The sequence below is a fragment of the Romboutsia sp. genome (assembly GCF_056995035.1).
Genome location: NZ_JBXKIW010000049.1, coordinates 1 through 115,343, shown reverse-complemented (window position 1 = coordinate 115,343; position 115,343 = coordinate 1). Strand labels below are relative to the sequence as shown.

Below are 115,343 nucleotides of genomic sequence, written 5' to 3'. Positions count from 1 at the left end.
AGGACAGCAACTTGTTAATATTGGAAGATTATGGCCTTCTTGAAGTCTGTGTAAGAACTCAGAAGCCTCTTCTAATATGGTAAGGTCAGCTGCAAAGTTTGTATCAAATACATGTTTGAATCCAAGAGCTCTTAAAGCAGCAACCATCTTACCCGTAGATATAGACCCTGGTTCTAATCCAAATTCTTCACCTATAGCAACTCTTACTGCTGGGGCAACTTGAACTACTACAGTTTTTTCTCTTTGGTTTAGAGCATCCCATACTACAGGGATATTATTAACTTCGGTTAAAGCACCTGTTGGGCAAACAGCTATACATTGACCACAGTAAGTACATTCAGTATCGCATAAATCAGCATTGAAGAAAGTACCAACTTCAGTATTAAATCCACGGCTAATTCCAGATAAAACACCTACAGTTTGAACTTCATTACACATAGTTTCACATCTTCTACATAATATACATTTGTCATGGTCTTTAACTATTGATTTAGAAGAAGTATCTGTTGGAGCAGTTGATTGCTCCCCTTTAAATCTTATTTCTCTTATACCTAAATCAGCAGCTATACTTTGTAATTCGCAGTTTGAATTCTTTTCACAAGCCAAACAATCTTGTGGGTGATCTGATAATAATAATTCAACAACGTTTTTACGAGCTTGTAAAGCTTCTTTAGTATTAGTTTGAACTTTCATTCCTTCTTTAACAAGTGTTCCGCAAGCAGGAGCTAAACCTCTACCAGCACTAACCATACAAACACGACAAGATGCACATTGATTGACCATGCTTATCTCATCCATATGTAAGTGACAAAGATTAGGTATTTTAACATTTACTTGTTTAGCAGCCTCTAATATAGTAGTACCTTTAGGTACTGATACAGACTTACCATTTATAATTAAGTTTACTAAATTCATTGATATCCCCCTTAAACTAAATTATTGTTTAATGATAGCATTGAATTTACAGCTATCCATACAAGCACCGCATTTTAAGCACTTAGTAATATCTATTTCATGTTGTTCCTTAACTTTACCAGTTATACAACCAGCAGGGCATACTTTAGAGCACTTAGTACATCCCTTACATGCATCAGTTATAACAAAATCTAATAAAGATTGGCATTTTCCAGAAGGACATTTTTTATCTACAACATGAGCTAAATACTCATCATAGAAGTTATTAAGAGTACTTAAAACTGGGTTAGGAGCACATTTTCCAAGTCCACATAAAGATGTTTCTTTTATAGTTGTAGCTAATTCTCTTAAATTATCTAAATCTTCAACAGTTCCTTTACCTTCTGTTATTTTTTCCAACATCTCAAGTAATCTTTTATTACCTATACGGCAAGGAGTACATTTACCGCAAGATTCTTCAACAGTAAACTCAAGGAAGAATTTACATATATTAACCATACAGTCAGAATCATCAAGAACAAGCATACCACCTGAACCCATCATAGATCCTATTGAACCTAATGATTTGAAATCTATAGGAGTATCTAAGTTATCAGAAGATATACATCCACCAGATGGTCCACCTGTTTGAACAGCCTTGAACTCTCTACCTTCAGGTATACCTCCACCTATTTCATATACTATTTCTCTTAAAGTAGTTCCCATTGGAACTTCAACAAGACCAACATTATTGATTTTTCCACCAAGGGCAAAAACCTTAGTTCCTGGAGAATCTTCAGTACCGTATTCAGTAAACCAAGAAGCACCTTCATTAATTATTGCAGGTATATTAGCAAAAGTTTCAACGTTGTTTAAGCAAGTAGGGACATCCCATAAACCACGCTTAGATGAACTAAACGTTTTCATCCTAGGCTCACCACGTTTACCTTCTATAGAATTTATTAATGCAGTACCTTCACCACAAACGAATGCTCCAGCACCATATTTCAATTCTATTTTAAAGTTAAAATCAGTACCCAATATATTATTTCCAAGAACTCCAGCGTTCTCAGCTTGATCTATCGCGACCTTTAATCTTTCTATAGCAAGAGGGTATTCAGCTCTTATATAAATATATCCAGTATCTGCACCTATAGCGTAACCACATATAGCCATAGCTTCTAATACACTATGAGGGTCACCTTCAAGTATAGATCTATCCATGAATGCACCTGGGTCACCTTCATCAGCATTACATATAACATATTTTTGACCTGGAGGAGTTTGAGCAGAAGATTCCCACTTAACACCAGTAGGGAAGCCAGCACCACCTCTACCTCTAAGTCCAGAAGCTTTAACTTCTGATATAACTTCTTCTGGAGAACATTCAGAGATACATTTACCTAAAGCGGCATATCCGTTACATCCTATATATTCATTTACGTCTTCAGGGTTGATATGACCACAATTTCTAAGAGCAACACGAGATTGCTTTTTATAGAACGACATATCATCATGCTTTTCAACTTTTTTATGATCAAGATCTGGTTCTTCAAATAATAATCTTTCAACAACTCTATGGTTAACTAAATGCTCTTTTACTATTTCTTCAGCATCATTAGGAGTAACTTGGATATAGAAAACGTTATCAGGAAAAACTTTAGCTATTGGACCTTTAGCGCAGAATCCAAAACAACCTGTCAAGTGTACTTCAGCTTCATTCTCAAGACCTGCTTTTTTTATTTCAGTCCTTAAATTTTCAATTATTTTCATACTACCTGCAGATGTACACCCAGTACCACCACAAACCAAGATTTCTCTCTTAGTAATATCTTCTTTAGTATGATTTTCTCTCATATCAAGAGCAGGCTTTAACTCAGAAACTAAATTTTTTAACTCATTAAATGATTTTATTTTACTCATTATCTATCCCCCCTTAGCAACTTAATTCTAATTCTTTATAATGGTCTAATATTTCACTAACTTTTTCAGGTGTAACATGCCCATAAACTTTTCCATTTACTACTACTACTGGAGCAAGTCCACAGGCACCAACACATCTTAATCCTTCAAGAGTAAATTTAAGGTCTTTAGTAGTCTCACCAGCTTTAATTCCAAGTTGTTTTTCAAACTCAGCTAAGATTTTATCAGCACCTTTGACAAAGCATACAGTACCTAAGCATACGCTTATTTTGTATTCTCCTCTTGGTTCAGTTGTAAAATAAGAATAGAAGCTTACAACTCCATAAACTTTAGATGGAGCAATATCTAGAGCTTTAGCTATATGAAGTTGTACTTCCTTAGGAAGATAACTAAATATACCCTGAGCATGATGCAGTACTTGTATTAAAGCACCTTTTTTAGTTGGAAGACCATCAATAAAGCTATCTAATTGTTCAAATAACTGTTTGTTGCGTGAAACAAAATCGCACATATGAATTCCCCTTTCCATTTTAAAGTTATTATATTTAATTAAAAATAATTAACTGACATATGAAAACCCCCTATAATATACTTTCATATATTATAAGTACATTATAATATATAAAAGTATGAAAATGGTGAAAAATATGACTTAGCAAAAAAATTAAAATATTATGTTAATTCACATAGTAAAAAATTCTTGCTATAGCTAGATATATAACAAGAATTTTAAAATTTTTTTATACTGAATTTTATAGAACTGGTGATAATAGTCTAGAAATAGACTCCTTAATTTTTATGCTAGTAGATCTTGAATTATATAAATCTAATGTAACTTCCTTAGAATTTAATATATCATTTTCGAAAATTAGTCTTTGATTTTTGGCAATCTCACAAGAGTATATAAAAGCATTTACTTCGAAATTAAGTTCAAAGCTTCTTATATCCATATTAGCAGTACCGACAGAGCAGATGGCATCATCCATAACAATAGTCTTAGCGTGTAAGAATGAATTTTCATCATACGTATAAAGTTTAGCCCCGAATTTTAATAACTCTCCAGCATATGAGCATGATGCCCAATAAACAAATGGATGGTCAGGTTTAGAAGGAATCATAATTCTAACATCTACACCAGATAAACATGCTATTTTTAAGGTATCAGTAAGGGTTTTATCTAAAATAAAGTAAGGACTTTGTATATATACGTATTTTTTAGCGCTTTGAATCATTTTTATGTAACCATACTTTATTTCATCTAACTCTGTTATATCAGGGCCACTAGATACTATTTGAATACCAATATTATTAGAAGTAGTATTATCGCTAGTAGTACAGCAATCATCATTAAAATATTTATTTAAATCTAAATCTTCATTAGTTGTATATCTCCAATCAAGGATAAATCTTATATTAAGATCTCTTACACAGTCCCCGGTAAGTCTAAGATGAGTATCTCTCCAATTACCGAACTTGGGATCTTTACCTAAGTATTCATCTCCAATATTATTACCACCAACAAATCCAACCTTACCATCAATCACAACTATTTTACGATGATTTCTATAATTTAAGTTGAAGTTTACAAGTTTCATAAAAGAAGGGAAGAATGCACCTACTTTGACTCCGCCTTTTTTTAATTTAACTATAGATTTGTCTGTTAACAGTCTACTACCAACGGCATCATATAAAAGTCTTACTTCAACGCCTTTTTTTACTTTATCTAAAAGAATATCTATAATCTTATTTCCTATATCATCATCTTTGAATATATAAAACTGTATATTTATATATTCTTTAGCTTGTTTAAGTTCATCCAATAAGGAATCAAAAAATCCATTGCATTGGGCATATATATCAACAGTATTATTATCTGTAAAGTGAGCATTATTTGAATTAGCTAAAGCATAAATCATATCTCGATGATCAACTACAGTAGGATCAAATTTATTAGGGTATTCTAATTTTACATGTGTATCTAAAATGTTATTTTTTATTATTTTGTCCTCAGCCTCTTTAATTTTAAACATATTATCTTTAGATATACCACGACCAAAACAAAAATATAAAATGAATCCTAAAGCTGGGATTGTACTTAGTATTAATACCCATGCAACTGTAGTTTCTATACTACGTTTTTCTCTAAAGACAAGATTTAAGCTAACTAAAAAATTAATTATATATACTGCGGTAATACCTATTTCATAAGCTGAATCTTTTAAAAATGATAAGTTCGTCAATATTTATCCTCCTTTGTAAAATTAAAATAATAGATAAAAGAAATATAATAATATTATATAGTAAATAGTTTATAAAGAAATAAAAAATAGATAATTTAATATTATCAAGTGTTTTTAAAACATAAAAAGAGGATGAACTATTTTAAAATAGAACAACCTCTTATAATAAATATATATTATATTAAATTTTAACTTTATTATGAAACTTTCTTTGCGTCTACTGATTCTTCATCCTTATTAACATATAAGAAGTAGTATATGCCAGCAACGAATACTGCACCGCCTATTATATTACCTATTGTAACAGGTATTAAGTTATTCATCAATATACTAGGAATATTTATAATAGAAGCATCAGCAGCCGTTTTATGAGCAGCTTCTAAGAATTCAGGGTTAGCCTTAGCAAAGAAACCAGCAAATAAGTATCCCATATTTGCAACACTATGCTCAAATCCAGTACATACGAATAAGAATATACCCATAAATCCACTTAATACTTTACCAGCTATATCTTTAGCACCATAAGTCATCCAAACAGTAACACAAACTATCCAGTTACATAATATACCAGAAGCTATACCAGCAGTCCATGTATGTCCAAGTTTTCCGATAGCATTCTTTACTATAACTCCACCGTATAATCCTTCACTCCATTCAAACACACCTGATAGGCTAACCATCCATGCAACTAAAGCAGCACCTACTAAGTTTCCTATCCAAACTAAAGCCCAGTTCTTGAATGTTTGATTCCAAGTAACTTTTTTAGTTAAAGCAGCTAAAGTTATAAGTATGTTACCAGTAAATAAATCTGCACCAGCGATTAAAACAAATAGAAGTCCAGCAGGGAACATAAGTCCAGCAACCATTTTACCTAATCCGTAAGTAGCAGGGTTTGCTAATAAATTATAAGCTGCAGCAATTGATCCTAAAGCACCGAATGCTATATAAGCACCAGCTAAGAAAGCAGAAGCTAAAACTTTTTTGTTAGGTGTATTAGCCTTTTTAATTCCAGCTTGAATAGTGTATTCAGCTATTTCAGCAGGCATAAGCATTTTTTTATCTGACATTTAAAAGTCCTCCTTAAAAATTTTTATATAATAATTCAAAATATGAATTTTTTTGTCGAAAAATATAACAGTAGTAATTATATAACAAAAAAATAGTTTTGTATACATTAAACAGCTAAAGTTAAATTATGTTAAACATATTTTTTATAAAAATGAATATACTTGGAAATATAAAACTAAATGTATATTTAAGTTTAGTGTATACAATACCATAATTTAACAAAACTCAGAAAAACGGTGCTATAATGTTTTTGAACGTTTATTAACAAATAAAATGGGGGTGGATTTATGGACAAAAGAATGTTAACACCCGGGGAAATAGCAACTGCTACAGTAAATGTAGGTATTAAGAAAGTAGGATTAGCAACTAAATCTTGTATATTATTAGGAATACTTGCAGGTATTTTTATAGGTTTAGGGGGATTAGGGAATATACTAATCGGGCAAACGATTTCGAGTATAGACCCAGGTCTAGGAAGGTTTGTTGGAGCAACAATATTCCCTATTGGACTTATGTTAGTTGTAATTTGTGGAGCTGAATTATTTACAGGAAATTGCTTAATGACGTTAGCTGTTATGGAAAAGAAAATAACAATGGGCCAAATGTTTAAAAATTGGGGAATAGTATATGTTACTAATTTTATAGGGTCAGTACTGTTAGTGTTAGTAGTATTCTACGCAGGAACATTAAGTGGAGATGCAGCAACAAAAGCTGTGGCAATAGCAGAAGCTAAAGCAGCACTTACAGTTTCTCAAGCGTTTTTAAGAGCTATACTTTGTAATATAATTGTTGTTTTGGCAGTATGGATGGCAACAGCAGGTCAAGATATAGTATCAAAAATATTTGCATGTTGGTTCCCTATAATGTTATTCGTTTTATGTGGATTTGAGCATAGTGTTGCAAATATGTTCTTTCTACCAATGGGAATGATACTAGGTGCTCAAGTTACAATAGGTCATTTAATAACTAACTTAGTAGTTGTAACACTAGGTAATATAGTTGGAGGAGCGATTATAATTCCTTTTATATATCATAATTGCTATTTAAAAAGAGATAATAAAGTAAAAACTACTAATTAAATTAAAGAAAATGTATGCGTTGATATAGTGATATCAACGCTTTTTTAATGAAGTTTAAAGTCTTTATATATTGTTATTTTTTTTTTAATACATTATTATATATAAATAGATGAAATTAATAATATAGTTTAATATAGATAAATAATGAATAAATAGTATAAACTAGGAGGAAATATATGAACAAGGAATATATATATGAAAGTTTATTAAATATAGTAGATAAGGAAAATGTAAAAATAGATGAGCCTATGAAAAAACATATTTCTTTTAGAGTTGGGGGACCTGCAGATATATTAGTTAAGCCAACAACAGAAAAACAATTAAGTGATATAATAAGATTAATAAAAAAAGAAAATGTTCCATATTTAATAATTGGAAATGGGTCCAATCTACTAATAAAAGATGGTGGAATAAGAGGAGTTGTAATAGAAATATCTAACAACTTTAATAAATTTGAAATAGAAGGAACAACTATAAAAATTCAAGCTGGAGCATTACTTTCTGTAGTGGGGAAGGCAGTTTTAAGAGAAGAATTAAAAGGATTTGAGTTTGCAGCAGGTATACCAGGTACATTAGGTGGAGCTTTAGCAATGAATGCAGGTGCTTATGGCGGAGAAATGAAAGATATAGTTAAATCTGTAAGAGTTATGGACACAGATGGAAATATATTTGAATTTACAAATGAACAAATGGAATTTGCATATAGAAGAAGTATACTTTCAAAAACAGATTATATAGTTTTATCAACGGAAATAGAGCTTGAAAAAGGAAACTATGATGAAATAAAAGCTACAATGCTTGATTTTACACAAAGAAGAGTTACAAAGCAGCCATTAAGTTTACCAAGTGCTGGTAGTACGTTTAAAAGACCAGTAGGACAGTTTGCAGGGAAATTAATAGAAGATAGTGGACTTAGAGGTCTTACTTTAAGAGGAGCACAAGTATCAGAAAAACATTGCGGATTTGTTGTTAATTTAGGAAATGCTAATGCTAAAGACTTATTAGAGTTAATGTATGTAGTAAAAAGTACTGTAAATGCTAAATTTGGAATAATGCTTGAGGAAGAAGTTAAAATACTTGGAGAGGATTAGTAAATGCAAATACTAGCAGATTATCACACACACACTGTGTATAGCCACGGTAAAGGATCAATAGAGGATAATGTAAAAGAAGCTATATCTAAAGGTATAAAGACTATAGGAATATCAGATCATGGATATAAACATATGACTTATGGAGTAAAGGTAAAAAATCTTTATACGATGAGAGAAGAAATAGATAAGTTAAATCTTAAATATACTGATATAGACATACTTTTAGGAATGGAATGTAATATATTGGATGAAAATGGTAATATAGATAAGAATGAAAAGGTTGAAGACATATTAGATTACGTTATGGCAGGATACCATTTTGCATCTGTCCCAACATCTATCAAGAGTATGATTAACCATTGCAACAATTATATTATCAAAAGTGAGAAATCTAAAGAATACAATACGAATGCTATAATAAATACTATGAAAAAAAATAATATATTTATAATAACTCACCCTGGAGACAAGGGAGATGTTTATATAGAAGAAATTGCTAAAGTTGCTAAAGAAACAAACACTAAGTTAGAAATAAATAGTAGCCATGGTTTTTTAAATGCTAATCAATTAAAAAGAATTAAGCATATAGGAAATAAATTTATTATAGGATCTGATGCTCATAAACCAGAAAATGTAGGTAACTTTGAATTAGCTATGAAAAACATAAGAGAAGCTAACCTAGATTTATCATTAGTAGAAAATATTAAAATATAGGTTAAGAGGGGGAGTAAATATGAAATTTGTAATAGTTACAGGCCTTTCAGGATCAGGTAAAAGCGAAACAATGAGAGCTTTAGAGGACATGGGTTTTTACTGCGTAGATAACTTACCTCCTGCCTTAATAACTAAGTTTGCAGAATTATGTTATCTACCAAATTCAAGCATCGATAAGGTAGCATTAGGAGTAGATATAAGAGGTAGAAAGTTTTTTAAAGCTCTTCACGAGAGTTTAAACTATCTAAAGAAAGCAAATTATAAATATGAAATGGTATACTTAGATTGTTCAGATGATGTCTTATTAAAAAGATATAAAATGACAAGAAGAAACCATCCATTATCATCAACTATGCAAATACCAGAAGGTATAAAGATGGAACGAGAGATAATGGAGCCACTAAAGGAAATATCAGATTGTATAATAGATACAACAAATATGAAGCCTAAAGATTTAAAAGAAGAAATAGATAAAATATATAGTGAGGGAGACGATAGTAATAAATTAACTATATCAGTAGTATCATTTGGATTTAAACATGGTATACCAGCTGATTGTGATTTAGTATTTGATGTTAGATTTTTACCAAATCCATACTATTTAGAAGAACTAAGGCCTAAAACAGGTGATGACCAAGAAGTTAGAGATTATGTTATGGATTCGAAGATAAGTAAAGAATTCTATCTTAAATTAAATGATATGATACAGTTTTTAGTTCCTCAGTATATAGAAGAAGGAAAGCAGCATTTAGTAATAGGAATAGGGTGTACAGGAGGAAGACATAGGTCAGTAACTATATCAAATCTTATATACGATGAATTAACTAATAAAGGATATAGAGTGGTTAAGAAACATAGAGACTTTATGTTAAGATAATACGGAGGCAAAAATGACAAGTATATTTATAGTAGTAGGGGTAACAGGATGGATTGCGCTAATAGTGTCTCTATACTTATACAAAAAAATAATAAGAGAAAAAGTACAATCATTGCGTATAAGGAATAAAGAATATTTAGGGCCTAAAGTATTAGTGATCGGTGGAGGTACAGGGCAATCAGTATTTCTAAGAGGATTAAAACATTTTACCCAAAATATCACAGCAGTAGTAACAGTTGCTGATGATGGTGGTGGGTCAGGGGTTTTAAGAGAAGATTTAGGAATGTTACCACCGGGAGATATAAGGAACTGCCTGCTAGCCCTTGCAAATATAGAACCTACTATGAATGAAGTAATGAAATATAGATTCACAGAAGGAGCTTTAAAAGGTCAAAGCTTTGGAAATTTATTTTTAGCAGCTATGAATGGATTATATGGAAATTTTGAAATAGCTGTATATAAAATGAGCCAGATATTTGCGATTACAGGAAAAGTTTTACCTGTAACATTAGAAGATATAAAATTGATTGCTCAATTAGAAAACGGAAATAGAGTAAAAGGTGAGTCAATTATACCTGAAGAGGTTAGAAATCAAAATAGTTCAATAGACAGGGTATATTTAGACCCAACAGATGTAAAGCCTCTAGATGAAGTAATTAACTCTATTGCAAATGCTGATATAATTGTTATGGGACCAGGAAGTTTATATACAAGTATAATGCCAAATTTATTGGTAGAAGGAGTAGTAGAAGCTATTAAAAAATCTAATGCTCCTAAAGTATATATATCTAACATAATGACTCAGCCAGGAGAAACAGATAATCATAATGTACTAGATCATGTAGATGCTATAGTTAGACATACGAAAGAAAACATACTTGATTATGTAATAGTGAATAATGAAATATTGCCAGATGCTATATTTGAAATATATCAAAAAGATGGAGCAAAGCAAGTTTTATTAGATAAAGCTCAAAAAGATACACTTAAAAGTATGAGAGTAAAAACTATAGAAGAAAACTTGATTGAAATAAAAAGCAATTATATTAGGCATGATGCAAAATATATTTCTAATATAATTGTTAATTTGGCACTAAGTCATAAAGAAGATACAAGCAAGTAAAAAAGGATTTTAAAGTTTTATGTAGAAATCCTTATTATTATGTTAGTTTTAAGGAGTGAACATCTATGAGAGAAGAGGTTAGTGCCGGTGGTGTAGTACTGTTTGGCAATGCCATACTTTTGCTTAGAAAATTCAATGGAGATTGGGTTTTACCAAAAGGAAAGGTAGAAGAAGGAGAAAACAGGCAAGAAGCAGCACTAAGAGAAGTGCTAGAAGAAACTGGAGCGAAAGCAGATATATTAAAGTATTTAGGAGAGATTCATTATACCTTCAAAGAAAATTGGGATGAAAATAGAGCAGTTCATAAAACTGTCTTCTGGTATTTAATGCAAGCTAGAGGCATGGACACAATACCCCAAAAGGAAGAAGGATTCATTGATGCTAAGTTTATACATTTAGATAGAGTCGTAGATTTAGCTAGATATGATGATGAGAAGGAAATAATTAAAGTAGCATTACAGGAAATAAAAAAAAGATTAAAAAAGAAATAGTTAATGGGTGATGTAGATGTCTTTTTCAGCTGAAACAAAAAATGAGTTATCAAGGGTTACATCTGAGAACCGTTGTTGTAATGTAACTGAACTAGCAGCGTTAGTAAGATTGGCAGGAAGTATACAAATTGTAGGTTATAAAAAATTAAATTTGAAAATAACAACGGAGTTAAATTCAATAGCTCGTAAAATATTTAAGTTATTAAAGCAAAACTTTGGTATAAATACAACTATTTCTGTAAATAAGAACCAAATGTTAAAACGAAACAATAGTTATGTTCTTATGGTAACAAGTGAAATGGGAGCGGAGAAACTTATAAAGGAACTTGGAATTTTAGCACCAGGGGATGTATTTTATACTTTAAATAAAGTACCAACTAACCTTATAGAGCATGATGAATGTAAGAGTGCATTTATAAGAGGCGCATTTCTTGGTGGAGGTTCAATAAGTAATCCAGGTAAAAATTACCACATGGAATTTGTGACAAATAATCAGGATTTTGCAGAGTCACTAAAAGATCTTATAAATTCTTCAGGATTTAACTGTAAAATAGTATCAAGAAAAAATAACTACGTTGTATACTTAAAAGAAAGTGAACAAATATCAGATTTATTAAGCATTATAGGAGCTCATCATGCTCTTTTAAGTCTTCAAAGTACTAAAATAGTAAAAGCTATGAGAAATAATGTTAATCGTATAGTTAATTGTGAAACAGCAAACCTTTCTAAGACCGTAAACGCTTCAGTTAGGCAAGTTGAAAATATCAAATTTATACAGGCTACAGTGGGGATAAGTAGTTTACCTGAAAATTTACAAGAAATAGCAAAGCTTAGAGTAGAGTGTGAAGATATGACATTAAAGGAGCTAGGTGAGATGTTAAATCCTCCTATAGGAAAATCTGGAGTAAATCACAGACTAAGAAAAATCGAAGAAATTGCTAATAAGCTAAGAGATAAACAATTATAAAGTGGGGGGTTATATTTAATATAACCTCTTTTTATAGCACATAGGAAATTATATTCATTTTAAAGCTGTGGATAAATATAATTTTCGTATATGTGCTTCAAAAAAGTCTTCCTTATAAATCTTAAATTGAAGACTTTTTTACATTAAAGAAAATTATAATTTTGTGGTAATATTAAAAGATAAGACAGGAGGTGATGTAGTGAACAAAGATTTTGTACATCTTCATGTTCACACGGAATATAGCTTACTTGATGGATTTTCAAGAATCAAGAAACTTATTGCTAGGGCTAAAGAATTAAATATGAGTTCAATTGCAATAACTGATCATGGCTGTATGTTTGGTGTAATAGATTTTTATAAAACAGCTAAAAAAGAAGGAATAAAGCCAATAATAGGCTGTGAGGTTTACACTGCACCTCGTACATTAAGAGACAAGGATCCTAATTATGATAAGAGGCAAGGGCATTTAGTTTTATTAGCTAAAAACATGGATGGATATAAGAACTTGATAAAAATAGTATCTACATCATATGTAGAAGGATTTTACTACAAACCAAGAGTAGACATGGACGAGTTAAGAAAATATAGTGATGGGATAATAGCATTATCTGCTTGTTTAGCAGGAGATGTATCTCAGGCACTTATGGATAGAAATTATGATAAAGCTAAAAACTTAGCCTTAGAATACAGAGATATATTTGGAGAAGAAAATTATTATTTAGAAATACAGGATCATAATTTACCTGAACAAAGAGAGGTAAATTCTGGACTAGTAAAGATTTCAAAAGAAACTGGGATACAGTTGGTAGCTACAAATGATATCCACTATGTAAATAAAGAGGATTCAAAAATACATGATGTACTTATGTGCATCCAAATGGGAAAAATGGTAAATGACCCAAATAGAATGAGGTTCGGAAGTGATGAATTTTATTTAAAATCAAGGGAAGAAATGGAAGAATTATTCCCTTATGCAATAGATGCAGTAGAAAATACATTAAAAATAGCAGAGCAATGTAACATAGAATTTGACTTTAACACGATACATCTTCCTCAATATGATGTACCTAATGGTTATAAACCGGATAGCTACTTGAGAGAGCTGTGCTTCAAGGGATTAGAAGAACGATATAAAAATCCGGATCAAGAAGTTATAGATAGACTTAACTATGAGTTAAATGTAATTGAGAAAATGGGTTATGTAGAATACTTTTTAATAACTTGGGATTTTATAAATTTTTCAAGAGAAAATAATATAATGGTAGGTCCAGGTAGAGGTAGTGCGGCAGGTTCAATAGTTGCATATACTCTTAAAATTACTGATATAGATCCTATAAAATATTCGTTACTGTTTGAGCGTTTTCTTAATCCAGAGCGTGTATCTATGCCCGATATAGATATCGATTTCTGTTATGAAAGAAGAGAAGAAGTTATTGATTATGTAAAAAGAAAATATGGAGATGACCATGTTGCACAAATAATAACCTTCGGAACTATGGGAGCAAAAGCAGCTATAAGAGATGTTGGTAGAGTATTAGATATACAATATAACAAAGTTGACAAAATAGCTAAAGAAATACCTTTTGCGCTTGGAATGACTATAGATAAAGCTCTAGAAACTAATCCAAATCTAAGAACTTTATATGAGCAAGATAAAGAAACTAAAGAAATTTTAGATGTATCAAGACAGATAGAAGGAATGTTAAGACATGCGTCAACACATGCTGCAGGTGTAGTTATATCTAAAAACTCAGTAGATGAATATGTTCCATTGTACAAACATCAAGAATCTATAACAACCCAGTTTACTATGACTACATTAGAAGAACTTGGGCTTTTAAAAATGGATTTCCTTGGATTAAGAACACTTACTGTAATAAGAGACGCATTAGAATTAATACAAAAAAATCATAATAAAAAAATAGATTTTTCAAAAATGGATTATGATGACCCAAAGGTTTATGAACTTTTATCATCAGGAAATACACTAGGTATATTCCAGTTAGAAAGTGCTGGCATGAGAACTTTCATGAAACAATTAGCACCGGATAATTTTGAGGATATAGTTGCTGGAATATCATTATATAGACCGGGTCCAATGGATTCTATACCTACGTATATAGATAATAAAAATAATCCAAATCACGTGAAATATTTGCATGAAAAATTAAAACCAATAATGGAAGTTACCTATGGATGTCTTGTATATCAAGAACAAGTAATGCAGGTAGTTAGAGATCTTGGAGGGTATAGTTATGGCCGTAGCGACTTAGTTAGAAGAGCTATGGGTAAAAAGAAGATGGATGTTATGGAAGAAGAACGAAGATACTTTATACATGGTAAAGAAGATGAAAATGGTCATATAGAAATAAATGGATGTGTCAGAAATGGGGTACCAGAAGACATAGCAGATAAAATATTTGATGACATGATAGATTTTGCAAAATATGCGTTTAACAAGAGTCATGCAGCGGCATATGGAGTTTTATCATATCAAACAGCATATTTAAAATCATACTATCCAGTGGAATTTATGGCAGCTTTAATTACAAGTGTAATGGGTAATACAGATAAGGTAGTTGAATACACAAGAGAATGTAGTGCATTAGACATACAAGTATTAAAGCCTGATATCAATAAGAGTTTTTCGAAATTCTCAGTTGAAGGTGATAATATAAGATTTGGTTTAGCTGCTGTTAAAAATGTAGGAGTAAATATTATCAACAACATCATAGATGAAAGAAAAAGAAATGGATTATTTGTAGATTTTGGAGATTTAGCAAAAAGATTAGATTCAAAAGATACAAATAAAAGAGTTATAGAAAGTTTAATAAAATGTGGTGCATTTGATGAAATAAGTGAAAATAGAGCAAGTTTAATGTCTGGATATGAAAATTTACTAGATAGTATAGCGATGGATAGAAAGAAAAATCTACAGGGTCAGATATCTTTATTTGATGCTTTTGGAGGAGAAGAAGAAACTAATCACCTGCAAGAGGTTAGCAGCATTCCAAAACTAAAGGAGTATGAGGAAAGAGAAAGGCTTAGTTTAGAAAAAGATGTATTAGGTATGTATGTAAGTGGACATCCGTTAGCAGAGTTTGAAAAAGAAATACAAAGAAATACCTCTATAGATAATGGTAAATTAAATGCTTTAAAAGAGGATGCTGAAAGTTACGTAGCTCTGGATGAAAGAGAAGTTATAATGGGTGGTATGATAGTCAATAAAACTATAAAAACCACAAAAAGAAACGATATAATGGCATTCATAGAACTTGAAGATTTATATGGAACTATAGAGATAATAGTATTTCCTCAATTATTACAAAAATATAATCATATACTAAATGAAGATAATATTATATATGTAAAAGGTAGCTTAAGTATAAAAGAAGATGAAAATGCAAAACTTATAGCTAGAGGGTTTAAAGATATAAATGATTCTTCTAAATTTGATGAAAATAAATATAATTCAAAATATAATTATAATAATGAAGTAGATTTGAAAACTAACAAAAATTCAAAATTAGGTTTATATTTAAAAATAGATAGTTTTAACAATAAGGACATAATTGATCTCATTACAGGAATATCTAAAAAATATTCAGGTACAGAGGATATATATTTATATGCGGAGGATTCAAAACAATTATACAAATGGAATGGTCTAAATGTGTATATTTCAACAGATTTATTGAGAGAATTAGAAAAAATATTGCCAAAACAAAATATAAAAGTAAAAAAGTAGTATAAAAAGGTAAAAAAATTAGAATATTAAAATAGAAATTTTATAATGTAATAATATTATGAAAAAAATGGTTCATATTGTGGTATAATATCATAAAATGAGTGTTTTAATGGCTCTAATTTTTTTAACCTTGATGGGATTAAAAATTAACACAGGGACACAGAAAGTCCCTGTGTTGTCAAAATAGATAAATAGGAGGTAACACTATGAAAACTATAGGAATATTGACAAGTGGAGGAGATGCTCCAGGAATGAATGCAGCCATAAGAGCTGTTGTAAGGTCTGCAATATACTATGGATGTAAAGTATACGGAATTAACAGAGGATACAAGGGATTAATAGAAGAAGATATTCAAGAAATGAATTTATCTTCTGTTGGAGATATTATACATAGAGGTGGAACTATACTAAAGTCTTCTAGATGTGAAGAGTTTAAAACAGAAGAAGGTAGACTAGTAGGAGTAAAGGTATTAAAGAAATATGGAATAGATTGCTTAGTTGTTATAGGTGGAGATGGATCATTTGCTGGTGCACAAAAGTTAACTGATTTAGGGTTTCCAGCTATAGGAATACCAGGTACTATAGATAATGATTTAGCATACACTGATTATACTATAGGATTTGATACAGCAATGAATACAATAATAGATGCTATAGGTAAAATAAGAGATACATCTTCTTCTCATGAAAGGGTTAACATAGTAGAAGTTATGGGAAGACACTGTGGAGATTTAGCTTTATATTCAGGTCTTGCAGGTGGAGCAGAAACTATAATAGTTCCTGAAGTAGACTACAAAGTTGAAGATGTATGCAATAAACTAAAAACAACTCAAAAAAGAGGTAAAAGACATAGTATCATAGTTCTAGCAGAAGGTGTAGGAAATGCACAAGATCTAGGGAAAGAAATAGTTAAAGAAACTCAAGCTGATTTAAGAGTTACTGTATTAGGACATGTACAAAGAGGTGGAAGCCCGACTGCATTCGATAGAATATTAGCTAGTAGAATGGGAGTTAGAGCAGTAGAACTATTATTAGATGGAAAAGCTGCTAGAGTAGTAGGTATTAAAGATAACAAGATAATTGATATGGAAATAAATGAAGCTTTATCAATGACTAGAGCATTTGATAAAGATACTTATGAAATGGTAAAAATACTATCTATATAATTAGGAGGAACATATATTATGTTAAAAGATATCAAGAAGACTAAAATAGTTTGTACATTAGGACCAGCATCAGAAAAAGAAGAAGTTTTAACTCAACTTGTTGAAAATGGGTTAAACGTATGCAGATTTAACTTTTCACATGGATCTCATGAAGAGCATAAGGATAGATTAGATATGGCTAAAAAAGTTAGAGAAAAATTAAATCAACCAGTAGCACTTTTATTAGACACTAAAGGACCAGAAATAAGAACAGGTAACTTTGATGCACCAGAAGTTTTATTAGAAGAAGGTCAAAAGTTTATTGTAACTATGAAAGATATTTTAGGAACTAAAGAAATGTGTACAGTAAGTTACAAGAGCCTTGCAAACGATGTTGTACCAGGAGATACTATATTAATAGATGATGGTTTAGTTGGATTAAGAGTTAATGAAATAAATGGGGATGATATAGTTTGTACAGTTGAAAACTCAGGTATAGTTAAAAACCATAAGGGAGTAAACGTACCAGGAGTAAAGATAAACTTACCAGCTATAACTGAAAAAGATATAAGTGATATAGAATTTGGTATAAGTCAAGGAATTGATTATATAGCAGCTTCATTTGTTAGAAAAGCATCTGACGTATTAGCTATAAGAGAAATATTAGAAAGAAACAATGCTACAGATATACAAATAATATCTAAGATAGAAAACCAAGAAGGTGTAGATAATTTAGATGAAATATTAAAAGTTTCTGATGGTATAATGGTTGCTAGAGGAGACTTAGGGGTTGAAATACCAACAGAAGATATACCAGTAGTACAAAAAATGATGATAAAGAAATGTAATGAATTAGCAAAACCTGTAATAACTGCTACTCAAATGCTTGATTCTATGATGAGAAATCCAAGACCAACAAGAGCAGAAGTTACTGATGTTGCAAACGCTATATACGATGGAACAGATGCAATAATGTTATCTGGAGAAACTGCTGCAGGAAAATATCCTGTAGAATCTGTGAAAATTATGGCTACAATCGCGAAAAGAACAGAACAAACATTAGACTACAATAATTTATTAAAGCAAAATTCAAAAAATAACTCAACGGTTACAGATGCTATAAGTCATGCAACGTGTTCAACGGCTGTAGATTTAGATGCATCAGCTATAATAACTTCAACTTCTTCAGGACATACTGCAAGGATGGTATCAAAATTTAGACCTAAGTGTCCAATAGTAGCTACTACTAATGATGAAAAAGTTATGAGAAGATTAGCTCTTACTTGGGGAGTTTACAGTATTAAATCAGCAGATTCAAAAAATACAGATGAAGTTATAGAAAATTCGATAGAAGCAGCTAGAAGCGCTAACTATATAAAAAATGGTGAATTAGTAGTTATAACTGCTGGAGTACCAGTTGGTATAAGCGGAACTACTAACTTAATAAAAGTTCATGTTATAAGTGAAGAAATAGTTAAAGGAATCGGTGTAGGAAGTAAAACTGTAGAAGGTAAGGTTCGTATAGTTAAGAGTGGTGAAGGCTGCAAAGATTTCAATGAAGGAGATATATTAGTTACTAATATGACTGATATAGAAATGAATTCTTGTATAGAAAAATCAGCTGCTATAGTAACTGTAGAAGGCGGAATGACTTCTCATGCAGCAATAGTAGGATTAAATTTAGACAAGGCAGTTGTATTGTCTGCTGGCAACATAATGAACTTAGTTCAAGATGGAGAAGTTGTAACTGTAGACTCTTCAAGAGGAGTAGTATACAGAGGTTCAACTAGAGTTTTATAAAAATGAATTAAATTGAAAATTTAAAATTTTCTGAAAATTTATAAAAATAACTTGAAAATATATTATAAGGGTGATACTATATTTTATAAGTTACACATTAAGCCACTAAGTTTAATTGAAAACTTAGTGGTTATTTTACGACAAAAATATTCAGAATATTCAAAATAAAAAGTGTGGCTAAAAAATCATAATTTTTTAATCTTAAGCATAAATATAAAAAAAGGGGGGATAGACTAATGAGTGAAAGTAGAGAAAATTGGGGTTCAAAAATTGGTCTTATATTAGCAATGGCAGGAAATGCCGTTGGACTAGGGAATTTCTGGAGATTCCCGTATGTAGCTGCTTCAAATGGTGGAGGAGCATTTATGATACCATACTTCTTCGCGCTAATAGTTATAGGTATACCTGTAATGTGGGTAGAATGGAGTATAGGACGTTATGGTGGTAAGCATGGTCATGGTACATTAGGGCCTATGATGTATTTACAAGCAAAGCAAGCAATGAAACCCAAAAAAGCAATTATAGTTGGAGCTTTATGTGGAATGATAGCATTTGGAGTTACAATTTTAGTTAACTCTTATTACAATCACATTATAGGATGGTCATTAGGATTTGCATTTAATTCAATAACAGGAGGATACAATGGAGACCCAGGAGGATTTTTTGTAAATTATATTCAAGATCCAAAGAATTTAATATTCTGGGTTATATCATTACTTTTCTTAGCATTTGCAGTAATGAAAGGTATACAAAAAGGTATAGAGTCTTGGGCTAAAATAATGATGCCAGTACTTTATGTATTTGGTATAATTTTAGGAATAAGATCTTTAACATTAGGATCACCTGTTAATCCTGACTGGAGTTCATTGGCAGGATTAAACTTTATATGGAACCCAGACTTTAGTCAATTATCTTGGCAATCTGCAATAGCTGCAGCAGGTCAAATATTCTTCACGTTATCTTTAGGAATGGGTATAATACAGAATTATGCTTCATATCTACAACCAGATGAAGATATAGTAACCGCATCTGTTGCTACAATCTCTTTAAATGAGTTTGCAGAAGTTATATTAGGTGGTACAGCAGTTATACCTATAGCTTATGCATTCTTAGGACCAGAAGGTATAAAAGGAAGTATAGGTTTAGCATTTATAGCATTACCTAACGTATTTAGTACAATGACTGGTGGAGGAATATTTGGAGCTATGTGGTTCTTATTATTATTCTTTGCTGGTATAACATCTGCGATAGCAATGTATAACTACTTAGTTGCATTACTAGAAGAAGATGCTGGAATAGAAAGAAAGAAAGGTGCTTGGATAGTATTCATTGGATACTTGATAGTAGGAGCACCAATAGCTTTAGAGTCAATATTAACTCAAAGTGCTAACTTAATTTACTTCACAGAAGTAGATAACTGGATAGGTAACTATTTATTAATCGTTTTAGGATTAATAGAAATAATAGTAATTGGTTGGTGTGTTAAAGATAAAGCTCTTGAAGAAATGAATGTAGGTGGATTATGGAAAGTACCTAAGTGGTTCTTTAGATTATTCCATCAATTCTTAACACCAGTTACAATAATAACATTCTTAGTATTCTTTACAAGAGATTATTGGATAGCGGGTAACTTTAAAGTAACACCTAGCTATATAGCAGATATACCAGAGTTTGCTATTTGGGTTAACTTAGCTAGAATAGCTGTATTTGGAGTATTATTAATAGGATTTATACAATCATACAAATCAATTAAGAATAAATATAAAGATGAAATAGAATCTAATAAGGTAACAACTTCGTAAAAAAGAGGGGGTTAAAATTATGACAGGTATGGCATGGGGATTTATGGGTGTAATATGGTCTACCATAATTATTTGTGTAGGAGTATCAATGCGTAAAATAGTAAAAGATCAGAAGTAAAAATACAAAAAACCCTACTTAAATATAAGGTAGGGTTTTTTGACTAAATATTATATAAATTTAAAAATAAATATAATAAATATTCTGACAAAAAAATGTTTTGTATAGTATTATATACTTAAAGGGGGCGATTACAATGAATGCGAATTTAGTTATGACCACAGTAAATCAATTAAAATTAGAAATAGGCAAAGTTAACATTATAAAAAATACTAAAAAGAAAAAATATAAATTAGAATTAGACAAACTATATAATAGATATAATAATGTAGATATTCCAGAAAATATGAAAACTCAATATAATAAATTAAATTCAAAAGGGATAGAACTTATAAAAGAATTAAAATCATCGAAGGATAAGGATAAATTAGAAACAAGTGTAGAAGTATATATAAGATATTTAAAAGCATCATTATATGATTTTGAAGGAAAAACAAATTATTTAAGAAAATACATAACAAGTTTTTTATTTAGTGCAATATTATTTTTAGCATTATCACCACAATTTTATGGATTTATATTGCCAGTATTATTTTTCTTACCGATATATTTGGGATTAAAAGGAGTAAAGAAAAGATCTGTATCTGGATTTTATATGACAATGAGTCTAGTTCCAGTTGCACTTATGACTTCTTTTACATGGATAAGATATGGAATCAATGCAAAAATAGATTATACAGGAGCTGTAAAAGCAATTGTTGATAATGGGGTTGCTCAAGGCTTAGCAGAAAAATTAGTATATATAGGACCATTATTTGGATGCATATTACTAATGTTTGCTTGTTTACAACTATACAGAGGATATAAAAGTAGAGATTTATTTATATAGGGGCTTTCTAAGCCTCTATTTTTTTGGTAAAATAAAACCTTAAGTTTCTTAAAATACATGGACGGAGGATATCATAATGTTATCAAAAAATAAAGAGTACATTGTAGATATAGTTGATATAGGTCAAGGTGGAGTTGGAGTAGGAAAACATGATGGTTTTACAGTCTTCGTAGAGGGCGGATTAATAGAAGACAAAGTTAAAGTTAGAATAAGTAAATCTAAAAAAAATTATGCTGTGGGAGATATGGTTGAGATAGTAGAAAAATCGCCTTTCAGAGTTGATAGAATATGTAGTGATAGTCTTAAAGATTGTGGAGGGTGTCAAATACAAGAACTAGATTATCAAAAGCAGTTAGATATAAAAACAAATGAAGTAAAGCAAGTTATAAGTAGAATCGGAAAATTAGAAAATGTTAAGGTATACGACACAATAGGAATGGGCGAACCATGCAGATATAGAAATAAGGCTCAATTCCCTATACAAAAAATAAATAATGCACCGGCTATAGGTTTTTATAAGAAAAAGAGCCATGATGTTATATCTATGGATAAGTGCGTGATACAACATGATGTAAATGATAAGATAATGAAAATAGTAAAAACTTATATAAAGGCATATGGTGTAAGTATTTATGATGAAAAATCGCATACAGGTGTGTTAAGACATTTGGTTACTAAAATTGGATTTACGACTAATGAAGTTATGGTGGTATTAGTTGCAAACGGAAAAAAATTACCATATTTAAAAGAATTAGCATCAGTATTAGAAGAAAATGTGCCTGGATTTAAGACATTAGTTGTTAATGTAAATAAAGCAAAAACTAATGTGATACTAGGTAAAGAGAATAATATTATATATGGAGAAGGAAAGATCAATGATTATATAGGAGATTTAGTATTTGAAATATCTCCATTATCATTCTTCCAAGTTAATCCTATACAAACTGAAGTATTATATAACAAGGCACTAGAATACGCTGATTTACAGGAAAATGATACTGTATTTGATATATACTGTGGCATAGGAACTATATCTTTATTTTTAGCACAAAAAGCCAAAAAGGTTTATGGAATAGAGGTAGTAAAAGATGCTATAACTGACGCTAAGATAAATGCAAAGTTAAACAATTTAGATAATGTAGAATTTTATGTGGGAGAGGCTGAAGAAGTTGTTCCTAATATGTACAAAGAAGGAAAAACTGCTAATGTTGTAGTAGTAGATCCTCCTAGAAAAGGATGCGATGAGAAGGTATTAGATACGATAGTATCTATGTCACCAGACAAAGTGGTTTATGTTTCTTGTAATCCGGCTACATTAGCAAGAGATTTAAATTACTTAGATGAAAGAGGATACAAATGCACTGAAATACAACCAGTAGATATGTTCCCTCATACAATGCACGTAGAGTGTGTCGCAAAGATAGAGAAGAAATAGCATTATATCAAAGGATTTAGAGAATTTAAATAAAAAATTGAAGAGTGTTTTATTATATGATTTACTTAGAAGTAACCTATAAAATTTTACGGCCCCCTTGTTTTTAGGGGGTTGTACCTTTACGCAAAATAAATATTACATGTATCAGTATTATCTTTATATCAAAACATACGTAGAGATTGTAAGTTATATAAAAAATACTAACTAAAATTCCAAATAATAACTACTCTATCTAGAGTAATAATAATTTTAGATATCAAGCCAGTTAGGATTATCTGTTTCTGTTCATTATCAGAATAATCCTAGATGGATTGAAAATTAGCTATTAATTGCTCTATTATTTTAACTTCTATGAATTTTACAATATTTTGCCAAACAGTTTGCTGCCTTCATTCCACTATTTAAAGCTCCTTGCATCCAAGCATGTTTAGCAGATGTATGTTCACCTGCAAAAAATACTCTGTTATTATATTCTGGTTTTATCATGGCATACGAAAAAATTTTTTTCTGTTGTGGGTAAAAATAAGCAAAAGCCCCATAAAAACCTTGTTCCTCATTCCATTGTATAGTTTTATAATCTTTTATTACTGAATCAAGATATTTTTTTTTAAGACCATGAACAGCTTCTACTTGTTCTCTTACTTCTGTAAAATGCAGTTCCTCACTTAAATTTCCTAATCTTACTGCATCTAAAGAAAGATTATATGATGCTAAAAGAACTCCTGGATCATTGGATGAGCAATTTCTTCTAGGTCCCCAATTATCAAAAGGAGATTCGCCAAAACAAAATTTTCTATTGTTATCATCAGCAATACATTTTGCATGATCAGAGGGATACCAAATACTTGTAATAGGTAAATCAGTATATGAACCTCCTCCTATAATTCCTTGCTCTTCCCAAAAACGTTTATTACAGAAAAATAATGTTTTCTGAGAGTTTGCATAGTTAACTTCTTTTATTGATTGCATTTTTCTGGTGCTAAACAAAGGATTAATGTTAATATTTCGAAGGCTTGAAAGTGGTATAGCACAAATAACATAATCAAATGTTTCTTGTAAAGTTTCTGCTGAACGATTATTTTTATATCTTAATATAACTTTGTTTTCTTTTTGAGATTTATGAATCTCTCTAACCGAATTTCCATTTTTCCATATTACTTTTCCTAAATCATTATTTGAAATATTTATATATTCATCAGGATTTAGAGATGTTAAAGATTTATAAAAAGAAAGAGGAAGATTAACCGTTCCACCTATAATTTCATATAAAAATGAAAAATCTACAGGATACTCTTCTTGTAATATTTCGGAATAACCATTGTAATAAAAAGAGCTTACAAAAGGAGAAGTACTTCCTAATAAATTTAAAGCGCCTTGGCTTAAATTCATTGATTCAAGAACTTGACGATTATTATAATAGTCCCAATACTGAATCTGAGGATTATATTTAGGTTTAACCTCTAAAATTTCTTTTCTTAGATGTGGATTAATACTAGCTAAAGGAGTACCTAGTCCATACTGTAGAAGTTCTTGCCATGGCGTATTTCTTTCCCATAATTTCAAATTAAATTCAGGATAAATTTTCTCCATTACGTTCTTTCCTTCAGGATCATTTCTAACTCTTATGTTTCTTACATATAATAAGGCATTTTTATTGGTTTGAACAAAAGGTCTTGTATTTAAGTTAAAAAGATTTATATAATGCCAAACTGTTTCATGGCTTACTGGAATACGCATAGCTCCAAGCTCTCCATAAAAATTTTTACCTTCATCAAAATAGTGAGTATAAACTCTTCCTCCTATACGATCTTCAGAAGCTTCAAATATAGTAGTATCAAAACCAAGCTTTCTAAGTTCAAATGCTGACGATAAACCAGCTAACCCTCCACCGATTATCCCTACTTTGACTCCTTTAAATCTCCCTGGGGATGATATAGTGGTAATATCAGAGGGAGGATTTAATAATTCTATAATATTATTAAAATCTTCTAAACGATTAACAGTTTTTAGTGCATATCGAAGCAATTTATGTCTTTGTGAATTTGTAGGGTTATCAAGCTGTGTGGGTAAAGAACTTATTTTCATAATAATTTCAACTCCTTAAAAATCATATTAATATAGTTTAAGTATATTAATATGATTTTTATAAAATGAATAAAAACTTTCTGAATTATTATTACTTTAGTTTTTAAAAAATTTTTCAAACAGCTCATGTTGAGTGTGTAGAAAAATTAATTAAAGGTTAGTGATAAATAGGATATGTTCCCATTTATTATTATAGATATTATACTAACACCGAAATCTATTATCATTTGATTATCAGTTGATAAAAAAAGCATTGACAACATATAAGTGTGTAAGTATACTAATACTGTATAAAAAGATTATAACAATTTAATATTTATCGGTAGGTGAGATGGAAATAAGTGAAAGATGATAGTGGTTATATGGGCATAGATGATGATTGCTCCGAGCTTGTATATTTTTTAAAGTAATATAGGATAATATATGTATATGTCCAGAAGTGTATTAAGAATTTTCAAATACATAGCCAATTTACTGCTTGTTTATATTGCCTTAAATATATAGCTTAAAAGTAAAAAAAATGAAGATATTTTACTACTATAATACAATAAAAAAATATTAATTATCTATAGAATAACAGGCATGCATCTATTATAGTGTGCATAGGCCGGGCCTTGATTGGCAGCAGGATTATAATCTTTTATTATAATTTGGCGGGTTTTTCAATTTCGAGGAGGAATTTATTTATGTTTAATTCTGATAGGAGAATTAAAGTTGCTTTTTTGTCAATTTTATCAAACACAACACTTATAATTTTAAAAATTGTAGCAGGTATTTTAAGTGGTTCAGTAAGTATTATGTCTGAAGCAATACATTCAGGAATGGATTTAGTAGCATCACTGGTTGCATTTTTATCTGTCAAACATTCGGCAAAGCCTGCTGACAAGAAGCATCCTTACGGACACGGAAAAATAGAGAATATCTCTGGTTTAGTTGAAGGAATTTTAATTTTTATTGCTGCTGCAATGATTATTATTGAAGCTTTTAAGAAATTATTTGAGCCTGTTGAAATCGAACAAGCGAATATCGCAATTGTTGTTATGGCTGTTTCAGCACTTACAAATTTTATTGTGTCAAGACAATTATACAAGGTTGCAAAGGAAGAGGATTCCATGGCTCTTGAGGCAGATGCTCTTCACTTGAAAACTGATATCTACACATCCATGGGAGTAGCAATTGGAATTCTTCTTATCAAGATTACGGGACTTGTTATACTCGATTCGGTTGTTGCAATGCTTGTAGCGCTACTCATAATTAAGGAAGCATGGGGGCTTTCTAAAAATGCCTTTGAATATCTTATTGATGCGAGGTTGTCTGAAGAAGAAGAAGCAGAGATAGAAAAAGTCATAAGAGAACACAGTAATCAATTTATAGATTACCATAAACTTAAAACAAGAAAATCAGGCAATAGTAAGCATATTGATTTTCATATTACAGTTGATCCTGATGTTACAGTCAAAGAAACACATGATATTATTGCAAGCCTGAAAAAGGATATGAATGATAAGTTTAAAAATACTCGGGTAACTATTCATATAGATCCTTATAAAAAAGAAGAAAATTAGCGTATGTAAAGTGTAATTCGTGAAAATAGATATAGTTAAAAAGACTGTATAAATAGTATCTTATTTGCTAATAAGATACTATTTACTTCAGAGCTGAAGCATGAAATTTCATTTTGTTGCATATAAAGATGATAAAAATAAATACGATAGGTGAGGTTATCACAGAGATACAGTTCAGTTTTCAACTTGAATTTGGAATATTTATGGCTTGACATATACAGGAATATATTACTATTTATTATTATATATACTGTAAATAAAAAGCTTAGAAGTGGTTAGAATAGTATTAAATAAATGTATATCACACCTCATTGTTTTGACATCATAGTCTTTTTATACATTTATTTTAAAATAGATTAAGTCCTTCAAATTTTTTGAAGGACTTTTTATATTTTAAAGAAAATACTTATAATATCGCAAAAAATACAATGGGGGTAAAAGATATGAAGATTTTGTTTACTGAAAATTATGGGGAAGAAAAATTTCAAAAGGTCAGAGACTTAGGATACGAAGTTACATATCATAAAGAAAATACAGTAACTAATAATGAGGACACAGACTCGGCAGATATACTAGTTACTTATGATCCATTTAAAACATTAGATATATCTAAAATGGATAAATTAAAGTATATTCAAACATCAAGTGTAGGAGTGGATCAAATACCAAAAGAAAAATTATTAGAAAGAGAAATGATTATAGCTAACAATAAGGGTGGCTATAGTATTCCTATGAGTGAATGGATAGTAATGTATATTTTACAAATATATAAAAATAGTAAAAAATTTTATGAACAACAACAAAATAAAAAGTGGAAAATGAATTTTAAAATGACAGAGATATATGGAAGAAAAATAGGGTTCATAGGAACTGGAATTATAGCTACGGAAGGTGCAAAACGACTAAAAGCTTTTGGAGTAGAGATGTGGGGTGTAAACACAACAGGTTCTGATAAGAAATATTTTGATAAGTGTTTTTCTACACAGGATATGGATAATGTATTTAAGGAATGTGATGTAGTTGTATGTACAATACCTGCGACTAAAGACACGATAGGTATAATAAATAAGGACAAATTTAAGATTATGAAAGAAGGTTCAGTATTTATAAATGTTGGGAGAGGAAATATTGTAAATGAAGAAGATTTAATAAATTATATAGATAAATTTAGAGGGGTGGCATTAGATGTTTTCCAAAATGAGCCGTTAAAAGAAGAAAGTAAGTTTTGGGAATTTGATAATGCTATAATAACTCCTCATAATTCGTGGGTATCAGATAAAAATAATGAAAGAAATTTCAATATGATCTATAACAATCTTAAAAATTATATAAATGAAAAGCCATTACATAACCTTGTGGATATACATAAAGGATATTAGGCTAAAATAAGATAAAAAGTTACTCTAATTTAGGGTAACTTTTTTGATTGATAATTATTATATAAAAAATTTCACAATGATAAGTCTATAATGATATACTAAAATATATTAAAATTATAAAATGGCAATACTAAAAAGAGAAATTTTCATACGAGGTGAGACGAGAATGACTATAGAAAATAAAATAAATGAATTAATAGATTTAATGAATTATCATAATGAAAAATATTATAATCAAGATACATCAGAAATATCAGATTATGAGTATGATAATTTAATGAAAGAATTAATAAAATTAGAAGAAGAAAATCCTAGCCTAAAAAGAATAGATTCTCCTACAAATAGAGTTGGAGGAAAGCCCTTAGGTAAATTTGAACAAATAGTACATAAGATACCAATGCTAAGTTTATCAAATGCTTACTCAAGTCAAGATTTAAGAGATTTTGATAAAAGGGTAAGAGATATGGTAAGTGGTGAAGTAGAGTATGTAGTAGAGTTTAAAATAGATGGATTATCAGTAGGAATTACATATAACGATGGAGTATTTGAAAAAGGGGCTACTAGAGGTAATGGTACTGTTGGAGAAGATATTTCTCAGAATTTAATGACTGTAAAAAGCATACCTTTAAAAATAGATGAAGATAATGAAATAGTAGTAAGAGGGGAAGTTTATATATCAAAAGAAAACTTCCGAAAAATAAATGAACAGCAAGAAAAATCTGAATTACAATTATTTGCGAACCCTAGAAATCTTGCTGCAGGCTCCTTGAGACAGCTTGACCCTAAGCTAACATCAAAAAGACCTTTAGATATATTTGTATTTAATCTTGAACATGGAGAAAATATAGAATTTAAAAATCATAGTGAATCTTTAGAGTTTTTAAAAAAATTAGGATTTAAAGTAAGTCCAAATTATAAAGTATGTAATAAAATAGATGATATTATAGACCATATAGAATATTGGACAGAAAATAGAGGAAACTTAGACTTTGAAATAGATGGAATGGTTATAAAAGTAAATAACTTAGTTCAAAGAGAGACTATGGGGTATACTGCTAAAAGTCCAAGATGGGCAATAGCATACAAATTCCCAGCAGAAAAGAAAACAACAAAGATAATAGATATAATAGTAGAAGTAGGTAGAACTGGAACTATAACACCTACAGCAGTTCTTGAACCGGTAAGATTAGCAGGAACAAGTGTAAGTAGAGCTACATTACATAATGAAGACTACATCAAAGAAAAAGATATAAAAATAAATGATATAGTGCTAGTACAAAAAGCGGGGGATATAATACCTCAAGTGGTAGAAGTTATAAAAGATGAGCGTAGTGGAGAAGAGATTGACTTTGAAATGCCTAAGGAATGTCCTGTATGCTCTGAACCAACTGTAAGACTAGATGGGGAAGCAGCTGTGAAGTGCATAAATATGTCTTGTCCTGCACAAATAAGGAGAGGTATAATTCACTTTGTATCTAGGGATGCAATGAATATAGATGGATTGGGAGAATCAATAATAACACTTTTATTAAACGAAAAAATAATAGAAGATGTTGCAGATTTATATAGTATAAAAAAAGAAGATGTTATTAATTTAGAAAGAATGGGTGATAAGTCTGCTACAAATTTAATTAATTCAATTAAAAATTCTAAAAATAATGACTTATGGAGACTTATAAATGGATTAGGAATTAAATTTGTAGGAGTGAAAGGAGCTAAGATATTAGCCAATAGTTTTAACGATTTAGATGAAATAATCAACACCACAAATGAAAAACTAGTTAATTTAGAAGAATTTGGAGAAACTATGGCAAATAGCGTAGTTGAATTCTTTAAAGAGGAAAAGAATCTTAGAGTTATAGAAAAGCTTAAAAATGCTGGGGTTAACACTAAGAAAATTGAAGATGTAAATTCTAGTATACCTAAAATATTTGAAGGTATGAAGATTGTTTTAACTGGAACACTTCTCACATTAAAAAGAAATGATGCAAAAGAAATGATAGAAGCTAGGGGAGGCAAAGCTACTTCAAGTGTTAGTAAATCTACAAAATTCGTATTAGCAGGTGAAGAAGCTGGATCGAAACTTACGAAAGCAACTGAATTAGGTGTAAAAGTACTTGATGAAGCTAAATTTATAGAACTTATAAATTTAGAATCAAAACAAGATGTAGAAAATAAATTAACTTAAGATAATAGTTGTATTATATAGCACTATTTATATAAATATAATGTATTTTATATTAATTTAAGGTTATTACAAAATATATAGATACTGGTAATGGTAGAAAATTACGTTATATATATGTTAATATTATTAATATATATAATAAAGTTAAACGAATGAAAACTTAACATAAAAGGAATTAAGAGAGGTATTAACAATGGCTAGAATTGATAACAGAAAAAATGACCAAACAAGAGATGTAAAAATAACAAGAAACTATACTCGATATGCAGAAGGTTCTGTATTAATAGAAATGGGAGAAACAAAGGTTATATGTACAGCATCAATAGAAGATAAAGTACCTCCATTTTTAAGACACACAGGAACAGGATGGATAAATGCAGAATATTCAATGCTTCCTAGATCAACTCATCAAAGAAAAATAAGAGAATCATCTAGAGGAAAAGTTGATGGAAGAACACAAGAGATTCAAAGATTAATAGGAAGAGCAATAAGATCTGTAATAGATTTAAAGAAAATTGGTGAAAGAACTATTTGGGTAGATTGTGATGTAATCCAAGCAGATGGTGGAACTAGAACTGCTTCTATAACGGGTGCTTTTGTAGCAGTTGTAGATGCTTTAAATAAACTACATAAGTCTAAAGCAATTAAAGAAATGCCAGTAAGGAACTTCGTATCTGCTATAAGTGTAGGAATAGTAAATAAAGAGCATGTACTTGATTTATGTTATGAAGAAGATTCTAATGCACAAGTAGATATGAATATAATAATGACAGATAAAGGTGAATTTGTTGAGGTTCAAGGAACAGGTGAAGAGCGTCCATTCTCAAGAGACGACTTAAATGCATTATTAGAACTTGGAGAAAAAGGAAATAAGGAATTAATAAAGGCCCAAAGAGCTGCGTTAGGTGAAATAGCAGATGAGATACTAGGAATGGAATATGGAGATGAAGTAGTTATAGCTACTAATAATGCTCATAAATTAGAAGAAATTGGGGCAATATTAGAAGACTTTGATTATACAATATATTCACTAAAAGAGGTAGATTTAGGTGGAATAGAAATAGTTGAAGATGGAAAAACATTTGAACATAATGCTTTAATAAAGGCTAGAACAATAGCTAAAATGACTGAAATGATAGCAATATCAGACGATTCAGGTTTAGAAGTTGATGCTATAGGAAAAAAACCAGGTGTTTATTCTGCTAGATTTGCAGGAGAAAATGCGACGGATGAAGAAAATAGACAAAAGTTAATAAAGTCTTTAAGTAATATTCCGGCAAGTCAAAGAACAGCAAGGTTTGTTTCTGCAATAGCAGTTGTATTCCCAGATGGAAAAGAATTTGTAGTTAGAGGAACTTGTGAAGGCACTATAGGATTCGAAGAAAAAGGTAAGAATGGATTTGGATATGATTCATTATTTATAGTAAATGGATATAATAAGACTTTTGCAGAAATGCCAGCAACTATAAAAAACAGCATAAGCCATAGAGCTAATGCCCTAAAATTAATGAAAAGTGAGTTTAATAAAAGGGTAGTGAGATAATGAAAGTAGGAGTAGTAAGTGATACACATATGATGAAGAAATTTATCGATGAAACTATATCATACTTAAAAGAATGTGATTTAATAGTTCATGCAGGAGATAATTTTTCGGATTCAAAGTATATACATAGTATGACAAAGGTTTCAGTCATGGCAGTTAGAGGAAACTGTGACGTTGATAATGTAGAGGATGAATTAGTTTTTGAAGTAGAAGGTAAGACTATATTTTTATGCCATGGAGATAAATATGGTGTAAATGTGAAATATGGAATAGATATGCTACAATCAAAATCAAAGTCTATGAATGCGGATATAGTTATATTCGGACACACTCATACTCCTCTATGTATAGAAGAAGAGGGAGTACTATATTTAAATCCAGGAAGTGTGTCACTTCCAAGGGAAGTAACATATAGAAGTTTTGTTATACTAGATATAGAAGATGAAAAAATCAAAATAAAGGAAATAAAATTATAATATAGATGCATAAGTGATACACATAAGGTCTATAAATCAATGGAATACTTGTAAATAAAAAAACTTATGTGCTATAATTAAAGAGTTAAACTATAAGTATAATGGATTTAAATTCCATATACAAATTATTACATAAAGATATAGGAGGATTAAGTCAATGAAAGCAGAATTAATTAAAAAAGAAGGCAACAAAGTGACTTTAAAAATAACTGTAGATAATAATAAATTTGAAGCAGCAGTAACAAAATCATACAACAAGAACAAGGGTAAATACAACATAGCAGGATTCAGAAAAGGTAAAGCTCCAAAGCTTGTTATAGAAACTCAATATGGAAAAGGAATATTCTACAACGATGCTATAGAATTATTATTCCCTGAAGTTTATCCTGAAGCTATAAAGGAATTAAATATAGATCCAATAGATAGACCGGACTTAGATGTTGAAGAAATAAGCAAAGACAATGGATTAGTTATGGTTGTTAACGTTGAAGTTAGACCAGAATTCGAGTTAGGAGCTTACAAAGGTATAGAAATATCTAAAGTAGATAATAATGTAAGTGAAGAAGAAGTAGAGTTAAGCCTACAAGAAATGGTAAACAAAAACGCTAGATTATTAAGCGTAGAAGATAAAGCATTAGAAAATGGAGATACAGCTGTTATAGACTTCGAAGGATTTGAAGGCGGAGTAGCTTTTGAAGGTGGAAAAGGTGAAAATCATAACTTAGTTATAGGATCAAACACATTCATCCCAGGATTCGAAGAGCAATTAGTAGGTAAAAAATCAGGAGAAGAAGTAGAAGTTAATGTTACTTTCCCAACTGAATACCATGCTGAAAACTTAGCTGGAAAGCCAGTTATATTCAACGTAAAAGTAAATGATGTAAAGGTAAAAGAATTACCTCAATTAGATGATGAATTTGCTAAAGATGCTAGCGAATTTGATACATTAGCAGAGTTAAGAGCTGACGTAAGAACTAAATTAGAAGAAGAAGCTAAAAATGCTTCGGAAGCACAACTAAGAAATGTAATAGTTGAAAAAGTTACTGCAAATACAGAAGTAGAAGCTCCAGAAGCTATGATACAACAACAAGTAGACAACATGTTAATGGATCTTAACTACCAATTACAATCTCAAGGATTAAACTTACAACAATTATTAGAAATGACAGGAAGAGATATAGCTGAATTAAGAGAAGAAAGAAAAGCTGATGCAGCTAAATTAGTAAAATCTTCTTTAGTGTTAGAAGCTATAGCTGATGCAGAAAAGATAGAAGCTACAGATGAAGATTTCAATGCTGAGATAGAAAAAATGTCATCTATGTACAATATGGAAGCTGATAAATTAAAAGCTTCTTTAAGAGAAACAGATGTTGAAGATATAAAAGGTCAAGTTAAAATAAGAAAAACTATAGACTTATTAGTTGACAATGCAATAATAGCTTAATTTTTTACAGTAGCCTACTAATGGGCTACTGTAAATTATATATTAAAAATAGAAGATATAGAGGGGGTATGATCCATGGCATTAGTACCTGTAGTAGTTGAACAAACAGGAAGAGGAGAAAGATCGTACGATATATATTCTAGATTATTAAAAGATAGAATAATATTTCTAGGAGATGAAGTAAATGATGTCACATCAGGTCTTATAGTAGCTCAGTTACTATTTTTAGAGGCTGATGATCCAGACAAGGATATATATTTATATATAAATTCACCTGGAGGAAGCATAACTGCTGGGATGGCTATTTATGATACTATGCAATATATTAAGCCAGATGTATGTACTATATGTATAGGAATGGCTGCATCTATGGGAGCATTTTTATTAGCAGCAGGAGAAAAAGGAAAGAGATTTGCTTTACCAAATAGTGAAATAATGATACATCAACCACTAGGTGGAACTAAAGGTCAAGCAACCGACATAGAAATCCATGCTAGAAGGATAATAAAAATGAAGGAAACTTTAAATAAGATACTATCAGAGAGAACTGGTCAGCCATTAGAAAAAATTCAAATGGACACTGAACGTGATAACTTCATGGTTGCAAGCGACGCCAAAGAATATGGCTTAATAGATGAAGTAATCGCAAAAAGACCGTAGATAGGAAGAGGTGCTTAATATGTCAAAAAATGAAGAAAAAAGACAGTTAAAATGTTCATTCTGCGGTAAAAACCAAGAACAAGTTAGACGATTAATTGCAGGACCAAATGTATATATATGCGATGAATGTGTTGAACTTTGTGACGAAATAATCCAAGAAGAAATAGATGAAACTATTGAAGAGGATACTACATCTTTACCAAAGCCAAAGGAAATGATGGATATCTTAAATGATTATGTAATCGGCCAAGAAAAAGCTAAAAAGACATTATCAGTAGCCGTATACAATCATTATAAGAGAATCTATAGTAAGAAAATTAATACTAAAGATATAGAAATACAAAAGAGTAATATACTTTTACTAGGACCAACAGGTTCAGGAAAAACTTTATTAGCTCAAACTTTAGCTAAAACTCTTAATGTTCCTTTTGCAATGGCTGATGCTACATCATTAACAGAAGCAGGATATGTTGGAGAAGATGTAGAGAATATTCTTTTAAAGCTTATTCAAGCAGCTGATTTTGATATAGAGAAAGCTGAAAGAGGTATAATTTATATAGATGAGATAGATAAGATAGCTAGAAAATCTGAAAATCCATCTATAACAAGAGATGTTAGTGGAGAAGGTGTTCAGCAAGCACTTTTAAAAATATTAGAAGGAACAACTGCAAATGTTCCTCCACAAGGAGGAAGAAAACACCCTCATCAAGAATTCTTAAAGATAGATACTACTAATGTATTATTTATATTAGGAGGAGCTTTCGATGGAATAGAAAAGATAATCCAAAAACGTGGTGGAGAAAAAACACTTGGATTTGGTGCCAAAATAGAAAGTAAGAAAGAAATGGATTTAGGTAAAGTATATGCTCAAGTTCTTCCTGAAGATTTATTAAAATTTGGTATAATACCAGAGTTTATAGGAAGAATTCCAGTTGTAGCAACTTTAGAATTATTAGATGAAGATGCTTTAATGAGAATATTACAGGAACCTAAAAATGCTCTAGTAAAACAATACAAAAAATTAATAGAATTAGATGATGTTACACTAGAATTTGAAGATGAATCTCTTCGTGCTATAGCTAAAAAAGCTATAGAAAGAAACACAGGGGCTAGAGGACTAAGAAGCATAGTTGAAAACATAATGATGGAAAGTATGTTTGAAATTCCTTCTAGAGATGACATCAAAAAAGTTATAGTAACAAAAGAAGCAGTTGATGAAGGGGCAAAACCAGTTATAGTACTTAAAGATCAAGAAGAGAGTGCATAATAAAAAGGAGCTTTTAAAGCTCCTTTTTAAATTGAATTATAAAATTCAAGCGTTAACTAACCTTAATTAGAGAGGAAGTCTTACAGACTTCTTTTTTTAAATACCATAACTAAATGGGGTAATTATAAAAAAAATTAAAATTATGATTAAATTTATAGTTATTTAAGCATCATAAAAATATTGTACCTAAATAACTACAAATAAAAACTATAGCTATGGAGTCAACTTTTTTCGTGTATAATAGTATATGAGTATATTACTACCCATATTATATAATAATAAAATAAGACTAAAATATACTAATAAGTTTGTATTAATGTTGAAAATTAAGTTTTGTAAATATATAATATATAAAGCAACAAAATCTAGCACTTTAAGGAGTGATATTAGTGGAACCGAATTATACTAAAACAGAACAAGAATTGCCGTTAATTCCACTGAGAGGGTTAGCGATATTCCCATATATGATATTAAATTTTGATGTAGGAAGAGAGGTATCACTTAAAGCTTTAGACGAAGCGATGCTAGCTGAAGAGTTAGTATTTTTAACTTCTCAAAAAGCAGCCGAAGTTGATGAGCCTACAGAAGAAGATTTTTATCATGTTGGGACAATCTGTAAAGTAAAGCAGATGATAAAACTACCAGGAGAAACGGTACGCGTACTAGTAGAAGGAATTTCTAGAGGTAGAGCAAGAGATATAAAATTAGAAGATGGATATTTTAAAGCAGTAGTAGAAGAATTAGTATTTGATGCTGAAAATTCAGAGAAAGATTTAGAAATTGAAGCTTTTGTAAGGAATGTATTTGATGCGTTTGAGGAGTACATAAATATAGGTAATAAAGTTTCGCCAGAAATACTTATATCACTAGGTGAGATAGAGGATGTAGACCGATTTATAGATACTATAGCAGCTAATGTATATCTAAAGCCAGAACAAAAACAGCAAATATTAGAAGAATTTGATATTAATAAAAGATTAGAACTTATTTATACAATTCTTTTAGAAGAGATTGATATATTAAAAATCGAGAAAAAAATAACTCTAAGAGTTAAAAAGCAAATGAATAAAGTTCAAAAAGAATATTATCTTAGAGAACAACTAAGAGCTATACAAAAAGAGTTAGGTGAAGAAGAAGATATAAATTCTGAAGCTGACGAGTATAGATTGAAGCTTAAAAAAATAAAAGCTCCAAAAGAAACTAAAGAAAAAATAGCCAAAGAAATAGATAAGTTTTCTAAGGTATCTCCGATGTCTCCTGATTTATCGGTAAGTAGATCATATTTAGATACTGTATTTTCACTACCTTGGAACAATGAAACAAAAGACAAGCTAGATATAGTTAAAGCTAAGGAAATACTAGATAATGAACACTATGGTTTAGAAAAAGTTAAAGAAAGAATATTAGAGTACTTAGCAATAAGAACATTATCTAAATCTTTAAAAGGACCTATAATATGCTTAGTTGGACCTCCAGGTGTTGGTAAAACATCAATAGCTAAGTCAATAGCAAATTCTTTAGGTAGAAAATTTGTAAGAATATCTTTAGGTGGAGTTAGAGATGAAGCTGAGATAAGAGGGCATAGAAGAACTTATGTAGGCGCTATTCCAGGAAGAATTGTAAATGGAATAAAAGAGGCTAAAACTAAAAATTCAGTATTTTTACTAGATGAAATAGATAAAATGTCTGCAGATTACAAAGGAGATCCATCATCAGCAATGTTAGAGGTTCTAGATCCTGAACAAAACAAGGACTTCGTAGATCACTACTTAGAAATGCCTTTTGATTTATCTAAGATATTATTTGTAACTACTGCAAATAGTTTAAGTACGATACCAAGAGCATTATTAGATAGAATGGAAATAATAGAGGTATCAGGATATATAGAAGAGGAAAAATTAAATATAGCTAAGAAATATTTACTTCCAAAACAAATGAAAGATCATGCCTTAAAGACTGAATTCATAAAAATGGAAGATGAAGCTATAAGAGATATAATAAATTCTTACACTAGAGAAGCTGGAGTAAGAAGCTTAGAAAGAACTATAGGAAAGATATGCAGAAAAGTTGCTAAGAAATATGTTGAAACTCCTTCTTTAGAAGAAGTTGTTGTGACTAAAACAGATTTAGATGAATACTTAGGCAAAAACAGATTTATACATCAATTAGCAGGCACTAAGCCTGAAGTAGGAGTAGTAACTGGACTTGCTTGGACATCTGTTGGAGGAGAAACTTTAACTGTAGAAGTTAATGTACTTAAAGGAAAAGGACAAGTTGTTTTAACTGGTAAGTTAGGAGATGTTATGAAAGAATCTGCTCAGACAGCTATATCTTACATAAGATCAATAGCTGATAGATTCAATATAGACTCTGAATTCTATAAAAACAATGATATCCATATTCATATACCAGAAGGTGCAGTTCCTAAAGATGGGCCATCAGCAGGTATAACTATGGCTCTAGCTGTTATATCAGCACTAACAAATCTACCTGTATTAAACAATGTAGCAATGACAGGAGAAATAACTCTTAGAGGTAGAGTTTTAGCTGTAGGTGGAGTTAGAGAAAAATTACTAGCAGCACATAGAGCAGGTATAACTAAAGTATTACTTCCAAAAGAATGTGAAGCAGATTTAGATGAAATACCTGAAAATATAAAAGAAAAAATGGAATTTGTGCTTGTTGAACATATGGACGAAGTGTTAGAACATGCATTATTAAGGAATGGTGAAAAATAATGAAAATCAGAAGCTCAGAAATAACAATGAGTGCAGTAAATAAGTCACAGTATCCAGATGAAGGTATACCAGAAATAGCTTTAGTTGGTAGATCAAATGTAGGAAAATCATCAACCGTAAATACTTTATTAAACAGAAGAAATTTTGCTAGAATAAGTCAAACGCCAGGTAAGACAAGAACTATAAATTTCTATCTTATAAATAATGAATTCTTCTTCACTGACCTTCCAGGCTATGGATATGCTAAAATAGCTAAATCAGAGAAGGATAAGTGGGGTACTATAATGGAAAGATATCTAGAAGATAGAGAAGAGCTATGTGCTATTTTCTTACTTGTAGATATTAGACATGAACCTACTAATGACGATGTTATGATGTATGAGTGGATAAAGCACTTTGGATATAACTGTGTGGTAATAGCTACAAAATCAGATAAAATATCTAGAGGTCAATATCAAAAGCATATAAGTATAATCAGAAAAAAATTACAATTAGATGCAGATGAAAAAGTAATACCAATATCTTCTCTTAAGAAAACAGGAGTAGAAGACGTATGGAATGAAATAGTAAAACAATACAATGATGCTGGTTATGAAATAACTGTAGACTAGTAATTTATATTAAAGGAGTAGCTATTTGCTACTTCTTTTTGTATATAGAATTAATATATGAATGAAATGATTGAATTAGTAAGAAGGTAAAACAATGAATCTGATTTATAGGTTTGATACAACATGATTAAATTTGAAATTTTTACATAAAATAAACTTTATAATAGTAACAAAATTAGGGTTTTATTAATACTTTAATAAAGATAGAATATTGATTTTCAGGGGGTATTGATTATGGAAAATAAAGTTAGAAAATTATTCCCAGGCGGGAATACGGCAAATGGATCATATAATTTTTTTGAATATATGATTCCAAGTAACGTAAATAGAATTTTTTGTTTAAAAGGTGGTCCAGGAGTAGGTAAATCGTCGTTAATGAAAAAAGTAGCAAATGAGTTTATAGAAAAGGGATATGAAGTTGAGTTGCATTATTGTCCATCAGATCCAAGTTCTTTAGATGGAGTGGTAATAAAAAAATTAGGAGTAGTTTTACTAGATGGAACAGCACCTCATATAGTTGACCCAAAAGACCCAGGAGCAATAGACGAAGTAGTTAACTTAGGGGATTATTGGAATTTAGAAAATATGGAAAAAAATAGAAGAGAAATTGTAGAGTGTGGAAAAGATATAGGAAATTCATTTAAAAGAGCATATAAGTACTTAAAAGCTGCGGAACCTATATATTATGATATGGAAGAAAAATATATGGATTGTATGGATTTTGGGCAAGTAAATTTATTAACAGAACATTTTATTTATGACTTATTCAAAGATACAAGTAGTACTGGAATATATAAGAAAGAGCGACATTTATTTGGAACAGCAATAACTCCAGTAGGGCATTTAGATTATACAGAGAGTATTCTTAGTGAAGTATCTAAGGTTTATCATTTAAATGGAAACATTGGAACAGGAAAAACAACATTTTTACAAAGAATATGTGATAAAGCAATTCAAAAAGGAATGTCTGTAGAAGTATATCATTATCCACTTATAAAAGAAAAATTAGAAACAATAATAATTAAGGACTTAGATATAGGTATAACTATAAGTAGTTTATTTGAAGGAAAAAATACTATTGATTTAGATAAATATTTAAATCAAGAAAAATTATCTAAATATCAAGAAGAAATAAGCTTTGATGAGAAAATTTTTGATGAACTGATAAATTATGCTATTTCTAATTTAAACAAAGCCAAAGCTAAGCATGATGTTATAGAATCATATTATGTTCCTAATATGAGATTTGATGAAGTTGAGCAATTAAGAATTGATTTAGTAAAGAGAATATTAAAATATGAAAAATAATAGTTGATAGAATTTATCAAAATAAAATTAAATATTCTTGAAATAGTATATATAATGAATAATAAAAAGCTGTAGGAATAGGAATTTCTTAATTAATCCTAAATTCTATAGCTTTTATTATTAAGATTAAAATAAAATTTATAGATTTATATTTTCAAAAACAATATAAGTTATTATAAAATTAAATAATGATTTTTTTATTAAATTCATCAATTATTTATTATAATAGATATTTATTGTAAATAATATTAAAATAGATAGTATGTTTTTAAAGAGGAAAGAGGAAAGTGGAAAGAGGAAAGAGGAAAGAGGGAACATAAATTTTTTTTATAGGGAGTATATTAGTATGAAAAATAGATATATGTTGATAATACTAACGAGTACAATATTAGGTATATTCATGGGTATGACAATTAGAGAACAGGAACGAAAAAATTACATGTACGTAAATAAAGATAAACCTACCAAAAAAGAAATACATATAGTTAATAAAGAGATAAAAAAATTAAATAAGGAGAAGAAAAATGTAGAAATAGAATTAAATGACTTAAAAAATAAATATGAAGACGTAGAAAATATAAATCAAGTAGAAGATTTGAAATCGAATTTATCATACACAGATATTAGTGGACGTGGAGTAGTCATAAAACTAGATGCTATAAATGAAGATACAGGAAATATAGCAAATCTAATTGATTATAATAAGGTATTAGTTAACCTAATAAATGAAGTTAAAATAAATGGAGGAGTATTCATATCTATAAATGGACAAAGGATGAATCAATACTCTGAAATAGCTCTAGCAGGAAATCATATAAATATAAATTCTATTCCAATTGCTCAGCCTTATGAAATAAAAGTTATTGGAGATGTAGATAAATTATACAAATATGTAGATAAAGAAAGTAATTATTTAAGACGTATAGAGAATAACTATCCTCTAAAAATAGAGTTTAAGAATGATGAAAATATAACCATGAATAAAATAAACGTACCAAATAAATTAAAATATATAAAGGGTGAGTAAAATTATTTTACAAGAAAATTCATTAACTAAGTTAATTCCAGAAAAGTTAGCTAAAAAATATAATGCATTTCCAATTGAAATAAAAAACGATAACTTACATATAGAAATAGAAAATGATGACATATATGCGATTAGAGACTTAAAGCTTGCTACAGGGATGAATATTATATTAGAAAAACAAGATAAGGATATAATTACTAAAAAAATAAAAAAATATTATAAAAAAGAAAATAAGTCAGATGAAGGTTATGCTAGAAATTTATTTAATGATATTTTAAATAAGGCTATAGTTCAAAATGCTAGTGATATACATATAGAACCATTTGAAGAGTGCTTAATAATAAGACTTAGAATAGATGGAGAATTAAATGAAATAGAACATTTATCAATGGATATATATCCATATCTATCGTCTGTAATAAAATTAGATACCTCAATGGATATTACAGAGAAAAGATTACCTCAAGATGGTAGAGTTGATATAAACATTGACGAATCAGTAATAGATATCAGGGCATCAAGTCTCCCAACTGTATATGGTGAAAAAATAGTACTAAGAATATTGAAGAGAAACTCTTTTTTAAAAAATAAAGAAGAACTTGGATTCTCAATTGAAGCAATAAATAAAATAAAAAACATCATAAATAAAAAGTCAGGTATTTTACTAGTTACAGGTGCTACAGGAAGTGGAAAAACTACAACGGTATATTCTATATTAAATGACTTAAGAAATATAAGTAAAAATATAATGACGATAGAAGACCCTGTAGAATATAAAATGAGAGGTATAAATCAAACTCAAGTAAATAGTAAGCTAGGGTTAAATTTTGATGTAGGATTGAGGTCAATATTAAGGCAAGATCCAGACATCATAATGGTAGGAGAGATAAGGGATATAGAAACAGCTAAGATAGCTATAAGAGCAGCTACAACAGGACATTTAGTAATAAGTACTATACACACTAATGATGCTATATCATCTATTGCAAGGTTAATAGATATGCAAATACCTCCATATCTAATAAATTCATCCCTTATAGGAGTAATATCTCAAAAACTAGTAAGAAAAGTATGTCCAGAATGTAGTAGAGACATACTTATTATAGATAGTATAGAAGGCAATATAAATACTAAAGTGGCTGTGGGATGTGAAATGTGTAATAATGGCTATTTAGGAAGGACAGCTGTGTATGAAATATTAGAAATTGACGACGATATAAAGAAGTGTATAAAACAAATGAAGGATTCTAAAGAAATAAAAGAGATAGCAATAAAAAATGGAATGATAACATTTGAAGAAAGTAGCAAAAAATTGATAAATAATAAAATAACTACATTAAAAGAATGCATAATGATAGAGAATATGGATTAAATGGAGGAAATCATTAAATGGGTTTGTATAACTGTGTAGTTTATGACAAAGATAAAAAGAGAAAGAAAATAAAATTAGAGCTAGACTCTGAAGAAGAAGTTAACGATTATATAAGTACAAATGAGTTAACAATGGTTAGTGTCAGAAGTGCAGATAATAAGATTAAAGATAACAACAAAAATAAGGTAAAGGTAAAGGATAAAGAAACAAGAATTCTATGTAGGCAAATGGGTATATTGCTAGAATCAGGGTGCGAAATTACAAAGATGATAGATATATTAATAAATCAATCTAATAGAAAAATAAGTAACGTATTATCGCAAACAGCCAATCATATTAAAAGAGGTAACTCAATAACCAAATCATTTCAAAAATCAGAATTATTCTCAACATTTTTTATAAGCATGGTAAACGCAGGAGAAGTTAGTGGTAATTTAGACAAAGTAATGCATAATTTAGCTGATTATTACGATAAAGAATATAAACTAAAATCAAAAATTAAGACATTATTAATATATCCTACGATATTAATACTATTATCTATTTTATCTATGATAATTATAATGGTAGCAGTAATACCTAATTTTGAGATGATATTTACAAGTAATGGTATAAAGCCACCATTATTGACGAGAATCTTAATAAATGTATCTACATTTATAAGGACTAAATATATTTACATAATCATAGCTATCTTAATTACTATACCTATCTCAATTCATTGCATAAAAAATAGTACTAAAGTAACTTTAGTTAAAAATAATTTAAAATTTAAAAGTCCAATCATAAAAAATATAACCCAATTAATTATTACGACAAGGTTTTGTAGAGCGCTAAGTATATTAGTGGAGAGTGGAATACAAATCGTGGACTCTATAGATATATCTGCAAAAATAATAGATGATAAATTAACTTATGAAAAACTTTCAATATCAAAAGAATATATTCAAAGAGGTAATAGTGTATCAGATTCATTAAAATTATCTAATGTTTTTCCGAAGTTATTTATATCTATGATAAATATAGGAGAAGAGAGTGGAAGATTAGAGGAATGTTTAAAAACTATAGATAATTTCTATGGTAATGAGTTAGATACAAAAATAGAAATTATAATGAAGGTAATAGAACCTGCAATAATAGTAATAATAGGAATTATTATAGGAGTGTTTCTAGTAGCTATGGTATCGCCTATGTTCGATGCGATAGTTTCAATATAAAAGGAGGGTGTAATAAAATGAAAACAAAAATAAAGAATAAGAAAAGGCCAGGATTTACATTAGTTGAAATGGTGATAGTTGTAACAATATTAGGTATTTTATCAACTTTAGGGTTTATGAAATTTGGAAAAGTTCAAGAAAATGCAAGGTTAAATTCTGATTATCTAGCAGCTTCCAGTTTAGCAACTGCTACAAACTAAGCACTGGATGATAAGAAAATAAAAGTGGGAGAAATAACGCCAGAAAAATTAGAAGAAGAAGGTTACTTAAGTGAAGTTCCAAAGTCACAAAGTGAGGATGTTGATTTTGAAATAACTATAAATAAAGATGGAGAAATAACCACAGATAAAGATGGAGAAATAACTATAACTGCAAATAATAAAATTTTTTATCCGAGAGTGAAAGTGGCAAGTGATCCATCTTAAGTAAAACAATAAATTTATAATATTAAAAATAGATTTATGTGGTAAAATTAAATGTTATCACATGAGTATTTAGGAGTGGTAATATTAAGAAATTAGTAAATGTTGAAATAAATAACGATTATATAAAAACAACTCTTCTAAGAAAGTCAAAAAACGAAATATACATATACAAATCAACAAAAACAAATATCACATTACAATATATAGAAACAAATAATATACAAGAAGATGCTAAAGTTGTGTCAGAAATAATAAAAAATGAAATACAAGGCTTAGAAAGTCAGTATAAAGATATAGCCTATAATATTCAAGATGATAAAACTATAATTAGAAATATTGAACTATTAAAAATAAAAAATAAAAAAGATATATTGAAAATGATAGAGTTAGAAATAACACGATATGTTCATATAGATTTAAATGAGTACGTTATGAAGTATAAAGAAATTAAGTCATATGAAGATAAGTCAAATATACAGGTTATTTTAATTCTTAAATCTACAATAAAATTGTGTAAACAAATTTCTAAAAATCTAAAAAGCAAAGCAAGAACATTGAATGTGAATTGTGATATACTCCAAAAACTTTTGAGTCTAGATTTAATAGAAAATTTTCCTCAGGGTGGCGTATTTATAGAGTGCAAAGATACAGAGTTTATATTAAATATAGTAAAAGATAACAAAGTATATGAATCTCATATACTACCTAGAACTATTCATTCATATCAATCAGTAGCAAATTCAATTAAGGATTTTAAAGATGTGTACTATTATGGTAAGCATGATCCATTTGTAGAAAATTATTTAGGTGAAGCATTTAAGGTACAACCCTTAAAATTAAGTACAAATATAAAGTTAACAAAGAATAAGCAAATGATAACTGATTCCAGTATAAGTTATCTAAACAGTATAGGGATGATAATATAATGAAAAAATATGAAGTATTAAATTTTTTTGAAGAAAATAATAATAGATCTATATACATAAGCAGATTATTGATGCTAAGTATTATAATATTTACATTTTTAAATTTGTCAGTCAATACTATAAAACTAAGAAAATTAGAATCAAATATAAATCATCATAAAGTTGAAAATGTATCTAATGATGAAGTAGAGTATGTTCAAGAAAAAAATATAGATTTTAATCAAATAAAATTTATATACTCTTTATTTGATGCATCTAATATTAATGAGATGGCTATATTAAAGGATGATGTGCAAGTGCAAGGTAAATGCACAGATTTAAATATATTAGAAAATATCAAAAATAATGATAACATAAAAGACTTATCATTAGATAGCATAACTAAAGAAAATGATTTCTACACATTTAGACTGAGGTACCAAACTGGGTCAAGTATATGAAGTTAAATAAAATAAAAAATGAATTATTACAAATATTTATAGTTCTTATAGCTGGATTAATTATAAATGGAATCGTAGTAAATCCTATTAAAGCTAAGATAGAAGATTTAAAAGATCAAAATAAAGAAATAACTAGTAATAAAAAAGAAAACATAGAATCAAAAAAAATAAATGAATCCGAAAGTAATGAACAGTTAAAAGAAGATGATATAGTACTAAAGATAGAAAAAGAATTTAGCCAATTCATTAATGTATTGTATGTAAATAAGTTTGTTGAATGGGATGAAAATAATAACGAATACATAAAGATTGAATTAAAAGTAAGTGGAACAATGGATCAGTTATTTAAGATAAATGATGAACTAAAAAAAATAAAAGGTAAAAATATCATAGAAAGTATACAAATAAATAAAAAAATTAATAACAATGTTGAAACTGAAGAAGAAATTAAAGTCGATATTATAGATTGTGTAATGACACTTAAAGTCGGATAATAAAAGAATATGGAGTAACTAATATATTCATACTGATTAGTGATATATATTAAGAGAATTAGTATGAACTTAATTAGATAAACATAAAGGAATTTAGACTAAACTTATAGAAAATCTATATATAATGGGGTTAATTGTTATACCAAAGCTTAACATCATACACAAAAATAATAAAATAATATCATAATTATAGAATCATTGAATAAAAAATGGTATAATAATAAATTGTACTTTAATTTAAAAAATAAGGGAGTGAAGGTCACATTGTTAGGAAGAAATGATTTATGTCCTTGTAAAAGTGGCAAAAAATATAAAAAATGTTGTTTAAATAAAGATGTTATGTCGGAGAGAGCCGGTAGAAAAGTAGGGCTTTCACAAAAGCACTATTCAGAATTATATACAAAAATACAGGAATATGCAAAACAAGATAAATTTAAAGAAGAATATGAAAAAGCTAAAGAGATGTTTTATATATTAGAAGATGAAGCAACTAATAAAAAATTTGAAAGATTCTTCAATACTTACTTTGTACAAGATCATATAATGGAAAGTAAAAAAGTGATGACTGTTGAATTCTACGAAGACAACAGAGATAATTTAAATACAAAAGAAGTAGAAATACTAAGAAACTTATTTGAATCTTATGTAGGTATTTATGAAGTTAAAGACGTATTAGACGGAAAAATTTTATTAAAAGATTGTTTAACTGAAAAAGAAGTTTATACAGAAGACGTAAACTTATTAAAAGACTTCAAAATAGGAAGTTGTATGATAGCTAGAATAGTTAGTATCGAAGATACAAGCATATTGATAGATGTAACTATTAGTATATCAAGTTCAGTTAAAGATGTTATATGTAACGATATAATTAGTCTATTTAACCAGTACGAAGATTTATACAAAGATATGAAAACTTTCTTAATACATCATACACATATATTATACAAATATATGCAACAATTACTAGATCCAAGTATAGCTGAATACTTAAAACAACAAAAAGAAGCTAAAATGGATAAAGCAGCACAAGAAGTAGCATTAACTCAAGAAGATGAAAACGAAGATGAGTGTAAAGTATGTTTAGTTCTTAGACAAAATGTTGAGAAAGAGCATATAGGTTCATGTATAGAGTTTTGGAATGAGTACAAGCAAGCTAATGGAGACGTAAAAGGATCTGAAAATGGATGGGGTGCAGCAGTTGAGTATCATATCAAAAAAGTTGCTGGAGAGAACATAACACAAGCACAAATATCTAAGAAATATGAAATAAGTCCTAGTACATTAGGAAAAAGATATAAAGACCTTAAAGTGTCTTAAATTTTAATTGTAAATTTTTAAGTATTTATTAATAGTATGATTAAGAAGTCCGATTTAAGATAATAAATAAATATATGTAAATTAATTTAGGAATTATATAAAAATATAGTTCCTAAAATTTTGCTTAAAAATATGAAAACAACCCTTTTTATAAATTAAATTTCATATAATTTATAAAAAGGGGTTTTAATATATGCGAATAATGTATAAAATAGTAAATATATAAAATGTACAGAAAGAGGTATAGTTATGAGTCTTAGTTTAGGAAGCGCAATAGCAGTATCAACAAATTTTATAAAGTCTAATCCAGCAGTACCTGTATACAAGGGAGAAGAAAATCCAAGTAATCTGTATGCTGTTATTTATCATATTGAAATAGGATACAATAAAGGAACAACTCAAGAAACTAAGCAATATATAATAATAGATTATAAAGAATTTGATTTATCTATAGATGAAAAAAATGAGTTAGTAGAAGTTGCTAAGCATTACTGTAAATCTAATGCAATACCAGAAAATGATCAATTAGAGATAGCACTTTTAGATAATGAAGAAGCTGAAAACTTCTTAGAAAAAGTATTTAATAATATGAAGGTTATAAGAGGTCTTATAACTAAGAAGGACTAAATAATATGAGTTTAGTAGGAATAGAAAATATAACACCTTATGAAGGTGTAGTTGAGTTTAAAGTATATAAATATGATGATGAAATTGATTTAGGTGACAAAAATTTATTTGTATGTGATTTAAAAATAGTCATGGTTAAAGTTAACCCTATTTATGTAGAAAAGATAGGTAAATCTATAGATGCATTAGCATTAATTACTAATTTAAACTCGAATACAGAAAAGCTATCTATAAAAGATGAAATTAAAAAATTTATCTTAGACGAGATTTGGGAAGAAAATCTAGAAAAAGAGAATATAGATGTTATGTTTATAGAAAGCTAGGTTTAAAACCCTAGCTTTTCTATTGTTTTTAATCAATTTTAAAACTATAAAAAGTAGAAGCTATTAATGAAAATTGCAAATTTAAATATAAAAAGGAGCTAAGAAATGATAAGAGTATCTAACTTAAAATTAGGAATAGATGAAGATATATCGATAATAAAGAAACTTGTATTAAAAAAGTTGAAATTAAAAGAAAGTGAACTTATAAAATATAATATTTATAAAGAGTCAATAGATGCAAGAAGAAGAGGAAAGATAGATTTTGTATATACAGTAGATGTTGAAGTAAAAAATGAAGATAAGTTATTGAAATTAAACATAAAAGATGTTGTTAGAGTGAAAGAAGCAATATATATAGGAGTTGAGATAGGAAGTGAAAAATTAAGTAATAGACCTGTAATAATAGGTAGTGGTCCAGCTGGTCTATTTGCAGCATTATTATTGGCTCAGAAAGGATATAGTCCTCTTTTATTAGAAAGAGGTTTAGATGTTGATAATAGAACAAAAGATATAAATGACTTCTGGAATAATAGAAAGTTTAAAAATAATTCGAATGTTCAGTTTGGAGAAGGTGGAGCAGGAACTTTTTCAGATGGAAAACTTACAACTAGGATAAAAGATATTAGGTGTAGAAAAGTTTTAGAAGAGCTTGTTAACTTTGGCGCACCAGATGAAATATTATATTCACATAAACCACATGTGGGTACAGATATATTAAAAGGTGTTGTTAAGAATATAAGAAATGAAATAATAAGACTTGGTGGAGAAGTTAAATTTGATGCGAAGGTAACTGATCTTATAGTAGAAAATAGTGAAATAAAAGCAGTAGTAGTAAATGCTACAGAAACTATAGAATCAGAAAATGTGATTTTAGCAATTGGACATAGTGCTAGAGATACGTATAAAATGCTTAATAAAAGAGGGGTAAGAATAATACAAAAGCCTTTTGCTATAGGGGCAAGAATAGAGCATCCACAAGAATTAATAAATAAATCTCAATATAAAGAGTTTTATAACCATCCTAGGCTAGGAGCAGCGGATTATAGACTAATAGAGCATACTTCTAATGATAGAACTGCATATACTTTCTGTATGTGTCCAGGAGGAAGTGTAATAGCTTCAGCATCTAACGAATTTGAAGTAGTAACCAATGGTATGAGTGAACATGCCAGAGATAAAGCTAATGCAAATAGTGCTTTCTTAGTGAATGTACTACCAGAGGATTTTGGAAGTGATAATCCATTAGCTGGTATTGAGTTCCAAGAAAAATATGAAAGATTAGCATATGAGTTAGGTGGAAAGAATTATAATGCACCAGCTCAATTAGTAGGAGATTTTTTAAATGATAGAGTGTCAACATCTTTAGGGGGTGTAGAGCCTTCATATAAGCCAGGAATTGAGTTTGTAGACTTAAGAGAATGTTTACCAGAGTTTGTTACATCAACTATGAAAGAAGCTTTAAAATCTCTTGACAATAAATTAAATGGGTTTGCTATGCATGATGCAGTTTTAACTGGTGTAGAAACAAGATCTTCAGCGCCTATAAGAATAGTTAGAGATGAAGATACATTAGAATCTGCAAATACTAAAAACCTATATCCTTGTGGAGAAGGTGCAGGATATGCAGGTGGAATAGTTACAGCAGCAGTAGATGGAATTAAATGCGCAGAAAAAATAATAACGAAATACTCTAATAAATTATAATAAGTCTGATATTTCATTCTCTGACTTAGGTATAGTAGAACTTAAATATAGGTACAATAAGGTTATATCTACGTATACATATTTTAGAAGCGATGAGAACATAAGAACAAGCTGTTAATATAGTACAACAAGTTATAGTGAGTAGGGTATGAAATAACTAATATAAGAAGTTGTCTCATGTGAGTCAACTTTTTTATATTATAATTGTTACAAGTTAACTAATTTATAAATCAAATAGTCTTTATTCTAAGAAGAACACCGGGTCTATTTTCAATGTAAATAACACTATAATTTTATTATTAATTATATAATTAATAACTTGTTATTTTTTTATTAATCTGTATGTTCTTTTATGTTATAATTTGATTAAACTATATAAAAGAAAGAGGTAAGTTTATGGGAACTGTAAAATTTGATTATAGTAAAGCTATAGGATTTTTTAATCAACAGGAAGTAGACTGCATGCAATCATATGTGGATGTAGCACATAAGATGGTACATGAAAAAACAGGACTAGGGAATGACTTTTTAGGATGGGTAGAACTTCCAAATAAATATGATAGAGAAGAGTTTGATAGAATAAAGAAATGCGCAGAAAAAATAAAGTCGGATTCAGATGTTCTATTAGTAATAGGCATAGGTGGATCTTATTTAGGAGCAAGAGCTGCAATAGAAATGGCTGGCCATTCTTTCAGAAATAACTTATCTAAGGAAGATAGAAAATCTCCAGAAATATACTATGTTGGGCATAATATAAGTTCAACATATATAATGGATTTATTAGACGTAATAAAGGACAAAGATGTATCTATAAATGTTATATCAAAATCAGGAACTACTACAGAGCCTGCAATCGCATTTAGAATATTTAAAGACTTCGTAGAAAAGAAATATGGAAAAGAAGAAGCAAGTAAAAGAATATATGCAACAACAGATGCTAAAAAAGGTGCTCTTAGACAATTGGCAGATGAAGAAGGATATGAAACATTCATAATACCTGATGATGTAGGTGGTCGTTTCTCAGTTTTAACACCAGTAGGACTATTACCCATAGCTTGTGCTAACTTAGATATCGATGCTATGATGAAAGGTGCTCAAGATGCTTGTGAAGAGTTAAAAACATCGGATTTAAAAACTAATCATAGTTATCAATATGCAGTAGTAAGAAACGTTTTACATAGAAAAGGTAAAGACGTAGAATTATTAGTAAACTATGAACCACAATTACATTATGTAGGTGAATGGTGGAAACAATTATATGGAGAAAGTGAAGGGAAAGATAATAAAGGTATATTCCCTGCAGCAGTAGACTTCTCAACAGATTTACACTCTATGGGACAATACATACAAGAAGGAAAGAGAATTTTATTTGAAACAGTACTTAATGTAGAAAACTCAAAAAGAAATGTAACTATAGAAGAAGCTGAAGTTGATTTAGACGGATTAAATTATTTAGCTGGAAAAACTATAGACTTTGTTAATAAAAAAGCATCTGAGGGAACGTTACTTGCTCATACGGATGGACAGGTTCCGAATCTAATAGTAAATATACCTCAATTAGATGAGTACAACTTTGGATATCTTGCGTACTTCTTTGAAAAGGCTTGCTCAATAAGTGGATACTTATTAGGAGTTAATCCATTTGATCAACCTGGAGTTGAAGCATATAAAAAGAACATGTTCGCACTTTTAGGTAAGCAAGGATTTGAAAAAGAAAGAGAAGAATTAGAAAAAAGACTTAATAATTAAGATTAAGTTAAGGATAAAATAATATAATGAAATCATCATTGAGATAGCTTTACTAGTTAATGATGGTTTCTTTTAGTTATGAAAAAATAAAATTTATTATCATTATAATAAAATTTATAGAAAAAATTATATTATAGATAAACTTTAGTAAAAAAATAAAACTTAAGCAAAGTTTAAGTTAGAGATATTGATTTAAATGTACATTTTAAAGTTATCAAAATATAAGAATTGAGAACAATATAGTAAAGATAATTTTTGATTTTACAAATTGTTAGGTAGGAGGGATTGTTATGGGAAATAAAAAAGGTATCGGGTTAATTGTTTTAGTTTGCATAATAACAGGAGTATTAAGTAGCTTACTTACAGTAATATTAATGAAAGATAGTATAGGAAAGAATGTATTAAATGATAAATCTACACAAATAGTTATAAACGATGATGGGAAAAATCAAAATATATATCATGCAGTTACAGATAAGGCAATGCCATCAGTAGTAGGAATAACAACAACAACAATAAATCAAAATAATGTTTTTGCAATACCTACTCAATCTCAAGGTGTAGGAACAGGCGTTATAGTAGATGCAAATGGATATATACTTACAAACTCACATGTTGTATCAGATGGTCAAGCAATAGATGTTAATGTATTATTTAATGATGGTTCTACAATAAAGGGAAAAGTACTATGGAATGATCCACAGTTAGATTTAGCAATGGTAAAGGTAGATAAAAAAGGTTTAATTCCAGCAGAATTAGGAAATAGTGATAAAGTTAGAACTGGAGATATAGCAATAGCAATAGGTAATCCATTAGGTCTTGAATTCCAAAAAAGTGTAACTCAAGGTATAATAAGTGGATTAGAAAGAGCTATACAAACAGAAAAATCTAACATGACGGGTCTTATGCAAACAGATGCAAGCATAAATCCAGGAAATAGTGGAGGACCTTTATTAAATGAAAAAGGTCAAGTAATAGGTATAAATACAGCTAAAGCATCACAAGCAGAAGGATTAGGATTTGCAATACCTATAAATACTGCTAAGCCAATAGTAGAGCAAATAATAAAAACAGGAAATTTTGAAAAAGTTATTTTAGGAATAAAAGGTATAGATTTAGCTATATTTGAAGCATCAACAGGAACGGATTTACAAGCTAAAGACGGTGTTTATATAGCTGAGATTATAGCAGATACAATAGCACAAAAATCAGGAATTCAAACTGGAGATGTTATAGTTAGAGTTGGCAATGATAATATATCAACAATGTCAGACCTTAATAAATCATTATACAAGTACTCAGTAGGAAATCAAACTGATATAACTATTAATAGAGGTGGAAAAGAAATTAAAATAAAAGTGAAATTTTAGCCAAAGTAAAATTACTTTTCCTAGAACATAAATAAAGCGTGGATTATATAATCCACGCTTTTAATATACTAATTTGTAGTTTTTTGCTTAACTTCAACTGAACAATTTGACTGACTAGAACATCCAGAACAACCACTACATCCAGAAGATGTTTGCTTAGATATTAATTTTTTTAATACAACAGTTACAGATACTATTATAATTAATCCACCAATTAAAAGTTCTGCTTTAGAACCAGAAGAATTAGGTATAAAAAATGCATTTCCTATTACTTTAACTATAAATGCTGCAACCCAAGCAAGAACAAATTGATAAGTAAATGATATTAACATCATCGTATTTCCATATTCTTTTCTCATAGTTGCAAGAGCAGCTATACATGGAGTATATAATGCAGAGAATACTAAGAATCCATAAGCACTAACACCAGTAAATACAGTTGGAAGAACAGTGTCTAAATCACCATAAAGTACATTCATAGTATTTACAACTATTTCTTTAGCACCAAGTCCAGATATTATAGCAACTGAATCTCTCCAGTCATTAAATCCTAAAGGAGCAAATATAGGAGCTATAAATTTCCCAGCATAAGCTAAGAAACTATCGTGTATGTTTTCAGTAAATCCATTAAAGTTAAATGCTGATAATAACCACATTACAACAGACAGTGCAAACATTACATTAATGACTCTTATTAAAAATCCTTTAGATTTAGTCCATGTATTTTTTAATAACGCATCTATAGTAGGAACTTTATATTCAGGAAGTTCTAATATAAAAGGCTCTATCTCTGTTTTAAAAGTAGTTTTATTTAATACTAAGGCTACCAAGATAGCGAATACTAAACCTAATAAATATAGCGAAGTAGTAACTAAAGCGGCATTATCAGGGAAGAATATTGCTACAAATGCAGCATATATAGGTAACTTAGCACCACAAGTCATAAGAGGAGCTATAAGAGCGGTTATTCTTCTATCTTTTTCACTTTCTAAAGTTCTAGTAGCCATTATTGCTGGAGACGAACATCCAAGTCCCATTACCATAGGTATAAATGCTTTACCAGATAAACCAACTTTTCTCATTATCTTATCCATTAAGAACGCCGTTCTCGACATGTATCCACTATCTTCAAATATAGAGATACCAAAGAATAAAGTAAATATTAGAGGGAAGAACGGTAAAGTACCTCCAACACCACCGATTATACCATCTATAATAAGTGATCTAAACCAAGGGCTAGAATTTACCAACATAGCATCAACTGGTGCTGCTATGAAAGTTTCTATAAGTGTAGTTAAACCTTCTTGTAAAGGTCCACCAACCCAATCAAAAGTAAACTTGAATAAAATTAATAAAGCACCTATAAAAATAGGATAAGCTAAAACTGGGTTTAGTACTATATCGTCTATTTTATCACTTATAGATTTCTTTTGATTAGAAGAAGTTTCAATACATTTTTCGAGCATCGTTTCTAATTTTTTATAAGTTTCTACTTCAGAACCAAAATCAGTGCAGTAATCAAATTTGCTATTAACTACATTTTTTATTGAAGTAGCTATTTTATCAACACCATTTTTTTTCTTTGCTATTACAGGAACTACAGTTACATTAAGTTCTTTACTTAATTTCTCAACATCAATTTTTATGCCTTTAGCTTCAGCTATATCTAGCATATTAAGAATAAGAACTATTGGTTTGTTAAACTGCATAAGCTGAGTTGTTAAGTAAAGATTTCTTGATAAGGTAGATGCATCAACTACGTTTACGATAACATCTACATTGTCATTCTCTAAGAAATTCTTTGATACCTTTTCTTCATTTGAGAAAGTATCCATTGCATATATACCAGGTAAATCTACAATCTTTATATCTTTACCTAAAAATCCTTCTTTTTTATCTATAGTAACCCCAGGCCAGTTACCAACATATTGATTTGAGCCTGTAAGTAAGTTGAAAACTGTAGTTTTACCAACGTTAGGATTACCAAGTAATGCTACATTAATCATATATTTCACTCCTTTGTTTTAACGAAATGTTTTTAGCATCAGATTTTCTAAGAGCAAGGTCAAATCCTCTGAATCTAACTATAATAGGATCACCAAACGGAGCAATTTTTTTAACTTCTATCTCAGTGTCATTTATACATCCTAAAGCAAGTAATCTCTTTGCTAATTTTACATTTCCATTTATATTATTAATACTACCCTTTTGACCAACTTTTAAATCGTAAACAGTCATCATTAATACCTCCTAATGAAATTCATTATCAACTAAATTGTAACAGTAATGATTTTAATTGTCAACTAATAATAAATGTTTTTATGGAATTATGTTCTAATGTACATCACTTTATAATGAAGTTTAATATGAATCTGAAAAAGTAACAGTAAAGTAAAGAATGACTTTGTATTTTAAAGATTAATTTTATACTTGACTTTATATATAAAAATTAATATGATAAAATACGTAATGATAAATAATATCAACGGTTAATAATTATCAAAAAGGTACTAAATGTGAAAAGTTCTAATTTATTTAAAAGCTAATAAATAAATTAGATTATAGAATAAAGGAGGAAGTTTGTTTTGAAAAAAATAAATATAAAAAATACACGACAGATAATTCAAATAACTGTGTTGATAACAGCTATAATATCAGCTATAAATCACTATTTAGTTTCGATTGATAAATCTATACAATGGATTTCGGAGTCATTATTTCATTATATATGTCCTATATGTGGAGTTACTAGTATTTATCAATTTTTCATGTCATCAACACTATGGGTAGTAAAACTTAAGAGTACATTAGGTATAGTAATAAGTTTAGTAATAATGTTAAGTATACTATTTGGACCGATTATATGCGGATTTATTTGTCCATTTGGAGCAATACAAGACATATTATCAAGAATTGGTAAAAAAATATTTAAACGAAAATACAACAACTTTATACCAAATGAATTAGATAAAAAATTGAAATATTTAAGATATATATCTTTAGTAGGAACTATTATATTAACAGCATCATCAGGAATTATAATACTTGAAAAAATAAATCCTTATCACGCATTTTTGGGAATTTTCAACAGAAAAATTAGCCCAATTGGTTTTTTAATATTATGTTTAGTAATTTTAACATCATTATTTATACATAGACCTTGGTGTAAATATTTATGTCCATATGGAGCATTTTTAGGAATATTTAATAAATTTAAGGTATTTAGAATAGTTAGAAATGACAGTACTTGCATAGGTTGCAAAAAATGCAATAGACAGTGCCCTATGAATATAGAGATAGAATCAAAAAAAGTAGTTAGGGATTTAAGGTGTACATCTTGCTTAGAATGTGTGGGAGATAAAGTATGCCCTAAGGATGAAACAATATCTTATACATCAAAAGAGCTACAAGTTAATAAAAAAGAGAGGAAGTTTGTTATGAAAAATAGTAAAAATAAAGTTATAGCATTAATAGTTTGTGGGATAATAGTAGGTTCGATAGGAACTAGTTTTATAGGTGATTTTGAAGCTAATAATCAACAACAAGTAGATTCAAATGTTAAAAGTGGCTCTACAACAGAGAACAGTGAAGTTTCTAATGGTAAATATAAAAATGGAACTTATCAAGGGTCTGCATCAGGTTATGCTGAAGATTTAAATGTAGAAATAAAAGTATCTAATGGAGAGATATCAAAAATAGATGTAGTTAGTCACAATGAAACCCCTGGGTTTTATGAGAAAGCATTTGAATTAGTACCAAGCGAGATAATAAAAAAACAAAGTACAAATGTAGATGCAGCATCAGGAGCAACATATAGTAGTAAAGGGATAATGAATGCAGTAAACAATGCTCTTAAAGAAGCGGAAAATACAGAATATACTAGTACAGATGAAAATTCAAATGCATCAAATAAATAAAATAGAATAGAATAGAAGGATCTTATATTTATATGAAAACATTTATAGAAACTGAGGAACTTATTTTTGGAACAAAGGTATATCAAAAAATTGATTTAGGTGGATTACTTGTAAAGCCATATTCTAATGTATAAACTTATCATCTATATTAACCACATTCTTAGTTAAAAGTATATTTGCAGGAATATTACCTAAATTATAATAAGTATGATATGGAAAGTTTTCAAAATTGGAATTATTGACAAATCATGGGAGTATTTGTTATTATATATATAAAAGTATACAAATTTGTAATCGTGGTGATCATTATGGTGAATAGCGAACTAGAGGTATTAAAAAAGGAAATAGAAGTATTAAGAGAAGAAATCAACACTTATATAGAATATCCAGAGATATTTAAAGAAGAATTAGTTGGTTCGAGTAATAAGATAGACATTTTAATAAATAAATACATAAGCTTAAGTAGTAAATAGCCCACATATGTGGGTTTTTTTGTGATTAAAATTAATAAAATAGAATATTGAATATGTTGATAGTAAACTGAGAATATTAAATAAATAGATGATATTTATTGTAAATTTATAACGTGAGGATGAGATTTATTATGATAGTTAAAATTATACATTCTATTTTAGCTTTTATATTTTCATATATTATGCTAAAGCTTATACAATATATTTTAAGCAAAGTATTTAAATTCACTAAATTTGACACAAGGTACGAAAATACACTTTATAGTGTATTATCATCGATATCTTATTATATTATATTTGTAATTAGCATAATATTAGTACTTAGAGAATTTGAAATAGTAGATGCAACTAAATTTGGAACATTAGTTACAGGAGCAAGTATTATTGGGTTAGTTGCAGGTATTGCATCTCAAAGTATATTAAAGGATATATTTAATGGATTTTTTATATTATTTGAAAGGCAATTGCAAGTTGGAGATTTCGTTACAATAAATGAAGAATTTAGAGGTAGAGTAGAAGAAATAGGGCTTAAAAGTACTAGTTTAAGAGATTGGGATTTAAGAAGAATAACTATTCCTAATGGAAATATAAATAGTATAAAAAACTATAGTAAAGATAAAATGAGAGTAGTAGCTCATGTAAGGGTGTCTTATGAAGAAGATCCCATAAAAGTATTAAGTACACTAGAAGAGGTATGTGGTATAATTAATGAAACATATAAAGAATATTTATGGAAATCTCCATCAGGAGAAGTAAAAAGCCCTTTTAAAGTGTATGGAGTAACAGATATAGAAGACAATCCCGTTGGAGCAAGATATACAGTTACTGGAGTTGTAGAGTCATATAAATATTTTACTGTGCTTAGGGAGACTAAGTTGCAGATACTAATCGTATTTAAAAAGAATGATATACATATAGCATATCCTACACATATAAACATATTACATCATGATAATAACAATCAGAAAGAGCTATAGATTTTAGCTCTTTTATATTATTAAATTATAATTTTAATTTTAAAATTTATGAAATTGGGGGGAGATTAAGATTATAGGATTAGTAACTAACAAAGAAATAATTATGAGACTGTTAATAGCGCTAATTATAGGAGGGTTAACAGGTTTAGAAAGAGAAAAATCGCATCAATTTGCGGGATTTAGAACTCACATATTAGTATCAGTAGGTTCGTGCATTACGGCAATAACATCATTATCATTATTCCATGATTATAGTGCATATGCAAACATGGATCCAGGAAGGTTAACAGCACAAGTATTATCAGGAATAGGTTTTTTAGGGGCTGGAGCAATTTTAAAGACATCTAATGGAATAAGAGGATTAACTACAGCTGCAGGAATATGGGCAACAGCGTGCATAGGAATTACTGTAGGTTACGGATACTATATATTAAGCATATCCGCATGGTTATTTGTAATGATAACTCTTTATATTTTAAAAAAGATAGATAAACTTTTATTCAGAAAAAAACAGACTATATTTAATGTAAAAGTAGACAATATAAATATGATATCTATGCTCTATGCAAAATTTGAAAAATGTCAAATTGATGTAAAGAATATAGACATAGAGACTGAAAATGATAATTGCTGGAAATTAAGCTTTTTTATAGTTTATGATAGAAGAATAATGATAGAAGAACTAGCAAAAGAATTAAATATGGCGAAAAATGTAATAAATGTAGATTATTTGCATTAAAATAATATAAAATAGAAGATAATTAGAATTAAAGTTGAGGTGTGTAAATTGAAAAAAAGCATAAAAATAATAACAGACGGTTCATGTGATTTTCCACAAGAAGTGCTGAATAGAGTAAAACCAGGTGTAGTAGGTATAAATGTAGCTTTTGGAGAAGAATGTTACATTGGTGGCGTAGAAATAGATGAAGAAACTTTTTACAATAAAATGAGAGGATATAAGGAATTACCTAAAACTTCAAGCCCTTCACCAGAAAGGTTCTTAGAACTTTACAATTGTGAAGAAGATGAACTTTTAGTATTTACTTTAACATCAAAGTTATCAAGTACATACTCTAGTGCTGTTTTAGCTAAAAATATGTATTTAGAAGAAAATGCAAATAAAAGAATCGAAGTTATAGACAGCCAAAGTGGATCAATTGGTGTTGCTTTAATGATATTAAAATGTAATGAGTTAATTGAGAGCGGAAAAACTATGGATGAAATATTAAATCATATAGAAAAATTTAAAGAAGAGATGGTATTCTTTGGAGCATTAGATACACTAGAAAATGCTATAAAAGGTGGACGAGTTAATGCATTGGCAGGTAAATTAATAAATGCATTGAATTTTAAAGTTATAATAAAAATAGAAGATGGGTTAGTTAAGCCAATAGATAAAGCTAGAGGTGAAAGTAATAGTTTAAAGAAAGCGCTCGACTACGTTCAAAATAATGTAACTAATCAAATACAAAGAACAGTTATAATAGGTCATGCTAATTGTCCAGACAAAGCTGAAAAAGTTAAGAAATTTGTAGAGATAAATTCGAATTTTAAGGAAATACTAATAGCAGGTATAGGTCCGATAATGGGAACGTTTACATCAGAAGGAGCTATATTAGTATCTGTTTTATAATATTGAGTCACTGCATCAACGATATGAGCGAAGCGAATTTTATTGAAAGGAATGAAATTATGGGAATAGATAGAAGTACTATACAAGAACAATACAAATGGAAAATTGAACAAATGTATTCAAGTAAGGAAGCTGTAGAAAAAGATATAGAAAAAGTAAAAGAACTTATATCTAAGACTAAAGATTACAAAGGGAAACTTGGAGATTGCTGGGAAAAACTATACGAAGCTTTAAATGTATCAGAAAATGCTTCACAAATACTACAAAATCTATATGTATATACTCATATGAAACAACATGAAGATACTAGAATAAATGAAAATCAAGCAGTGGCAACAAAAACAGATATGCTATCAACAGAACTATCAATGGCAACATCATACTTAGTTCCAGAATTGATAGCTATTAATGATGAAAAGCTAAAAGAATACTTAAAAAATGATAAATTATCTTTTTATGAGAAACACATACAAGATATATTAAGAGAAAAACCTCATACTTTAAATGAAAGAGAAGAAGAGATTTTAGCAGCAGCTGCTGATTTATCAGGAATACCTGAAAATGTTTATGATATTTTATCTTTCTCAGACTTAGAATTCCCTGAAATCGAGGATGAAAAAGGAAATAAAGTTAAGATTACTCATTCTAATTACTCATTATTTTTAAAGAGTAAAAATGCAAGGGTTAGAAAAGATGCATTTGAAGCTACTTATTCAGTTTATGGGAAGTATAAGAATACTTTTGCATCAACTTTATATGGAGGGATAAAATCAGAAATATTCTATGCTAAGATTAGGAAATATGAATCGGCATTACAAGCATCTTTATTCCAAGATGACATAAATGTAGACGTATATAATAATCTTATATGTGCAGTAGACGAGAATTTAGTGGCCTTAAATAAGTATATTGAGTTGAAAAAGAAATTTCTAGGGCTAAAAGAGATACATATGTATGATTTATATGTACCATTGACAGATAAATTTGACATGAAGATACCTTATGAAGATGCGAAAGAAATAATACTTAAAGCATTAAGCCCATTAGGTGAAGAATATTTAGACTTAATTAAAAAGGCATTTGATGAAAGATGGATAGATGTATATGAAAATGAAGGTAAACAAGGTGGAGCATATTCTTGGGGAAGTTATGACTCTAATCCATATATATTAATGAGTTATAAAGATGATCTTAATTCTTTATTCACATTAATACATGAATTAGGTCATTCAATGCATAGTTATTATTCAAGAAATAATCAACCATACTTATATTCAAGCTATAAGATATTTGTAGCAGAAGTTGCATCTACATTAAATGAGTTACTTCTAATTAATTATTTATTAGAAAACTCTAAATCTAAAGAAGAAAGAATATATTTATTAAATTATTACTTAGAACAATTTAGAACTACAGTATATAGACAAACTATGTTTGGTGAATTTGAAAAACTAACTCATGAAAGTGTGGAATCAGGAGAACCTTTAACTGCACAAGAATTTACAGATATATACTATAAATTAAATGAAAAATATTATGGAAAGTCATCGATAGTAGATGAACAAATTGGACTGGAGTGGGCAAGAATACCGCATTTCTATTCTAATTTCTATGTATATAAATATGCAACAGGATTCTCTGCTGCAAGTGCATTAAGTCAACAGATACTAGAAGAAGGTCAGCCTGCAGTAGATAGATATATAACATTCTTAAAGAGTGGTGGATCTGACTATCCATTAAATCAACTAAGAGCAGCAGGAGTTGATATGCAAAAGAAAGAAGCAGTTGATAAGGCTCTACAAGTATTTAGTTATTTAGTTGATAAATTAGAAAGAGAATATTAAAAATAATTTAATCATAAAAATTAATTTTTATGCCTACTTGATTATAATATGGTTAATCTTTACACATTTTTAACACAATTTACATCTAGTTAACCTGTTTATAATATTCACTTAACATAACAACTGTATTATTAAATTGTAAAAGAAACAGAAAATAATAAAAATTAAAATATAAATGGAGGTACCAAAAATGTTTAAGAAAAAAATAGCAGTATTATTAGCGAGTACAGTGTTAGTAGGAAGTTTAGCAGTAGGATGTGGATCTAAAACATCAAGTGAAAATGCAGCAAAAAATGAAGCAAAAGTAACAGTATCAGGATCAACTTCAGTAGGTCCAGTAATGGAAATATTAGCGGAAAAATTCCAAGAAAAAAATAAAGGTGTAAGTATAGAAATACAACAAGTTGGTACATCAGCAGGAATAAAAAATGCAATTGAAGGAACTTCTGAAATAGGTATGGCATCAAGAGATTTAAAAGATGAAGAAAAAAGTTCAGGGTTAAAAGAAACTAAAATAGCACTTGATGGTATAGCACTTATAACTCATAAAAATAATAAAATAAAAGATTTAACAACAGCTCAAATAAAAGATATCTATACAGGAAAGATAACTAATTGGAAAGAAGTTGGAGGGAAGGATGCTCCAATAGTAGTAGTATCAAGAGAAGATGGTTCAGGAACTAGAGATGGTTTCCAAGATATAGTAGGATTTGAATCAGAAGCATTAATTAAGGATGCTCAAATAAGTGATGGTTCAGGAAATATAAAAACTACAGTTGAAGGAAATGAAAATGCAATAGGATATCTATCTCTTGGATATGTGGATGATGCAGTAAACATGTTAACAGTAGATGGTGTAGAATTAAATGCAGAAAATGTAAAATCAAAGACTTATCCTATAGCAAGACCTTTTGTATTAGTTAATAAAGAAGATATTATAACAGAGCAAGGGAAAAAATTAATAGACTTCATATTAAGTGATGAAGGACAAAAAATCATAGAAGATAAAGGCTTAATAAGCATAAAATAAATATCTTCATTATAAAAAGGCACATCGTAAGATGTGTCTTTTTGTAGTTTTCAATTAATAAAAGTAAAAATGAACTGGTTTTTTAAGATACATATGAGACTTTATTTAATTTAGTTAGAATTTTGAGTAAAGTAAAATCTATGTTAAAAGATTCAGGTAAATTTTACATTGGCTTAACTTAAATCTAATGTAGATTTAACGTTAAACGTATATTATAAGATTGTATGAAATCAAGGCTTAATAATTAATGAGAAAATTTATTTATAATATATGTGTTTTATCAAATAATCTACATGATTTTAGTTGTAATACCCAATAATAAGAAATAAACTTAATATTTATCAATGAAAAAAATGTAGAAATAAAATTAGAACTTATATAGTTAATATATTTTGAGGAGGATTTTTATGTTAGTTAAATCTCGAATAATAAATACAAAACAAAGAGACAATAAAGATGGCAATAAGAATAAGTATATAGCTGAAGAGGTGGCAAAAAACATATTTATGTTAAGTGCTTTAATAGCAGTTATAAGCTTACTTTTAATAATAGGATTTGTGTTCTATAAAGGTTTAACACCATTTTTATTTAAGGGATACTCATTCATGGAATTTATAACAGGAGCAGATTGGGTACCAAGTGCAGATAAATTTGGAATATCATCTATGGTAGTAGCATCAATCATTGCTACAATAGGAGCTTTAATAATAGGAGTACCAGTAGGCATATTAACTGCTGTATTTATTGCAGAAGTAGCTCCTAAACAATTAGCAAAGATAATATCACCAGCAGTGGAATTATTAGCAGGAATACCATCAGTTTTATATGGGGTGTTTGGATTAGCAGTAATAGTTCCAGGTATACAAAATATATTTAACCTTCCTAAAGGGCAAAGTCTTTTAGCAGTAATAGTAGTTTTAGCAGTAATGATGCTACCAACAATAATATCAGTATCAGAAATAGCTATAAGAGCAGTACCACAAGCATATAAAGAAGGATCATTAGCATTAGGTGCTTCAAAAATAGAAACTATATTTAAAGTTATGTTACCAGCTGCGAAATCTGGTATATTAGCTGCAGTTATTTTAGGAATAGGTAGAGCATTAGGTGAAACTATGGCAGTAATACTTGTAGCGGGTAACTCACCAGTATTGCCGACATCTTTAATGGATAGTGTAAGACCTCTTACTACTAATATAGCATTAGAAATGGGATATGCATTTGGAACTCATCAAGAAATGCTATTTGCAACAGGAGTTGTATTATTCACATTTATATTAATATTAAATATAGTATTAAACAAACTTTCAAACAAGGCGGTAGATTAGTATGAGAAAGTTAAAAGAAAATATATTAAAATCATTAGTTTATTTATCAGCGGCATTTACAGTTACTGCACTAGTAGTAATAGTAGGATATATATTTATAAAAGGAATTAGTGGTATAAACCCTACCTTCCTGTTTAGTGACTACTCAGCATCAGGAGATGGTGGAATATTACCAATGATAGTTACAACACTATATACAGTGTTCCTTTCAATAGGAGTAGCAACTCCAATAGGAGTATTAGCAGCGATTTATTTACAAGAGTATGCTAAAAAAGGAAAAATGGTAACGGCAATAAGATTTGCAACAGAAAGTTTAGCTGGTATACCATCTATAATATATGGATTATTTGGAGGAATATTCTTCGTAGTTACTTTAGGTATGAAGTATTCGATATTATCAGGTTCGCTTACAGTAGCAATAATAATATTACCAGTAATAATAAGAACTACAGAAGAAGCATTAAAAACAGTTCCACAAAACTATAGAGAAGCATCATTAGCTTTAGGGTCTACAAAGTTTCAAACACTATATAAAGTTGTATTACCAAGTGCAATACCAGGTATATTATCAGGGCTTATATTATCAGTTGGGCGTGTTATAGGAGAATCAGCTGCAATATTATTAACTGCAGGAACAGTAGCTAAAATGCCAGGTGGTATATTTGATAGTGCAAGAACTTTAACTGTTCACGCGTATTTATTAACAAAAGAAACAGGCGATATACAAGGTGCAGCTAGCATAGGAGTTGTATTAATAATAATAGTATTATTATTAAATACAGTAGCTAAGGTTGTAGCAAAGAAATTAAATAAAGCAAACTATTAATAAATTTATGAGGTGTAAAAATGAATTCAAATAATATAAAATTAAGTATAAATAATTTAGATTTATTTTATGGAGATAATCAAGCATTAAAAAGCATAAATATGAATATAAAAGAAAAAAAAGTAACAGCTTTAATAGGACCTTCAGGGTGTGGTAAATCAACATTTTTAAGAACATTAAATAGAATGAATGACCTTATAGAAAATGTAACTATAAAAGGAAAGATAGAAGTAGATGGAGAAGATATATATAAGAGTAATGATGTTATACAGTTAAGAACTAAAGTAGGCATGGTATTCCAAAAACCAAATCCGTTCCCAATGAGTATATATGATAATGTAGCGTATGGACCTCGTACGCAGGGAATAAAAGACAAAAAAACTTTAGATAAGATAGTAGAAGAAAGTTTAAAAGGGGCAGCTATATGGAATGAGGTCAAAGATAGATTAAAGTCTTCGGCACTAGGTTTATCAGGTGGTCAACAACAACGTATATGTATAGCTAGAGCAATAGCTATGAAGCCGGAAGTTATACTTATGGATGAACCTACATCAGCACTAGATCCAATATCAACTTCAAAAGTAGAAGAATTAATAGAATCTTTAAAAGATGATTATACTATAGTTATAGTTACTCACAACATGCAACAAGCAGCTCGTGTATCAGATGATACAGCATTCTTTTTAAATGGAGAGGTAATAGAATTTAGAGATACAACAACAATGTTTACTAATCCTGAAGATAAACGCACAGAAGATTATATAACAGGAAGATTTGGATAAAAATTATAGGATATTGTGATATAATAATATTTAAAAAGGAGCTTTAAGATGGTTAATACAAATTTAGAATTAAGCATAAATACACTAAAGCAATATACTATTACTATGATAGGACTATGTGAAGAAGCAGTAGATAAAGCAATTGACTGTATGGTAAGAAAAGATTTAGAAGGCGCTAAAAAAGTTATAGAACAAGATGATGAAATAGATACGTTAAGAGAATATATAAGAGATAGAAGTATAGAACTAATAGCTTTAAGACAACCTATGGCAAAAGATTTACGATATGTATACGCTTTAGGTAATATAGCTATAGAATTAGAGCGTATAGGTGATTATGCAGCAAATATAGCTGCAGAGACTCTGAAGATAGGTGAAGAATTATATATAAAAACATTAATAGATATTCCTGAAATGGCACAAGAATGTAAAAAGATGCTTGCAGATATTGCAATAGCATTAGAAACTGCGGATGAAAAGTTATGTTATGAAATTGCTGCAAGAGATGACAAAATAGACGACTTATATAATAATGTTCAGGTAGATTGTTTAGAAGTAATGAATAAAGATTCGTCTACAATAAACCAAGGAGTAAGACTTTTATTTGTAGGAAGATATTTAGAAAGAATTGGCGATCATGTTACAAATGTATGTGAAAAAGTAATATATGCTATAAATGGGGATAGAGTAGAGATAGGATAAAACTTAGGTTTTATCCTTTTTTTATTTTGAAGTATATTATCTAAAAATCATATGTAATAATTTTAAAAAAACAAATTTTACAATCAAATACTATTTGTATTTTTAACTGGTATTGTAATTTTTATTTATACAAATTTTAGATAGTAAAAAAGGATTTTAGTGTCAAAAACATCAAAGATTTGTAAATTGGTATAAAAATAAAAAAATAAATGAATTTCACAAAAAAAATATTGAAAATACATTAATAAAGGACTACTATGTAAGAGAAAAGGTTTTTTTATAATAAAGGGGGGCTATTAATATGGATAGAAATGTAAAAGAAGTAATCGAAAGAGTTATCGAAGATGTTAAGCTTAGAAACAAAGGGGAAGGTGAATTTCATCAGACAATAGAAGAAGTATTACATTCATTAGAAGGTGTATTAGTAAAGCATCCAGAATATATGAAAGAATGCATATTAGAAAGAATTGTTGAACCAGAAAGACAAATAATGTTTAGAGTACCATGGATTGATGATAACGGAAATGTGCAAATTAACAGAGGATTCAGAGTACAATTTAATAGTGCTATAGGACCTTACAAAGGTGGATTAAGATTCCATCCATCAGTTAATTTATCAATAGTAAAATTCTTAGGATTTGAACAAATATTTAAAAACTCTTTAACTGGTTTACCTATAGGCGGAGGAAAAGGTGGTTCAGATTTCAATCCTAAAGGAAAATCTGATAGAGAAATAATGAGATTCTGTCAAAGTTTCATGACAGAATTATATAGACATATAGGTCCTGATGTAGATGTACCAGCTGGAGATATAGGTGTAGGTGGTAGAGAAATAGGATTCTTATTTGGACAATATAAGAGAATAAGAAATTCTTATGATGCTGGAGTATTAACTGGTAAAGGATTAACTTACGGAGGTTCTTTAGCTAGAACAGAAGCTACTGGATTTGGTGTTATATACTTCGTAAACGAAATGTTAAACTACCATAAACACAGCTTAAAAGGACAAAGAGTTGTAATATCTGGTTCAGGAAATGTTGCAATATATGCAGCTCAAAAAGCTCAAGAATTTGGTGCTAACGTAATTGCAATGTGTGACTCTGCTGGATACATAGTTGATGAAAATGGTATAGATATAGAGTTAGTTAAGCAAATAAAAGAAGTTGAAAGAAAGAGAATCAAAGAGTATGCAGATAGAAAAGAAGGAAGCAAATACGTTGAAGGACAAAAGGGAATATGGTCTGTTAAATGTGATTTAGCTCTTCCTTGTGCAACTCAAAATGATATAAGTATAGATGAAGCTAAAATATTAGTTGAAAATGGAGTAATAGCAATTGGTGAAGGTGCAAACATGCCTTGTACAAATGAAGCTGTAGATTATTTCTTAGAGAAAGGAATATTAGTAGCTCCAGCTAAGGCTGCAAATGCAGGAGGAGTTGCAACATCAGCTCTTGAAATGTCTCAAAATAGTATGAGACTTTCTTGGACATTTGAAGAAGTAGAAGAAAAATTAAGAAATATAATGATAAATATATTTGAAGCATCTAAAAATGCGGCTGAAGAATATGGTCATGCAGGAAACTACGTAATTGGAGCAAACATAGCAGGATTCTTAAAAGTAGCTGATGCTATGATGAGTCAAGGGATAATATAAGCTGAAAAATCAATAATTATAATACTAAAAAGAACGAACTCAATTTGAGTTCGTTTTTTATTTTTTGTAAAAGATAAAATATTAGTATCTACACATTTTACTATTAATCAATTATACTATTATAATGATGTGAGTTAACGTAAATTGATGTCAAAATATAGTTTAACATCAAGGAGGAAATATGTTGAAGTTAGAGAAAGTTGGAATGAGAACTATAAAGACGGGTATAGCAGTAACGCTTTGTGTATTTGCAGCGAAATTTTTAGTAGAAAATCCAATGTATGCAGCAGTAGGATGTATTGTATCTGTACAAGATACGGTAAAAGGATCTCTAAAATTAGGATTAAATAGAATTAAAGGAACCATATTAGGTGGGATAATAGGATTTTTAAGTGTACTTATTAAGGCAGGAGATCCAATATTATGTGGATTAGGAACCATGGCTACTATTTATGGTTGTACGACATTAAAAATAAATACAGGTATCATAGTTTCTAGTGTAACATTTTTATCTATACAGCTAGGTGATATAACTTATAATCCTGCTCATTATTCTATACATAGAGTTATAGATACAGGTGTAGGTGTTATAATAGGAGTTCTGGTGAATTATTTATTAGCAAGACCTGATTATGTAGAAAAAATAGCAGATAACTTAAGTAATATGGAAAAAATAGCTAAATTATGTTTAAAAGACAAGATAATAAATAAAGAAAAATTTAATATAGTTAAGTTTGAGAAGGAAATAAAGAGATTAGAAGGGATATATTCTAAACTTATAGATGAATTAAATTATAGTAAAAATAAAGTAGATGTAGAGAATATACAAAAAGAAATTTCTTTATATAAAGAAATATATTTTCATATGCAATCAATAGAGTTATTAGATAAAATATTATATTTGAATGAAGAAAATTATAAAAATATTAAAGATATGTATGAATTAGAAAAAATAAATTGGGACATAGATGAGAGTGAAAGTCCTGTATTTAACTATCACTTAGGAAAAATAATAGATGAAATAAAATTACTTCATAACCGCAACAATCCAAATTAGCAAGTTATAAATAAAATACAGTACCTTTACAAATATTAACAAAAAATTGAGACATGTTTAATTAAATAAAGGCATATAGATTGTAATAAGCAAAATATATACAGCTCATCCGGAGAGTGTATATTAAATTGTAAATTAGGAGCTATATAGGACAAGATACAGTTTATTCCAATGGTTAAGCTATTAAAAGAGGGAAGTTGTCAGGTATATGCTATAGTTGATCTTCTTTTGTAGGTGAATTTGGAAAATGTCTCTCCGTCTGTGTCTCCGATGATTGCATGTAGTAAAGCTATAGAAATAGTTATTATACAAGAGGGAGATTTTGGGGATGAAGTATAAATCTAATAAGACTATTTATACGTCAATTATAGGAATAATTTTAGTTGTGTGTATAGTAGGAGGTGGGTTTTTAACCCAAGAATATACTAAAAAAATCACTAACTATACTGAGAATAATATAATATTAAGCTTAGTAAAGAATAAGACACTAACAGACGTTATAAATAAAGCCACATCTAAAGAACAAAAGGGGCCAATTCCTAATTCTCATAAGATAGCATATATAACAATAGATGATGGACCTTCAAAATACACAAATAATATATTAGATATATTAAAAGAAAATGATGTTAAAGCTACGTTCTTTATGATTGATAAAAATATGAAAACATATAAAGATGAAGTTGAAAGAATAGAAAAAGAAGGACATAGTGCCGGATTTCATAGCGTAACACATGATGTAAAAGAGCTATATAAAAGTGCAGAAGCAACACTAAAAGAATTCGACACTTGTCAAGAAACCTTCTATCATATAACTGGAGAGGTATCTAATTTGATAAGAGTACCATATGGAAGTAAACCATATATGCCAGAAGATTCTCATGAACTATTATTACAAAATGGATATAGAATGTGGGATTGGAATTTAGATACACAAGATTGGAAATCGACAACAGATAATATAGTAAGTAATGTATTATACTATGGTAGAAATAATCCTAATTTAGTAATATTGATGCATGAGAAACAGCAAACAGTAGATGCTCTAGATCGAATGATAAGAGTTTTAAAAGAACGAGGATACGATATACTTCCAGTAACGGAAGATATTCAGGAAAGAAATTACTGGGATAAAAATTTATAGAGTTTTTTAGCTAAGAAGCTTATATGTAAGCTTGTATGAAGGTTGACTAAGGGCATATTATTTTAATAATAAGTAATTAAAATTAAAATAATACATATATTATATAAATAATTGACAATAATAATAATAATTGGATATAATTAAATAATAAATCAAAATAAAAACTGTGATGAAGAGGAGTATGTAAATACTACTAAAAGAGAGGAAAACTCAAAGGCTGAAAGGTTTTCTTGGTATAGGTTTGCAGAAGGTAGCTTCGGAGTTTCTAAGCGGAACTAATAGTAAGTTTAGACGGTGGGAATCGTTAAAGTCTGTTGAGAGCCAGTATTATATTATTTTTTAGCAAGTAATAAAGTAAAGTATATTTAATCTTTCTTTACGAAAAACTAATAAATGATTTAATGATGGAATTAAGGTGGTAACGCGAGCTTTTCGTCCTTATTAATAGGATTGAAGGCTCTTTTTTATTGAAAATTAAAATGTCTACCACTAGTATCAATTATAAGTATAGTTAATGTACAGGCAAAAAGAGTTTTTATAATAAAGTAAAAATACAAAATTAATTATATAAAAGGAGGAAACACAATGGAAAATACTAATTTATCAAAAACGTATAATCCTAAAGATTTTGAATCAAGATTATATTCAAAATGGCTAGAAGATGGACTTTTTAAATCTAAGCCAAATCCAGAAAAGAAGCCGTTTACAATAATGCTTCCACCACCTAACATAACAGGTCAATTACACATGGGTCATGCACTTGACCATACATTACAAGATATACTTGTAAGATGGAAGAGAATGGATGGTTACGAAACATTATGGCAACCAGGAACAGACCATGCTTCTATAGCAACAGAAGTTAAGGTTGTTGAAAGAATAAAAGAGCAAGAAGGAAAAACTAAGTACGAATTAGGAAGAGAAGAATTCCTAAAGAGAGCTATGGACTGGAGAAATGAATTTGGTAGAAAAATAGTAGACCAAATGCAACAGTTAGGCGATTCTTGTGATTGGGATAGAGAAAGATTCACAATGGATGAAGGATGTAATGAGGCAGTTACAGAGTTCTTTGTGAAACTATATGAAAAAGGTCAAATATACAGAGGAAACAGAATAATAAACTGGTGTCCAGACTGTAAGACTACTTTATCTGATGCAGAAGTTGAGCATGAAGAGCATGATGGAAAATTCTATCATATAAAGTATCCAATAAAGGATAGTAATGAGTTCTTAGAAATAGCTACAACTAGACCAGAAACAATGTTAGGTGATACAGGAATAGCTGTAAACCCAGAAGATGAAAGATATGAGCATTTAGTAGGTAAGCTTGCTATACTTCCTATGGTAGGTAGAGACCTTATAATAGTTGCTGATGATTATGTAGATTTAGATTTCGGTACTGGTGCAGTTAAAATGACTCCAGCACATGACCCTAACGATTTTGAAGTAGGGAAAAGACATGATCTTGAAAAGATAAACGTAATGAACGAAGATGGAACTATGAATAATTTAGCTGGAAAATACGAAGGTATGGACAGATATGAATGCAGAAAGCAACTTATAGCTGATTTAGATGAAGCTGGTTACTTAATAGCAATAAAAGATCATAACCACAATGTAGGTTCTTGCTACAGATGTCGTACAGTAGTTGAGCCAAGATTATCTGATCAATGGTTCGTTAAAATGGACGAGTTAGCTAAGCCTGCTCTAGATATGTTAAAGAACAAAGATTTAGAATTTGTACCAGATAAATTTGATAAAACTTACTCACAATGGTTAGAAAATATAAGAGACTGGTGCATATCAAGACAATTATGGTGGGGTCACCAAATACCAGCTTACTACTGTCAAGATTGTGGTGAAGTAATAGTATCAAAAGAAATGCCAACGGCTTGTAAGTGTGGACACACTAACTTCAAGCAAGATGAAGACGTACTAGATACTTGGTTCTCTTCTGCATTATGGCCTTTCTCAACTTTAGGATGGCCAAACAAAACAGAAGATTTAAGTTATTACTATCCAACAAGTGTACTTGTTACTGGATATGATATAATATTCTTCTGGGTAGTAAGAATGGCATTTGCAGGTAAATTCTGTATGGGAGAAACTCCATTCAAGCATGTATTAATACATGGATTAGTTAGAGACTCAGAAGGTAGAAAGATGAGTAAATCTCTAGGAAATGGAATAGACCCGTTAGAAGTAATAGACCAATACGGAGCTGATGCACTAAGATTCATGTTAACTACTGGAAATTCCCCAGGAAATGACATGAGATTCTACATGGAAAGAGTAGAATCATCAAGAAACTTCGCTAATAAATTATGGAATGCATCAAGATTTGTATTCATGAATATAGAAGACGATATAATGTATGGTGTTACTAGAGAATCTGTACAAGCTAATATGACATTAGCTGATAAATGGATAATATCAAGAGCAAACAATGTTGTTAAAGAAGTTACTGATAACATGGATAAGTTTGACTTAGGTATAGCAGCTCAAAAGATATATGATTTTGCATGGTCTGAATACTGTGACTGGTATATAGAAATAGTTAAACCAAGATTATACTCTGAAGATAAAGCTGCTAAGCAAACAGCATTATACACATTAACATATGTATTAGAAAAAATATTAAAACTTCTTCACCCATACATGCCATTTATAACAGAAGAAATATATACTCACCTAAAAACAGTAGAAGGAAGTATAGTTGTAGCTCAGTGGCCGCATTACACAGATGCTGATAACATGACTAAAGAAGAAAAAATGATGAACTTAACGATGGATGGGATAAGAAATATAAGAAACGTAAGAGCAGAAATGAACGTACCACCATCAAAGAAAGCTAAGGTTATAATAGTTCCAACTACTGAAAAGAGAGAAGCTATGGAAGCTGGTAGGGATTACTTTGTAACATTAGCATCTGCATCAGTTATTGAAATAGCAGAAAATGAAACTAACATACCAGAAGATGCTGTAAGTATTGTTATAGATGGTGTTAAGATATTCATACCACTTGATGAATTGGTTGACTTTGCTAAAGAAATCGAAAGATTAAGCAAGGAAAAAGCTAAATTAGAAGGTGAAATCAAGAGAGTTAACGGAAAACTTTCTAATCAAGGATTCTTAGCAAAAGCTCCTGATAGTTTAGTTAAAGAAGAAGAAGCTAAGAAAGAAAAGTTTGAAGAAATGATGAAGTCTGTAGTTGAAAGACTTGAAAATTTAGAAGATAAAATTAAGTAATTTAATAAATCTCATGTGATTATTATATAATCACATGAGATTTTTATATTTTATTAAAAAAAAATTTTTTTTTGCACGAGAACCTATTAAAGTTAACATTTGAAAATATTACTATACATTTATTATAATTCTATGTATTGGCCTATTCCTTTTTCAAGCGCCTTTATATATATCTTATTAGCTACAACTAGATCGAATAGACCCATACCTACTGATTTATATAATGTTGTTTTATCCTTTATATCAAAATTAGTATTGTTTTCTAAAAAATCCCCCATATTTTCTATATTTTCAGATTTTATAAGGTTATTCTTTATAGGCAAGCATAAGTCTCCACTTTCCTCTTTTGCAAAGTCAGTATCTACTATAACTTTATCTACCACTTCAAATAAGGCATCAGGCAATTCTTTCATGTCGGGCGTGTATGAACCTATAGCTATTATATGCTTTCCTTTTAATAATTCTTTATCATTCTCTATAACTGGTTGAGAAGAAGTCGTAGCTGTTATTATTACTTCACTATTTTCTACTAATTCGCGAGAACTATCTACTACATTTATGTTTATATTTTTTAGTTCTTTCTCTAATTCAATTTTTAAGTTTATAGCTTTATTTTTTGTTCTATTGTATAAGTAGACATTTTTTATAGTTCTTGCCTTACATGCATAGAGTACCTGATAAAACCCTTGTGCACCTGTTCCGATAAGTCCAATACTTTGTATATCCTTGCTTGTAGTATGCTTAACTCCAACTCCTCCTACAGCCCCTGTTCTTAACGATGTAAGCGTTTTACCATCCATCATACAAACTATTTCTCCGGTTTCTACATCATTAACTACCATTACTCCATCTATAATTGGCTTGTTTATTTTAGTATTATTAGGTGAGATAGTAAGTATTTTTGTCCCGAATGCTTCATTTGTAAAACATGGCATATAGAGCGATGTTAAATTTCCATTATCTACATGAATTCTGTCGGGCATATTAAAGTTATTGCTTGTATATATCTTATAAGCTTCCTCTATCGTATCCATAATTTCGTCTAGTGTTATTGAGTTTAGTATATCCTTAGAATTTAAATATATCATCATAATCCCCCTTAAAATATATTGATATTATTATAGCATTTTAAGTTGTTATATAAAAGGATTGTGGCTAATTTGTAAAATAATGGGTTTAAATAACTCAGAATAAGATAACTCAATAACTAAAAATTTGATAATACTACTAATTGATGATAGTATAAAATAATGAAAATAAAACCTACTAATTAAGTAGAAATTATTTTTCATATAAAAAGTTAATTTGTGAATATTAAATAAAAATATATTATAAATTGTGAATTAAGTTAATAGCATTTAGGAGGATCTAATGTTTTCTATACCAAAGATGAAAAAAGTAAAAGAAGTAATGAATAAAGATTTTATTATTTTGAAGGAACATAATAATTTAGATAATGCTGTAGAATTATTTATAAAGAATAATGAAAGAGAAGTTATGATTATAAATGATGATGGTAAACTTAAAGGGATAGTATCTTTAACTGATATTTGTGGAATATCTAGAAAAAAAGAAAACTATAAAGATATGTTAGTTAGCGAAGTTATGGTTAAGCATATAATACATATAGATAAAGAAGCCAAATTAGATGAATGTAGAAATAAAATGATAAAAAGTAATATAGGTGTTTTACCAGTTTTAGAAAACGGAAAGATTATAGGTGTGATAAATCAAAAGCACATAAGAGATTTTCTATATATGGAAATGGAAAATTATGGAGCGACTATTGAATGCATAATAGGGGAAATAAAAGAAGGTATATGAGCGATAAATAAAGATGGAACTGTAGTTCTTTGGAATAAATTTATGGAAGAAAGATATAACATAAAAGCAGAGCATATATTAGGAGAATCCATAGAGGATTATCTTAAAGATACTATATCATATAAGGCCCTGAATACTAAAAACAGAGAAAGTGGAGTATATAAAATTAAAAATAAAGGTAAAGAGATATATGGATTAGTAGATGCAAATCCTATATTTATTAACTCAGAGTTTGTTGGAGTTGTTTGTACAGAAGTTGATGTAACGGAAGCTAAAAAACTTTCACAAAAACTAAAAAATACAGAGAGTCGTCTGAAATATCTCCAAGATGAGGTTAAGAACTTATCTAGTGGAAGTTTTAAAAATATACTAGGAAAAAGCTATAAATTAGAGAAAGCAAAAGAGAAAGTAAAAAGAGTTTCTAAGACAACAAGCAGTATATTTATATTTGGGGAAAGTGGTACAGGAAAAGAAGGGTTTGCAAGAGCAATACACGATGATAGTGAGAGAAAAGGTCAATTTATACCAGTAAACTGTAGTGCAATTCCATCAGAATTATTTGAAAGTGAATTTTTTGGGTATGAATCAGGCTCATTTACAGGAGCTAATAAAAAAGGTAAAATGGGTATATTTGAGTTAGCTAAAAATGGAACTGTATTTTTAGATGAAATAGCAGATTTACCTTTAAGTATGCAAGCTAAACTGCTTAGGGTTCTTGAAGAAAAAGAAATTAGGAGAATAGGAGGGGAAAATATTATAAAAGTAGATGCTAGGATAATATCTGCAACTAATAAAAATTTACTAGAATTAATTAAACAGGGAAAATTTAGAGAAGATTTATATTATAGATTAAATGTAGTTCAAATTGATTTACCTCCTCTTAGAGAAAGGAAGGAGGATATAGCTGTATTAGTATATAAATTTATAGAAGAAATATGTAAACAAAATAATAAAGAAATTTTAGATATAAGTAAGGATGCTATGAATATATTACAAAAATATAGCTGGAAAGGAAATATAAGAGAACTTAAAAATACTATGGAAAACTTAGCGATATTGTCTAGAGGAGATACAATTGAAATAGATGATATACCTGAGTACATATTAGATGAAGTTAAGGATAATAATATAGAAGAATATCCATTAGATTTAACTAAAGCTATAAACAAATTAGAGGTGAATACAATAACTAAAGCATTAGAAATGGCTAATGGTAATAAAGCAAAAGCAGCTAAAATTTTAAATATACCAAGAACTACTTTATATTATAAAATTGATCAATACAAAATAGATATGTCTAAAAATAGACAATAGACGAAAAATAGACACTTTCGGTAAAAAAAATAAAAGTTGCTTAAATACAGTTATGTCATAAAAATAACGAAAATTATATGTAGAAATTAATTAAAAAGTGTCAGAAAATTGACGAAATCTCAGGAAAACGAAATCATTTGCATGTATAATTATAGATGAAATGATAGAAGAACCTAAAAAAATAAAAAATATGGCTGAAATGTGTCGAAAAATGTTATTTTATAAACGAATAACATAAAAATAACATAAAAATATATAATATAAAACACTTGGCATGAAAGTTGCTTATATAAAAAGACGTAAAAGAAAAACTGGCAGGGAGGTGACGACTATGATACTTAAAATAGAATTGAGACAACATGTAGGAGCGCCGTGTAATCCTGTTGTTGAGGTTGGAAGTGAAGTTAAAAAGGGTCAACTTGTAGCACAACCTCAGGGATTAGGAGCTAATATACATGCTAGTGTATATGGTAAAGTTGTTGATATAACAGAAACTGCAATATTAATAGAAGCTAATGAAAATCAACCAAGTGAGTATGTAAAGATAAAAGAAACAGAAAGCAATTTAGAAGCTATAAAAGAAGCTGGTATAGTTGGAGCTGGTGGAGCTGGTTTCCCAACTCATGTTAAGCTTAATGTAGATCTTACAGGTGGTTATATTATAGCAAATGCTGCAGAGTGTGAACCTGTATTAGGACACAATGTAGAGTTTATGGAAAAAAATCCTGAGATTTTAGTTAAGGGATTAAAGTACATGTTAGATATAACTAAAGCAGAAAAGGCTTACATAGCTGTAAAGCCAAAATACAAAAAGTCTCTAATAGCATTAGGAAAAGCTTGTAAAGATGAAAAAAATATAGAAATTAAATATTTACCAGATATGTATCCAGCTGGTGACGAGAGAGTTATTGTAAGAGAATTATTAGGAGTAACTCTTGTTCCAGGCCAACTTCCAATAGAAGCGAAAGCAGTTGTTTCTAATGTAGAAACTATAAAACGTATAGTTGAAGCAATAGAAGATAGAAAACCTTTTATATCTAAAGATATAACTGTTGGAGGAAGAGTAAAAGGAGCAGAAAATAAGGGTAGAGTATTTATGGATGTTCCAATAGGAATGCCAATAATAAACTTTATTGAAGAATGTGGTGGATACGTAAAACCTTATGGAGAAATAGTTTTAGGGGGACCTTTTACTGGTAGACACGGTGAAGAGGAAAGCCCAGTAACTAAAACTCTGGGGGGGATATTAGTATCAATGCCATTACCTAATGAAACTAAAAAGTTAGGAATCATTGCTTGTGAATGTGGAGCCCAGGAAGATAGATTAAAAGAAATCGCATCTTTAATGGGAGCAGAAGTTGTGGCAGAAGAAAGATGCAAGAGAATGACTGAAGTAAATGGCAGATTTAGATGTGATTTACCAGGAATATGCCCAGGACAAGCAGAGAAAGTACTTAAGTTAAAAAGTCAAGGAGCAGAGGCTGTACTAATAGGAAATTGCGAGGACTGAACTAACACAGTGATGCAAGTGGCGCCTAGGTTAGGAATGCCTGTATACCATAGTACTGATCATGTTTTAAGAGCTTCAGGACATAAAATATATAGAAGAAAAAAATAGTGTAAGGAGGTATTTGTAATGTCAATAACTGTAGAAACAGCTAAAGAGCATGCTAAAGATCCAGCAATATGCTGCTGTAGATTTGAAGCAGGAACAACAATAGAACCATCAAACTTAGAAGATCCAGCAATATTTGCTGATTTAGAGGATTCTGGATTACTAACAATACCAGAAAATTGTTTAACAATAGGACAAGTTTTAGGTGCAAAATTAACTAAAACTATGGATGCTTTATCACCTTTAACACCAGATTGTTTAGACGGTATAGTAGTAGAAGAAGTTAAAAAAGAAGTTGTAGTAGAGGAAGTTAAAGAAGTTGCTCCAGTAGCAACAGTAGCAACAGTTGCACCAGTAAATGGTCAAACAATAAAGATACACATAGGTGAAGGTAGAGATATAAACTTAGAAATACCTTTATCAGTAGCAGCTCAAATGGGAGTAGCTCCAGTTCAAGTAGCTCAAACTCAAGCTCCAGTTCAAGTAGAAGTACCAGTAAAAGAAAACGTTGAACTAGAAGCTAAAGTTTTAAGAACTTTAACTAAGAAGCACTTTAAGATAGAAAAAGTTGAATTTGGACAAGAAACTAAAATAGAAGGAACAACTTTATATATAAGAACTCCAGAGACTTTAACTAAAGAAGCTGTAGATAATCAAGATTTAGTAGTTGACCTTAAATTAGAAATAATAACTCCAGATAAGTACAACACTTATAGTGAAACTGTAATGGATGTACAACCTATTGCAACTAAAGAAGAAGGCGAATTAGGAACTGGTATAACTAGAATTTTAGACGGAGTTATAATGATGGTTACTGGTACAGATGAAGATGGAGTTCAAATAGGTGAGTTCGGTTCTTCAGAAGGTGTATTAGAAACTAACATAATGTGGGGAAGACCAGGTGCTCCTGACAAAGGTGATATATTCATAAAAACTCAAGTAACGATAAAAGCTGGTACTAACATGGAAAGACCAGGACCTTTAGCTGCACACTGTGCTAGTGATTACATCACTCAAGAAATAAGAGAAGCATTAAAGAAAGCTGATGAATCTTTAGTAGTAGATACTGAAGAGTTAACTCAATATAGAAGAGCAGGTAAGAAAAAAGTTGTAGTTATCAAAGAGATAATGGGTCAAGGTGCAATGCATGACAACTTAATATTACCAGTTGAACCAGTTGGTACATTAGGAGCTCAACCAAACGTTGACTTAGGAAATGTTCCAGTTGTATTATCTCCACTTGAAGTATTAGATGGTGGTATACATGCATTAACTTGTATAGGACCTGCATCTAAGGAAATGTCAAGACATTACTTCAGAGAGCCATTAGTAATAAAGGCTATGGAAGATGAAGAAATAGATTTAGTAGGTGTTGTATTTGTTGGGTCTCCACAAGTAAATGCTGAGAAATTCTATGTATCTAAGAGATTAGGTATGATGATAGAAGCTATGGGTGTTGACGGAGCTATAGTAACAACTGAAGGATTCGGAAATAACCATATAGACTTTGCATCTCATATAGAACAAATAGGTATGAGAGATATTCCAGTAGTTGGTATGTCATTCTCAGCTGTTCAAGGTGCTTTAGTTGTTGGTAATAAATACATGAAGTACATGATAGACAACAATAAGTCTAAGCAAGGTATAGAAAATGAAATATTATCAAACAATACATTATCTCCAGAAGATGCTATAAGAGCTTTAGCAATGCTTAAGTCTGTAATAGCGGGAGAAGAAATAAAAGCTGCTGAAAGAAAATGGAATGCTAATGTTAAGTTAAATAACATAGAAGCTATAGAAAAAGCAACAGGACAAGAAATAAAATTAGAAGAAAATGAGCAAAGTTTACCAAAGAGTAAAAAGAGAATAGAAATATACGAAAAATAAAAATATAAGCCAAGTTGAAAAGAGGTAAATAATAATGGATAGATTAAAATATATCTCTACAGAAAGAATGTATGAGGGTGTTATAGTTGAACTTACAGATGGTGGAGTTACTATAGACCTTAAAGGAAGACTTGGACAATTTAAGATACCTAAAAGAATGCTTATAACTGACTACGAACTGGAATTAGGTCTAGAAGTTGGATTTTTACTAAGCTATCCCGAGGTGTTAAGTCCAGTACCTAATGCAAATTATGTAGAAAATATAAGAAGAACTGAAGAAAAATTAAAAAACATTAAAGAAAATTCTGAAAAATAGAAGGGAGAGGAAACACATGAGCCTTACAACAATAAAAGGACTTCAATCTGAAATATTTGTTCCAATAACACCTCCTCCAGTATGGACTCCTGTAACTAAAGAATTAAAAGATATGACAATTGCTTTAGCTACAGCAGCTGGTGTTCACTTAAAATCTGACAAGAAATTTAACTTAGCAGGAGATACTACATTTAGAGAAATACCAAATACTGCTACAGTTGACGAAATGATGGTATCACATGGTGGATACGATAATGGAGATGTTAATAAAGATATAAACTGTATGTTCCCTATAGATAGATTAAATGAATTAGCTGCAGAAGGATTTGTAAAAGGAGTTGCACCTGTTCATTATGGATTTATGGGTGGTGGTGGAGACCAAACAGCTTTCAGTGAAGAAAGTGGACCTGCTATAGCTCAAAAATTAAAAGAAGAAGGCGTAGACGGAGTAGTCTTAACTGCTGGCTGAGGTACTTGCCATAGAACTGCCGTGATCGTGCAGAGAGCCATAGAAGCTGCTGGAATACCTACAATAGTAATCGCAGCTTTACCACCAGTAGTTAGACAAAATGGAAGTCCAAGAGCAGTTGCTCCATTGGTTCCAATGGGAGCTAATGCTGGAGAACCAAACAATATAGAAATGCAAACAAATATATTAAAAGATACTTTAAAGCAGTTAATAGCAATACCATCTGCTGGTAAGATAATTCCATTACCATATGAATATAAAGCTCACGTTTAGAATTTAGCTTTTATTTAAAAATAATAAACCCTTCTCCTTGTTTAAGGAGAAGGGTTTATAAAAAAGGTGGTAATTATGGAAGAAAAAATATTAAGAAGACTTGTTATAAAACCATTTCATATTAATGAAGTTAAAGTCGATTCTAAAACATCAATAAATAAAGATGTACTTTCCATAGATATATCAAGTATACAATTTATAAAAGAACAAAATAATTTAATATCAGATATAAAATTAGATATAATTAAACCTGGAGACTATGATAGAGATATAAATACTATCATGGATATAGTCCCGATATCTACTAAGGTATTAGGAATACTAGGAGAAGGTATAACTCATACTTTAACTGGAGTATATGTGATGCTAACTGGTGTAGATGAAGATGGAAGACAAATGCATGAGTTTGGATCTTCAGAAGGTAATCTTCAAGATCAAATTATATTTGGAAGATACGGAACACCTTCAACTACTGATTATATAATACATATAGATGTAACAGTTAAAGGCGGCTTGCCATATGAAAGAAATCTTCCATTAACAGTATTTAAAGCATGTGATGATTTTATACAACAGATTAGGGATGTTTTAAAAGAAGAAGATGGTAGAAATGCCACTCAAGTTCGTGAATATTTTGACAAAATAAGACCTAATGCAAAAAAAATCGTCATAGTAAAACAAATAGCAGGGCAAGGTGCAATGTATGATAATCAGTTATTTCCAAATGAACCAAGTGGTTTAAATGGTGGAACATCTATAATCGATATGGCAAATGTACCTATGATTATATCTCCTAATGAATATAGAGATGGCGCCCTTAGAGCTATGACTTAAAAGAGGTGAGATTATGGGAATAGGACCATCTACTAAAGAAACATCTCTTCACCATTTTAGAGATCCATTATTAGATGTTGTAAGCAATGATAAGGATATAGATCTTTTAGGAATAGTAGTAGTAGGAACACCACAAGACAACAAAGAGAAAGAATTTGTTGGGAAGAGAACGGCTGCATGGCTAGAAGCTATGAGGGCTGATGGAGTTATAATATCATGTGATGGTTGGGGAAATTCACACGTTGATTATGCTAACACTATGGAAGAAATAGGTAAAAGAAATATTCCGCAAGTAGGAGTAACATTTAATGGGACACAAGCTAAGTTTGTTGTAACTAATAAGTATATGGATACAATTGTAGATATCAATAAATCAAATCAAGGAATAGAGACTGAGGTTGTAGGAGAAAACAATGCTGATGAAATAGATGCTAAAAAAGCTCTAGCATTTTTGAAATTAAAAATGAGAAAATAATAAACTAAAAAACAACTGTGGAGGCTACGAATATGAAATTTTCAAGAAGTATACATGCAATAGATTCTCATACTATGGGTGAACCAACTAGAATAGTAACAGGTGGAATTCCTAATATAAAAGGAAACACTATGGCTGAAAAGAAAACGTATTTAGAAGAAAATTTAGATCATTTAAGAACTGCTATAATGTTAGAGCCAAGAGGACATAATGATATGTTCGGTTCTATAATAACACAACCAACTAATGATGAAGCTGATTTCGGAATCATATTCATGGACGGTGGAGGGTACTTAAACATGTGTGGTCATGGTTCAATAGGTGCTGTAACTGTTGCTATAGAAACAGGAATGGTAGACAAACAAGAGCCTACAACTAATGTAGTTATGGATACTCCGGCTGGTATAGTTAGAGCTACAGCTAAAGTTGAAAATGATAGAGTTAAAGAAGTTTCTATAGTAAATGTACCAGCGTTCTTATATAAAAGAGATGTTCAGATAGAAATGCCTGAAATAGGAACTATAACTTTTGATATATCTTTTGGAGGAAGTTTCTTTGCAATAGTAAATGCTAAGCAATTAGGATTAAAAGTTGAACCTAAGAACACTCAAAAGATAACTGAAATAGCTTTAAAGATGAGAGATATAATAAATGAAACTATAGAAATACAACATCCGGAATTATCACATATAAATACTGTAGATTTAGTTGAAGTATATGATGAGCCAACGCATCCAGAAGCTAACTATAAAAATGTAGTTATATTTGGACAAGGTCAAGTTGATAGATCTCCTTGTGGAACAGGAACAAGTGCTAAACTTGCTACTTTATATTCTAAAGGAGAATTAAAAGAAGGCGAATTATTCGTATATGAAAGTATATTAGGAACTTTATTTAAAGGAAGAATATTAGGTATTGATAAAGTAGCTGACTATGAAGCAATAATACCTGAAATAACAGGAGCTGCATATATAACAGGATTTAATCAATTTGTTATAGATGAAGAAGATCCAGTTAAATATGGATTCATATTAAAGTAAAATATATATAATTAAGTTATTGAATATAGCTAGATATGAATATATACTTATATTAAGTTACATTTTATTACAATATTAGGGAGGAATTATAGTATGATAAATTTGTTAAGAATAGTGTTAGCAGCGGCAGTATCATTATTTGGATTTAACTTTTTAAAAGATGTATCAAAAGCTAAAGCTGAGAACAATTTCGAAGATGTACCTGCAGGAAAATCTTTTTGTACAGGATTTGCAACAGACTTTTTCGATACTTTAGGAATCGGTTCATTTGCTCCAACAGTAGCTATGATGAATGTATTAAAAATGAATGTTTCAGATAGATTAATACCGGGAACGTTAAATGTATCCCATACAATACCGGTAGTCTTGGAAGCGTTTATATTTACAACTGTTATAGAAGTTGAACCAGTTACATTAATAAGTTTAATAGGAGCAGCTGTTGTAGGTTCTTATTTAGGTGCTGGTGTAATATCTAAAATGGATGAGAGAAAAATACAAATAATAATGGGAGTTGCATTAGCTATAACGGCAACATTAATGTTATTAGCTCAATTAGGTTTAATGCCAGGTGGAGGAGATTCAATAGGATTAACAGGGATAAAACTTGTTATAGGTGTAGTTGGTAACTTCATATTAGGTGCATTAATGACAGCAGGAGTAGGATTATATTCTCCATGTATGGCAATGATATATTTCTTAGGAATGTCTCCTGATGTAGCGTTCCCAATAATGATGGGTTCTTGTGCAGTGTTAATGCCAGTAGCTAGTATTAAATTTATAAAAGAAGATGCTTATGCAAAGAAAACTTCTTTATTTATAACTTTAGGAGGAATTATAGGGGTATTTATAGCTGCATTTTTAGTTAAATCATTACCTTTAAATGTATTAAAGTGGTTAGTAATATTTGTTATAGCTTATACTTCAATAACTATGTTAAAGAAAGCTTTTTCATCAAAAAAAGCATAATAAATCTTAGGATTAGTAAATTAAAACGCCAACTTAGAATTATTTTTAAATCTAAGTTGGTGTTTTTATATATTTTCATATTAAACTATATAGTTTAGATAAAGAATATTATAATATATTAAAGGGAATTTAAATGGTATAAAAAATATCGATAAAACAGGAGGATTTAAAATGGCAGGAAACTTATTTGGAAGAATAGCAGCAGATACACTAGGAATATCTGATATAGGAAAAATAATCGAACCAAAGGACTTTGATAAAGTAGATGGTGATGATTACATAATGCATGAAGATGATGAAAAAATATTCTTCGTAATAAAGTCTAAAACAGATGAATATGTATTCACAAATAGAGGTCTTTTGCATGTAGATGGTGAAAATGCTATGAGCAAAAAGAGAACTGTAAGAAGACATGAATTTTGTTATGAAAAAGTTCATGCAGTATCTTTAGAAACAGCAGGAACTATAGATGCAGATGTAGAGATAAAGTTTAGCTTTGGGAATGAAGCCTTTAGTATAGATGTTGATAAAAGACAATTAGAGAAATTAAAGGACTTATATAAGACGTTAGTAGAAGTAAATAGAATACAAAGAATGAATCATATTTCAATAGACGATGGAGTTAACGGATTAAAGATGGCTAATGATGCAATATCAAGATGTGTTATAGAAGGTAATGTAACTAATATTGTACAGGATTTAACTAATTTCAACTTAGATTGGATGGAAGCGTTAAGAAAAACTTATAGTAATAGAGATTTCACAGAAGTATTTGAAAAATATATAAACAATTAATATATTTTAGAAAAGTCACTCTTAAATTAGAGTGGCTTTTTTTAAAAAAGATAATCACATCACAAATGGAACATGTAGAGCTTTATTTTTTTGTTCAGTTTTATTGTAAAAATATACTATAATAAGAGTATACAAATAAAATTGTCCTATAGTGTCTATATAGGTCAATTTTAATATGAATATACAATTTTTATAAGCAAAATGATCAAGGGGGACTAGAGATGAATTATCAAGAATCACTAAAGTACATAGAGGAAACTCATAAATTTGGAGTGAGATTAGGATTAGACAACATAACGAAATTATTAGAACTTTTAGGAAATCCACAAGATAAATTAAATATAATACATGTGGCAGGAACTAATGGAAAAGGCTCAACATGTTCATTTATAACTAGTATACTAAAAGAATCTGGATATAAGGTAGGACTTTATACATCACCATTCTTAGAAACCTTTACAGAAAGAATAAGAATTAATGGTGAAAATATACCTGAAGAAGATGTAGCTAGAATAGTTACTTTAATAAAAGAGAAAATAGATCACATGGTATGTGAAGGATACTCATATCCTACTGAATTTGAAATAGTTACTGCTATGGGATTTTACTACTACTGTGAGCAAGCTGTTGACTTTGTAGCGCTTGAAGTTGGACTAGGTGGTAGATATGATGCTACTAACATAATAAAGGCATCAGAAGTGAGTGTAATAACTTCTATAAGCTTAGACCATGTAGGTATACTTGGAGATACAGTGGCAAAGATAGCTTATGAAAAAGGTGGAATAATAAAAGAGAATGGAATCGCTATAGTTTACGATCAAAGTGATGAAGTTAAAGATGTTATAAAGGATATATGTAAAGAGAAAAATGCTAGATATATAGAAGTTAAATTTGATGATATAGAAGTTAAACAATCTGATATATACTCTCAAACATATGACTGTACTATAATGGGTGATAAATACGAAGATTTAGAAATAAAGTTAATAGGAGATCATCAAATAAATAACTCTATGTTAGCTCTAAGTGTTATAAAGTTCCTGGAACAATCTAAAAACTTAAACATAAGTGAAGAAAGTATAAGAGTTGGGCTTATAAACACCAAATGGCCAGGTAGAATAGAAAAAATAATGGAAAGACCGATATTTATAATAGATGGTGCTCATAATGAAGATGGAGCAAGATCTTTATCTAAAGCCATCGAAAAGAACTTTAACGGCAAAAAAGCTACTCTTTTGATAGGTATGTTAGAAGATAAAGATATAGAGGGTGTATTAGATATACTTATGCCTCATTTTGATAAAGTAGTAACTACAACTCCAGATAATCCAAGAGCTATAAGTTGTGAAGTTTTAAAAGAAAAAATATCTAAGTATGTAGATGATATCGCGGCTAAGCCAAGTATAGAAGAAGCTGTTAGTTATACATTAAAAAATGCTAGTGAAGAAGATATAATAATAAGTGCAGGTTCTTTATATATGATAGGTACAGTTAGAACTTTAGTAAATAATATTTTAGTATTAAATTAAAGATTATTGTATACAAAAAGGGTGGTCATTGACCACCTTTTGTTTTAGTAAAATATTTATTATAAAGATTGACGTATAGCTTTAGATAATTGGTCAGGGCAAGATGTAGCTTTACCACCACATAGTACGTTAGCTAACTTGTCAGCCACTTCATGAGCATCTTGACCTATTACTAGATGCTTAATTCCTAGTAAGTTACCAGCACATCCTCCAAGGAACTCAACGTCAGTTATAACGTTATTATCATCAATCTCTAATATCATTTCTCTACAACAAACCCCACTTGGTTTAAATGTTATTTTCATAATATAAACTCCTAAAAATAATTAATTTTGTTAAGTTAATAATACCAATGTGTACTTAATATTGCAATACTTAAAAGGTAGTAATAATACAAGCGTAAATAGTAATATATTATTGTAGTAGATGTATTAAAGGGAGGAGGATATTATTTGAAAGTATATATTTCGAACTATTTATCAAAAAGTATTAGCATATTAGAGTACCCTATATTTAAAGTAGAGAATGAAATATGTTTAGAAGAAAATATATATCCACATCATATTTGTGTAGATAAAGAAAAAAATCTAATGTATATACCCAGCTCTAGTGATGGAATATTGTATGTATTAGACCTTTCTACTCATAACATAATAGAAAGTGTATCTATAGGCGGAAACTTAAGTCAGATAGCTTTATGCAACGGTGAATTATTTATATCAAATGAAGATTCAAATAGTATATACATACTAGACCAAGAAACATTAAATCCTATTGGAATAATTAGTGTAGATGAAATGCCTCATGGATTTGATTTTGATGAAAGTGAAAATAAGTTATATGTACCTTGTATAAACTCGATCGTATGTATAGACACTCTTAGAAAATGTATTGATAGAAAAATAAATACAAACTTTAAAGCATGGCATATAAAAATAGATAAGAAGAAGAAGGAAATATACACATCAACTTTGGACGGAAAACTAGTTATTTTAGATGAAGAAAAAATGGAAATAATCAATATAATAGATGTATTTTTATTACCTGTTGAGGTATGCTTCAATTATAGTGCAAAAAAAGTATATATAGCGGATTTAGGATATAAGGATATTAAAATTTTAGATTATGAGACAGGACAATATTTAGGATGTATTGATGTAGAAGGAAATCCTCAAGGATTAGAAATTTCTAAGGATGAAAAATTATTATTAGTATCTGATACCCAGAAAAATTCAGTTAAAATATATGATATCTCTACTAATAAGCTGGTAAAAGAAGTAAAAGTAGGAAAAGAGCCTACAACAATATTATGTGTGTAGGCTTAATGCATATCGCGTATAAGTAAGTCTATAACTTCTGCATACATGTATGATGCGTTCTTTTTCCAATTATTACAAATAAGTTTAGCTTGTTTCTCTGAAGAAACATTTAAATTTAAATCTATTAAATTAGATTGGTTTTCTATAACTCTTAGATTAACAATAAACTCATGATCACTTTGCTTAACAAAGCTTGATTTGACTTGAGTATCAGATAATAAATTTTCTTTATTATTAATGATATATCCGTCTATCCTTTTAGTGACATCCTCAGGTATTCTAGATAAGAAATATTCTAAAATTTCTAGTCCTTTTTGAGTAAGAGAGTAATATTCTCTATCAGAGTCTTTATATGTAGCTAAAAATTTAGATTCCATAAGTTGCGATAAAAACTGTTGAAGAGAAAAGTAATTCATCATTTCTGTTTCTAATACAACTTGTGTTATTTGAGAATTAGTTAAATCCATATTAATTTTATTTAAGATATATAAAATTAAAAGCTTATGAGAAGCTAATTCTTCAGATGAGTTCTCAAACATAATATCATCCTCCGTAAACTATTTCTATATAATATATTAAACTAAAATATATAAAAATAAAAGCACAATTTATTTAATATAACATTTGAATAAATTTACAAATAAAAAGGCTACCAAAATGGTAGCCTTTCTTTTACCTAGATGTCAGAATTATAATCTACTTTCCAGCCATTTGTTGTTCAGCCATTTCAACTAATTTCTTAGTCATATATCCACCAACATAACCATTTTGTCTAGCTGTTAAATTACCTTTATCAGCTGTTTCATAGTTAGCTAAACCTATTTCATTAGCTATTTCTAACTTCATTTGGTTTAATGCAGCTTTTGCTGCTGGAACTGCTTTTTTACTTGACATAGTAGAATTCCTCCCTTAAGTGATGTCTAACAACACTTTTGTTTGTGTGTTGTTAATACTAATTTGCCCTGTAATCTAATTTTATATACCTAAAAATTTAAAAATAAATTTATTTTTTCTTTTTTGTACCCATTTTTATTTTCTTATCTTTACGTATACCTTCTTGAATTCCATGAGCTTCTCTTAGATAGTGTCTATTTTCAAACTTAATAGTTTCTCTAGCTGTCTCCACTTGATGTCCCTTGATGTTATTAAATGAACTTCTTATATTTGACATAAATACACCACCTTTTATTAGTATTGAATTTAATTTGCCCAAATAATAAATTTTATTTAATAGTAATTTTTTGAAATAAAAAAAATAAATTTTAAATATAGGACAATACAAAGGAAGGTGTAAATATGAATAATAGATTTAAGAGAACAAAATCTTTAATGTCTAGCATATTCTTCTTAGTATTAACATTAGTATTAGTATTTGGATTAGTTTATGGAATAAGATACGTATGCTATAAACAAGGTAATGCAAATATGCCAATATATAAGGTTGATACAGAAGAGAAAAAAATAGCTTTAAGTTTTGATGTAGCATGGGGGTCTGATAATATAGACGAGATTCTACAAACGTTGGATAAACATGGTATAAAGTCAACATTTTTTTTAGTGGGAAGTTGGGTAGATGACAATAAAGAGTTAGTAGAAAAAATACATAAATCAGGACATGAGTTAGGAAATCATTCTAATACGCATGCAAATACAAAAGAATTGTCAGAAGAAGCAATAGTCAAAGAAATTGAAATAACTTCAGATAAAATTTCAGAGATAACTGGAGAGAAAACTACTTTATATAGACCACCATTTGGAGAGATAGATACAAAAACATTAGACATTTGTAAGTCTTTAGGTTATCAAGTTATTAAGTGGGATATAGACTCTCTGGACTGGAAAGAATTAGGACCTAATCATGTAATAGAAAAAGTTGTAAAAAATTCACAGCCAGGGTCTATAGTATTATTTCATGCAAATATAAGTAATGTTGCGCAGTATTTAGATGCAATAATAATAAATCTTAAAAAAAATGGTTATGAAATAGTTCCTATCTCAGAAATGATTTATAAGGATAATTTTACAATAGATAGCAATGGGCTACAAAAAATAAAAGAATAATACTTAACGTTAGTTTAATGAATGGTAGTTAAAAAATTATTATATTTATCAGGCTAGCCTTAATTAATATTTAAATATTTATAGAAAAGAGTATTTTGATTTTATTAAATATGAGGCAAAAAACTGAATAAGATAAATACAACATAATAAATTGTAATAAAAATTGTTACATATAAATATATTTATTATATAAGAAAAGATAAAACATAAGAATTAACAATTATGGGGGGATAAAAAATGATTACTGTTAAGGATGATACTAACATAGTAAACCTAAGAGGAGAATTAGAAAATGAATTAGAATTTAGCCATGAAATTTTTGGAGAGAAATTCTATAATGCCAAAATAAAAATAAATAGACTTAGTGATTCATATGATACGCTTCCAGTTACTGTATCGGAAAGATTACTTGAGGAGATTGATTTTGAAAATAATAAATCAGTTAGAATAGTAGGTCAGTTAAGATCTTATAATAAAAATATAAATAATAAAAATAGATTAGTTCTTACTATTTTTGTTAGAGAGATAAAAGTATCAGAACAAGATAACAAAGATCCAAATAATATATTCTTAGATGGATTTATATGCAAATCACCTATATATAGAAAAACACCATTAGGGAGAGAAATAACAGATTTGTTAGTTGCTATAAATAGACCATACAATAAATCTGATTACATACCATCTATAGTTTGGGGACGTAATGCTAAATTTGCAAAAAGTCTACAAATAGGAGATAGAATACAAATGTGGGGAAGGGTACAAAGCAGAGAATATGAAAAGAAAACAGAAGATGGGGGAGTACTTAAGAAAGTTGCATATGAAGTATCTATTTCCAAAATAAAAAAAACTAGCGAAAATAACAATGAATAGGATTTCCTGTATAGTTTATAATTTACCTATTGAATAGTTGCTCCTAATTTATTATAATCTACTCTATGATTCGATTTATAAACGTAGAAAATAAAGAGGGGGAGCATTATGAAAAGCGTATTATATTATGACTATGAGCCTAATGCTGATTTAACAGATACTTCTGATGATGTAACATGTTTTTTAGATACTATCAGATATGATATAGGAAACAATATATTACTTGTTGGGAATATAGGCAACTTAGGTAACAGATTGAGGATGTTAGGAGTTTACGTTACGATACTAGAAAATAGCCATTATGAAGATGTATGTTATTCTTTAATACATAATGGAAACTGTAATGTTATTAAAGGATCATTAGAACTATTACCATTTGAGGATAAATACTTTGACAAAGTAATAATATTGGATCATTTCAATAATACTGCAAATTGTAAACAAGCCTCAAAAGAAATAAACAGGGTTTTAAAGCATAATGGAGAATTAATATTAGAGGATTTAAATTTAAAAAATTTAAAAGTAAAATTAAAGAATTTAAAACATAAGCTTTGTGGTGAAAATCTAAGTTATCATTATCCTCATGAAATAATTAATTTATTTTCTAAACTAAATTTTGATGGAAATCTAAAAGAAGTTGAGAGTGAAAGATATATTTATATAGGAAAAAGAAAATAGATAATATAAAACAATGGATGAAATCAAAAGACTAGGTTATGCCTGGTCTTTTATACATTGGAAAAGTAAATGCTGAATAATGTTGCTGGTCAAATTAGATAAGCAAATGCTATGCTTAATTTTATAAAATAGGAGATTATATATTTATGAATTTTAATTACGAATTAATTATAATAGTTATGTTATTTATAATGTTGATGTCTATTCAATCTACATTAAATAAAATATATGTAATATTAAAAGAACTAAAAGAAATACTTAATTTAAGAAAGATTAAGGACTGATGAGTATGAGCAATTTAGAATATATAAAAGATGATATCCAAAATATAGCAGAAGCAATAGTAGCGGTTTTAGGAATAGATGTAACTATTGTAAATCAAGATTTAATAAGAATAGCAGGAACTGGAATATATATAGAAAAGATAGGCGAAAAAGTACATGGATACTCTGCTTTCAATAAATCGCTGACAGAGCAGATTGAAATTATAATAGATGACCCTAGTTGTAATGATATATGTAAGGAATGCTACAACAGCATCGACTGTAAGGAGTTTTCAGAAGTTTGTTGCCCGATTGTATGTGATGACGATACATATGGCGTAATAGGCCTAATAGCATTCACTAAAGAGCAGGCTGATATTATAAAGAATAATAAAGATGGTCTAATGAATTTCTTAGGTAAAATGGCTGATTTAATTTCTAATAAGATAAAGGCAGAAATTAAAACTTATGAATTAAAATTAGAAAAGAAAAAATTAGAAACTTTAGTAGATAGTATTGATAAGGCAATAGTGTCTATTGATGTAAATGGAAAAATAGATAAATACAATTCTAAGTTTAAACAAATTTTTAATTTGAAAGAAAATATAAATGATGCAAATATATTCGAAGTGCTAAACTTTGTAAGTGATTCATTAATTGATAACTTTAAAAAGGACAAGTCTTTTAGTTTTCATTATAAAGTTAATGGATGTGATTTAAAAGGCGTTTATAATATTAGTAAAATAACATTGAATAATGAACTTAAGGGATATGTTATAGATTTTATAGATAAGAAAGATGCAATTAAAAACTACAATAAAATGAATAAAGATTATCGCATAACCGTAGATAATATAATTGGAGATAGTAAGGCAATAAATAATACTAAAAAAGAAGCTTTAATGGCATCTAAATCTACATCCACAGTTCTTATAATAGGTGAAAGTGGAACCGGTAAAGAATTGTTTGCAAGATCTATACATAATCATAGCGGTAGATGTGACAATCCTTTTGTAGCAGTTAATTGTGCAGCTATTCCAGATAATTTACTAGAAAGTGAGTTATTTGGATATGAAGAAGGTGCATTTACAGGAGCTAAAAAAGGCGGTAAGTTAGGTAAATTTGAATTAGCTGACAAAGGTACTATATTCCTAGATGAAATAGGAGACATGAGTCTACACTTGCAGGCAAAGTTACTTAGAGTACTACAAGAAAAGGAACTTAACAAGATAGGTTCAAAGTCTAACAAACTAATTGATGTAAGAATTGTAGCTGCAACTAATAAAGATTTAGAAAAGATGGTTAGCAAAGGTGCATTTAGAGAAGATTTATATTATAGATTAAATGTCATACCGATAAACTTGCCAAGCTTAAGAGAACGTAAGGAAGATATACCTCTTTTAATTGATTTTATGGTTAAGGAATACTCTAGAAAACTAGATAAAAATGTAATTGATATAGATAAGAATATAGTTGATATAATGGTTGATTATAATTGGCCTGGAAATATAAGAGAACTTCAAAATATAATAGAATATAGTGTCAATATGTCTTCTAATTCTATAATTACTTTAGATGTAATACCAAATAGGGTGAAAAATATACAATCTGAAGAAGTCATAATTAAAGATGATAGTATAAGAACTTTAGAAGAATTAGAAAAAAGAGAAATAATAAAAGCATTAGATAAATATAAATGCTATAAAAAAGATAAAGAGTTAGTAGCAAAAGCTTTAGGTATATCGAGAGCAACTCTATATAGGAAATTAGAAAAATACAATATTGTCTCAAAATGATACTGAATCTCATTTTGAGACTTTTTTATATTGTTTTGAGATTTTTGTGAAAACGTAAGTCCGAGTAATATATAAGTATACCTTTAGAATATAAATATATTAACGAAATATGTAGAAATAATACAATAGCCAATAAATATTAATAATATTATTTATTATTGGAAAGATATTATTGTAATAATATGTAGAATATTAAAATTTCAACATATTAATTATTATTATAGATATTAAATTAACCAAAAAGATGTTGATATAAAACATATTTATTAAAAATACTAAAAAAATATTATAGTTTAATATATAAGCAATAAACATTGGCATGTTTATTGCTTATATATTAAATCATAATATTATTTAATTTATATGGAGGAATTTATTATGATGGATGTAAGAACAAAATTAATAGATATGTTAAAAGCGGAAGTTAAACCAGCATTAGGATGTACAGAGCCAGTAGCAGTAGCATTAGCTTGTGCAAAAGCGAAAGAATTATTAGGAGAAGAAATAGTAAATCACACTGTATTAGTTAGTCCTAACGTATATAAAAACGGAATGTGTGTAGGAATACCAGGAACAGATAGATTAGGATTGAAAATATCAGTAGCATTAGGATTTATAGGTGGTCATTCTGAAAATGGTTTAAGAGTATTAGAAACTTTAACTGAGGAAGAAGTTAAGAAAGCAGAGAATTATATAGATAATAATCCAATATCGATATCACCATTAGAAACAAAAGAAAAGGTTTATATAGAGGTAATTTTAAAAGGAGAAACAAAAACTTCAAAGGTTGTCATAAGAACTAAGCATGATAACTTTGTTTACTTAGAAGCTAATGGAGAAGTTTTATTAAATGAAGATGCACAAGTAGAAGTAGCTGTTACAGAAGTAGCTGTTACAATAGAAAAAGAAGAAAATATATTAGATACAATAACTATAAAAGAAATAGTTGAAAATGTAGAGAAACTAGAATTTAAATATATAGAATTCTTATTAGAAGGAATAACTATGAATCAAGAAATAGCTGATTATGGATTAAGACAAAAAACTGGAATAGGTGTTGGTTATGGAATAAAGAAATCTATGGAAGAAGGATTACTTGGAGATGACTTAATAAACAATGCCATGATGATAACAGCAGCAGCATCAGATGCAAGAATGGCAGGAGTTAAAATGCCAGTTATGAGTTCAAATGGTAGTGGAAATCATGGTCTAACAGCTATACTTCCAATAGTTGCTTATAGTAAAAAATTCCCTCAATCTGATGAAAAATTAGCTAAATCATTAGCAATATCTCACTTAGTAACAGCTTACGTTAAAAATTATACAGGAAGATTATCTGCAGTATGTGGATGCGGAGTTGCTGCATCAATAGGAGCAACAGCAGGTATATCTTGGTTAATGAGTGGAGATATAAAACAAATAGAAGGCGCTATAGATAATATGGTAGCAAACTTAAGTGGTATGATATGTGATGGAGCAAAAGCAGGATGTGCATTAAAATTAGCATCAGCAGCATCAGCAGCTGTACAAAGTGCTATAATAGCTAAATATGAGTGCTTTGTACCAGCAATGAATGGTATAGTTGGTGCTAAAGTAGAACAAAGTATACAAAATTTAGGTAGAGTAAGTGATAAAGGAATGTCTATTACAGATGAGGTTATAATAAATGTAATGGATGATATGAATAAGGTAGGCTAATTCTACTTGCAAAAGAAGTAAATCTCCGATAAAATGGATAGTATCATTATATACAGTGGAGGATTAATTATGAATATAGAGACTAAAAAATGGGAAGTTTTATGTTCAGAAGAACAAATAGCATCTAGATTAAAAGAACTAGGAGCTGAGATATCTAAAGATTATGAAGGAAAAAAACTTTTAGTAATATCTTTATTAAAGGGAAGTTTCATATTCTGTGCAGATTTAGTTAGAAACATAAATGTACCAGTTAAAATTGAATTTATGACTACTTCAAGTTATGGACACGGAGAACAAAGTACAGGAAACGTAAAGGTAGAGGCAGATATAAATGCTGATTTAGAAGGATACGACGTACTAATAGTGGATGATATAACAGATACAGCTCTTACTATGAGCCATGTTGTTGCTCATTTAAAAGCTAAAAATCCAGCTAGTATAAAGTGCTGTGTATTACTTGATAAACCAAGTAGAAGAAAAGTTGAATTAGTTCCAGACTACTGCGGATTTGAAATAGAAGACAAATTCGTTGTTGGATATGGATTAAACTTTGGCGACTATTACAGAAATATACCATACGTATTTAATGTTACAAACGAAGATAGATAATAAAAAAGTTGCTCCTTAATGAGCAACTTTTTTAATGCTAAGATTTATACACATATCAACTGTATAAACAGTTGAAAAGTGGATAACTTCTATATGAAAACAGTTACATGAGATAATAACATGGGGATAAAAATAGCTATAGTAAAGATTAGGACAATGAAACAAGCATCAAAAGTAATAACTAATTAATACTATAATAGTATGTAAGTAATAAGATTTAAGGGGGAGTTTAAGTTTGAGGAATTTTAAAGAAAATTATTCTTTAGTTAGAATTTTGCATGCTATACCAGATGGGGATGAAGTAGACGTATATATAAATGGATTTCCATTTTATAATCATATTAGATTTGCTCAATTTACTCCATATATATATGTTCCAGAAGGTGAACATATATTTAGTGTATATATTAAAGATGAAAAAGATAAACCATTAACAGAAGCAAAAATACAGGTTAATTCTGATGAGTTAATAACGATGCCTATTATATTAAATGAAAATGGTCTAGAATTATTCCCAATTCCAGAAAAAATGGAAATTCCATCTGGTACAGAATCTAAATTTAAGTTTGTACACTTAGTTCCAGATGCACCTGCAGTTAATATATTAATGGATGGAGAAAGAATATTTAATAATGTTAAATATAAAGATTATACGGATTATAAAGATATACAACCAAAAGAATATAAGATGGATATAGAGATAGTTGAAAATAATAAGATTGCTATAAGTAATAAAGTAAATATTAATCCAAATAAAATATATACTTTTTATGCTATAGGAGAGTTTCCAAATGTCGATATTATTCAGACTTTAGATGGTGCAACTTTCTTGAATTAATTAAATAATCTCATTTGTTTAAATACGAGTCATCTAAATCTATTTAAATGGGATACTTTTACAATATATTTTAAAAAGGACTAAGTTATGCACTTAGTTCTTTTGGAATTATATGTAAATTTATGGTATGATTAAACTTGTAAATTATTACATCAAGGGAGGAAATTATAATGGTTTTACACATAGGCATTTGTGAAGATAATTTACTTCATAGGACTATTTTAATAAATTATATTGAAGAATTTTTAAAACTTAAGGAACTATCATTTAAAATATATGAATTTGAATCGGGAGAAGAACTTTTAGAAAAGTATCCAAGTAATTTAGATATTTTATTATTAGATATACATATGGATAAGTTAACAGGAATGGATGCAGCTAAGAAAATAAGAGAGTTTAATAAAACAGTAGAGATATTATTTACGACATCAATTAGTGATTATGTATATGAAGGATATGAGGTTAGAGCTTATAGATACTTAATAAAGCCTCTTACTTATGAAGTAGTTCAAAAACACCTTAACGAATGTATTTCTAATATAATCGAGAAAGAAGCAAACTTCTTGGTAGTAAATAATAAAAATAATTTAATGAAAATTAATTTAGATTCAGTTTTATACATAGAAACAGATAAAAAAAATTTAATTATACATAAAACAGATAAATCTTATATGATAAAAATGAGTATGAGAACCATAGAAAAATTGTTGGACAGAAAGAATTTTTTTAGATGTCATAGCAGCTTTTTAGTTAATTTGAAAATGGTTGAAAGCTTAGATAAAAACATAGTATATATAAATGAAGCTCCAATTCCAGTTAGTAAGCATAGAGCACAAGAATTAAAAAAAGAATTAACTAGTTTATTAGGAGCTATTGTATGTTAAATAATATTATATTTTGGAAGTTGATAGATTTACTTACTTTATTTCTAGAATGGATACCTTTATATATTTTATTAAATAGTTTAAGCCATAAAAAAACATCTAGTAAAGTACTGCACATAAACTTTCTTATAATATTATTTATATCATTTTCTATTAAGGAGCTAGGAGTATCTCCAAATATAAAAGTTCCGATAAGTATGCTTATGAGCATAATATTTTATAAAATTAATTATGATGTTAGTTTATCGAAAAATTTAATTATACCATTAGGATATTTTATGATACTAATAGGGATGGAAGTTTTAAGTATAAGTATAGTTACAACGATTAACTCTACAAATATTAAATTACTTTTAGATAATCATTTATATCGATTAGAATTCATAATACTTTCAAAATTATGTTTATTAATAGGAGTATTAGTTTTAAAGTTTCATGAATTGTCTGGAGAAATATATAGAAAAGATGTTTTGTGTATAGGAATTCCAATGTGTACAAATATTTTAAGCTTATTAATTATACTTAACTATGGACTACAAGGATTAAATCAGCATTTAGTAGATAATTCAGTTATTATATTAATATCATTTTTATTGTTGTTATCAAGTATATCTTTATTGATAATAATTCACAAAATCTTAAAGAATAATAAATTACAATTAGAACATGAGATTATAAGAGAAAAGGTAAATTTAGAATATAGTTACTATATGAAGATTGAAAATAATCAAGAAAAGGTTAAACAACTATATCATGATATGAAAAATCATATGATATGTATTTCAAATTTAAACAATCCTAATGAACTAGAAAAATATATTGAAAATATCAATATAGCGCTAAGAGGAATGGATAATTCTTTTAATACAGGAAATAGAATTATAGACATTATAATGAGTGAAAAAAAGGCTATCTGTATAGAAAAATATATTAAATTTGAGTCTTTTTTAGATTTTTCTAAATTAGATTTTATAGATATGACTGATATGTGTATTATATTTTCTAATGCTTTAGATAATGCAATACAAGCATGTGATAGAATTAGTGATTCAAGTATTTTAAAATACATATCAGTTAAGGTTACTTATGTAAATGAGTTTTGTGTTATAAATATTGAAAATAGCAAGGTTAATGATATTGTTAAAAAAAATACTGTTATAGTTACAGATAAAAAAGATAAATTTATGCATGGAATAGGTATAAAAAATATAAAGAATACTGTGAAAAAATATAATGGAGAAGCCAGCATTAATTTTATTGATAATAAATTTACACTAACTATAATGATTCCTATTAAAAAAATACCCAGTTTTGCCCAATTTATTGAAATTTAAGATGTGAGGTGTTACCCTTAATGCGTAAAAGGTTTAAATAGGAAATAATATTTAAATTATATGCTGAGAATGTAACATCTTTTTTTATTTTAAATATGGAAATAAAAATACAGATTTACTAAAAATTTATTTATGGGGGGAATGAGATATGACTAAAAATTTAAATAAAATAATTGATAAACTGGATAAAGACGAGAACATAATATCATCTTTAGAATGTTCTATTAGAACATTTATATATAGAGAAGTATATAGACCAGGGACAATAATAGCAACTAATAAGAAACTTCTTTTCTATGGTTTGAATTTAGGTAATATTGAACTTACTGAACAATTTCAATATAAAGATATTCCATCTATTGAAGAAAAAAAGGTATATTAAAAGAGTCTATCATTATTTATTGTAATAGGGAAAGTATAAAATTAACAAATATACTATCAGAAAATACAAGTGAATTCTTAAAAGTAGTAAAAAATAAAATAGAATTTTAATATGAATATATTCTAATAAATCTTCTATATTTTCACTATATCGTGACTTTCAAAATTAAATACTTTGATTGAATATGATTTATTTAGTCAATGTAGGCTATTTTTTTATAAAATATATAAGATATTGTCAAAAAATGCCCAGTTTTGCCCAGTTAACGACCAGTTTTGCCAAATCTATTGAAATTTAAAATATAAGATGTTACTTTTAATGTGTATAAGATTTAAAGGAAATCCTGTTTAAATCATACACTAAGGAGGTAATATTTTTTTTATATAAAAGTCTTTTTCTTTAATATACGAGTGGATTAAATAAAATTAAGATAGATATAATTTCTTATGTAGTAAAAAAAAAATATTCCCTATAATAGTAAAAGGTAACTTGAATTTTTTGGAGGTAAATGATGAAAAAAAGGCATATAGCAGTAGCTGGAGTGATAGTAGCAGTTTGGGTAGGAATAATAGGCTTTTTCATAATAAAAAGTAAAGAAAAAGAAAGTAAAAGTAATCAAAATATAGAAAGGCATATTATCCCAGGGCAAAAAAAGGTATTTATAAATGGAGTGGTAGAACCAACGCAATCAAAAGTATTTTATAAAGATATGACAAAAGGCGAAAATTATACAGTAAATAAAAACAATGAAGATAGTGTAAGTAAAGGAAGTTTACTTATAACATATAAAAATGATGAAATATCAGAGCAAATAAAAGATTTAAATGAGCAAATCTATGATTTACAAAAAGAAAAAAAAGAAGGTAAAAATACTAAAGAAAATCAAAATCAAATGATAGAGCCTATCGAAGAACAAATAAAAAATACATCAAAAGAATTATCAAAATTAAAAAATAAAGAATATTCTTATGAGTATGCACCTTTTGCAGGGAAAGTATATACGGATAATAAAAATATAAACGGCGAAAATCAAGAGTTATTAAAACTTAGAAGTACAGAATTCTATATAAAATCTCAGGTTACAGAAAATGAACTAGAAAAAATAAAAGAAGACCATGAAGTGGAAATATTAATTCTAGCGAATGATAAAAGAGTAAAAGGTAAAATTACAGAAATATCAGATGAACCTAAGTCTCAAGAGGTAGGGCTTAATGGTGAAATTAGTGGATCAGCATCAGTATCTAGTTATCCAATCAACATAACTTTAGATTCTCAAGAAGGTATAATAAATGGATATCACGTTCAAATAAAGATTGAGTTATCAAATAAAGATTTCAAAATACCTACAAGTGCAATAAAAGTAGATGGAAATAAAAACTATGTATATTTAATAAAAGATAATAAATTAGTAAAACGATTTGTTGAAGTTAAAAAAACAGAAGGGGATCTAAGTATAATAACGTCAGGATTAAAAGAAAAAGATGAGATAGTAAAAGTTATTACTAATGAAATGAAAGAAGGGCAAGAAATTGAGTAAACTTATAGAACTTAATAATATACAAAAATACTATTCTATAGGGAAAGACAAGTTGCATGTTTTAAAATCATTAAGCTTGAGTATAGAAAATGGAGAGTTTGTAATGATAATGGGCAAGTCTGGAAGTGGTAAAACTACGTTACTAAATATATTAGGATTTCTTGATAAATTTGATGAAGGTGAGTATATATTCGATGGAAAAAATGTAACTAATTTAACAGAAGTTGAACGTTCTCATTTTAGAAATAAAAATATAGGTTTTATATTTCAGCAATTTCACCTTATAAATAATTTAAATATTTGTCAAAATATAGAACTACCTCTTCTTTATGATAATAGGTTAGATAAAAAAGAAAGATTAAAAAAAATTAAGGAAAACCTAGAAATGGTTGGTTTATTAGAAAAAATAAATCAATTTCCAAATGAATTATCTGGTGGTCAGCAACAGCGTATTTCAATTGCAAGAGCTCTTATAAATGACCCTCAGTTAATATTTGCAGATGAGCCAACAGGAGCTTTAGATACGAATACTAGTAGTGAAATAATGAGCATATTAGAAAATTTAAATAATCAAGGAAAGACTATAATAATGGTTACTCATGATCCAGACCTTGTAAAATATGCTACAAAAGTTATATACCTTAGAGATGGTGTATTTACTGAGGAGGTATAAATATGAGTACAAAAAATTTAATTAAAAGTGCACTTTTAAGTTTAAAGGCTAATAAGCTAAGAGTTTTTTTAACTATGATAGGTATTATTATAGGTATAAGCTCAGTTGTAGTGGTTTTATCTATTGGAGAAGGTCTTAAAGTTCAAGTATCAGAAACAACAGGAGAAACCAATGCAAATAAAATAAATGTATCTTTTTATCCAACTAATCCAGGAGAAGATATTTCTTCAATAGAACCTTTTAGAGAAGAAGATTTATATAATTTAGAAAAAATGGATACTATTGAAAAAGTAAAAAAAGCCAAACCAGATAATATGATGGGTATGGGGGATGGAATATATTCAGAGACAAGTTTTTTAGGCAAAACAGCATCAATAAGTGCATCAGCATATGACTCAGAAAATAGTAGCCCATTTTCAAGTAAGAAAACAGAGGCTGTATCAGAAGGTAGATATTTCAAAAAAAGTGATATAGAAAATGATGTAATTGTATTAACATATGAGAATGCTAAAGCTTTGTTTGAAGGCCCTAAAGATGCTATAGGTAAAGCGATAAACATAAATGGAACTATGTTTGAAATTATAGGAGTATTAGAAAAAACTGAAGGAATATTTTCAATTAGTGGTGATTTAGTTCAAAAATCTTCTATAGATAGAATTAATAATTTAGAAGATAAAAATCAAAGTGAGACTATAACTTCTTTAGATGTATATATATTACCAGGATATGATTTTGAGTCTGTTGCAGAAGAAGTTAAATCAATATTAGAAAATGCACATCCAGAAATAGATGGAACCTATGAAGTATTCAATCCAGGAGCTATAACGGAGGCATTTACTAAAATAATATCTAGTATAACTATGTTTATTACACTTATAACGGCAATATCTTTGTTTGTTGGTGGAATTGGTGTAATGAATATAATGTATGTATCAGTTACAGAAAGAAAGCGCGAAATAGGAATAAGACGCGCAATAGGTGCAACCCCAAATTCTATAATGTTACAGTTTTTATTTGAAGCAATATTCGTAACTTTATTAGGTGGTTTAATAGGTATATTTGTAGGATTTTTACTATCTCAATTGGCAGGATTATTTATGCCATTTAAACCAGTAATCACAATTAAATCGTTTATAGGCGCATCATCTACATCTGTTATTGTAGGTGTTATATTTGGAATAATTCCAGCATATAATGCATCTAAATTAGACCCTATAAAAGCTATATACAACTAATAGCTAGGGTGCAAAGAATATAAAGTCTTGATATCTATGTTATGAAAACTATTATAGATAAAAAATATAAATTGAATAGGAGAAAATATGAGTAATTTAAAAGCGTTAGCAATTCAACCAAAAGAGTATTTTGAGTGGGTAAAAGAAGAAAATTCAGAAAAAAGGGAACCGATAAAGCTAAAATACTTATTTATAGCATTTATTGTATTAAGTGTGATTAACTCTATAGTTCAATCAAAAATAATACCGGTAGAACCGATAGAAGGAATGGACATTCCCAAAATATTTATTAGTTTAAAATACATAGGTTATGTTATTTTTCCATTATTAGGAACATGGATATGGGTGAATATAGTATGTTTAGTAAATAAAGCTTTAATAAGTAGTATTGAGCATAAAGAAATTGAAGATAAAAAATATTTTAAAAGTCTTTTATATTATAGATATCTAGTAACTTCTATATTAACTTTAATTTTAGGAATAGTAACAAGTTTTATTTTAAAAGATATTGAAATATTAACAATAGTGAATTCAATAAATAGCCTATTTACGGGTATATTATCAGTTTATATATTACATGGAATACTTAAATATTATATAGAAACACAAAAATTACACAAAATACTTCCGGTAGTATATTATATATTTACCATAATTGGAGCTGTAGCTGCTATATCATTAACTAAATTTTCTAGTAATCTACCATTATAAGTTCTTTTAGTTTATAAGATTTATTGATATTTGAGAATTAATATAGAAAAGGGAGTATCTCTTATGATAAAATTCATTTTGAGATACTCCCTTTTGCACTTGAAAACAAAGTGTGATTTTAATCTAAGTCTCTTAAGCCTTCCATAAGCTTAGTTTTATCACAAGTTTTTTCATCTTTCATTTTTATTACCTTAGCAGGAGATCCAGCAACAACACATCCAGGTTCAACGTCATGAGTAACAATTGCACCAGCTGCAATTACAGCACCTTTTCCGATTTTAACACCTTCAAGGATTACAGCATTAGCTCCTACCATAACATCATCTTCTATTATTACAGGAGAAGCAGAAGGTGGCTCTAAAACACCTGCAACTACAGCACCAGCACCAAGATGAACATTATTACCAATAATTCCTCTAGCACCAATAACAGCATTCATATCTACCATAGAATTATCACCGATCACAGCACCTATGTTTACAACAGCGCCCATCATAATAACAGCGTTATTACCTATAGTAACCATATCTCTAATAATAGCACCAGGTTCTATACGTGCATGTTCATGTAAATAGTTATAAATAGGTATTGCTGAATTTCTTCTGTCATATTCAATATGAATATCTTCAATATGATTTTTTTTATCTTCTAGAACTTTCATTATTTGTTCATAATCACCGATTAAAGTATAAGAGCCATTAGATCCAAATACTTTAAATTCGTCATTTTTGTTAAATTTCAAGAAATCGCCATTTACATATATTTTAACAGGTGTTACTTTTTTTGAATTTTTTATGTATTTAGCAATTTCATAAGCATCATTTAAATTTATCATTAGATATCTCCTTTTAATTAACTTAGCATATTATCCATGTTGTAGTATCCAGGCACTTGACTAACTAAATATTTAGCGGCAGTTATAGAGCCTTTGGCAAAAATATCTTTAGACTGAGCAAGATGTTTTATCTCAACTATTTCATCATGACCTGCATATATAACATCGTGCTCTCCAACTATAGTTCCGCCTCTTACAGCGTGTATACCGACTTCGTTTTTATTTCTTTTAGCTTCACGGCCATATCTACCATAATTATATTCAATAGTAGGTAAGACTTCTTTCACGGCATTAGCTATCATAATAGCAGTACCGCTTGGAGCATCAACTTTTTTATTATGATGCTTTTCTATAACTTCAATATCAAAGTCATTTAACATCTTAGTAGCTTCTTTAACTAATCTTAATAAAACATTAACTCCTAAAGACATATTAGAAGAATGGAATATAGGTATAATTTTAGAAGCTTCTTTTATTTTATTTAATTCATCTTCATTATAACCTGTAGTAGCAATTACTAAAGGTGTTTTATTTTTAAGGGCAAAAGACAATACATCAGATAAAGTAGAGTGATGTGAAAAATCTATTATTACATCAGCACTTTCTGATATATCCTTCATTTTAGAGTATAATTTAAATGAAGTATCTTCAGTTGGGTTTAGAGAAGCCCCGCAAACTAATTCTAATTGTTCATCTTCTTGAACGCATCTAGTTAAAACTTTTCCCATTTTACCTAGACATCCATTTACTATAACTTTTAGCATAATCCCTCCTATAATTTTAATCCTCTATTAACTAATTCTTGTTTTAATACTTCTAAGTTGTTCTGATCCATTTCTGCAAGAGGAAGTCTAAGATTTCCAACTTTAAATCCTAATAAATTCATTGCAGTTTTTACTGGAATTGGATTTACTTCTATAAATAAAGCATCTATTAATGGTTTCATGCCAAGTTGTAATTCTCTAGCTCCTTGTATATCACCATCAAAAAACTTTTGAACTAAGTCATGAGTTTCTTTAGGGCATACATTAGCAAGAACTGATATAACTCCGTGACCACCAACTGATAATAATTGAAGTATAGAATCATCATTTCCAGAATATATAGCAAAACCTTCTGGAACTAATCTAGCTACTTCTGCAACTTGAGCTAAATCACCACTAGCTTCCTTAACAGCTACTATATTATCTATCTTAGCAAGTTCAGCAATCATGCTAGGTTTTAAATTCATAGAAGTTCTTCCAGGAACATTGTAAAGTATTATAGGTAATTCAACACTTTTAGCTATTGTTTCAAAGTGAAGTTTAAGACCTCTTTGATTAGCCTTATTGTAATAAGGAGTTATAACTAGTAACCCATCCGCACCTAGTCTTTCAGCTTCTTGGCTTAAATGAACAGAGTGCATAGTATTATTTGAACCAGTACCTGCTATAACAGGTATTCTTTTATTAACTTTATCTACAACATATTTAATAACAGCAAATTGTTCATCATCACTCATAGTAGTAGCTTCTCCTGTAGTACCACAAACAACTAATGCATCAGTATTATTTTCAATATGGTATTCAACTAATTTTCCCAATGTTTCAAAATCAACACCTGTCTCAGTAAACGGTGTAACTAAAGCAACTGCAGAACCTTTAAATATCATATACAAAACCCCTCTTATATAAAAATTTACCTGTATAGGTATCTTATGATTTTATTGTATTCTTATTAAAAAACATTATTACTATGACCATAGATAAGTTGATAGACAATAATATGTAAAATTTTACTAAATTATAGTCTATTAGTCTCAGATTATACTAAATTATAAGATAGTAATAATTCTGCTATTTGGACTGCATTAGTAGCAGCGCCCTTTCTAACATTATCAGCTACAACCCACATGTTAATACCATTATCTACACTAAAATCTCTTCTAATTCTTCCAACAAAAACTTCATCTTTTCCAGTACAATCAATAGCAGTAGGGTATTCATTGTCGCTAGGATTATCAATAACTACAACTCCAGACATTTCTTCAAGAGTTTTAACTAAGCTAGATAACTCGAAAGTTTCTTCAAATTCAATATTTATAGACTCACTATGACAATTTCTAACAGGTACCCTTACTGTAGTAGCTGTAATTTTCATATCGTAGTTATTAAGTATTTTCATAGTTTCATTTATCATTTTTAATTCTTCCTTTGTATAACCATTATCAGTAAATGAATCTATATGAGGTAGACAATTATAAGCTATTGAATGAGGATAGAATTTATTAGTTTCACCTATGATACCACCTTCTAAATCTTTTATTCCTTTAACACCTGAGCCAGAAACAGCTTGATAAGTAGAATAAACAACTCTTTTTATTTTATATTTATCATCAAGAGGTTTAAGTGGAACCATTGCTTGTATAGTTGAGCAGTTTGGATTAGCTATTATACCTTTATGATTTCTAACAGCATCAGGATTAACCTCTGGAACTACTAATGGAACTTCAGGGTCCATTCTCCAATGACTAGAGTTATCTACAACTATAACTCCTTTAGATGCAGCTATAGGAGCAAATTTTGCACTTATTTCTCCTCCAGCTGAGAATAAAGCTATTTGTATATCTCTATCAAATACATCTTCTTTTAATTCTTCAACTATATAATTTTGTCCGTTGAAAGCAACACTAGAACCTGCTGATTTAGCTGAAGAAAATAAGTATAAATTATCTATAGGAAATTGTCTTTCTTCTAATACCTTTAAAAAAGTTGTTCCAACCATGCCAGTAGCACCAACTATAGCTACATTTATTTTTTTCATAAAAAATACCCCCTAAATTAAATTTTTATATACTTGAAGCAATACAATTTAATTGTTTTAATAAACCATAAGTAATTTGTTGTCACTTATTTAAACAAAAGACTTAGAATACATGTCAATTGATTAAAGTGAGATACAAGGGTGAAGCTAATTTTATATAAATAGCTTCATTGGTATATATTATATTCCCAAAATATTAAAAAAATGCAAAAAAACGTGCAAAGGTATACTTTACACGTTTAATTTACGATACATCAAAGTAAACCTTGGAGCTCACCACTTAGCTAATAAGTGACAGTCTTACATATATTTTATGTAAGCCCAGAATATACCTTTGCAAAATATAATCTTCGGCCATAATTCCTTTTTCCAATAATCTACACTTGCCAGCTCCTATTGGATACTAATAATTACAGCGCCTCTACCTTAGGTTAGAAACTATTAAATTTTATTAACACTTATGATAGTATAAATAGAAATAAAAATCAACAATATTTTTTGAATTTATAATTATTAAAATGAATTTATATAAAATATAAAACTTTTTCTTGAAATAATATAGTAAATAGATACAATAGAAATAATATATTTAATACTATAGAAGTTATAAAATTAAGGAGGCTTTAGTTGATGGAGAATATTTCAAGTTTAAAAGATAGAATCTTTAATCATAGAAAATATTTAAATTGTATTGCAGAAAGAGGCAGAGAAGAATTTAAAACTTCAAAATATATAAGAGACTATTTAGATAAAATAGGTGTAGAATATGACACATATATAGGAACAGCTACAACTGGAATTATAAAAGGAAAAATAGGAAATAAGACGATTGCATTTAGAGCAGATATAGATGGATTAACAACAGAAGATGGTGTAAAACATTTATGTGGACATGACGGTCACACTAGCATATTACTAGGTTTAATTGAATTTATAAATAAAAATCAAGAAAATTTAAATGATAATATAGTATTTATATTCCAACCAGCAGAAGAAGGGCCAGGGGGAGCAAAGGATTTAATAGAAGAAGGTATTATAGATAATTATAAGATAGATGAAATTTATGGTCTTCACATATATCCAGAAATAGAAAAAGGATGTATAGGTATAAGAGAAGGATACTTTATGGCTCAAGTAGGTGATTTTGATATAGATATAGTTGCTAAAAGTGGTCATGGAGCTATGCCTCAAAATGGTATAGATGGAGTTGTTATAGCAGCGAATCTTATTAATAGCCTTCAAACAGTAGTGTCTAGAAATGTAAGCCCTATTGATAGTGCAGTGTTAAGTATAGGACTTATAAATGGTGGTACTAAGAGAAATATAATTGCTGAAAATATAAATTTACAAGGGACTGTAAGAACCTTTAATCCTAAGGTATATGTTAGTATGAAAGATAGAATAAAAGAGATATGTAAGGGAATAGAGTTGTCTTATAACTGTAAAATAAATGTTGAGATAAGAGATGATTATCCATCAGTGAACAATGATAAAAATTTATGTGAAAAATTTGTAGAAGCCGTAGGAAATAATAGCGTTATAGTATTAGATCCGCTTATGATATCTGAAGATTTTTCTTATTATCAAATGGAAGTTCCAGGATTATTTTTTATGTTAGGTTCAAGGGATGAAAAAAAGGGATTTGTTAGTGGACTTCATAGTATGAACTTTAATTTTGACAAGGAAATTTTAATTAATGGATTAGAGATTTACATTAAATTATTACAATATAAAAAATCAATAAATTAAAAAAGTGTACCCCTTTAAATACTTGTATAAAATTTGTTTATATGACAAAAATACAAGATGTAAAGGGGTGTTTTTTATGAATAATGAACTTATAAATAAACCAGGTAAAAAAAGTAAGAGCAATAGTAAAAAGAGTAAAATATTGACAGATAATGATATAATGAAATATGAGATAGCATCAGAACTGGGTCTATTAGATAAGGTTAGTGAGCAAGGATGGGCAGGACTTACAGCAAAAGAAGCTGGAAGAATTGGCGGTATGGTTACATCACGAAAAAAACAAAAGAAGAAAATGACGGAGGAGACAAATAAAGACAATGGATCAATATAGAGATTTTGCATTCATTTATGATGAACTTATGAATGAAGTTGATTATGATGGATGGGTTAAATATATAGAAGATATAATAAAAAATGAAAATGTAAAAGTACAAAACATACTAGAATTAGCTTGTGGAACAGGTAATTTAACTATACCACTTACTAAGAAAAATTATGATATAGCAGGTATTGATATATCAGAAGAAATGCTTACTGTAGCTAGAGAAAAAGCTGAAAAAGAAGGCGTGGAGTTAGTTTTACTTCAACAGGATATATCAGAACTAGATTTTGATGTAACAAATCTAGATTGTGTATTATGTGCTTGTGATGGGTTTAACTATATAACTTATGATGATGATTTAGAAAATGTATTTACGAAGAGTTATGAATTGTTAAAAGAAGATGGAATATTTATATTTGATATAAGTTCATACTATAAGTTATCATCTATACTTGGAAACAATATGTATGGAGAGAATAGAGAAAATATAGCTTATATGTGGCAAAACTATTTTGATGATGAAGAAAATCTAGTAGAAATGGAATTAGCATTCTTTATAAAGGATGAAGACGGAAAGTTTACAAGATTTGAGGAAGTACATCAACAAAGAGCATACACAGAAGAAGAAATATTAGACATGCTAAAATCGTCAGGGTTTAGCAAGATAAAAACTTATGGGGACTTTAAGTTTGAAAGCCCAAAAGAAGATAGTCAAAGAATATTTTTTGTATGTAAAAAATAGATTTAGTTAATGGAGGAATATTAATGACGGATTATGTAATAAGAGCAATGGCAGGACAAGGAGAAGTAAGAGCTTTCGTAGCAACTACTACAAATATGGTAGAAGAAGCAAGAAAGTTACATGAGACTACAAAGGTAGCAACTGCAGCATTTGGTAGAACATTAACGGCTACGTCTATGATGGGCTTAATGATGAAAAATGATGGAGATAAATTAACAGTTATAATAAAAGGTGGCGGACCAATAGGAACTATACTTGCTACATCTAATGCCAAAGGTATAGTAAAGGGGTACGTAGAAAATCCAAATGTAGAAGTACCTGATTATGAAAATGGAAAGCTAAATGTAGCTGCTGCAGTAGGAAATGATGGTGTTGTCAGGGTAACTAAAGACTTAGGTCTTAGAGAACCTTACAATGGAGCATATCCACTAGTGAGTGGAGAAATAGCGCAAGACTTAACTCACTACTTTGCACTATCAGAGCAAACTCCATCTGTAGTAGCACTAGGAGTTCTTACTACAGGCGTAAAAGTAGAACATGCTGGAGGACTAATAGTTCAATTAATGCCAGATGCTACAGAAGAAACAATATCTAAATTAGAAAAAAATGTAGCTAAATTAACATCTATAACAAATATGATGAGTGATGGAAAAACTCCAGAAGATATACTAAACATAGTACTTGAAGGGCTAAATCCTAAAATATTAGATAAAATAGAAGTTGGATTTGAGTGCGAATGTTCAAAGGAAAGAGTACAAAAAGTATTAGTAGCTATAGGAAAAAAAGAATTAGCTTCAATAATAGAAGAAGATAAAGAAGCTGAAATCGGATGTCAATTCTGTAATTCAAAGTACAAATATAATGAGAAAGAACTTTTAGAGATATTAGAAGATATGTAGTACCTAACCCCTTTCATACAAGATATATGGTAAAATATACTTGTACATAAGGGGTTTTTTAATTTTTTTATGTATATATATATTCTAAAAAATAAATAACTTTACAAGTAACGATATAGTGAATGTGTAAAAACTTAATTAGAACATATATATTTAGATAGAGTAAATTTTAAATATTGAGAATAATGAGGTGGACGTTATGAATTTTAATCATAGTTTAGAATTAACACAATCTCAAAAGTTAGTAATGACAACTGCATTAAAACAATCTTTGACTATATTAAATATGAGCAAGTTAGAGGTAGAAGAGGAAATAAAAAAAGAGTCAGAAGAAAATCCATTACTAGAAGTAGAGAGAACTAGTGAAATAAATTGGGAAGAATATATAAAAGATATTGAAAAGTCAATTAAAATAGACAGAAATGAAATTAATTATAATCCAGATAATAATATAGATTTAGAGAATATGATTAAATATTCATCAAATATATATGAACATTTATACCTTCAAATAAGCTTATATAAGCTAAGCAATGAAGACATGAAGGTTTGCAAGTATATTATAGATAGTTTAGATGAAGATGGATATTTAAGAAGTGATGAAAATGAAATAATTTATACATTAAGAATAGACAAGGATACATTTGAAGATTGTTTATTAAACATTCAACAATTAGAGCCAAGTGGGGTTGGCGCTAGAGATTTATCTGAATGTTTAATAATCCAAATGGAAAATCTTGGGTTACATAATGAGATACTACAAGAGATAGTTTCTAAAGATTTAAATTTAATAGCTAGTAATAAGTATAAAGAAATAAGTAAAAAATATAATATGTCGTTACAAAAATGTGTAAATTTAATTAGTATAATTAAAACACTAGATCCAAAACCAGGTAGATCGTGTTGTATAGAAAAAAGCGTTTATGTACAACCAGACGTAATAGTGGAAAAAATTGATGATGAATTTGTTGTTTATAGTAATACAAAAGATATGTGTAAAATAAAAATCAATAATTTCTATAAGGAAATTTTAAAAAATTCAGAATCTGATGATGACGCAAAAGATTTTATAAAAGAAAAATTAAACTCAGCTACTGGATTAATTAAAAATATAGAAAGTAGAAAAACTACTGTACTAAGAATTGCAGAAGAAATTATAAAATTACAAGAAGAATTTTTTAAAAAAGGAGCTAAATACATAAGACCAATGAGAATGAAAGATATTGCTGAAAAATTAGATTTTCATGAATCTACAATTAGTAGAGGTGTAAATGGAAAGTATATGCTAACTCCATTTGGTATGTTTGAATTTAGATATTTCTTTAGCAGTTCTCTTGATACTAAAGATGAGATGTGTGCATCTAGTACTAGTATAAAAAAAATTATACAGGATAAAATAAAAAAGGAAAATAAAAAGACCCCATTAAGCGATGACCAAATAGCTAAATGTTTAAAAGAAGATGGAGTAAATGTTGCCAGGAGAACGATTGCGAAATATAGGGAGGAATTAGGAATATTATCGTCTAGTAAGAGAAAACAATATTAATACATAAAAAAACATAAAAATATTATAAAAAGTATTGAAATATCGTTCCATTTCATTTAGAATAAAAGTATCTTGTGGGACTAAAATAAATATGAGGGACAATAAAAGTCCCGAGTTAAGCATCTAATAAGGAGCATGATATGAAAAACTTATTAAAAATTCAACAAAAATTAATTCCACAAGTTATAGAGCTTATGGAAAGAAGATATTCTATTTTAAGACAAATTTCTTTGAGTGAACCAATTGGTCGAAGAACATTATCAAATGTTTTAGGAATCAGTGAAAGAGTAGTAAGGTCAGAAACGGAATTTCTAAAAGAACAAGGTCTTATAGATGTAGCAGTATCTGGAATGACCATGGCTCAAGAAGGTATAGAACTTTTAGAGGAACTTAAAGATATGATGAATGACATCATGGGATTATCAACGTTACAAGAAAAGGTAAAGGAAAAACTTGGAATAAAAAAGGTTTTACTAGTACCTGGTAGCTATGACGGCAATCCGAGTTTAATAAAAGATGTAGCAAGGCTTGGAGCAGAGTATTTCTTAAACATCTTGAAAGATGGAGATACAGTTTCTATGACAGGTGGAAGTACAATGCTAGAATTTTCAAATGCTATTAAGACTGATAAAAAATATGAATCAGTAACTGTAGTTCCGGCTAGAGGAAGTATGGGTAAGGATGTTGAAAATCAGTCTAACAATGTAGTAGCAACAACTAGTAAAAAGTTAAGCTCACATTATAAGTTATTGCATATACCAGATGAGCTAGGTGAAGAAGCAATGAAAACACTTACTCAAGAGCCACAGATTAAGAATACATTAGATATGATACAAAAAACAGATGTATTAGTTTTTGGGATAGGAATTGCAGAGGAGATGGCTACAAAAAGAAAGCTTCCTAGAGAAAAAGTTGAGGAAATCGTTAATAAAGGTGCAATAGGTGAAGCCTTTGGACATTACTTCAATGAAAAAGGCGATATAGTTTTCAAGTTGAATACAGTGGGTATTGACTTACAAACATTTAAAGATGCTAAAGAAAGTATCGCTATATTTGCAGGAACTAGGAAAGCGGATGCTTTGATAGCTATGACTAATATAAATAAAAATATAGTACTTATAACAGATGAAGAAAGTGCTAATAGAATTATAGAATTATTATAAAAAAGTCATTAACTAGCACTGCTAGTCATAATATACAAACTTACTATTATAGGGAGGTAGCAAAATGGTTAAAGTTGCGATAAATGGATTTGGAAGAATAGGAAGATTAGCGTTAAGAAAATTAATGGAGCAAACTGATAAGTTTGAAGTTGTTGCAATAAACGACTTAACAGATGCTAAAACTTTAGCACACTTATTCAAGTATGATTCAGCTCAAGGGAGATTCAATGGACAAATAGAAGTTAAAGATGGAGCTTTCGTAGTGAACGGACAAGAAATAAAAGTTACTGCTGAAAGAAACCCTGCTGACTTACCATGGGCAGAGTTAAATGTAGATATAGTATTAGAATGTACTGGATTCTTTACTTCTCAAGAAAAAGCTGGACTTCACTTAGAAGCAGGAGCTAAAAAAGTTGTTATATCTGCACCAGCTACAGGAGATATAAAAACAGTAGTATTCAATGTAAACCATGATATATTAGATGGATCTGAAACAGTTATATCAGGAGCTTCTTGTACAACTAACTGTTTAGCACCAATGGCTAAAGTATTAAGTGACAAGTTTGAATTACAAAAAGGATTCATGACTACTATACATGCTTACACTAATGATCAAAATACATTAGATGGTCCTCACGGAAAAGGTGACTTAAGAAGAGGTAGAGCTGCTGCTGCTAATATAGTTCCTAACACTACAGGAGCTGCAAAAGCGATAGGTTTAGTTATACCTGAATTAAAAGGTAAATTAGACGGAGGAGCTCAAAGAGTTCCAGTTATAACTGGTTCATTAACTGAATTAGTTTGTACATTAGGAAAGAACGTTACAGTAGAAGAAATAA

General features: G+C 29.0%; 105 protein-coding genes and 1 riboswitch (1 of these 106 running past the window's edge). Of the genes, 88 read left to right on the top strand and 17 right to left on the bottom strand.

The annotated features are described in order from the left end of the window. From AC11VW_RS07945 to AC11VW_RS07925, 5 genes are all read right to left on the bottom strand, one after another. Nucleotides 1–915 carry the 5' portion of an NADH-dependent [FeFe] hydrogenase, group A6 gene (locus AC11VW_RS07945; protein ID WP_484300875.1) on the bottom strand. It extends 879 nt beyond the left edge of the window, so the window shows 915 of its 1,794 coding nt (coding positions 1–915); it begins with the start codon at nucleotides 913–915; its stop codon lies off the left edge, out of view. 21 nt (nucleotides 916–936) lie between these two features. Further along, entirely contained in the window at nucleotides 937–2,817 is a 1,881-nt protein-coding gene (locus tag AC11VW_RS07940; RefSeq protein WP_484300874.1) for an NADH-ubiquinone oxidoreductase-F iron-sulfur binding region domain-containing protein, read from the bottom strand. Nucleotides 2,818–2,830: 13 nt separating this feature from the next. Further along, nucleotides 2,831–3,328 (bottom strand): NADH-quinone oxidoreductase subunit NuoE family protein, encoded by a 498-nt coding sequence (locus AC11VW_RS07935; protein ID WP_484300873.1) that lies wholly within the window; start codon nucleotides 3,326–3,328, stop codon nucleotides 2,831–2,833. A gap of 241 nt (nucleotides 3,329–3,569) precedes the next feature. Continuing rightward, nucleotides 3,570–5,057: a cardiolipin synthase gene (cls, locus tag AC11VW_RS07930; RefSeq protein ID WP_484300872.1), complete on the bottom strand. Its 1,488-nt coding sequence runs from the start codon at nucleotides 5,055–5,057 to the stop codon at nucleotides 3,570–3,572. Nucleotides 5,058–5,254: 197 nt separating this feature from the next. Next, the gene (locus AC11VW_RS07925; RefSeq protein WP_484300871.1) at nucleotides 5,255–6,124 is read right to left on the bottom strand and encodes a formate/nitrite transporter family protein; all 870 of its coding nucleotides are present in this window, start codon (nucleotides 6,122–6,124) and stop codon (nucleotides 5,255–5,257) included. Between the two features lie 288 nt (nucleotides 6,125–6,412). On the opposite strand from AC11VW_RS07925, the gene AC11VW_RS07920 reads away from it, so the two are divergent. The 13 genes from AC11VW_RS07920 (at nucleotide 6,413) to rlmD (ending at nucleotide 23,347) form a co-directional block, all read left to right on the top strand. After that, nucleotides 6,413–7,204, top strand: coding sequence for a formate/nitrite transporter family protein (locus AC11VW_RS07920; protein WP_484300870.1), 792 nt, complete (start codon nucleotides 6,413–6,415; stop codon nucleotides 7,202–7,204). A 176-nt stretch (nucleotides 7,205–7,380) separates the two neighbouring features. Next, on the top strand, nucleotides 7,381–8,295 hold the full coding sequence (gene murB / locus AC11VW_RS07915; RefSeq protein WP_484300869.1) for a UDP-N-acetylmuramate dehydrogenase: 915 nt from the start codon (nucleotides 7,381–7,383) through the stop codon (nucleotides 8,293–8,295). 3 nt (nucleotides 8,296–8,298) lie between these two features. Further along, complete coding sequence (locus tag AC11VW_RS07910; protein ID WP_484300868.1) at nucleotides 8,299–9,012, top strand: PHP domain-containing protein; 714 nt, start codon at nucleotides 8,299–8,301, stop codon at nucleotides 9,010–9,012. 19 nt (nucleotides 9,013–9,031) lie between these two features. Continuing rightward, a complete protein-coding gene (gene rapZ / locus AC11VW_RS07905) occupies nucleotides 9,032–9,889 on the top strand; it encodes an RNase adapter RapZ (RefSeq protein ID WP_484300867.1) in 858 nt (285 codons plus the stop codon). A 13-nt stretch (nucleotides 9,890–9,902) separates the two neighbouring features. Then, nucleotides 9,903–11,012 carry a gluconeogenesis factor YvcK family protein gene (locus tag AC11VW_RS07900; RefSeq protein WP_484300866.1) on the top strand — a complete coding sequence of 370 codons (1,110 nt, stop codon included), beginning with the start codon at nucleotides 9,903–9,905 and terminating at the stop codon, nucleotides 11,010–11,012. A gap of 65 nt (nucleotides 11,013–11,077) precedes the next feature. Continuing rightward, complete coding sequence (locus AC11VW_RS07895; protein ID WP_484300865.1) at nucleotides 11,078–11,503, top strand: NUDIX hydrolase; 426 nt, start codon at nucleotides 11,078–11,080, stop codon at nucleotides 11,501–11,503. Between the two features lie 16 nt (nucleotides 11,504–11,519). Then, the gene (gene whiA, locus AC11VW_RS07890; RefSeq protein WP_484300864.1) at nucleotides 11,520–12,470 is read left to right on the top strand and encodes a DNA-binding protein WhiA; all 951 of its coding nucleotides are present in this window, start codon (nucleotides 11,520–11,522) and stop codon (nucleotides 12,468–12,470) included. 199 nt (nucleotides 12,471–12,669) lie between these two features. After that, nucleotides 12,670–16,218 (top strand): DNA polymerase III subunit alpha, encoded by a 3,549-nt coding sequence (locus AC11VW_RS07885; RefSeq protein WP_484300863.1) that lies wholly within the window; start codon nucleotides 12,670–12,672, stop codon nucleotides 16,216–16,218. A 206-nt stretch (nucleotides 16,219–16,424) separates the two neighbouring features. Continuing rightward, nucleotides 16,425–17,384 (top strand): 6-phosphofructokinase, encoded by a 960-nt coding sequence (gene pfkA / locus AC11VW_RS07880; protein WP_484300862.1) that lies wholly within the window; start codon nucleotides 16,425–16,427, stop codon nucleotides 17,382–17,384. An 18-nt stretch (nucleotides 17,385–17,402) separates the two neighbouring features. Next, on the top strand, nucleotides 17,403–19,163 hold the full coding sequence (pyk, locus tag AC11VW_RS07875) for a pyruvate kinase (RefSeq protein WP_484300861.1): 1,761 nt from the start codon (nucleotides 17,403–17,405) through the stop codon (nucleotides 19,161–19,163). Between the two features lie 236 nt (nucleotides 19,164–19,399). Then, on the top strand, nucleotides 19,400–20,965 hold the full coding sequence (locus AC11VW_RS07870) for a sodium:neurotransmitter symporter family protein (RefSeq protein WP_484300860.1): 1,566 nt from the start codon (nucleotides 19,400–19,402) through the stop codon (nucleotides 20,963–20,965). Between the two features lie 254 nt (nucleotides 20,966–21,219). Next, on the top strand, nucleotides 21,220–21,912 hold the full coding sequence (locus tag AC11VW_RS07865; protein WP_484300859.1) for a hypothetical protein: 693 nt from the start codon (nucleotides 21,220–21,222) through the stop codon (nucleotides 21,910–21,912). A gap of 76 nt (nucleotides 21,913–21,988) precedes the next feature. Beyond that, nucleotides 21,989–23,347: a 23S rRNA (uracil(1939)-C(5))-methyltransferase RlmD gene (gene rlmD, locus AC11VW_RS07860; RefSeq protein WP_484300858.1), complete on the top strand. Its 1,359-nt coding sequence runs from the start codon at nucleotides 21,989–21,991 to the stop codon at nucleotides 23,345–23,347. A 342-nt stretch (nucleotides 23,348–23,689) separates the two neighbouring features. Here rlmD and AC11VW_RS07855 read toward each other — a convergent pair whose 3' ends face one another. Then, nucleotides 23,690–25,432 carry a flavin monoamine oxidase family protein gene (locus AC11VW_RS07855; protein WP_484300857.1) on the bottom strand — a complete coding sequence of 581 codons (1,743 nt, stop codon included), beginning with the start codon at nucleotides 25,430–25,432 and terminating at the stop codon, nucleotides 23,690–23,692. Nucleotides 25,433–26,118: 686 nt separating this feature from the next. Between AC11VW_RS07855 and AC11VW_RS07850 the strand changes: the two genes are divergently transcribed. The 25 genes from AC11VW_RS07850 to htrA all read left to right on the top strand — a co-directional run bounded on the left by AC11VW_RS07850 (nucleotide 26,119) and on the right by htrA (nucleotide 53,602). Next, nucleotides 26,119–26,997 carry a cation diffusion facilitator family transporter gene (locus tag AC11VW_RS07850; RefSeq protein ID WP_484300856.1) on the top strand — a complete coding sequence of 293 codons (879 nt, stop codon included), beginning with the start codon at nucleotides 26,119–26,121 and terminating at the stop codon, nucleotides 26,995–26,997. A gap of 443 nt (nucleotides 26,998–27,440) precedes the next feature. Beyond that, on the top strand, nucleotides 27,441–28,376 hold the full coding sequence (locus tag AC11VW_RS07845) for a phosphoglycerate dehydrogenase (protein ID WP_484300855.1): 936 nt from the start codon (nucleotides 27,441–27,443) through the stop codon (nucleotides 28,374–28,376). Nucleotides 28,377–28,542: 166 nt separating this feature from the next. Next, complete coding sequence (gene ligA, locus AC11VW_RS07840; protein ID WP_484300854.1) at nucleotides 28,543–30,564, top strand: NAD-dependent DNA ligase LigA; 2,022 nt, start codon at nucleotides 28,543–28,545, stop codon at nucleotides 30,562–30,564. A gap of 193 nt (nucleotides 30,565–30,757) precedes the next feature. Beyond that, nucleotides 30,758–32,107 carry a ribonuclease PH gene (gene rph / locus AC11VW_RS07835; RefSeq protein WP_484300853.1) on the top strand — a complete coding sequence of 450 codons (1,350 nt, stop codon included), beginning with the start codon at nucleotides 30,758–30,760 and terminating at the stop codon, nucleotides 32,105–32,107. Next, nucleotides 32,107–32,583 carry a metallophosphoesterase family protein gene (locus tag AC11VW_RS07830; RefSeq protein WP_484300852.1) on the top strand — a complete coding sequence of 159 codons (477 nt, stop codon included), beginning with the start codon at nucleotides 32,107–32,109 and terminating at the stop codon, nucleotides 32,581–32,583. Before rph ends, AC11VW_RS07830 begins: the two co-directional genes overlap by 1 nt. Nucleotides 32,584–32,740: 157 nt before the next feature. Continuing rightward, a complete protein-coding gene (tig, locus tag AC11VW_RS07825; RefSeq protein WP_484300851.1) occupies nucleotides 32,741–34,027 on the top strand; it encodes a trigger factor in 1,287 nt (428 codons plus the stop codon). A 75-nt stretch (nucleotides 34,028–34,102) separates the two neighbouring features. Then, on the top strand, nucleotides 34,103–34,687 hold the full coding sequence (clpP, locus tag AC11VW_RS07820) for an ATP-dependent Clp endopeptidase proteolytic subunit ClpP (RefSeq protein ID WP_484300850.1): 585 nt from the start codon (nucleotides 34,103–34,105) through the stop codon (nucleotides 34,685–34,687). Nucleotides 34,688–34,706: 19 nt separating this feature from the next. After that, nucleotides 34,707–35,954, top strand: coding sequence for an ATP-dependent Clp protease ATP-binding subunit ClpX (clpX, locus tag AC11VW_RS07815; RefSeq protein WP_484300849.1), 1,248 nt, complete (start codon nucleotides 34,707–34,709; stop codon nucleotides 35,952–35,954). Nucleotides 35,955–36,343: 389 nt separating this feature from the next. Next, entirely contained in the window at nucleotides 36,344–38,692 is a 2,349-nt protein-coding gene (gene lon / locus AC11VW_RS07810; RefSeq protein ID WP_484300848.1) for an endopeptidase La, read from the top strand. After that, nucleotides 38,692–39,303 carry a ribosome biogenesis GTP-binding protein YihA/YsxC gene (gene yihA, locus AC11VW_RS07805; RefSeq protein ID WP_484300847.1) on the top strand — a complete coding sequence of 204 codons (612 nt, stop codon included), beginning with the start codon at nucleotides 38,692–38,694 and terminating at the stop codon, nucleotides 39,301–39,303. The genes lon and yihA overlap by 1 nt, the downstream gene beginning before the upstream one ends. Nucleotides 39,304–39,537: 234 nt before the next feature. Beyond that, nucleotides 39,538–40,611: a PRK06851 family protein gene (locus tag AC11VW_RS07800; protein WP_484300846.1), complete on the top strand. Its 1,074-nt coding sequence runs from the start codon at nucleotides 39,538–39,540 to the stop codon at nucleotides 40,609–40,611. A 346-nt stretch (nucleotides 40,612–40,957) separates the two neighbouring features. After that, a complete protein-coding gene (locus tag AC11VW_RS07795) occupies nucleotides 40,958–41,638 on the top strand; it encodes a DUF881 domain-containing protein (protein WP_484300845.1) in 681 nt (226 codons plus the stop codon). Beyond that, nucleotides 41,631–43,010, top strand: a complete 1,380-nt coding sequence (locus tag AC11VW_RS07790) for a GspE/PulE family protein (RefSeq protein WP_484300844.1) — start codon at nucleotides 41,631–41,633, stop codon at nucleotides 43,008–43,010. The genes AC11VW_RS07795 and AC11VW_RS07790 overlap by 8 nt, the downstream gene beginning before the upstream one ends. A gap of 17 nt (nucleotides 43,011–43,027) precedes the next feature. After that, nucleotides 43,028–44,227, top strand: a complete 1,200-nt coding sequence (locus AC11VW_RS07785; protein ID WP_484300843.1) for a type II secretion system F family protein — start codon at nucleotides 43,028–43,030, stop codon at nucleotides 44,225–44,227. Nucleotides 44,228–44,244: 17 nt separating this feature from the next. Next, a complete protein-coding gene (locus AC11VW_RS07780) occupies nucleotides 44,245–44,427 on the top strand; it encodes a type II secretion system protein (RefSeq protein WP_484300842.1) in 183 nt (60 codons plus the stop codon). 24 nt (nucleotides 44,428–44,451) lie between these two features. After that, nucleotides 44,452–44,652 (top strand): hypothetical protein, encoded by a 201-nt coding sequence (locus tag AC11VW_RS07775; RefSeq protein WP_484300841.1) that lies wholly within the window; start codon nucleotides 44,452–44,454, stop codon nucleotides 44,650–44,652. A 239-nt stretch (nucleotides 44,653–44,891) separates the two neighbouring features. Beyond that, nucleotides 44,892–45,578 (top strand): type IV pilus biogenesis protein PilM, encoded by a 687-nt coding sequence (locus AC11VW_RS07770; protein WP_484300840.1) that lies wholly within the window; start codon nucleotides 44,892–44,894, stop codon nucleotides 45,576–45,578. Further along, complete coding sequence (locus tag AC11VW_RS07765) at nucleotides 45,578–46,018, top strand: hypothetical protein (RefSeq protein ID WP_484300839.1); 441 nt, start codon at nucleotides 45,578–45,580, stop codon at nucleotides 46,016–46,018. The genes AC11VW_RS07770 and AC11VW_RS07765 overlap by 1 nt, the downstream gene beginning before the upstream one ends. Next, nucleotides 46,015–46,512: a hypothetical protein gene (locus tag AC11VW_RS07760; protein ID WP_484300838.1), complete on the top strand. Its 498-nt coding sequence runs from the start codon at nucleotides 46,015–46,017 to the stop codon at nucleotides 46,510–46,512. The genes AC11VW_RS07765 and AC11VW_RS07760 overlap by 4 nt, the downstream gene beginning before the upstream one ends. A gap of 264 nt (nucleotides 46,513–46,776) precedes the next feature. Beyond that, nucleotides 46,777–47,829 (top strand): YecA family protein, encoded by a 1,053-nt coding sequence (locus AC11VW_RS07755; RefSeq protein ID WP_484300837.1) that lies wholly within the window; start codon nucleotides 46,777–46,779, stop codon nucleotides 47,827–47,829. Nucleotides 47,830–48,078: 249 nt separating this feature from the next. Beyond that, the gene (locus AC11VW_RS07750) at nucleotides 48,079–48,456 is read left to right on the top strand and encodes a hypothetical protein (protein ID WP_484300836.1); all 378 of its coding nucleotides are present in this window, start codon (nucleotides 48,079–48,081) and stop codon (nucleotides 48,454–48,456) included. 5 nt (nucleotides 48,457–48,461) lie between these two features. Then, nucleotides 48,462–48,779: a hypothetical protein gene (locus tag AC11VW_RS07745; RefSeq protein ID WP_484300835.1), complete on the top strand. Its 318-nt coding sequence runs from the start codon at nucleotides 48,462–48,464 to the stop codon at nucleotides 48,777–48,779. A 105-nt stretch (nucleotides 48,780–48,884) separates the two neighbouring features. Continuing rightward, nucleotides 48,885–50,483, top strand: coding sequence for an NAD(P)/FAD-dependent oxidoreductase (locus AC11VW_RS07740; protein ID WP_484300834.1), 1,599 nt, complete (start codon nucleotides 48,885–48,887; stop codon nucleotides 50,481–50,483). 396 nt (nucleotides 50,484–50,879) lie between these two features. After that, complete coding sequence (locus tag AC11VW_RS07735) at nucleotides 50,880–52,232, top strand: glucose-6-phosphate isomerase (RefSeq protein ID WP_484300833.1); 1,353 nt, start codon at nucleotides 50,880–50,882, stop codon at nucleotides 52,230–52,232. Nucleotides 52,233–52,522: 290 nt separating this feature from the next. Then, nucleotides 52,523–53,602 carry a serine protease HtrA gene (gene htrA, locus AC11VW_RS07730; protein WP_484300832.1) on the top strand — a complete coding sequence of 360 codons (1,080 nt, stop codon included), beginning with the start codon at nucleotides 52,523–52,525 and terminating at the stop codon, nucleotides 53,600–53,602. 68 nt (nucleotides 53,603–53,670) lie between these two features. Here htrA and feoB read toward each other — a convergent pair whose 3' ends face one another. After that, nucleotides 53,671–55,608, bottom strand: a complete 1,938-nt coding sequence (feoB, locus tag AC11VW_RS07725; RefSeq protein ID WP_484300831.1) for a ferrous iron transport protein B — start codon at nucleotides 55,606–55,608, stop codon at nucleotides 53,671–53,673. Continuing rightward, nucleotides 55,601–55,840, bottom strand: coding sequence for a FeoA family protein (locus AC11VW_RS07720; RefSeq protein WP_484300887.1), 240 nt, complete (start codon nucleotides 55,838–55,840; stop codon nucleotides 55,601–55,603). Before AC11VW_RS07720 ends, feoB begins: the two co-directional genes overlap by 8 nt. Nucleotides 55,841–56,187: 347 nt before the next feature. Here AC11VW_RS07720 and AC11VW_RS07715 point away from each other — a divergent pair, with 347 nt between their 5' ends. The 15 genes from AC11VW_RS07715 to AC11VW_RS07645 all read left to right on the top strand — a co-directional run bounded on the left by AC11VW_RS07715 (nucleotide 56,188) and on the right by AC11VW_RS07645 (nucleotide 74,218). Beyond that, nucleotides 56,188–57,519: an FMN-binding protein gene (locus tag AC11VW_RS07715; protein ID WP_484300830.1), complete on the top strand. Its 1,332-nt coding sequence runs from the start codon at nucleotides 56,188–56,190 to the stop codon at nucleotides 57,517–57,519. A 308-nt stretch (nucleotides 57,520–57,827) separates the two neighbouring features. Next, nucleotides 57,828–57,992 (top strand): aspartyl-phosphate phosphatase Spo0E family protein, encoded by a 165-nt coding sequence (locus AC11VW_RS07710; protein WP_484300829.1) that lies wholly within the window; start codon nucleotides 57,828–57,830, stop codon nucleotides 57,990–57,992. Between the two features lie 131 nt (nucleotides 57,993–58,123). Continuing rightward, nucleotides 58,124–58,969 carry a mechanosensitive ion channel family protein gene (locus AC11VW_RS07705; RefSeq protein WP_484300828.1) on the top strand — a complete coding sequence of 282 codons (846 nt, stop codon included), beginning with the start codon at nucleotides 58,124–58,126 and terminating at the stop codon, nucleotides 58,967–58,969. Nucleotides 58,970–59,072: 103 nt separating this feature from the next. Beyond that, complete coding sequence (locus tag AC11VW_RS07700; RefSeq protein ID WP_484300827.1) at nucleotides 59,073–59,708, top strand: MgtC/SapB family protein; 636 nt, start codon at nucleotides 59,073–59,075, stop codon at nucleotides 59,706–59,708. Between the two features lie 48 nt (nucleotides 59,709–59,756). Continuing rightward, nucleotides 59,757–60,602, top strand: coding sequence for a DegV family protein (locus AC11VW_RS07695; RefSeq protein ID WP_484300826.1), 846 nt, complete (start codon nucleotides 59,757–59,759; stop codon nucleotides 60,600–60,602). A gap of 59 nt (nucleotides 60,603–60,661) precedes the next feature. Continuing rightward, on the top strand, nucleotides 60,662–62,446 hold the full coding sequence (gene pepF, locus AC11VW_RS07690; RefSeq protein ID WP_484300825.1) for an oligoendopeptidase F: 1,785 nt from the start codon (nucleotides 60,662–60,664) through the stop codon (nucleotides 62,444–62,446). Between the two features lie 190 nt (nucleotides 62,447–62,636). Continuing rightward, nucleotides 62,637–63,476, top strand: coding sequence for a phosphate ABC transporter substrate-binding protein (locus tag AC11VW_RS07685; protein ID WP_484300824.1), 840 nt, complete (start codon nucleotides 62,637–62,639; stop codon nucleotides 63,474–63,476). A gap of 407 nt (nucleotides 63,477–63,883) precedes the next feature. Beyond that, nucleotides 63,884–64,804: a phosphate ABC transporter permease subunit PstC gene (gene pstC, locus AC11VW_RS07680; RefSeq protein ID WP_484300823.1), complete on the top strand. Its 921-nt coding sequence runs from the start codon at nucleotides 63,884–63,886 to the stop codon at nucleotides 64,802–64,804. Nucleotide 64,805: 1 nt separating this feature from the next. Then, nucleotides 64,806–65,630 carry a phosphate ABC transporter permease PstA gene (pstA, locus tag AC11VW_RS07675; RefSeq protein WP_484300822.1) on the top strand — a complete coding sequence of 275 codons (825 nt, stop codon included), beginning with the start codon at nucleotides 64,806–64,808 and terminating at the stop codon, nucleotides 65,628–65,630. 20 nt (nucleotides 65,631–65,650) lie between these two features. Further along, nucleotides 65,651–66,412, top strand: a complete 762-nt coding sequence (pstB, locus tag AC11VW_RS07670; RefSeq protein ID WP_484300821.1) for a phosphate ABC transporter ATP-binding protein PstB — start codon at nucleotides 65,651–65,653, stop codon at nucleotides 66,410–66,412. A gap of 48 nt (nucleotides 66,413–66,460) precedes the next feature. Beyond that, on the top strand, nucleotides 66,461–67,114 hold the full coding sequence (gene phoU, locus AC11VW_RS07665) for a phosphate signaling complex protein PhoU (RefSeq protein ID WP_484300820.1): 654 nt from the start codon (nucleotides 66,461–66,463) through the stop codon (nucleotides 67,112–67,114). 301 nt (nucleotides 67,115–67,415) lie between these two features. Further along, nucleotides 67,416–68,768, top strand: coding sequence for an NADP-specific glutamate dehydrogenase (gdhA, locus tag AC11VW_RS07660; RefSeq protein ID WP_484300819.1), 1,353 nt, complete (start codon nucleotides 67,416–67,418; stop codon nucleotides 68,766–68,768). Nucleotides 68,769–68,949: 181 nt separating this feature from the next. Continuing rightward, nucleotides 68,950–69,825, top strand: coding sequence for an FUSC family protein (locus AC11VW_RS07655; protein ID WP_484300818.1), 876 nt, complete (start codon nucleotides 68,950–68,952; stop codon nucleotides 69,823–69,825). 328 nt (nucleotides 69,826–70,153) lie between these two features. Further along, nucleotides 70,154–70,969, top strand: a complete 816-nt coding sequence (locus AC11VW_RS07650) for a polysaccharide deacetylase family protein (protein ID WP_484300817.1) — start codon at nucleotides 70,154–70,156, stop codon at nucleotides 70,967–70,969. 585 nt (nucleotides 70,970–71,554) lie between these two features. Beyond that, a complete protein-coding gene (locus AC11VW_RS07645) occupies nucleotides 71,555–74,218 on the top strand; it encodes a valine--tRNA ligase (protein ID WP_484300816.1) in 2,664 nt (887 codons plus the stop codon). A 122-nt stretch (nucleotides 74,219–74,340) separates the two neighbouring features. Here the strand turns inward: AC11VW_RS07645 and AC11VW_RS07640 are convergent, their stop codons facing one another. Beyond that, on the bottom strand, nucleotides 74,341–75,306 hold the full coding sequence (locus AC11VW_RS07640; protein ID WP_484300815.1) for an ornithine cyclodeaminase family protein: 966 nt from the start codon (nucleotides 75,304–75,306) through the stop codon (nucleotides 74,341–74,343). 283 nt (nucleotides 75,307–75,589) lie between these two features. Between AC11VW_RS07640 and AC11VW_RS07635 the strand changes: the two genes are divergently transcribed. The 12 genes from AC11VW_RS07635 to AC11VW_RS07580 all read left to right on the top strand — a co-directional run bounded on the left by AC11VW_RS07635 (nucleotide 75,590) and on the right by AC11VW_RS07580 (nucleotide 87,555). Further along, nucleotides 75,590–76,042 (top strand): CBS domain-containing protein, encoded by a 453-nt coding sequence (locus AC11VW_RS07635; protein WP_484300814.1) that lies wholly within the window; start codon nucleotides 75,590–75,592, stop codon nucleotides 76,040–76,042. Between the two features lie 42 nt (nucleotides 76,043–76,084). After that, complete coding sequence (locus tag AC11VW_RS07630; RefSeq protein WP_484300813.1) at nucleotides 76,085–77,356, top strand: sigma 54-interacting transcriptional regulator; 1,272 nt, start codon at nucleotides 76,085–76,087, stop codon at nucleotides 77,354–77,356. 331 nt (nucleotides 77,357–77,687) lie between these two features. After that, entirely contained in the window at nucleotides 77,688–78,974 is a 1,287-nt protein-coding gene (gene prdC, locus AC11VW_RS07625) for a proline reductase-associated electron transfer protein PrdC (protein WP_484300812.1), read from the top strand. Between the two features lie 18 nt (nucleotides 78,975–78,992). Continuing rightward, complete coding sequence (gene prdA, locus AC11VW_RS07620) at nucleotides 78,993–80,858, top strand: D-proline reductase (dithiol) proprotein PrdA (RefSeq protein ID WP_484300811.1); 1,866 nt, start codon at nucleotides 78,993–78,995, stop codon at nucleotides 80,856–80,858. A gap of 34 nt (nucleotides 80,859–80,892) precedes the next feature. After that, nucleotides 80,893–81,174, top strand: a complete 282-nt coding sequence (locus tag AC11VW_RS07615) for a CBO2463/CBO2479 domain-containing protein (RefSeq protein WP_484300810.1) — start codon at nucleotides 80,893–80,895, stop codon at nucleotides 81,172–81,174. Between the two features lie 16 nt (nucleotides 81,175–81,190). Then, nucleotides 81,191–81,916, top strand: coding sequence for a D-proline reductase (dithiol) protein PrdB (gene prdB / locus AC11VW_RS07610; RefSeq protein WP_484300809.1), 726 nt, complete (start codon nucleotides 81,191–81,193; stop codon nucleotides 81,914–81,916). A gap of 75 nt (nucleotides 81,917–81,991) precedes the next feature. After that, on the top strand, nucleotides 81,992–82,750 hold the full coding sequence (gene prdD / locus AC11VW_RS07605) for a proline reductase cluster protein PrdD (RefSeq protein ID WP_484300808.1): 759 nt from the start codon (nucleotides 81,992–81,994) through the stop codon (nucleotides 82,748–82,750). Nucleotides 82,751–82,763: 13 nt separating this feature from the next. Then, nucleotides 82,764–83,225, top strand: coding sequence for a glycine/sarcosine/betaine reductase component B subunit (locus AC11VW_RS07600; protein ID WP_484300807.1), 462 nt, complete (start codon nucleotides 82,764–82,766; stop codon nucleotides 83,223–83,225). Nucleotides 83,226–83,257: 32 nt separating this feature from the next. Then, a complete protein-coding gene (locus AC11VW_RS07595; protein ID WP_484300806.1) occupies nucleotides 83,258–84,265 on the top strand; it encodes a proline racemase in 1,008 nt (335 codons plus the stop codon). Between the two features lie 93 nt (nucleotides 84,266–84,358). After that, a complete protein-coding gene (locus tag AC11VW_RS07590; RefSeq protein ID WP_484300805.1) occupies nucleotides 84,359–85,231 on the top strand; it encodes a TSUP family transporter in 873 nt (290 codons plus the stop codon). A 171-nt stretch (nucleotides 85,232–85,402) separates the two neighbouring features. Beyond that, on the top strand, nucleotides 85,403–86,026 hold the full coding sequence (locus AC11VW_RS07585; protein ID WP_484300804.1) for a PH domain-containing protein: 624 nt from the start codon (nucleotides 85,403–85,405) through the stop codon (nucleotides 86,024–86,026). A gap of 221 nt (nucleotides 86,027–86,247) precedes the next feature. Further along, entirely contained in the window at nucleotides 86,248–87,555 is a 1,308-nt protein-coding gene (locus tag AC11VW_RS07580) for a bifunctional folylpolyglutamate synthase/dihydrofolate synthase (protein ID WP_484300803.1), read from the top strand. A 59-nt stretch (nucleotides 87,556–87,614) separates the two neighbouring features. Here AC11VW_RS07580 and AC11VW_RS07575 read toward each other — a convergent pair whose 3' ends face one another. Next, nucleotides 87,615–87,860 carry a TIGR03905 family TSCPD domain-containing protein gene (locus tag AC11VW_RS07575; protein ID WP_484300802.1) on the bottom strand — a complete coding sequence of 82 codons (246 nt, stop codon included), beginning with the start codon at nucleotides 87,858–87,860 and terminating at the stop codon, nucleotides 87,615–87,617. A gap of 147 nt (nucleotides 87,861–88,007) precedes the next feature. On the opposite strand from AC11VW_RS07575, the gene AC11VW_RS07570 reads away from it, so the two are divergent. Continuing rightward, nucleotides 88,008–88,874: a YncE family protein gene (locus AC11VW_RS07570; RefSeq protein ID WP_484300801.1), complete on the top strand. Its 867-nt coding sequence runs from the start codon at nucleotides 88,008–88,010 to the stop codon at nucleotides 88,872–88,874. 2 nt (nucleotides 88,875–88,876) lie between these two features. Here AC11VW_RS07570 and AC11VW_RS07565 read toward each other — a convergent pair whose 3' ends face one another. The 3 genes from AC11VW_RS07565 to AC11VW_RS07555 all read right to left on the bottom strand — a co-directional run bounded on the left by AC11VW_RS07565 (nucleotide 88,877) and on the right by AC11VW_RS07555 (nucleotide 90,045). Next, nucleotides 88,877–89,413, bottom strand: a complete 537-nt coding sequence (locus AC11VW_RS07565; RefSeq protein ID WP_484300800.1) for a DUF4364 family protein — start codon at nucleotides 89,411–89,413, stop codon at nucleotides 88,877–88,879. Between the two features lie 157 nt (nucleotides 89,414–89,570). Next, nucleotides 89,571–89,768 (bottom strand): alpha/beta-type small acid-soluble spore protein, encoded by a 198-nt coding sequence (locus AC11VW_RS07560; protein ID WP_484300799.1) that lies wholly within the window; start codon nucleotides 89,766–89,768, stop codon nucleotides 89,571–89,573. Nucleotides 89,769–89,877: 109 nt separating this feature from the next. Then, nucleotides 89,878–90,045, bottom strand: coding sequence for a hypothetical protein (locus AC11VW_RS07555; protein ID WP_484300798.1), 168 nt, complete (start codon nucleotides 90,043–90,045; stop codon nucleotides 89,878–89,880). A 125-nt stretch (nucleotides 90,046–90,170) separates the two neighbouring features. Here AC11VW_RS07555 and AC11VW_RS07550 point away from each other — a divergent pair, with 125 nt between their 5' ends. From AC11VW_RS07550 to AC11VW_RS07480, 15 genes are all read left to right on the top strand, one after another. Then, entirely contained in the window at nucleotides 90,171–90,935 is a 765-nt protein-coding gene (locus AC11VW_RS07550; protein WP_484300797.1) for a polysaccharide deacetylase family protein, read from the top strand. A gap of 237 nt (nucleotides 90,936–91,172) precedes the next feature. After that, a complete protein-coding gene (locus tag AC11VW_RS07545; protein WP_484300796.1) occupies nucleotides 91,173–91,808 on the top strand; it encodes a single-stranded DNA-binding protein in 636 nt (211 codons plus the stop codon). Between the two features lie 108 nt (nucleotides 91,809–91,916). After that, nucleotides 91,917–92,486 (top strand): class I SAM-dependent methyltransferase, encoded by a 570-nt coding sequence (locus AC11VW_RS07540; RefSeq protein ID WP_484300795.1) that lies wholly within the window; start codon nucleotides 91,917–91,919, stop codon nucleotides 92,484–92,486. A 146-nt stretch (nucleotides 92,487–92,632) separates the two neighbouring features. Next, nucleotides 92,633–92,770 (top strand): hypothetical protein, encoded by a 138-nt coding sequence (locus AC11VW_RS07535; protein WP_484300794.1) that lies wholly within the window; start codon nucleotides 92,633–92,635, stop codon nucleotides 92,768–92,770. Between the two features lie 5 nt (nucleotides 92,771–92,775). Then, nucleotides 92,776–94,545 carry a sigma-54 interaction domain-containing protein gene (locus tag AC11VW_RS07530; protein ID WP_484300793.1) on the top strand — a complete coding sequence of 590 codons (1,770 nt, stop codon included), beginning with the start codon at nucleotides 92,776–92,778 and terminating at the stop codon, nucleotides 94,543–94,545. A gap of 378 nt (nucleotides 94,546–94,923) precedes the next feature. After that, entirely contained in the window at nucleotides 94,924–96,243 is a 1,320-nt protein-coding gene (locus AC11VW_RS07525; protein WP_484300792.1) for an L-cysteine desulfidase family protein, read from the top strand. Between the two features lie 69 nt (nucleotides 96,244–96,312). After that, nucleotides 96,313–96,852 carry a hypoxanthine phosphoribosyltransferase gene (gene hpt / locus AC11VW_RS07520; protein WP_484300791.1) on the top strand — a complete coding sequence of 180 codons (540 nt, stop codon included), beginning with the start codon at nucleotides 96,313–96,315 and terminating at the stop codon, nucleotides 96,850–96,852. Between the two features lie 235 nt (nucleotides 96,853–97,087). Further along, on the top strand, nucleotides 97,088–97,690 hold the full coding sequence (locus AC11VW_RS07515; protein ID WP_484300790.1) for a DUF4397 domain-containing protein: 603 nt from the start codon (nucleotides 97,088–97,090) through the stop codon (nucleotides 97,688–97,690). A 170-nt stretch (nucleotides 97,691–97,860) separates the two neighbouring features. Then, nucleotides 97,861–98,574 carry a LytR/AlgR family response regulator transcription factor gene (locus AC11VW_RS07510; RefSeq protein WP_484300789.1) on the top strand — a complete coding sequence of 238 codons (714 nt, stop codon included), beginning with the start codon at nucleotides 97,861–97,863 and terminating at the stop codon, nucleotides 98,572–98,574. Then, on the top strand, nucleotides 98,568–99,908 hold the full coding sequence (locus AC11VW_RS07505; protein WP_484300788.1) for an ATP-binding protein: 1,341 nt from the start codon (nucleotides 98,568–98,570) through the stop codon (nucleotides 99,906–99,908). Before AC11VW_RS07510 ends, AC11VW_RS07505 begins: the two co-directional genes overlap by 7 nt. Before the next feature lie 148 nt (nucleotides 99,909–100,056). Beyond that, the gene (locus AC11VW_RS07500) at nucleotides 100,057–100,290 is read left to right on the top strand and encodes a PH domain-containing protein (RefSeq protein ID WP_484300787.1); all 234 of its coding nucleotides are present in this window, start codon (nucleotides 100,057–100,059) and stop codon (nucleotides 100,288–100,290) included. A 511-nt stretch (nucleotides 100,291–100,801) separates the two neighbouring features. Further along, entirely contained in the window at nucleotides 100,802–101,827 is a 1,026-nt protein-coding gene (locus AC11VW_RS07495) for an efflux RND transporter periplasmic adaptor subunit (RefSeq protein WP_484300786.1), read from the top strand. Next, entirely contained in the window at nucleotides 101,820–102,500 is a 681-nt protein-coding gene (locus AC11VW_RS07490) for an ABC transporter ATP-binding protein (RefSeq protein ID WP_484300785.1), read from the top strand. Before AC11VW_RS07495 ends, AC11VW_RS07490 begins: the two co-directional genes overlap by 8 nt. Before the next feature lie 2 nt (nucleotides 102,501–102,502). Further along, nucleotides 102,503–103,735, top strand: coding sequence for an ABC transporter permease (locus AC11VW_RS07485; protein WP_484300784.1), 1,233 nt, complete (start codon nucleotides 102,503–102,505; stop codon nucleotides 103,733–103,735). An 87-nt stretch (nucleotides 103,736–103,822) separates the two neighbouring features. Beyond that, a complete protein-coding gene (locus tag AC11VW_RS07480; protein WP_484300783.1) occupies nucleotides 103,823–104,446 on the top strand; it encodes a hypothetical protein in 624 nt (207 codons plus the stop codon). A gap of 118 nt (nucleotides 104,447–104,564) precedes the next feature. Here the strand turns inward: AC11VW_RS07480 and dapD are convergent, their stop codons facing one another. The 4 genes from dapD to AC11VW_RS07460 form a co-directional block, all read right to left on the bottom strand. Continuing rightward, nucleotides 104,565–105,281, bottom strand: a complete 717-nt coding sequence (dapD, locus tag AC11VW_RS07475; RefSeq protein ID WP_484300782.1) for a 2,3,4,5-tetrahydropyridine-2,6-dicarboxylate N-acetyltransferase — start codon at nucleotides 105,279–105,281, stop codon at nucleotides 104,565–104,567. 17 nt (nucleotides 105,282–105,298) lie between these two features. Then, nucleotides 105,299–106,045 (bottom strand): 4-hydroxy-tetrahydrodipicolinate reductase, encoded by a 747-nt coding sequence (gene dapB / locus AC11VW_RS07470; RefSeq protein WP_484300781.1) that lies wholly within the window; start codon nucleotides 106,043–106,045, stop codon nucleotides 105,299–105,301. A gap of 8 nt (nucleotides 106,046–106,053) precedes the next feature. Continuing rightward, complete coding sequence (gene dapA, locus AC11VW_RS07465; RefSeq protein WP_484300780.1) at nucleotides 106,054–106,932, bottom strand: 4-hydroxy-tetrahydrodipicolinate synthase; 879 nt, start codon at nucleotides 106,930–106,932, stop codon at nucleotides 106,054–106,056. 152 nt (nucleotides 106,933–107,084) lie between these two features. Next, complete coding sequence (locus tag AC11VW_RS07460) at nucleotides 107,085–108,083, bottom strand: aspartate-semialdehyde dehydrogenase (RefSeq protein ID WP_484300779.1); 999 nt, start codon at nucleotides 108,081–108,083, stop codon at nucleotides 107,085–107,087. Between the two features lie 261 nt (nucleotides 108,084–108,344). Continuing rightward, nucleotides 108,345–108,515: riboswitch (Lysine riboswitch) on the bottom strand. Nucleotides 108,516–108,713: 198 nt separating this feature from the next. Between AC11VW_RS07460 and AC11VW_RS07455 the strand changes: the two genes are divergently transcribed. The 7 genes from AC11VW_RS07455 to AC11VW_RS07425 all read left to right on the top strand — a co-directional run. Further along, nucleotides 108,714–109,832 (top strand): amidohydrolase, encoded by a 1,119-nt coding sequence (locus tag AC11VW_RS07455; protein WP_484300778.1) that lies wholly within the window; start codon nucleotides 108,714–108,716, stop codon nucleotides 109,830–109,832. A 76-nt stretch (nucleotides 109,833–109,908) separates the two neighbouring features. Further along, entirely contained in the window at nucleotides 109,909–110,163 is a 255-nt protein-coding gene (locus AC11VW_RS07450) for an alpha/beta-type small acid-soluble spore protein (RefSeq protein ID WP_484300777.1), read from the top strand. Beyond that, on the top strand, nucleotides 110,150–110,896 hold the full coding sequence (locus AC11VW_RS07445; RefSeq protein WP_484300776.1) for a class I SAM-dependent DNA methyltransferase: 747 nt from the start codon (nucleotides 110,150–110,152) through the stop codon (nucleotides 110,894–110,896). The genes AC11VW_RS07450 and AC11VW_RS07445 overlap by 14 nt, the downstream gene beginning before the upstream one ends. Before the next feature lie 23 nt (nucleotides 110,897–110,919). Beyond that, on the top strand, nucleotides 110,920–111,795 hold the full coding sequence (gene hslO / locus AC11VW_RS07440; RefSeq protein ID WP_484300775.1) for an Hsp33 family molecular chaperone HslO: 876 nt from the start codon (nucleotides 110,920–110,922) through the stop codon (nucleotides 111,793–111,795). Between the two features lie 199 nt (nucleotides 111,796–111,994). Next, a complete protein-coding gene (gene rpoN, locus AC11VW_RS07435; RefSeq protein ID WP_484300774.1) occupies nucleotides 111,995–113,341 on the top strand; it encodes an RNA polymerase factor sigma-54 in 1,347 nt (448 codons plus the stop codon). 140 nt (nucleotides 113,342–113,481) lie between these two features. Next, a complete protein-coding gene (locus AC11VW_RS07430) occupies nucleotides 113,482–114,504 on the top strand; it encodes a sugar-binding transcriptional regulator (RefSeq protein WP_484300773.1) in 1,023 nt (340 codons plus the stop codon). 64 nt (nucleotides 114,505–114,568) lie between these two features. Next, on the top strand, nucleotides 114,569–115,343 hold a 775-nt coding region (locus AC11VW_RS07425), incomplete at its 3' end, for a type I glyceraldehyde-3-phosphate dehydrogenase (RefSeq protein WP_484300772.1).

Coding starts and splice junctions, on each gene's coding strand:
- AC11VW_RS07940 (WP_484300874.1), bottom strand. CDS start 2,817: ATGAGTAAAATAAAATCATTTAATGAGTTAAAAAATTTAGTTTCTGAG.
- AC11VW_RS07935 (WP_484300873.1), bottom strand. CDS start 3,328: ATGTGCGATTTTGTTTCACGCAACAAACAGTTATTTGAACAATTAGAT.
- AC11VW_RS07925 (WP_484300871.1), bottom strand. CDS start 6,124: ATGTCAGATAAAAAAATGCTTATGCCTGCTGAAATAGCTGAATACACT.
- AC11VW_RS07920 (WP_484300870.1), top strand. CDS start 6,413: ATGGACAAAAGAATGTTAACACCCGGGGAAATAGCAACTGCTACAGTA.
- murB (WP_484300869.1), top strand. CDS start 7,381: ATGAACAAGGAATATATATATGAAAGTTTATTAAATATAGTAGATAAG.
- AC11VW_RS07910 (WP_484300868.1), top strand. CDS start 8,299: ATGCAAATACTAGCAGATTATCACACACACACTGTGTATAGCCACGGT.
- rapZ (WP_484300867.1), top strand. CDS start 9,032: ATGAAATTTGTAATAGTTACAGGCCTTTCAGGATCAGGTAAAAGCGAA.
- AC11VW_RS07900 (WP_484300866.1), top strand. CDS start 9,903: ATGACAAGTATATTTATAGTAGTAGGGGTAACAGGATGGATTGCGCTA.
- AC11VW_RS07895 (WP_484300865.1), top strand. CDS start 11,078: ATGAGAGAAGAGGTTAGTGCCGGTGGTGTAGTACTGTTTGGCAATGCC.
- whiA (WP_484300864.1), top strand. CDS start 11,520: ATGTCTTTTTCAGCTGAAACAAAAAATGAGTTATCAAGGGTTACATCT.
- pfkA (WP_484300862.1), top strand. CDS start 16,425: ATGAAAACTATAGGAATATTGACAAGTGGAGGAGATGCTCCAGGAATG.
- pyk (WP_484300861.1), top strand. CDS start 17,403: ATGTTAAAAGATATCAAGAAGACTAAAATAGTTTGTACATTAGGACCA.
- AC11VW_RS07870 (WP_484300860.1), top strand. CDS start 19,400: ATGAGTGAAAGTAGAGAAAATTGGGGTTCAAAAATTGGTCTTATATTA.
- AC11VW_RS07865 (WP_484300859.1), top strand. CDS start 21,220: ATGAATGCGAATTTAGTTATGACCACAGTAAATCAATTAAAATTAGAA.
- rlmD (WP_484300858.1), top strand. CDS start 21,989: ATGTTATCAAAAAATAAAGAGTACATTGTAGATATAGTTGATATAGGT.
- AC11VW_RS07855 (WP_484300857.1), bottom strand. CDS start 25,432: ATGAAAATAAGTTCTTTACCCACACAGCTTGATAACCCTACAAATTCA.
- AC11VW_RS07850 (WP_484300856.1), top strand. CDS start 26,119: ATGTTTAATTCTGATAGGAGAATTAAAGTTGCTTTTTTGTCAATTTTA.
- AC11VW_RS07845 (WP_484300855.1), top strand. CDS start 27,441: ATGAAGATTTTGTTTACTGAAAATTATGGGGAAGAAAAATTTCAAAAG.
- ligA (WP_484300854.1), top strand. CDS start 28,543: ATGACTATAGAAAATAAAATAAATGAATTAATAGATTTAATGAATTAT.
- rph (WP_484300853.1), top strand. CDS start 30,758: ATGGCTAGAATTGATAACAGAAAAAATGACCAAACAAGAGATGTAAAA.
- AC11VW_RS07830 (WP_484300852.1), top strand. CDS start 32,107: ATGAAAGTAGGAGTAGTAAGTGATACACATATGATGAAGAAATTTATC.
- tig (WP_484300851.1), top strand. CDS start 32,741: ATGAAAGCAGAATTAATTAAAAAAGAAGGCAACAAAGTGACTTTAAAA.
- clpP (WP_484300850.1), top strand. CDS start 34,103: ATGGCATTAGTACCTGTAGTAGTTGAACAAACAGGAAGAGGAGAAAGA.
- clpX (WP_484300849.1), top strand. CDS start 34,707: ATGTCAAAAAATGAAGAAAAAAGACAGTTAAAATGTTCATTCTGCGGT.
- yihA (WP_484300847.1), top strand. CDS start 38,692: ATGAAAATCAGAAGCTCAGAAATAACAATGAGTGCAGTAAATAAGTCA.
- AC11VW_RS07800 (WP_484300846.1), top strand. CDS start 39,538: ATGGAAAATAAAGTTAGAAAATTATTCCCAGGCGGGAATACGGCAAAT.
- AC11VW_RS07795 (WP_484300845.1), top strand. CDS start 40,958: ATGAAAAATAGATATATGTTGATAATACTAACGAGTACAATATTAGGT.
- AC11VW_RS07785 (WP_484300843.1), top strand. CDS start 43,028: ATGGGTTTGTATAACTGTGTAGTTTATGACAAAGATAAAAAGAGAAAG.
- AC11VW_RS07780 (WP_484300842.1), top strand. CDS start 44,245: ATGAAAACAAAAATAAAGAATAAGAAAAGGCCAGGATTTACATTAGTT.
- AC11VW_RS07765 (WP_484300839.1), top strand. CDS start 45,578: ATGAAAAAATATGAAGTATTAAATTTTTTTGAAGAAAATAATAATAGA.
- AC11VW_RS07760 (WP_484300838.1), top strand. CDS start 46,015: ATGAAGTTAAATAAAATAAAAAATGAATTATTACAAATATTTATAGTT.
- AC11VW_RS07750 (WP_484300836.1), top strand. CDS start 48,079: ATGAGTCTTAGTTTAGGAAGCGCAATAGCAGTATCAACAAATTTTATA.
- AC11VW_RS07745 (WP_484300835.1), top strand. CDS start 48,462: ATGAGTTTAGTAGGAATAGAAAATATAACACCTTATGAAGGTGTAGTT.
- AC11VW_RS07740 (WP_484300834.1), top strand. CDS start 48,885: ATGATAAGAGTATCTAACTTAAAATTAGGAATAGATGAAGATATATCG.
- AC11VW_RS07735 (WP_484300833.1), top strand. CDS start 50,880: ATGGGAACTGTAAAATTTGATTATAGTAAAGCTATAGGATTTTTTAAT.
- htrA (WP_484300832.1), top strand. CDS start 52,523: ATGGGAAATAAAAAAGGTATCGGGTTAATTGTTTTAGTTTGCATAATA.
- feoB (WP_484300831.1), bottom strand. CDS start 55,608: ATGATTAATGTAGCATTACTTGGTAATCCTAACGTTGGTAAAACTACA.
- AC11VW_RS07720 (WP_484300887.1), bottom strand. CDS start 55,840: ATGACTGTTTACGATTTAAAAGTTGGTCAAAAGGGTAGTATTAATAAT.
- AC11VW_RS07710 (WP_484300829.1), top strand. CDS start 57,828: ATGGTGAATAGCGAACTAGAGGTATTAAAAAAGGAAATAGAAGTATTA.
- AC11VW_RS07705 (WP_484300828.1), top strand. CDS start 58,124: ATGATAGTTAAAATTATACATTCTATTTTAGCTTTTATATTTTCATAT.
- AC11VW_RS07700 (WP_484300827.1), top strand. CDS start 59,073: ATGAGACTGTTAATAGCGCTAATTATAGGAGGGTTAACAGGTTTAGAA.
- pepF (WP_484300825.1), top strand. CDS start 60,662: ATGGGAATAGATAGAAGTACTATACAAGAACAATACAAATGGAAAATT.
- AC11VW_RS07685 (WP_484300824.1), top strand. CDS start 62,637: ATGTTTAAGAAAAAAATAGCAGTATTATTAGCGAGTACAGTGTTAGTA.
- pstC (WP_484300823.1), top strand. CDS start 63,884: ATGTTAGTTAAATCTCGAATAATAAATACAAAACAAAGAGACAATAAA.
- pstA (WP_484300822.1), top strand. CDS start 64,806: ATGAGAAAGTTAAAAGAAAATATATTAAAATCATTAGTTTATTTATCA.
- pstB (WP_484300821.1), top strand. CDS start 65,651: ATGAATTCAAATAATATAAAATTAAGTATAAATAATTTAGATTTATTT.
- phoU (WP_484300820.1), top strand. CDS start 66,461: ATGGTTAATACAAATTTAGAATTAAGCATAAATACACTAAAGCAATAT.
- gdhA (WP_484300819.1), top strand. CDS start 67,416: ATGGATAGAAATGTAAAAGAAGTAATCGAAAGAGTTATCGAAGATGTT.
- AC11VW_RS07655 (WP_484300818.1), top strand. CDS start 68,950: ATGTTGAAGTTAGAGAAAGTTGGAATGAGAACTATAAAGACGGGTATA.
- AC11VW_RS07650 (WP_484300817.1), top strand. CDS start 70,154: ATGAAGTATAAATCTAATAAGACTATTTATACGTCAATTATAGGAATA.
- AC11VW_RS07645 (WP_484300816.1), top strand. CDS start 71,555: ATGGAAAATACTAATTTATCAAAAACGTATAATCCTAAAGATTTTGAA.
- AC11VW_RS07640 (WP_484300815.1), bottom strand. CDS start 75,306: ATGATATATTTAAATTCTAAGGATATACTAAACTCAATAACACTAGAC.
- AC11VW_RS07635 (WP_484300814.1), top strand. CDS start 75,590: ATGTTTTCTATACCAAAGATGAAAAAAGTAAAAGAAGTAATGAATAAA.
- AC11VW_RS07630 (WP_484300813.1), top strand. CDS start 76,085: ATGGAAGAAAGATATAACATAAAAGCAGAGCATATATTAGGAGAATCC.
- prdA (WP_484300811.1), top strand. CDS start 78,993: ATGTCAATAACTGTAGAAACAGCTAAAGAGCATGCTAAAGATCCAGCA.
- AC11VW_RS07615 (WP_484300810.1), top strand. CDS start 80,893: ATGGATAGATTAAAATATATCTCTACAGAAAGAATGTATGAGGGTGTT.
- prdD (WP_484300808.1), top strand. CDS start 81,992: ATGGAAGAAAAAATATTAAGAAGACTTGTTATAAAACCATTTCATATT.
- AC11VW_RS07600 (WP_484300807.1), top strand. CDS start 82,764: ATGGGAATAGGACCATCTACTAAAGAAACATCTCTTCACCATTTTAGA.
- AC11VW_RS07595 (WP_484300806.1), top strand. CDS start 83,258: ATGAAATTTTCAAGAAGTATACATGCAATAGATTCTCATACTATGGGT.
- AC11VW_RS07590 (WP_484300805.1), top strand. CDS start 84,359: ATGATAAATTTGTTAAGAATAGTGTTAGCAGCGGCAGTATCATTATTT.
- AC11VW_RS07585 (WP_484300804.1), top strand. CDS start 85,403: ATGGCAGGAAACTTATTTGGAAGAATAGCAGCAGATACACTAGGAATA.
- AC11VW_RS07580 (WP_484300803.1), top strand. CDS start 86,248: ATGAATTATCAAGAATCACTAAAGTACATAGAGGAAACTCATAAATTT.
- AC11VW_RS07575 (WP_484300802.1), bottom strand. CDS start 87,860: ATGAAAATAACATTTAAACCAAGTGGGGTTTGTTGTAGAGAAATGATA.
- AC11VW_RS07565 (WP_484300800.1), bottom strand. CDS start 89,413: ATGTTTGAGAACTCATCTGAAGAATTAGCTTCTCATAAGCTTTTAATT.
- AC11VW_RS07560 (WP_484300799.1), bottom strand. CDS start 89,768: ATGTCAAGTAAAAAAGCAGTTCCAGCAGCAAAAGCTGCATTAAACCAA.
- AC11VW_RS07555 (WP_484300798.1), bottom strand. CDS start 90,045: ATGTCAAATATAAGAAGTTCATTTAATAACATCAAGGGACATCAAGTG.
- AC11VW_RS07550 (WP_484300797.1), top strand. CDS start 90,171: ATGAATAATAGATTTAAGAGAACAAAATCTTTAATGTCTAGCATATTC.
- AC11VW_RS07545 (WP_484300796.1), top strand. CDS start 91,173: ATGATTACTGTTAAGGATGATACTAACATAGTAAACCTAAGAGGAGAA.
- AC11VW_RS07540 (WP_484300795.1), top strand. CDS start 91,917: ATGAAAAGCGTATTATATTATGACTATGAGCCTAATGCTGATTTAACA.
- AC11VW_RS07535 (WP_484300794.1), top strand. CDS start 92,633: ATGAATTTTAATTACGAATTAATTATAATAGTTATGTTATTTATAATG.
- AC11VW_RS07530 (WP_484300793.1), top strand. CDS start 92,776: ATGAGCAATTTAGAATATATAAAAGATGATATCCAAAATATAGCAGAA.
- AC11VW_RS07525 (WP_484300792.1), top strand. CDS start 94,924: ATGATGGATGTAAGAACAAAATTAATAGATATGTTAAAAGCGGAAGTT.
- hpt (WP_484300791.1), top strand. CDS start 96,313: ATGAATATAGAGACTAAAAAATGGGAAGTTTTATGTTCAGAAGAACAA.
- AC11VW_RS07510 (WP_484300789.1), top strand. CDS start 97,861: ATGGTTTTACACATAGGCATTTGTGAAGATAATTTACTTCATAGGACT.
- AC11VW_RS07505 (WP_484300788.1), top strand. CDS start 98,568: ATGTTAAATAATATTATATTTTGGAAGTTGATAGATTTACTTACTTTA.
- AC11VW_RS07500 (WP_484300787.1), top strand. CDS start 100,057: ATGACTAAAAATTTAAATAAAATAATTGATAAACTGGATAAAGACGAG.
- AC11VW_RS07495 (WP_484300786.1), top strand. CDS start 100,802: ATGAAAAAAAGGCATATAGCAGTAGCTGGAGTGATAGTAGCAGTTTGG.
- AC11VW_RS07485 (WP_484300784.1), top strand. CDS start 102,503: ATGAGTACAAAAAATTTAATTAAAAGTGCACTTTTAAGTTTAAAGGCT.
- AC11VW_RS07480 (WP_484300783.1), top strand. CDS start 103,823: ATGAGTAATTTAAAAGCGTTAGCAATTCAACCAAAAGAGTATTTTGAG.
- dapD (WP_484300782.1), bottom strand. CDS start 105,281: ATGATAAATTTAAATGATGCTTATGAAATTGCTAAATACATAAAAAAT.
- dapB (WP_484300781.1), bottom strand. CDS start 106,045: ATGCTAAAAGTTATAGTAAATGGATGTCTAGGTAAAATGGGAAAAGTT.
- dapA (WP_484300780.1), bottom strand. CDS start 106,932: ATGATATTTAAAGGTTCTGCAGTTGCTTTAGTTACACCGTTTACTGAG.
- AC11VW_RS07460 (WP_484300779.1), bottom strand. CDS start 108,083: ATGAAAAAAATAAATGTAGCTATAGTTGGTGCTACTGGCATGGTTGGA.
- AC11VW_RS07455 (WP_484300778.1), top strand. CDS start 108,714: ATGGAGAATATTTCAAGTTTAAAAGATAGAATCTTTAATCATAGAAAA.
- AC11VW_RS07450 (WP_484300777.1), top strand. CDS start 109,909: ATGAATAATGAACTTATAAATAAACCAGGTAAAAAAAGTAAGAGCAAT.
- AC11VW_RS07445 (WP_484300776.1), top strand. CDS start 110,150: ATGGATCAATATAGAGATTTTGCATTCATTTATGATGAACTTATGAAT.
- hslO (WP_484300775.1), top strand. CDS start 110,920: ATGACGGATTATGTAATAAGAGCAATGGCAGGACAAGGAGAAGTAAGA.
- rpoN (WP_484300774.1), top strand. CDS start 111,995: ATGAATTTTAATCATAGTTTAGAATTAACACAATCTCAAAAGTTAGTA.
- AC11VW_RS07430 (WP_484300773.1), top strand. CDS start 113,482: ATGAAAAACTTATTAAAAATTCAACAAAAATTAATTCCACAAGTTATA.